Source organism: Flavobacterium pisciphilum, assembly GCF_020905345.1.
Classification (GTDB): domain Bacteria; phylum Bacteroidota; class Bacteroidia; order Flavobacteriales; family Flavobacteriaceae; genus Flavobacterium; species Flavobacterium pisciphilum.
Window position 1 is genome coordinate 692,058 of record NZ_JAJJMO010000001.1, and the last position, 115,343, is coordinate 807,400.

The window sequence follows — 115,343 nt, forward strand, 5'->3', positions numbered from 1 at the left end:
ACTGCTCAAAATCAAGCCCCTATAGCAACTGATTCTTGTAGTGGAACTGTAACATACGCTAAAACTAGCGGGCCTTTCGTAGTTTCACCATCTTGCGCTAATGCAGGGACTTATACCAATACTTGGATTGCTAAAGATGTATGTAACAACTCTTCAACCACTTTTACTCAAGTAATAACTATTCAAGATACCACTGTTCCAACTTGGACTACTGCGCCAACAGCACTTAATGTAACTCTTGAATGTAGTGATGCTGCTGGGTTAACAACTGCTCAAAGTCAAACTCCTGTAGCAACTGATTCTTGTAGTGGAACTGTAACGTACACTAAAACTAGCGGAACTTTCATAGTTTCACCATCTTGTGCCAATGCAGGTACTTATACTAATACTTGGATTGCCAAAGATGTTTGTAACAACTCTTCTACAATTTTTACTCAAGTAATCACTATACAAGATACTACACCTCCTACTTGGACTACTGCGCCAACAGCTCTTAATGTAACACTACAATGTAGTGATGCAGCTGGTTTGACAGCTGCCCAAGCTAGTACGCCTGTAGCTACTGATTCTTGTAGTGGAACTGTAACATACACTAAAACTAGCGGAACTTTCGTAGTTTCACCATCTTGTGCCAATGCAGGTACTTATACTAATACTTGGATTGCTAAAGATGTATGTAACAACTCTTCTACCACTTTTACTCAAGTAATAACTATTCAAGATACCACTGTACCAACTTGGACTACTGCGCCAACAGCACTTAATGTAACTTTGGAATGTAGTGATGCTGCTGGGTTAACAACTGCTCAAAATCAAGCCCCTATAGCAACTGATTCTTGTAGTGGAACTGTAACGTATACTAAAACTAGTGGGATTTTCGTAGTTTCACCATCTTGTGCCAATGCAGGTACTTATACTAATACTTGGATTGCTAAAGATGTATGTAACAACTCTTCTACCACTTTTACTCAAGTAATCACTATTCAAGATACCACTGTACCAACTTGGACTACTGCGCCAACAGCACTTAATGTAACTCTTGAATGTAGTGATGCTGCTGGGTTAACAACTGCTCAAAATCAAGCCCCTATAGCAACTGATTCTTGTAGTGGAACTGTAACGTACACTAAAACTAGTGGAACTTTCATAGTTTCACCATCTTGTGCCAATGCAGGTACTTATACTAATACTTGGATTGCTAAAGATGTATGTAACAACTCTTCTACCACTTTTACTCAAGTAATAACTATTCAAGATACCACTGTGCCAACTTGGACTACTGCACCAACAGCACTTAATGTAACTTTGGAATGTAGTGATGCTGCTGGTTTAACAACTGCTCAAAGTCAAGCTCCTGTAGCAACTGATTCTTGTAGTGGAACTGTAACATACACTAAAACTAGCGGAACTTTCATAGTTTCTCCAACTTGTGCTAATGCAGGTACTTATACTAATACTTGGGTTGCTAAAGATGTTTGTAACAATTCATCTACCACTTTTACTCAAGTAATAACTATTCAAGATACCACTGTGCCAACTTGGACCACTGCGCCAACAGCTCTTGACGTAACACTACAATGTAGTGACACTAATGGCCTAAATACTGCACAAGCTAGTGCGCCTGTAGCAACTGATAATTGTAGTGGAACTGTAACGTATACTAAAACTAGTGGTGTTTTCCAAAGAGGAGCATGTGGAAGCACAGGTACCTATACTAATACTTGGACTGCAACTGATGTTTGTAACAATACTTCATCAATCTTTACACAAGTAATCACTATTCAAGATACTGCTATTCCTACTTGGGTTACTGCACCAACAGCTCTTGATGTAACTCTTGAATGTAGTGATACTGCAGGATTAACAACTGCGCAAAATCAAGCACCAACTGCAACTGCAAATTGTTCAATAGTAACTTATACTAAAACAAGTGGTCAATTTTTGCCATCACAATCATGTTCTAATGCAGGTACTTATACTAATACTTGGGTTGCTAAAGATGATTGTGGAAATACTACAGCTGCTTTCACTCAAATAATTACTATTCAAGATACAACAGCACCAACTTGGACCACAGCACCAACTGCTCTTAATGTAACTCTTGAATGTAGTGATACCGCTGGGTTAACAACTGCACAAGCTGATGCACCTGTAGCAACTGATAATTGTAGTGGAACTGTAACGTACACTAAAACTAGCGGAGCTTTTGTAGTTTCTCAAACTTGTGCCAATGCAGGTACTTATACTAATACTTGGATTGCTAAGGATGTATGTAACAATTCATCTACCATTTTTACTCAAGTAATAACTATTCAAGATACAACTGTGCCAACTTGGACCACTGCGCCAACTGCACTTAATGTAATTTTAGAATGTAGTGATGCTCCTGGGTTAACAACTGCACAAGCTGATTCACCTGTAGCAACTGATAATTGTAGCGGAACTGTCACCTATACTAAAACTAGTGGAACTTTCGTAGTTTCTTCTACTTGTGCTAATGCAGGTACTTATACTAATACTTGGATTGCTAAAGATATATGTAACAACTCTTCTACAACTTTCACTCAAGTAATAACTATTCAAGATACAACTGTACCAACTTGGACCACTGCACCAACAGCACTTAATGTAACTCTTGAATGTAGTGATACAGCTGGATTAACAACTGCACAAGCTGATGCACCAATAGCAACTGATTCTTGTAATGGAACTGTAACCTATACTAAAACTAGTGGAACTTTCGTAGTTTCTCCAACTTGTGCTAATGCAGGTACCTATACTAATACTTGGGTGGCTAAAGATATATGTAACAACTCTTCTATCGCTTTTACTCAAGTAATAACTATTCAAGATACAACTGCACCAATTTGGACTACTGCACCAACGGCTCTTGATGTAACGCTACAATGTAGTGATACTAATGGTTTAAATACTGCACAGGCTGATGCTCCTGTGGCAACTGATAATTGTGGAACCGTTACTTATACTAAAACTAGTGGTGTTCTCCAAAGAGGAGCGTGTGGAAGCACAGGTACTTACACTAATACTTGGATTGCAACTGATGTTTGTAACAATGCTTCATCAATCTTTACACAAGTAATAACTATTCAAGATACTGCCATTCCTACTTGGATTACACAAGTCGGTGCTCTAAATGTTACATTACAATGTAGCGATGCCGCTGGTTTAACAACTGCACAAAATCAAGCACCAACTGCAACTGCAAATTGTTCAATAGTAACTTATACTAAAACAAGTGGTCAATTTTTGCCATCGCAATCATGTTCTAATGCAGGTACCTATACCAATACTTGGATTGCCAAAGATGATTGTGGAAATACCACAGCTGCTTTCACGCAAGTAATTACTATTGAAGATACAACTAAGCCAACATGGACAACTGCTCCAACGGATCTTAATGTAACATTACAATGTAGTGATGCTGCTGGTTTGACAACTGCTCAAGCTAATGCTCCAATAGCAACCGATAATTGTGATAGCGATGTAACCAACATTGTAAAAGTAAGTGGCTTGTTTGTAGCTTCTCAATCTTGTGGCAATTCTGGTACATATACTAACACATGGACAGTTACTGATAATTGTGGCAATCTATCTGATACGTTTACGCAAATAATTACTATCGAAGATACAACTAAACCAACTTGGACAACTGCTCCAACGGATCTTAATGTAACATTACAATGTAGTGATGCTGCTGGTTTGACAACCGCTCAAGCTAATGCTCCAATAGCAACCGATAATTGTGATAGCGATGTAACCAACATTGTAAAAGTAAGTGGCTTGTTTGTAGCTTCTCAATCTTGTGGCAATTCTGGTACATACACTAACACATGGACTGTTACTGATAATTGTGGTAATGTTTCAGATACTTTTACTCAAGTAATTACTATTGAAGATACAACTGCGCCAACTTGGACTACTGTACCAACAGCACTTAATGTAACTTTGGAATGTAGTGATGCTGCTGGTTTAACAACAGCTCAAAGCCAAGCTCCTATAGCAACTGATTCTTGTAGTGGAACTGTAACCTATACTAAAACTAGCGGAACTTTCGTGGTTTCTCCAACTTGTGCCAATGCAGGAACTTATACTAATACTTGGGTTGCTAAAGATGTATGTAACAACTCTTCTACAATTTTCACTCAAGTAATCACTATACAAGATACAACTGCACCAACTTGGACTACTGCGCCAACAGCGCTTAATGTAACATTACAATGTAGTGATACTGCTGGTTTAAATACTGCTCAAGCTGATGCTCCTGTAGCAACTGATAATTGTAGTGGAACCGTTACTTATACTAAAACTAGTGGTGTTTTCCAAAGAGGAGCATGTGGAAGCACAGGTACCTATACTAATACTTGGATTGCTAAAGATGTATGTAACAATAGTTCATCAATCTTTACACAAGTAATAACTGTTCAGGATACTGCTATTCCTACTTGGGTTACTGCGCCAACAGCTCTTAATGTAACATTACAATGTAGTGATACTGCTGGTTTAACAGCTGCGCAAAATCAAGCACCAACTGCAACTGCAAATTGTTCAATAGTAACTTACACTAAAACAAGTGGTCAATTTTTGCCATCACAATCATGTTCTAATGCAGGTACTTATACTAATACTTGGGTTGCTAAAGATGATTGTGGAAATACTACAGCTACTTTCACTCAAGTGATTACTATCGAAGATACTACTAAACCAACTTGGACAACGGCTCCAACTGCTCTTAATGTAACTTTACAATGTAGTGATGCTTCTGGTTTGACTACTGCACAAACTAGCACTCCTATTGCAACTGATAATTGCGATAGTGATGTAACCAATATTGTGAAAGTAAGCGGTCAGTTTGTAGCTTCTGAGTCTTGTGGTAATTCTGGAACATACACTAACACATGGACTGTTACTGATAATTGTGGTAACCTATCTGATACGTTTACGCAAATAATTACTATCGAAGATACTACTAAACCAACTTGGACAACGGCTCCAACTGCTCTTAATGTAACTTTACAATGTAGTGATGCTTCTGGTTTGACTACTGCACAAACTAGCACTCCTATTGCAACTGATAATTGTGATAGTGATGTAGCCAATATTGTGAAAGTAAGTGGTCAGTTTGTAGCTTCTGAGTCTTGTGGTAACTCTGGAACATATACTAACACATGGACTGTTACTGATAATTGTGGTAATCTATCTGATACGTTCACACAAGTGATAACTATCGAAGATACTACTAAACCAACTTGGACAACGGCTCCAACTGCTCTTAATGTAACTTTACAATGTAGTGATGCTTCTGGTTTGACTACTGCACAAACTAGCACTCCTATTGCAACTGATAATTGTGATAGTGATGTAGCCAATATTGTGAAAGTAAGTGGTCAGTTTGTAGCTTCTGAGTCTTGTGGTAATTCTGGAACATATACTAACACATGGACTGTTACTGATAATTGTGGTAACCTATCTGATACGTTCACACAAGTGATAACTATCGAAGATACTACTAAACCAACTTGGACAACTGCTCCAACTGCTCTTAATGTAACTTTACAATGTAGTGATGCTTCTGGTTTGACTACTGCACAAACTAGCACTCCTATTGCAACTGATAATTGTGATAGTGATGTAGCCAATATTGTGAAAGTAAGCGGTCAGTTTGTAGCTTCTGAGTCTTGTGGTAATTCTGGAACATACACTAACACATGGACTGTTACGGATAATTGTGGTAACCTATCTGATACGTTCACTCAGGTGATTACTATCGAAGATACCACTAAACCAACTTGGACTACTCAAGCAGGATCATTAGATATAAAATTACAATGTAGCGATGCTTCTGGTTTGTCTACTGCGCAAGCTAGCACTCCTATTGCTACAGATAATTGCGATGGTAATCTTATCAATATTGTAAAAACAAGCGGTCAGTTTGTAGCTTCTGAGTCTTGTGCTAATGCAGGAACCTATACTAATACTTGGACCGTTACTGATAATTGTGGTAACGCTTCTGATACATTCACACAAGTAATTACTATCGAAGACACTACTAAACCAACATTCAACCAAGAGCTTCCTGCTGATATTACTGTATCATGCGATAAAGTTCCTGAAGTTGCTACTATAACAGCATCTGATAATTGTAATGTTGATGTACCTGTAGTTTACTCTGAAGTAAAAAGTAATATCGAAAACGAATGTAGTACAAACTATACTTTGACTCGTAAATGGACCACTAGTGATTGTTCTGGTAACACCACTTCATTTACTCAAGTAATTACAGTTAAAGATACTACCCCTCCAACGGGAACTGCTCCAGCTGATATAACCAACTTGAATAGCATATCAGATATTCCTGTTGCTGATCCTAAGGCTGTAACTGATGCTGCTGATAATTGTAGCCAAACTGTAAATATAACAGTAAGTGATTCTAACAACGGAGGTACTGGTTGCGCAGGCAGCCCTTACATTTTGACAAGAACATATACCTTGTCTGATTGTGCTGGCAATACAACCATACTAGTACAAACAATAACAATTAGCCATGATGTTATAGAGCCAAGGGTGTTCTATCCTTCTCAAGCGTGTAATGCTGATGATTCAACTGTTGATTTATTTGTTCCACTGCCAAGAAATACAACTACTGTAGGTACATGGATAGATACAGATAATACTCATGCCTTACAAGGTAATACTGTTACAACTTACGGGCTTCCTGTTGGTACTTACAATTTTGAATATCAAATACAAGATGAAGTTTGTCCAAGAAGTTTATTTGTAACTCTTGCTGTGAATGATGACTGTAAAGTTCTAGCATGTGGAAACATAGTAGTTCATAATGCATTCTCCCCTAATGGTGACAGCTTCAATAATAAATTTGTTATTGATAATATAGAAGATACAACCTGTTATCCTGACAATTCTGTCGAAATATATAACCGTTGGGGAATACTTGTATTTGAAACTAGAAACTATAATAACACAACAAATGCTTTTGATGGATTCTCAAGAGGAAGAACAACTGTAAGCCAACCATCTGGTCTTCCAACAGGAACTTACTTTTATATTCTAAATTATACTTCTGTTGATGGAAACGGTGCAATTCAAACCAATAAAAAAGATGGATTTTTATATCTAACTAGATAATCAAAAAAAGAACACAACTTACTGACAACAAATAAACTACATTGTCAGTAAGCTGTTTTTAGGAAAAAAAATCTGTATTTTTGATATACAAACGTATTGACCCACTTTTATCATAAACAAGAAAAACAATTGCAATAATAAAATAATAAATATCTACTATGAGAACAAAATTATTTTCTTTCGTTTTGATGTTTACAGCTATAGTAAGTTACGCGCAACAAGATGCACAATTTACACAATACATGTACAACACCATAAATATCAACCCTGCTTATGCTGGGTCGCGAGGAGCTCTAAGTATTTTTGGTTTATACCGTACTCAATGGGTAGGACTTGATGGTGCGCCTGAGACTAGTAGTTTTTCGGTAAATACACCAATTAACAACAGTAATTTAGGTTTAGGAGTATCATTAGTTAATGACAAAATTGGTCCAACTAATGAGAATGATTTATCTGTAGACCTTTCTTATACTATACAAACATCTGTAAATTATAAACTTTCCTTTGGTATTAAAGCCACTGGTAATTTATTCAATCTAGACATCAATAAATTAAATCCAGCGGATCAAGGCGATCCTCAATTTCAGAATTTCAATAGTGTCTTTAGACCAAATATTGGAGCTGGGGTTTATTATCACTCTGATAAAGCATACATTGGTTTATCGGTGCCTAACTTTATCGAAACCAATCGCTATAATGATAATGATATTGCCATTTATAAAGACAAAATCAATTATTATGTTATGGCGGGTTATGTTTTTGATTTGGATAAATATGAAGATATCAAATTTAAACCTGCTGTACTTGCCAAAGTAGTAGAAGGTGCACCATTACAAGTTGATGTTTCTGCCAATTTTATGTTCATCAATAAGTTTGTAGTTGGGATAGCCTACAGATGGAGTGCTTCATTAAGCGCTATGGTTGGATTTCAAGTTAGCGATGGACTATATATCGGATATGGTTATGATCGAGAAACTACCAACTTAAACAACTATAATTCTGGCTCGCATGAAATATTCTTGCGCTATGAATTATTCAAAAACAACGGTAAAATTACAACCCCTCGTTTCTTCTAAAAATATTTATTATGAAAAATTTTGCAATCCTATACATAACAATAATAAGTGTTTTTTCATTAAACAGTTATTCGCAACAAGGCAAAATTGCTTCTGGAGACAAGAAGTATGACAACTATGCCTATATAGATGCTATTAAAACCTATGAACGTGTAGCCGAAAAAGGATACAAATCTGTAGATATGTTCAAAAAATTAGGCAACTCCTTTTACTTTAATTCTGAATTTGAAAAGGCTGCAAGATGGTATGGTGAATTGTTTGCCATGAATACCGAGGTTGAACCTGAGTATTACTACCGATATGCACAATCATTAAAATCAACTGGAGATACCGTCAAAGCCAATCAGATACTTGATTTATTTAATCAAAAATCAAAAAAAGATACGCGAGCCAAACTTTATCAAAATGACAAAGATTATCTGGAGCAAATCAAAGAAAACTCTGGACGTTATAAAATTGAAGATGCTGGTGTTAATAGCAAATACTCTGATTATGGAACGGCTTTTTATCTTAACAAAATAGTCTTTGCATCGGCTAGAGATACGGGTAACTTTAACCAAAGAATACACAAATGGACTGGAGAGCACTTTACGAATCTGTATCAATCTGATCTTGATGCTGATTTCAATCCAAATGCTCCAAAAAAATTTAAATCAAAAATAAATTCTAAATTTCACGAAGCTACTCCGGTTTTTACTAAAGATGGAAAAACGGTGTATTTTACAAGAAACAATTACATTGATGGAAAAAAGGGAAAAGATGAAAATAAAATTACTTTAATAAAAATATACAAAGCTACACTGGTAAATGATAATTGGGATAATATAATGGAGGTTCCTTTTAACAGTAACAATTACAGTACGGCACATCCTGCACTAAGCCCAGATGAAAAAACATTATATTTTGCATCTGATATGCCAGGGACTTTTGGGCAATCGGATATATACAAAGTAACAATCAATAACAATGGTGGATTTGGTCCGCCAGAAAATTTAGGACCTGAAATTAATACTGAAGGGAAAGAAACTTTTCCTTTTGTAACCGATGAAAATGAAATTTATTTCTCATCTGATGGGCGTCCCGGCCTTGGGGGCTTAGATGTATTTGTTGCTAAAATAGCAACTGATGGCTCTATAAGTAATATACAAAACGTGGGATCTGATATCAATTCTCCTCAGGATGATTTTGCCTATATCATTGATACCAAATCCCGAAGAGGATTCTTTACATCAAACAAACAAGGAGGACAAGGATCTGACGATATCTATAAATTCCTTGAAACTAGAAGATTGGCTTGTGTTCAGGAATTATATGGTACTATAACCGATTTAGCTACTGGAGAGGCTTTACCTAATGCTAAACTGACCTTATATGACAATAACTTTAATATTGTAAAAACAGGTTATTCAGATCAAAATGGAAATTATACCTTCCCTGTAGAATGTGGTTTAACATACAATCTTAGAGCCGAAAAAGAAAAATATACAACCAAGGAACAAAACGTAGTTATTTTAAAAGAAAATGGAAGAACTCAGTTATCTATTGCTCTTGAAAAATCTGAATGCGTGGTAACAATTGGTGATGATTTAGGCAAATGTTTTGGTATCAAAATGATTTACTTCGATTTAGATAAATCAAACATTCGTCAAGAAGCAGCTCTGGATTTAGAGAAAATCTTAGATGTTTTAAATCAATATCCAACTATGAAACTGGATATCCGTTCGCACACTGATAGTCGTGCAACTCATAAATACAATGAAGCTTTATCTGATAGAAGAGCTAAATCAACCATAAAATGGTTGGTGCAAAATGGTGTTGCTCCAAACAGATTAACCGGTAAAGGTTATGGAGAAACGCAGCTTGTTAATGGTTGCTCTGATGGAGTTAAATGTACCGAAGAACAACATCAAATGAATAGACGAAGCGAATTTATAATTACTGCTATGTGATATTTTTTTGTGAAAAAGCAATTTTAGGTTCGGTTTTTGTTTTTTATCAATACATTAATTAATCTAATAAAAAATTGAAATCATGAAACCATTAAAATCTTTTTTTATAGGGATAGTATTTATTACTGTTAGTGCTTTACATGCTCAAGTGTCGGTCAATGTTAATATTGGATCTCCACCATCATGGGGTCCCGTGGGTTATACTGATGTACGCTATTATTACTTACCAGATCTTGAAATGTATTATGACATCAATGCATCCAGTTACATTTACTTTAATAGTGGTAAATGGATAAGAACAAGAAATCTACCTAGAAATTATAGAAATTATGACCTATATAATGGATATAAAGTTGTTCTTACTGATTACAGAGGAAATACGCCATATAATAATTTCAATAACCATAAACTAAAATATGGTAAAGGTTATAAAGGAAAACCACAAGAAACTATTGGTCGAAAACCCGGTAAAGGAAATAATAAAGAATACTGGGATGATAAACATGGAAATGGACGTGGAAATGGACATGGACATGGACATGGAAACGGAAAACACTAACCTTTAAAATTAAAAAAAAGAAATCGAATCATTCGTTTCTTTTACTAACAAAAAAACCTATTCGTTTTAATGAATAGGTTTTTTTGTTATTTATCAATCAATCTTATATCGAACAGTTTAGTGTTTTTTCTGCTGACCTGGAGCATAAGCTTTTGCACTCTTACTTCCTGACATCTTTTTTGCTTGTCCTGGAGGAATTTTCCCAGAATTGGAAGTTGAAGTAGATGTATGGATACTACAGCTTGTAACAAATAGTGTTAACAAAATAGTAATGAATAAATATTTAAAAAATCCAGTAGCTTTCATAATTATTTTTTTTCAAAGTTACATTTTTTGTTATAAATGTTTTATTTTTTTTATTTTGTAAATTCCATCATGTTGACAGATTAAAACAAGAATAAATAAAATTAACGAGCATTTATTTATAGACTCTGATAGCACCACTATTAAAGAGGTAACTAATTAATATTTTATTAATTAGAAAAGACTGAATACACATCCTTTCTCTAGAAAAACTTATCATTTAGCTGTAATTTTTAAAAATTTCCTTGTACATAAGTGGGTATTGTCTCATTCTTAACTTAAGAAAACTACCTTCTCTTGTAAAAATCTACGCTAAGTTAACGCATCTATTCTTTCATCTTAAAAGGTAACATCTTACAAAAAACATTTGTATCTTAGTAGCATTCAACTATATGAGTTTTTACTATCATCGATTTAGTACAAAACTGAATGTTTTAAATTTCTTCCACACCAAGCTAAAAAAAGTGTTCTTGGTATCCCTAAAAAATCTCATTTAATAAATTAAAACTGATGAATAAAATGAAAAAAACTACACTCCTTATTCTATCCTTGGTACTATTATTTAGTTGTGGAAAAAAAGAAAATAAAAATTTGGGGGAACAGAAAAATCCTGAGTCTCAACTATACTATAATGGACATATTATAACTATGGAGACAGATGAAATAAGCTATGCCGAAGCGATAGTGGAAAAAGAAGGAAAAATTGTATTTGTTGGTAATCTCAAAGAAGCAGAAAAATTATTCCCAGAAAGCACTAAAGTAGATTTGAATGGTAAAACTTTATTGCCAGGATTTATAGATCCACACAGTCATTTCGGTATGGTTTCGAATACTATGGGGCAGGCAGACTTAAATCCACCACCCGTTGGTACTGTTTCAAGTATTCCTGAGATGCTGGAAGTATTAAAAAAATATAAAGCAGACAACAAAATAAAAGATGGCGACTGGATATTTGGATGGGGATATGATGAAAGTCAATTAGCTGAAAAACGACACCCAAACAAAACGGAATTAGATACTCTTTTCCCCAAAAACCCTGTTTATTTACAACACACTAGCGGACATATGGGAGTCGCTAATTCTTTGGCACTAAAAGAAATGAACATATCGAAGGATACACCAAACCCTCCAGGGGGAAATATAGGCAGATTTCCAAATACAAAAGAACCAAATGGATTAGTACAGGAAACTGCAATGTATCCGTTTGTAGGCAATATGCTTAAGATTCTTAGCACTAAACAAGAAGAATATTTTGATAAGACTCAAAATTATTATGCCGAAAATGGACTTACAACTGCGCAAGATGGGATGACAGACCGTAATACAATTGCGTTTTTTCAAAAACAAGCCGATAGTGGTAAACTAAAAATAGATTTAATTTCATTGGGAGGATACGCCGATTTAGATAAAAATATTGCTGATTCTTCTATTCATTTCAAACAGTATAAAAATGGATTTAAAGTGCAAGGAACAAAAATTGTAGCAGATGGCTCTCCACAAGGTAAAACAGCATTTTTTAGAAAACCATTTTTAACGCCTGTCCCTGACTGTACAAGTGATTGCAGAGGTCTTCCTAGCCTCACACAAGATACGTTGAATAAAATTTTTAAAACTGCGTATGCTAACAACAATCAGATTTATATTCATTGTAATGGCGATGCTACTATTGATATGCTTATTGAGGCACACCAATACGCTTGTAAGCAGCTTTCGCAACCATTAGATAAAGACCGAAGAACTATTGCTATTCATTCTCAATTTGTTCGCCCAAGTCAATTAGAAATCTATAAAAAATATAAAATTGAACCTTCATTTTTTACCAATCATGCCTATTTTTGGGGAGATGTACATGTAGAGAATTTAGGAAAAGAAAGAGCGTTTTTCTTAAGTCCGATAGCCACTGCCGCAAAAATGGGATTAAAATATACAAACCATTCTGATGCCACTGTGACACCTATCAACCCATTATTTACAGTTTGGACAGCAGTAAATCGTACCTCAAGAACAGGAAAAGTAATTGGAGAAGCCGAAAGAGCAACCCCATATCAAGCCTTAAAAGCCATTACCATAAATGCCGCCTACGAATATTTTGACGAAAATTTGAAAGGCTCTCTCAAAATAGGAAAAATGGCAGATTTTGTAATTTTAGATAAAAATCCACTTACTACAAACCCAACTGAATTAAAAGACATCAAGGTGTTAGAAACCATCAAAGAAGGAAAAACTATATTCAAAAAATAATCTGTTCAAATATTATGTCTTAGTGACACTTCACAATGATTCAATTTAAACTGAACTTACATTAAAAAAAAAGCCTTTAAATACTAGTATTTAAAGGCTTTACGTTTTTATAGTTTATAAAATAATACATATAGCATCAAATTAGATGTACAAATAAAAATCCACTATAAGTTAAGCTACAAATTTGTAATTCACTATTTGTATTGCTTTACCATACCTCAACATCTTTTCTGCATTTCAGGAAGCAATTTTCGTGTACTTTTATTAATAATGCTGCGTACCGATTTCTTTTTTAATTCATAGGTTTTAGCACATTTTTCAAGTTCAACATATAACAAATGAAATTTATCATATAGAGCATCAAGCTCTTCCATAGCTTTTCGCGTCTTATCATCTTCTTCCTCTTCTATTTTATTTTCAGCTATTTTAGACAGGTATTCAAATTTATGAAATGCTGTTAGCAGAATTCGATGCTCTCTTGAATTAATTCCTTGCATAATATGGTAATCTAATATTGATAAAATATACTGTTCCTTTTAAAGTGTTTTTCTTTATTTATTAATCAATAACATAACGCTATAAAACTTTAAATAAAACGAGAATTTATGGGGTAAAACGTAGCATAGAATCTGCATCGTTGTATATTTTTGATGAAGGCAATAAATGTAATTTTGTAACCTTTATTTTGCCAGCATTTCCGGATATAAGTCCCAATGCTGTACTTAGCAAAACCTCTGAACGATTGCCTAAGTTGTAGACTTCAAGCTCCTGAATTTCGTTCAAATATATGGAGGGCTCTATCCCTTTTGAATAATTACCTTCGTGATTTGCATTAAATAATTTATAAATCGAAGGATACAACACCCAACCTTTTGTTCCAGTTATTCGATTATCTTCGATAGGAAATCCAGCTACATCCTTACCAATCGTTTTCTCTCCTATGGTGACCACATCCATATAAGGTTTGAGGTTATTGATAATTAATTCTGATGCAGATGCGGTACGATTTCCGCACAATACATATACTTTATTGATCGAAGGATGTGCATTTTGTAATGCCTCAAAACTTATTTGAGATTCATTACTTTCTAATGCTTGTTTAAATGAATGATTTACATTCCCACCATTTTTATTCCCTTCAAACGTTATAAAAAGATCACTAGCTCGGACATTAGGCGCTAAGGCTATACTAAGTGCTGTAGCCGATGAGATATCTCCTCCTCCGTTGTATCTTAAGTCCAAAACTAGCTCTGTTATTGCTTTGCTCTTTAACTCCTGAAAAATTTGCAGGAATTGTTGTGCTTGTCCAACATCAAAATGAGGAATTTGGATATACCCTATCTTTATATTTTTATCTGCAATTACCTGATAAGTAATTGGTTGTAAGAAAGTAAATCCTGACAATAACGAAATGTCTTTTGAACTAGAAAAACCTGATTCTGTCGAATAGGATTTTATACGTAAAATCAACTGGGCTGAAGTTATCATGTTTTTGTACAAGTTATCGTAATTGCCTTGATTTAAATCTGTTCCATTTATTTGAGTAATAAGTTGTCCTCTTCTTAAACCATTATTTTTGGCTGGAGAATCTTCTAATACATACAATATAACTCCATAATATTTCCCTTCAAACGCTACAAAAGTAATCTCAAATCCAAATTTACGTCTTAAACTTTGTGGAGCTGTATCTGGCATTGCTGGGTGTAAGGCATAAGAAAAAACATCATCTTTCTGTAATAATTTTGAAAAATACTCTTTTGGAGGAACTGACAAATTTCCTTGAGTCGGCATCGTTTCATTCCAGCGATAATATTTTTTCATCTGCTGATACATCCACTCATTAGCATATTCGTTTGTACCTTCTTTATAGACTTGAGATGAATAATCATCTGGTGAGCATGAAGAGAATATGCCTTGTAGAAAAAGATATATAATAAAAATAAAAGAGTGCTTCATATTTTATTCTTAAAATTTATATTTTGGGATTTGTTTGTATCTTTTAAGCAACTGTTTATTGGCTATTTAAAAACAAAATAATCAACTAGGTTCAAATTCCCATCTACACCTGAGAAAGCTCCGTTTGCATCCTGTTTTTCTTCTAATACAATTAATTTTGATTTATTAACTGACATAGTTAATGTAACTGTAATTTTCTTTCCTGTAACATAAGATTCAGTTGTGCCATGTTTTACAAGTTCCATTATGATTGTGGGAGGAGAACTAAATGGAAACTCAATAAAAGGGCTAAATTGATCTTTACTTATATTCTCAACAACTCCCAACACTTGTCCATTAATTTTACGAATAATTCCGTCTAGTTTGCCTTCGTATCCACTATTAGAATATCTGTTTTGAGTAGGGAAAATAAATTTAAATCCGTTATTTCCTTGCTTGCTTAAAATTCCTGGTTTTAATGAGGTAACTTTATCTACCCATAATTTTTCTTTGGCAAAAAAGGAAAGCGTATCCTTAGGAGTTAGTGAGCTAAAATGGTATGTACGCAATAATTCTTTTGTTACTTTATTCGTAATTTTAATAGTTTTCTCTTCCTTTCCATGGTAAACAAATTCATACTCTTTTTCAATTTTTTTTATGAAGGCTGTTTTCTTGTCCTTTCCTATCTCAATGGGTTTTCCATCTACTGATATTTGAAGGGAATCATTAAAAGCACTATATCCTATTATGACTACTTTTCCGGGTTGGTTCGTCTCATTACCATAATAAGGTGTTAATTCATCATTGGCACAAGATTCCAAAAGTGCTATTATAATCAAGAAAGTTAGTATTCTAGTTACTATATTATTCATATTCATTTTTTTCATTGTAGTCATTTTGCTCATCAAAAAATTATAAAAGGTTTTGTCGATACTATTTTTTGATAAATTTTATTGTTTTTGAAATTCCATTATTAGATACTAAAAGGAAATAGATGCCTTGTGTCAAATCATCAACAGCCAAACCTTCTTTTTTATAGGCAGCTTCTTTAACTATCATTCCCCCTACTGTGTAAATTTTTAGGACTGTTTCATCATTCTGAAATTGTTCTCCTAACTCTAAACTCAAATTCCCCTCAACTGGATTTTGTACTAGTTTGCAAACTTGTGCTTTAAGTTCCATGTCATCAACTCCTAACAAGCCTTCTGCTGTAATAGAAATTTTATCAATTTCATAACCTATAAAACCATTTGAAAGGTTATTTCCTAGGGCTATATATACTTCTTTTTTACCTGAAAACGATGAGATATCAACAGTATAATCTTTAAACTCTACAGCATCTATTTTTTCTCTTTCTAATGTAATTGTTTTTATAAGTGTAAATGATGCTGGGTCTGGAGTTGTAGATCCATATACTGATAAATCTTGATTGCTATCATAAATACTAGGCTGAGCATTTAGTATTAAGGAAATTTTTCCTGAATAAAATGATGTATCAAAAGAAGGGGTTATTGCTAAATTATTTTCTAAAGTTTCTAATGGTGATCCTGTTGCAAAATCTATATTATAAGTTCCTAAAACATCAATTGTACCATCTCCAATACTTCCTGTGTTTGCATCTAACTGTATATTTTTTCTGGCTATCCAATTGCTCCCATTTCCATCTTTATCTAATAAAGTCCAATCTGAAGCTTCGGCATCATCAAAGTCATCTTCCCAAATTGTGTATTGTGCTGATGCTGCACTTGTAACCATCATAAATAATACTAAAAGTAAATATCTTTTCATTTTTTTAGTTTTTTAAAAACATGGGCAGAATAATACTGCCCATGTTCAATTTTAATAAATAACTATTTGCAATTAAAAATTTGAAAACTTAGTCCAAGAACCAGTCCAGTTAGATTCTGTTTTGAATGCTCCTGTAGCTCCTGTGAAACTTAAAGGACCATCATTAAAGAATGGTTGGCTAAGTGACCATTTAGTAGCTGGATTTGCATTTGAAATAGCATTACCTATACCTCCTAAAAGAGTTCCTACAGGGAAAAGTGGATTTTTAAATCCATGAATTGATACTCTTGTCCATGTAGAACCTGCAGGTACAGAAGGTGAATCCCATCTAATTCCTATGTTATATCCAGTAACTGTAACATCTGTAAGGCTTATGTTACCAGCTCTGCGCACGTGAATAGCATTTTCATATAAATCAGCAACTGTAGCAGAGCTAACACCAATAATTGATAATTGTGATATAACTGGACGTGTAATAATTGTAGTAATCGCTCCTGTTGCGTTGTTATCTAATTCAATACCATTTGAATCTGGACTTCCACCACTTAAACTATGAGTTGAATTACTGTCTGCAATTGCTATAGCTTTTGTAATATTTCCTGTATAACCAAAATCAAAATCGAAGTTATCATCATCTGGTGCAAATGAAACTAAGTGACTTGCATTTACTTTTCCTCCAAAAAATTCAAATGAATCATCTTTACCATAAGATACTTGGATATGATCAACTACTGTTCCGCTACCAACACCTGCTAAAGTTAAACCGTTGATTTCAACATCTGTGTCTAAGATACGACCAGCAAATTCTATACGTACATAGTTTAAAGCTCCTGCACTATGTGCATTATTTGAACCACCATAATAGAATTCAGCATAATTAGGTTGATCATCTAATCCTTCAACAATATTCGTAACTGAACCTGTATTAACTTCTGCATCTCCTAAAAGTACTACACCTCCAAAATCTCCAGGAGCTGCTATAGTATTTGCGTTACCATCTAATAAATTAAAACTTGTAAAAATTACTGGAGCCGTTGCAGTACCTTGAGCATCAATTTGACCTGTTTTTGTAATAACAAGAACTCCTGTAGCTATACCAGCAGCTAAAGGTTTAGCTTTAATAAAAGTACCTGCTTGGATTGTAAGTTTAGCACCGTCTTTTACTGTAATTACACCATCAATTTCCCATACTCGGTCATTTGTCCAAGTTGTATTAGCAGTAATAGCACCACTTACTGTTTGAACAGTTGCTGGATACCCTGTGTAATCTGCACCGGAAGCTTTCATTGAAAAAGAAGAATCTGTAGAAGACTCATCATTTTGGCAAGAGCTCACAACTAGAGCTACCATTGCGAATAGAAAAAATTTTTTCATAATAATTTAATTATTGCTATATTTGCCGCTATTACAAACTAGACCTTTGGAGAGAGCAGCAAAATATCTTTCCTTGGGTCTTTCTCTTTTTTAGTAAAGTTTTTTTGATAAACAATCCCGCTTTACTATCGGGGTCTATACCTACTGAATCCTTCTTTCGCTCTTAGGATTTTTCTATCGCAGTGAAAGGCTATCTTTCCATTCTTTTTAAAATTTTTATTTAGCAAAATTTTAAAAAGACTATATGAAGTATTTCAATAACTCTTTGCTTAATGCATTAAAGGAAAAAGAAATTTAACACTTACAACTACATACATTAGCTTTTAAAAAACCAAAATATCATGTCTTTTTTTATTGTTAACGGTTTCTTAATATTCAGAGATTACAACACTTAAACCCGCCTGAAATACTTTAATTTAGAATGAATAGTTAACGGATACACTTATTGTTCTACCACTCCATGCTTTGAATATTACTTGGTCAATGCCCTCGTCATATTTGTTTGTTGCATTGGCTCCTAAACTATATCTGTCTCTTGGATTTGATCCGTAAGGAACGTCTTCTATATGAGAGTAACTGTTGGCATTATTATAGGTTTGAATGCCTGCATCAAACATATTTTTCATACTACATTTTAACTCTAGATTTTTTTCTTTAAAAAACTTATAACTCACTTGAGCATCAGTAACGGCATAAGGCATTCTAATTTCTTCTTTTGAATAATCAAATCCTACCAAGATGTATTGATCTCCAATAGCATTATGTCTTACACTAAATCCCATACGATCTCCTACGTAATCTAATCCTAAATTATAAGTATAAGGGGATTGCCCATATAAAGGTCTGTTGGCTTTATAAAGCCCACCAGTTCCGTCTACATTTACATACGAGGTTACTTTTGTGGCATTAAAAGAAGCATTTCCTGAAACGAATAGCTTTTTCAAAATTGGTCCTTCACCTAGAAAAGAAAGACTTTTATAGAACTCCATTTCTATTCCCCAAAGTTTAGCATTATTAGAATTTAGATTATAGATAATACCCGAATTTCCGTTTATTGTACCAATAGATTCTATTGGATCATCAATGTTTTTATGATAAACCCCAAAAGATAAAATTTCGCCTCCTGAAGGATACCATTCGAACTTTAAATCATAATTATTAGATACACTTGAAATCATTCCTGCTGACCAGTTTAAGATTTTGGCAGATCGAATAGGGTCGTAATATGGAGTACCTACACGTTCAGCAAATTGAGGTCGTAACACCGATTTATTATATCCCAATCTAACATTCATTTTATTAGTTGGGCTAATTGTTAAACTTGCAGAAGGTAAAAATTGCCATTTCTTATCTTCCTTTTCTAATGGAAAAGCGCCTGGAGCTTCAAATTGATTTGATATTTCGCTATAGATATAACTTTCTGCTCTTGCTCCCCAAACCAGTCTTAAGAAACTACCAATCTTATTATCCAGCATCAAATAAGGCGAATGAACTTTTACATCTCCTTCATATTTATTTCCATACTTCCCATAGTCTTCCCAACCAAAACCACCATAATAATATTGAGAGCCATCAAGAAATTTGGATAGTGGATCATAAATATCCGCCCTATTTGTTGTCCCTTGACCAACAGTTACTAATTTTGCAGATCGCTGTTGATTTGTTGCTTTTTTGTATGTTCCAAAATAACCTGCCTTAATATCATTTGTAGCTATTTCACCAAGATTAAAAGAATAATCAAAATTAATCGCCCAGTTATAATCAGATTCGTCATTAGTATAATTATCTCTACTAAATGGAAACCTTCCCCCACTGTTATACACCTGATGATAAACCAATTCATCATCTCCTACTTTCTTGCGAAATGTTTCTAAAAAAGTAGCGTCTTTTGTATCTTTTGATAATTTACCATAAGCTGTATACCAGTTTATTTCTAATTTTTCAAAACGATGATTTCCTTCTATTTTATTCTGAATAAAAGTTTGATAAACAGGATAATTCGTTTCTGTTGTACTTGGAAGACCAGTACCATTTAAAATTTCAGGCAGTTCTGTGCCTTTATCCCAACCTGTAATTTGGTTTAGCTGATTATTGTAAATATGCATTGCAGTATTACGAGTCGTTATTTTATGTTTACCGAGCTGAATCGCCGCATTGAACATTCCTCCCAGAGTAGAATTATAATTGTAATTTGCTCCCCTGTTTTTGAATCCGTATTTTTCAAAAACTGAATATTGTCTTCCTACTACTCCTTCTTGAGAAAATCTTGTATTTGAAAGAAACCGACCTCTTTCTGTATGTTCTATATCTAATTTCTCTTGTGTGTTTTTAAAAAGTAATGAGCCTACAAATCCCCATTTGTTATTATCCTTCAAACTATATGATCGTCCCAATGCAAATTGGAGTGTTGTTCCTGGTGCAGCATACGTTTTATAAGTAGAAAAATTATCTTCTGTAAATTTTTTAGATTGTTCTATAAAAGGACCAGATGCTGCTTCATTGATTGGTACCTCTATTGGAGACATATACGGATAATCACGTCTTCCGTCATCAAAACCTAAATAATCATAATCTCCTTCTTGCTTAGTAAGTCTTTCCTTAAATGCGCTACGACTGTTATAAGAGGAACTTACTGAGAAACTAGTAAAATTCTCCTTAGGAATATCTTTCGTTTTAATTTCTACATATCCTCCAGCAAAATTGGCATACATATCTGGAGTAGCTGTTTTACTTACCACAATGCTTTCTACCATTGCTGTCGGAATAATATCAAAAGAAAAGTTTTGCTGATAAGCATCGGTACTAGGAAGCGAAATTCCGTCCATTACCGCTTGATTCCAGCGTTCTCCCATAGAACGCACCACAACATATTTATTATCGATAGTTGTTACTCCTGTGATACGTTTAAGCGAACTTCCTACATCCTTATCTGGGGTTCTTGCAATTTGTTCAGCCGAAATACCATCTGAAAATTGTGCTGCCTTTTTTTGCTGTAATAACAATCCTTGTACTGAAGCTGTTGCTTGCTTATAATTTTGAATAATTACGACTTCATTCAGTGATTCTGCATCTTCTTTTAAGGAAACTACCAAAGGTACTTCTCCTCCCTCACTAACTTTTACACCAGTGATTTTTTGAGATTGAAAAGATATAATACTAACTTCTATTGAATATTCTCCAGGATCTAATTCTACAACATAGCTTCCATCAATATCCGATTGTACGCCAAAACCTGCTTCTATTACTTTGATATTTGCTCCAGGTAATGAAAGCCCATTTGCATCGACAACCTTACCTACGATTTTGCCCTTCTTTTTTTTTTTGCCTACATCTTTTCTATTTACAGCTATATTGTTTTCATTTCTTCTGAAATTTAAATTGGTCTGATTTTGCAAATCGTTTAGAATTTCATCAATTGTAACATTTTCTTTTTTTAGTGTAACTAGAGGTAAACTTAGATCTAAATCTTTTTGGTAAATAAATTGATATGGAGTTCTGGATTTTAAATTATCAATAATTTTTTGTGGTGAAGAATTTTTAAAATCAACCGAAACTGTTCCGGTTTGTGAATAAATAGTATTTGCTCCGAAGAATAATCCGAGAAACAAAACCCAAAAGGCAAATTGCCTTGAAAAATCATTGTTCATAATTGATAATTGTTAGTTTGTTATTGGTGTTATTTTTATATGATATTTAAGGTTAATATTTTTATAAAATTGCAATACTCCCCCTAGCAGTTCGCCATCAGATTACCCTTTCCCTCTGATTTTATTTCTGCTAAGAATCTTGTATTAAAATGTATTTTTGATATATATAGAACTGCGATTACCTACTAATCAGATACGTATTGTTTCCGATTGGTCTAATCTTAATTTCTAAAGCAAAAGCAATTGTTTGAAGCATTTCATAAAATCCTTGTCTTGTATCAAGTGTTCCTTGTACTTTTAGATTTTTTAAATCTTCATCTAAATAATTTACTGCAAAATCATGGTCTACTTTTAGTTTCTCTATAACTTGTGCAAGAGTTAAACCATCTACATAAATCAAAACTTTTTTCCATTCTGGATCTAGTAAAGTAGTTTTTTGCTTATTAATCTTTGCATTAGTAGTATCATAAGTAGCCTTATCTCCTCGTACAAGAAAAACAACATCTTTATTACTCTCTACTTTTACTTTACCTGTTCTTACATTTACTTCTGACACTTTGTTAGTATAAGAACTGATGTTAAATGAAGTCCCTAAAACTGTAGTTTTTATAGAACCTGATGTAATCACAAATGGTCGTGATTCGTCTCTTTTTACTTCAAAGAACGCTTCTCCTGTTAGTTTTACTGTTCTTTCATTTTCAGCAAATTCACTTGGATATTCTATTAAAGTATTCTCATTTAACCATACACGTGTGCCATCTGGTAAACATAAAAGACGGATATCTTTACTAAATGTTTTTGTTGAAGTGATTTCAATTGGAGAATGATTTGATTGAGTAAAAAATTGATATCCAACAATTGAAAAAACAAAAACGGCACATGCAACTGCAACCCAATTATAAAAGCTTTTGTATTTATTAATTGTAGCTTTTTGAATATTATCCCACATACGAGATGCAATTTCATCAGGAAGGATTCCTCTATTGGGTATTGCATTCCATTCTTTTTTAAATCTTTTGGATTTCATTACAATCAAATTTACTATTGAAAAATTATATATGAATTTTACTAATTCAATTACATTAGATTCCTAGTCTATTAAATATCATGGGGTCACATTCTTATTAACGTTTTCTTAATCTAGGGAGCGATTTCAGTATCATTCATTTTATGGTAAAAACAAGAAATCATCCTAAGTAAAATAAAAAGAATAGATTACTAATAGGTTTCTAAAGAAGTAAACAGCATGTATTATTATGAAATCAAGCTTGGCTGGCTTATAAAAAATAGTGCAAACCAATAGAGTTCATGATTTTGCACTGAATTTTTTTTAAGAAATTGTAATGTCTTCGAAATTTGATTGGCAACAGCACTTGGAGACATATCCATCTCTAATGCAATTTCTTTATAGCTCAAGTCTTCGAATTTATGGAGATTGAATATTTTCCTTCTTTTTGGTGGAATTTTATTGAGGAGATATTCTATTTTTTCTAGTTTGGAACTAACATCTTCTTCCGCTTCTAATGGGCTGTCTAGTTCTTTAATCAACTGATCATTTTCAACAGAAAAAATCCTATTTTGTTTTTTATACCATTTAGAAATTTCCTGCTTTGAGCTTTTAAACAAGATTGCCTCTAAGTTTACATTGGGATCTAACTTGGCTCTATATTTCCAAAGATGAATAAATACATTTTGTGTCACATCTTCGGAGTCTGCTAGTTGCGACGTATATTTCTTTACAAAACAAAAAACCTTATAATGATATAGATTATAAATTTCTTTGAAACAGGAATCATCTCCCTCTCTTAATCTTATTATCAAATTAGAACTCATATTGAAATTTTTAATTATAAAAGGAGACCCTCACAAAAGTAAGATTAAACCTTTATTAAAATTTTTATGATTTATTCATTTAATAATTTATTAATATTGTTACATCTCATCTGCTAAACACGAACCAATTCATTTTAAAAAAAATCATTTTATACTATCCTTTTGCAGGATGATTTAAACCTAGTAAGACATTCTTTAAAATAAAAAAACTCACGAAAAATCGTGAGTTAAATATATTACTAAGAAAAAAGAAATTAATTCAGGATTTCAAATACAATTGCTTCTACTGCTCCTGTTGCCGAATTAATAACACCAACATCTGTTTTTACTTCTGACATTCTTACCCAAACACCTCCATAAAAATCTCCAAATCCAAATGCTCCCCAGATAAGTTTATGTGGAGTCCATTCGTTTTGCTCATTTGGTGCCATAAACCCAAGAGAATCACTAAATTCCTGTGCAATAAAAAAACCATTTTTTAAAGCTATTTCTAATACTTCTTCCCATTCGGCATCTGTCTGGAACTTGCCTATAAAAACATCTTTCCCTTGATATCCTCTAGCTGCTTTTATCACAAATCTATCTTTATTTGCTTTTAGCAAATCACATAGATTATATTCTTTCCCCTTAAAGAACGTCTTTTTTTCTTCAACTGGAGAAGTCCAAGGGATATTCCTAAGCATTAGCGCATTATCTTCTGGTGAAAATTTTCCTAATTCTGCCAATTCTCTTAATATTGCTAGATTTCTTTTATCTCCCAGCATCCTAAGTCCTACGTGATCTGGAAAATATATTTTATCCATAATAAATGCTCTGAAAATTGCTGGACTAATCTCAACATCCAAGGCTAAAATTATCACTCCATGAATGATTGTGTCGTCAAGACATAAGTTACCACCGATTAGTTCCAATGATTTTATATCCGCTCCATACGCACTGCCTTTTAAGCCTCTCTTCTTCAACTCTTGTCTGTAAAAATTATCGAAGAAGTATATATTTTTTTCTTTTTCAGAACTTTCAATATCTCTCATATCTATAAATAGATTAAGAGTATTATTTTCTTTACCAACTTGATTTATAATCTGTTCTACAAGGTACTCCATATAAATCTCTAGTGTATTCCTTGTTTTGTAATTAAAAGATTTATCCTTATCCCATAGCTCTGGGTGGTTTCTTCTAATTACAGATTCCAAGCTATGTATCTGCCATCCTCCTAAAGAAGATCCCATGTTGACTTCTAAAATTTTAAAACCCTCATCTGTATAAGTCAAATCTAATCTACAACCAATTTGAACCTTTTTTTCATGACACATCATTCCAAATTCTGAGAGTATTTCATTACCATCAAAATAAAAATCAGCAATTTTTCTATTATCATTATTAAAATATAAAGACGGTATTTTATGTAATAATTTAGGAATTCTATGGCACAGCTCTTTTAGCTCATCTGTCATTTCCTTATTAATAAGTATAGGCCATGACGCTACAGGATACTCATAGTTTTTAAACACTTCAGGAACCGTGTCGTCATTTGTGTTAATTCTTGAAGGAAATTGAATGTCATTTTTAAATTCTGAAAATTTATCTGAAAGGATAGTATATCCTTCTGTTAAGTTCTCTATCATGATTAAGTGTTTTTTGTGGTTTGTTGTTTTTTTGATTATTCTTTGCTATCAAGATGAAATAAGTAATTTACTACTGCAATTATGTTTTTTATATAATTCCCCAATAAAATAAATAGGTGGCTAGTAGTATATTTGAAAAGATTACCGAGAAAACTATCCCTCTTTGATTTGTTTTTTTGATGGTAAAAAGAAAATATAAGAATGTTAACATCAGGCAACCTAGAAATCCAAAAAGTAATGAGAACACATAGTCGAAATTTTCTGGTAAGCCAAAAGCCAAAATAAAGAAGTTCTGTTTTGAGACATTTAATATTGCCATAATTAGACTAACAAAAAGTCCTAATCCTACGACAGAAGTAATAATTAAACATAACCTGATTATTTTATCCTGAATTATCGCATATCTTCTTTTCATTAATTTTATGAAATATATAAAAATGAAAATCAGCATGATTCCTAAAGCAATTACAAGAGGAAATAAAAAGACTGGGTTAAATTCTCCTATACTATTTCCTGCTTTAGCAATGCCTTTGTTAATGATAACTCCCGTAACAAAAAGTATTGGTTTAGCTTTCTGAAAAGCATTAAGATCTAATTTTTCTTCTGGATGATCAATGAATTTTTCTGCTACTTCACGCCCTATTGTTGTAAAGCTAGGTACATGTCCATAGGTTTTTGCTTCAACAGTATGGACATTCTTAAATTTCGCTGCTACTTTTTGACCATTTGTTTGAGGCGTAATGGGATCAAATTCTCCTGAGAAAATTAGAACCGGGTATTTAGCCAAAGCAAGATTTGAAAGATCATAATGCGCCTTTAATGCTTCATTTCTATTTTTATTCCAAGCATCACAAACTTTAAAATCTGACTTATAAAATGAAATTCCTCCATTTAAGCCTTTAAATTTTGATGCATTTTTTTGATATTCTGAAAAACTGTTGTTTGGAAGTGCTTCATTACAACTTACGCAATAGTAAAACCCATAATCCAACTCTAATAAACTTGAAAAAGCACTTACCAAATTTCCTAATGATTCTCCTTTTCTTTCATGAAACTGATAAATCAATAATGGAATAATTTCTACTAATTGCTTGTTGTATAAGGCTTGTTGAATCGCTACTTTAAAATCTTCTGAATTGTAGGTAAATGTCCCAGATGGTATTATAGATTTATCTACAAATACGGTCAGGGGGTTTTTCTCTAAATCAGCAATAACTTCATAATAGGTTTTTTCTAAATCAGGATATTCTTTATTGTATTTCTCTTCTTTTTTACAGATTTCAAAAACTTTATTTAAACTGTTGATATAATTAGCTGTATTATCTACATAATAGGACGATATATCATCTATGGCAGAATCTAATACTAATGATTTTATATCTTCAGGATAATTGCTTGCATATACCTGTGCTACATAAGTTCCGTAAGAAACGCCATAAATGCTCCAGTTTTTATAGTTTAATTTAGATTTTAGGGCATGCAAATCATTTGCAACAGAAAGACTGTTGTATGCATTAATGTTAATGCCTCTGTTTATAAGTTCTTGTCTGTATAACATTACGGCATCTACTTTTTGCTTTTCATCTTCTTCTACGGATTGATTTTTAGCCAAAATATCTAAAAACTTTTCTCCTAAATCATCCGATAATCTGGGTTTGCATAATCCTGTACCGCGTGCATCAAACAAAATTATATCGTTGTTTTTTCGTAGAGGATGATTAATCCATGACCAAATATTAACAATCCCTCCTGCTCCGGGTCCTCCTTGTATAAAAACAACTGCATTGGATGTTTTTAAGTTAGATGTGTTTTTTAAAATAGCTACTGCAACTTTTATCATTTTTCCATCTTTTGCCCCCCAAGTTTCTGGAACATTTAGATATCCCCAGGTAATCTCTTTTGGGCTAGAATCTTTAAACTGAGGCAAAAAAGGATCTGCTTTTTCAAAAGTTATATTTTGAGCCACTATATTGGTTAGAAAGCCTATCCATAAAATAATAATAATACTAAATGTTGTTTTTAATTTCATGTTCTTGTTTTTATATTTTTATAATTTTAATTTAGAAATTCAGGTCTATCTCAATTGCTTTTTCTTTTTCAAAAGGCAGTTCTATATCTATTAATTTTAACGGACTATTTAATTCTTTAATAATTTCGATCAGTAACATCTCATATTTTAAATGAATCAATTCAATAGTTTCTCTGGTATAATTTTGAGCATTATAGCTTATATCTCCAATTAAATTTTCTTCGGCTACTACGAAATTTAGTAATAGCGGTAATCTGCTATAATACTCATCCACAGGCAATATTTGCAAATACAGTTCGTTGTTAATAGCGATATTATCATAATCAAATGAAGGATTTTGCAATACAAGCAAAGCATCTATTTTAATTTGGTTTTCTATTGTTTCGGGTATGTCTTGAAATTCATTTATGAGCAGTAAATCCTGATGTGTTTGAAGAATTATCTTAAGAATAGTTTGTTCTGGATTTATGCGTGATCTTAATGGTAGTGTTTTTACAAACATTCCTATTTGATTGTGTAATTCCTGATGTACTCTTCCTGAATTGACAGTTCCGACACAAAAATCATCCTTACTATACATTTTGTAGATCAGAATATTAAATGCTGAAACCAATAACGTGTGAAGAGATATCTTGTATTTGTTCACAAAAGCATTTAACTCCGATATTTTTACTGATTCATATAGAAAACGCTTTTTTACTCCGGTAAGTTCTTCTTTTACATGAATGTTATCAAAAGATATTTTATTTTCCCAAGTATATCCTTCCAAGTAATTACTCCAAAAATTAAGGGCTTTTACATGGGTCAGTTTCATTTGATTTTCATGCCAAACAGCATAATCTTTAAACTGAAACTTCAATTGGTCATTATTCTTTTTATACTCTCCTGTTATTACTCTGTATTTGTTGAGAAAGTCTGTTATTAAAATTTCAAGAGACCATCCGTCCATTATGATATGGTGCGTAGAGAATACCAAATAGGAATACCCATTACTTGTATAAAATAATGCAACTCTTAAAAGTGGGTCTTTTTCTAAATCAAATACTTTGTTTACATATTTTTTAAGAGCTCCTGAGATTTCCTTTTCTTCATGAAAAAACTCATCCGAAAAGAAGCTAATTTCGTCAGCATCCTTAATCTTTTGGCATGGAATTCCTTTTTCTTCAATAAAATTTGTTCGTAATGATTCGTATTTTTGCTGTATCTCCTTAAATATCTGATCTAAAATCGACTTGTCTAACTGCCCATTTATTCCAAATGCAGCTGACATATTATAAGCGATCGATTTTTCTTTTTGCTGAGAAGCCAGCCAAATCTTATATTGAGAAGAAGTTAGTTTATAAAACTTTTTTTCTCCTACTCGTTCAATATTTATTCTCCCTGTAATCTCTTTGTCTTTAAGATAGTTTGACAGTTTATATATTGTTGGATAATCAAAAACATTCTTTAAGGTTATCTGGTAAAGCAGTTTCTCATTAATTTTATTTATTAATTTAACTGCATTTAATGAATGCCCTCCAAGCGCAAAAAAGTTATCTGTAATATCAATTTCTTCTTTAATTTCGAGTACTTCTTTATAAAAATCATGAAGATTAATTTCTAATGCTGTTACAGGTTTTTTATAAGATTCTTTTGTTTTTGCACTTATTATTTCTCGTAATGAGAGATTCTTTCTGTCAATCTTTTTATTTGGTGTCAAAGGAAATTCATCTAATTGCATTATTGCATATGGGACCATATATTCCGGCAACTCTTCTCTTAATCTATTACTGATAGTAAGAGGATCAAATTCTTTATTTTGTGTAATGACATAGGCTATTAACAAAGCTTCCTGTTCTTTGTTTTTCTGTGCAACAACCACTGAGGCTTTTACATCTTTTATCTGGTTCAGTTTGGTTTCGATTTCACCAAGTTCAATTCGATATCCTCTAATTTTTACCTGATTGTCATTACGTCCTAAAAACTCTATTTCTCCTTTTTCATTCCAGCGTCCCAAATCGCCCGTATTGTATATTTTTTTATTTTGGTTAAACGGACTTTGAACGAATTTTTCATCTGTGAGTTCCTGATTTTTAAAATACCCCTGAGCTAATCCGTCTCCGCCAATATAAATTGTTCCGGCACTCCCGATTGGGAGAAGCTGCATACTTTTATCAAGGATATAAAGTTTTGTGTTATTGATTGGTTTACCAATATTAGAAGCTTCGTTTGCTTGTGTTATTTTTTTGCAACTTGACCAGATTGTTGTTTCTGTCGGTCCATACATGTTCCATAATTCCCCATTTGTCTCTAACAATTTTTGTGATAATATTTCGCTTAGTAAATCTCCACCACATAAAATTTTCACCGACTTATTTCCTTTCCATCCAGCATTGTAAAGCATTTGATAAAAACTTGGAGTTGCCTGGATTATGGTTGGTTTCAATTCGTCTACGACTCTTACAATCGCTAAAGGATCTGATAAAAGTTCCTCACTTGCAATATAAAGTCCCGCACCAGCAATTAATGGTGTAAAAAATTCAAGTATCGAGATATCAAAAGATTGTGTTGTAACAGAAAACAGATAATCATTCTCTTCAATTTTAGGTTCCTTTTGTATACTCACCAAAAAATTGAGCAATGATTTGTGACTAATTGCTACTCCTTTAGGATTACCTGTTGATCCTGAAGTATAAATAATATAAGCAGTGTTTTTAGAAAGTGGATTCTTCAATACCTCTTCTTTTAAATCAATTGCTTCATTTGAAACTGATTCAATATCTATAATTTCCCTGTTAATGCCTATACTTTGTTTTAGATCTTGTGTGGAAATAATTTGCTGTACTTCGCTGTGATCAATAATATATTCTAAACGGTCTTTAGGAAAGGATGGGTCTAATGGAATGTAAGCGCTCCCTGATTTTAAAACTCCCAACAAAGTAGCTACAAGATTTGCAGAACGATTCATCAAAACCGCAATCGGGGCTGGTTGCTCTTTATTCACATTTTTTTGTAAATGAAAAGCAATTGCATCCGAAAACAAGTCCAGTTCCTGATAAGTAAATCCTTTTTCCTGATCTTTTAATGCAATCTTATTTGGATTTTTGCTTACTTGACCTTTAAAAGCATCTAATAATGTCGCCTCTGAATCATAATCAAATTGTGTGGTGTTGAATTTATCCAGTAACTGCTCTTTTTCAACTGCTGTAATATATTGGTAATCTGAAAGTGTTTTTTTAGGATTACCAATAACCTCTGAAAGCAATGCTTCAAAATGTACTGCTACTCTGTTAATATCAGCTTGATTAAAATAATTAACATTATAGTCAAAATCAATTTTCACATCTTCAAGTTGATCAAATTCACGAATATAAATAGCCAATGCAACACGCTCTGAATGATGTGATAGTGGAATTACTTTTGTTTCGGTATTAATAAAATGATCCGCATAATTCTGCTTTTCATAAGACAATGTAATGTTAAACAATGTTTTGTTTTCTTGAAATAAACCAAGTTCTTTAATCAGTTTTCCTAGAGGGAATCTTTGATGACGATAATCCTGACGCAATTGCTGTTTAATATTTCTAATCAGCTCTTCAAAAGTATCTTGCGGGTCAGATTGTATTCTTAATGGTGAAACTCCCATAAAAAGGCCAACTGTTTTCTTAAATACTGATTTGCCTCTGTTCAATACAGGAAGTCCAATAGTTAAATCATTATTTTGATGTTTTCTTCCAAAATAAAGATATAAAGCTCCAAGTATTAAGTGAAATGTTGTGCACCCCAAGTCTTTACCTGTTTGCTCTAATTGATTATAAACAGAGCGCTCTACAATAATTTCTTTTCTTTGACTTTTATTTTCTTTATCGGTATGGCCTGTTTTCTCAAACAATTGTTCCTGTAACTGCTTAAATCTATTTTTCCAGTAATCCTTATCGTCTTTATAACTTTCGGATAAAAAATAAACCTCATCATCATGAACAAAATCTTTATAACTATATGGATAACAAGAAATTACTTTTCCATGATTCATAATTTCATTATAATTTCTCACTAATCGCTGAAACATTAAAGAAGTTCCCCATCCATCTGTAATAATATGATGGTATACAGAAAATAAATAATGAAACCTTTCACTTACTTTTATAAGGATAAATTTGTGGAGCAATTCTTTCGTATTTAATTTCATAGCTACCTCAAACCTTTGCTGCATAAATTTATTAGCTTCAAAATCTGGATTCTGTTCTGAAGAAAAATCCATATATTCTAAAAAAGAATCATGCTTTTCTAAAAGATGAATTGTTGTTTCTTCATCAGATTGAGCTATAATACTTCTATAAGAATCATGCTGATCAATTAAACAGATATAAGCTTTATTTAATATTTCATAAGAAATATCTCCATCAATCGAAATCTTTGCACCTATATTGTAAATAGGGTCTTCAGGATACATAAGTTGCTCAAAATAAACATCTTGCTGAGGAAGTGTAAGTTTCATTTTAATTTAAAATAGAGGTTAGAATTCCTGCAATCCTCATTGTTGTAAAGATTGTAAGTGTAGTAATCGATTTGAAATGAGCTTAAGCTTTAAGCCCAGATATTCTCTGCCAATTCTTTTTTGTTGGTCGTTTTTATCTCTTTAACAATATGACCGTAATCAAACTTGATTATTCTGTCTGCCAAGTGAAAGTAAGCGTCGTCGTGAGTAACAGCAATTATGGTTTTGCCTTCTTCTTTAAATTTTGGCAAAAGAAATTCATAAAAGTATTTTCTAAAATGTGGATCCTGATCAGCTGCCCATTCGTCTAAAACCATCACAGGTTTATCTTCCAGCAAATTGAATATCAATGACATTCTTTTGCTTTGTCCTTTTGAAAATTTTCTTCGTGTAGAAATATCTTTATCGTCGGCAATGACTTTATCCATTTCCATTATTTTCAATAATTCAGCATAGACTTTATTATTTTCTAAAATATAGTTATCATAGTTTTTAGAGAACAAATGATTATCTGTAAATACTGCTGCAATCAGGTCTTGTATATTTTCTTCCGCTTTATTGTCTTGCTGTCTGGTGTCAATAGTTATTTCACCTTCTGTAGGTTTATATAATCCTGTAAGTAAATTTATAAATGTACTTTTTCCAGATCCGTTTCCTCCAACTATAAAAATGGTTTCTCCTTTTTCGATATTTAAGTTTATCGGACCCAATTTAAAAGACGATTCATCATCTTTACTTGGATAAGAAAAAACTACATCACGAAAGTTCAAGGCATTAAAATCATTAATCTTTATTTCTCCAGATTCTGTTTCTTCATGACTCACTTCAAAGTCTTTGATAAAATTTGAAATTCTTGTATTTGCTACAAAAAAACGGGTGTAGAGCTGTTGAAGATTAATTATATTGTTGATTGGCCCGGATATAAATAAAATAATTACAACATATGCAATAACATCTTCTCTTGTAAGGAGTTCAAATGCCGGCAATACAAATAAAATTATCGATACTACAAAATACAATCCATATTGGCTGATAAGATTTATAGACAGGAACACATAGTTTATATTGAAATCTAAATTCATTGCTTCATCTCTGTTTGGTACAATAAACTTATTCATTAAATTATCTCGTCTTAAAAAACTAATTTTTAACTCTTTAAATCCTCTAATAACGTCATCAACAGATTTATAGTAGCCGTCATTGTATTCTCTTAATTGATTTACTTTTTTTGACATTGTGTTCATTACAATAAAGTAACATGCACCTACCAAAACGATCAGAGCTACCACTATCAAAGCTGATATCCATGAAAGTGTAAACATGTAAATTAAACACAATACAAGCATAAGCACAGAATTGATTGTATGTGTAACCGTATAGGGCAATAAGGAAAAAGTTCTTAAATCCTCAACAACTGTATAAAATCTTTGTGATCCGTATTGTTCTAGTTTCAATAACGGTACACTTAATATCTGTTTAAAGATTTTTTTTTCATTTTCATAAAGCATATTGAAGGAAAACTTATTGAGCTTTTTCTGAAAAATAACATTCAAAAGATATGTATATACGAGAATAGAACTAAACACAATTCCCATATAATTATTAAGGAAGGCTTTATTTCCAGCCATTACATTGTTAATAATATATACTATTGCAAATGTCAATATGGTATTTGGAATGGCATATAACAACAAATAAAGAATCTCTTTGTTTTTTATTTTTAGCACGTTATTATATGTTTAGGTTAGTATTAGTTTAAACTCCATTCTTTCTGCATCAATCAGATTGATTTTCTCTTCAATATCAATTAGAGAGGTATTCCCTTCAAACATTTTTGTCATTTTAAATAATAACTTGACGATGTTTACTATCTGACTATGTTTTTTCTTTTTGTCAGTTTCTGTTAAAATGGTTTCATTAAGCATAAAGTTTAGGCTTCCTAAAATATATTTAAACTTCATTGACAAATGCTCTGAAATTGCCACATTGTTTATTGAAATTGGTTCAAACTCGCCTTTTACCTGTATATTGGTTTTTATGTCAAATATGTATATATGGCCGTTTGCGATATAATATACTTCTTCTGTTGTATTATCCATAATTGTCTTTTTGATTTTAGTTAGTAAACTTCTATATTGGTTTATTAGGGAAACGCATAAATTGATACTGGTTTTAGAAAAAATGAAGCAATTAAAATAATTCAGGCATCACTTAATTTTAGGAAAGAACTTCTTAATACTTTTGAAATTTCCTCTGGATGATTGTAAATAAAAAAGTGATTTCCTTCTAAAATTTTATGCTTAAAACGAGATCCGGTAAATCTGTTCCAATTTTCAATTTCCGGACTAGTTTCCTCTTCATGCCCCATTATAGCATAAAGAGGTGTTTGTATCATGATTTCATTTTCAAATGACATATCGTTTTCAAGGCATTCAAAATCAGCTCTAATGATAGGAGAAAAATAGCTGTAGAGTTCATCATTCAAAAGAACTTCTTCAGGGACACCACCAAGTTTTCTCAGCTCTTCTTTGAATTCTGAGTCGCCTAGCAAATGCTTTGTAATTTTTCTTTTTTCTTTGGCACCTGGTCCTGCATTTCCAGTAACAATAATTTGTTCTGGAAAATGACCTTCATGCTCTAGTTTTGATACCAGGCTTAACCCTAATGTAGCTCCCATGCTATGCCCGTAAATAACAAATGGTGACTGATTTCGCAATTTTATAATCTGATTGAAATAATCTTCAACAGCTTCCTTTTTATTTCTTATCAATTTTTCTACAGATCGTTTTCCTCTTCCGGGCAATTCTAATGGTATGAATTGTATATCGGTCTTAATGTGCTTTTTGAGAAAATCAAAAGAATAAATGCTACCTCCGGCAAAATGTAATAAAAACAACTGCATAAAATTTGATTTTTAATTTCTGTTACTCTCTTTTATCTGTCTTTCTTTAAATTGTTTTTCTGCAAAACGATATAGAAGTGAAAGGGTGAATTGTCTTCCATTTCGATTAGAAATTCTATTTATTGTATAGCTGTCATTTATCGTAGTTACCTTTTCTTTTCTGGTATCTAAAACGTTGATAGCATTGACACCAACAGTTAATTTATTGGATAAAAAACTTTTGTTTACTGATAAATTCAGGTAATAAATAGCTGCTGTTGTTGTCTGAGCGTTTTGAATTTTTCCGCTATAACTCCAAAACCCCTGAAAATTAAGATCTTTAGGCAGTTTTACCTGTGCTCTTATCTGAAACTGCCAGTATTGACTTGAAAAATCGAAATCCTGTCCTTCATATATTCCTTTTTGTGAGAACTTATAAATATTAAAGCTGGAATAAAGACTGATTCTTTTTATTGGATTGTAATTCAATGTAGCTTCGAGTCCGTATTTATCTTCTGAGTCTAAGTTGACCGGTACAGTAACAAAAGAATTTTCTCCATCCTGATACACATAATACTGCATAACATCTTTTGTTCTATGATAATATATGGAACTGCTCAGGTATACCTTTTCAAAATTTTTATTGGCTCCAAATTCATACGCATCCACATATTCCGGATTCAAATCTGGATTACCAGCAAGTTGATAAGTAAAATCTTTTATTTCATTAAAAGGATTCAGATCCCAGATCGAAGGCCTGTTTATTCTTTTACTATAACTTAGTTGTAATCCCGCTTTTTCGGAAAAAGCGTAACCTAAATGTACTGTAGGAAACAACCGATTGTAATCGATACTTTTTGTAAATTCCTGTTTGTCATCTTCAATTTTAACAGATGTATATTCATCTCTTAAACCTAGCTGATAGTTAAATTTTCCCCATTCACTTCCATACTGAATGTAGGCTGCTCCAATTGTTTCTTTATAATCTAAATCATTATCCAGTCCTTTAAAAACTTCCCACTGATCTGAAATCAGGTTTTCGGCGAGGTATTTATTTGTAACATTACGATGCTCTCCTTTTAAACCAAATTCTAAATTTCCTTTTTCTTTTACGGGTGTAACATAATCTGTCTGTAAAACATAATCTTTATTACCATTTTGGTTATTAGTTCTCAATTGCATCGGGTTTTCTACATCCGGTATTGTTTTTTGCGTACTAATATTCCAGTCTTTGGTACTATCCCAGAAATCATATTGAAAATCGATCGTAAATTTTCTTCCTTTTTTATCAAAATTCTTTAAATAATTTAGTTCTATCTGATTGTAACTCCTGTTTTCCAGAGACTTTGTATTTCTATTAAAAATACTGTCTGCCACATTTCCTGTGTTATAATTATATCCTAATGCAGACTTATCTTTGTCTTTTGTTACATTAATATTATAGGCAAGAGTAATGCTTTCCTTATCTGTAAAATAATAGTCAAAACCACCATAGAACAAAGCTCCGTCATCGTGTCTGTTTTCTTTTTCAAACTGATATAAATTTCTGTTTGGACCTAACTCATCAGATACTTGATTCGAACTGTATTTTCCTTTATAATCTGTGTAACGTTCTCCAACAGTGGCAAAAAAATTGAATTTATTTGTTTTGTAGTTTATAGAACTTCCTATCCTTGAATCTATAGGAACTCCATATCTTAACGTTAATTGACCATTTACACCATCTTTTTTGTTTTTCTTCAGGATAATGTTCAATATTCCGGCAGAACCTGTTGCCTCATATCGGGCAGAAGGATTAGTAATGATCTCTACTCTGTCTATATTTATGGCAGGAATTTGATCTAAAGCATTGTTTAAGGTCAGTCCGCTTCGTCTTCCGTCTATTAATACTGTTACATTCGAGCTTCCTCTTAAACTTACCTGTCCGCTAGCATCAACCGTAACTGATGGTATGTTTTCTAATATTTCGAGTGCAGAATTACTTTGTGCAAGGATGTCTTTGCCCACAGTAAAAACTTTTTTATCTCTTTTATAAGAAAGCGTGCTTTTTTGACCTGCAACCACAACCTCGTTAAGAATGTTTATATTGGCCTGAAGCTTTATCTCTCCCAGATGAGCTTTTTTATTAGCGTTATCCAGAGTTAATTTTTTTGAAAATGTAGAATAATCGTTATAGCTTACCTCAACAATGATATTTTGTAAAGGAGCCTGCATTTCAAATGTTCCATTGGCCTCTGTTATTCCGGCGATCAAAAACTTTCTATTTGAGTCTAATACGGCTACATTCGCATAAGGCATTGGTTCAGATTTCTCATTAACGACTTTACCCGAAATAGTTCCTTTGAAACTAACATTAGTTTGTGTACTCGTTTTTGTACTAGTCTGTGCATTGATTTGCACATTGGTTAATATGCTAAAAAAAAGCAAGATGAGTATAGCAATTCTAGTCCTGATTTTATATTTCATTATTTAATTTTTAAACTATTCGGATTATTATTTTATCAAACTAATTTGTTACGACTTCATTCATTTCAGATTTGTACTCGATTATTTTTTCACCAAACAATCTTTCTGATTCTACACCTTTGTTTCGACAATATTCTAAAAGCTGATTTGATTGTACAATTGGTTCTGATTCACTGGTATATTTAATAGAACTTATGTGTTTTAGCCATGGCTCCATACCCATTGCGTAGACAAATACATTTTTGGCAGAGAACACATCAATCAATGCTTTTGCCTGTTCAAAATTACATCCTGCCAATCTTCTGGATTCATCCATATCTCTCTGAATTGGATTAGGCAATAATGGTCCGTAAAGCCATGATAAAGGTGCTCCATGACATTCCATTCCTAAAAATACTACATCAATGTCTCCTATTACCTTGTGAATTCTTTCATATAATTTTGGGGCTATATTACAGGAGTCAGCAGCAAATAACATTTTAAGTCCATCATTATATTCGATGCTATGACAGATCTTACTTCTAACATCCAGATCACAATGTTCTCCAATGAATGGAAGACCAGTGATTTTAAAATCAGGGAAATGTTTAACTTCCATATCGCCTAATTCTATAATGTTTTTGAATCCGATTTTTTCAAACATAATTTTCAAACTTGGATCCTGAATACTTCCTCCACCACATTTAGGAACAATAATATTACCTATTCTTCCTCTTATTCTCAATAATGTTTCGAATAGAATATGATCCTGATGATTGTGTGTGATAAGTATATAATCTATTTTTTCCGGTAAATCTTCATATGAAAATCTCGAAATATCGGTTTCATAACCATAACTGATGATTGGGTCAACCAAAATTGTTGTTTCTTTTGTTTCTGTTAAGATACAGGCATGTCCAAAATATCTCGTTAATACTCCTTCCCCATCGTATTTTTTGTATTCTTTAGGTTTTTCTGTTGTAAAAAATGTTCTAAACAAAATTTCCTCATCTTCATCTGTTATCTCAAATATTTCTAATATTTCACTATACTTTTTAGGTTTTAGAGACATTCCAAATAAACGGTCTATTTTATCGCTTTTAAACGGAAGGTCTAATCTCAAAATTTCAGGAGATGCTAATTTTGGTGTGCTTAGAACAAAACTTCTAGAATCATCATCTAAAACTAAAAATAAATTGACACTTTGTATTTTTTCATCATAATACTCCGTTTCATATAATAAAGCTTCGAAAAAGCGAAAAGAAGGATTGTTATTGATATCATACACTAATTCTACCAGCCCCTGAAGACTTTCTGGTATTTTTGCATACAAATCGATTAAAGCATAACCCTTTGCATTATTTTTTAATAAGCTATGTAGTTCCAGTATGTCGTCATTAAGTTCTAATAGCTTAGCACATCTTTCTGTAGTAATATCAATTAATGATTGAATCTCGTCAACACGCTCCCCATTATAATCAATAAATGGTCCACCAAGCATTTTTGGGTTTTTTACAGCTGCCGCATGAATCATTGGATTCTGAACATATGATTTCATAATTTTTAGATGTCTCGATGTGATGTTCATTGCAGCTGTGGCAGGCGAAACAATATGCGGCCATGCATACCAGTTATCAATTAACGGCTCGATTACTAAATTAGGCTTGATGTAAACTAAATCTTCATTATGTACTCTCATGATATTTGTTATTTTTCTGTTGATAAAAATTTTTCTTGATTTTTTGGTAGTTTTGCAAATCGGCTTTCTGTATTAATTTCGATAATCAGCCCGTTATCGAACATGCTACTTTTAATTTCTAAAGGATAATTCTGTTTTCTTAACAGGTTTGTCACTTTTATTTCATTATTATCCAATTCAATATCCGGATTTTGAGTACCAGATAGGTCTAAATTGTTAAACGACCCTAAAGTAAACTGACTTAGTTTAAAGTTGTTTTTGTTGTAAAAGGCTTGGTTTAATAAACCATACGGAATTTGCTGATATTCTTTTGAAACCAAATAATTTCTTTGAATTTCTGAAGCTGTAATCTCCATAGAAGCACTATTTTCTAACCTAACCGGTACCGGAATTGTATTTGTAAACTGTCCTATTCTATTTTCCAGATCAAAACCCATTAATTGGGTATCTCTTGAATTAACTGTTATCTCAATCAGGAATGTTGAATTCATTCTTATGTAATTCTTCAGACAGTATGATAGAATATAATTACTTAACAATATTCCGTTTGATCGGCAGAATTGTTTTATTTCATTTAATTCGATTTCACCAATTTTCACCAAGATCTTTTTAGATTCTGTTTCTGCTTTTCTATCAAAAGGATGTGTTAGCAAATCATTCGATTGATTGTTTTCCAAAATATCAGAAAGTGATACTATTCTATTCTCAAGTGATTTTTTAAAATAAGCTGAGTCAATATATTTCTTTTGAATTTTGGCAAAAATTCCATTACCTCCAACTTTAAGACTAATACTGTTTTCATTTCCGTTGTATTGATCATGAATGTATTGCATTAACATATTATTGGATTGAAAATCAGTAATAATATGATGAATCGTGATTTGTACAATAGCATTTACATCATCATGACAAATATCGATATGACACATATCTCCTTTATCCAATTCAAATGGTTTGTTTTTTGCTTTTAACAAATATTCCTGAATATTTTTACGGTCTGCCAGATTAGTCAGATTGTATATAACATGTGGTGTAAACTCAGCAATAGGAATCAGTTCCTGATAATTTTCATCACCATCTTTAATTATTTTAATTCTTAATTCTGGAATTAATTCAAATATTTTAAAAATGGTCTTAGCAAATTTCTCTTTATCAAAAGGAGTTAATTCAAATGTGAAATATTGAATTGGATGCTCGTAAATGCCATCATTTGTATATACCTTTTGATTCTCTGATAATGCAATTCGTTCTTTATAAACATTTAGTTCGTCTACATCTACCAACACTACATCCTCTTTTTCGAGATGTTGTGCTAATTCGTTTATTTTTGGATACTTTAAAATTTTAAGTACCGGCAATATATATCCTTCTTTTTTTAATCTTGCAGCCACCTGAATAGACATCAATGAGTTTCCGCCTACTTCATAAAAATTATCGTCGATTCCTATTTTCTCAATTCCAAGAACCTGTTGCCATATTTCTACCATTTTCTTTTCGACTTCATTTCTCGGGGCTGTATATTCTTTTCTGATAATGTCTTCTCCAGTAATATCAGGTAATAATTTGCGGTCTACTTTTCCGTTAGAATTTAATGGCATAGATACCAGCTCTACATAGAAACCAGGAATCATATAATCTGGGAGGTTTTGGGCTAAATAGGATCTTAATTCTGATTTATCTATAGTATTTGATACTGATACATAATAAGCAACTAGTACTTTTTCTCCTTTAATTTCTTTTGCAACAACAACAACTTGCTTTAAGGATTCTGAATAATCAATTATTCTGGCTTCTATTTCTCCTAATTCTATTCTGAATCCGCGAATTTTTACCTGTTGATCTTTTCTGCCTAAAAACTCTATATTTCCATCTGGCAACCATGCTCCCAAATCTCCAGTATCATACATTTTAGTTCCGGGCTTAAATGGATTTTCTATAAACTTTTCAGCAGTTAATTCTGGTTTGTTCAAATATCCTCTTGTTATTCCTGCCCCTGATAAATATATTTTACCCGGAATACCTACCGGAACTAATTTTAACTGTTCGTCTACAATATAAGTTTGTGTATTAGTGATTGGCTTTCCTATAGGAATAGACAAATAATCTTTTCTGTCAATCTTAAAATAAGTGCTGTATGTAGTATCTTCTGTAGGGCCATATAAATTATAAACCTCAGCAGTTTCTAAAGGTAATCGTTGAAGAATATCATAAGATATAGGTTCACCTGCCATATTTAATATCGCAACTTTATTCCATGAAACTCCTTCTTCTAATATTTCCCTCACCACAGAAGGTACTGTATTTATCAATATTTTATCTTCTTTTTCGATAAAGTCACGAATCTCTAACCCATGTTGCAATACTCTCAGTTTTTTTCCTATTGATAGTGTATAAAACATTTCATATACCGATAAATCAAAGCAATAAGAAGTTGCAGCAAATACGATATCAAAGGCATCTGAATCAAATAGTTTATCAGACCATTGTATCAGCTCTACTGTATTTCTATGTTCTACCATTACCCCTTTTGGATTACCTGTTGTTCCTGAAGTATAAATTACATAAGCCAAATCTTGTGGCGAACTGATATTTTCGAGATTTGATTTTGAAAAACGTTCCTGATTTGCATAAAACAATTCTAATTCTTCATGATCCAAAATCAACTTGCAATTACTGTCTTTTTCGATATAATCAATACGTTCCTGAGGATATGCCGTGTCTATAGGAACATAAGCTCCTCCTGATTTTAATATTCCGAAAATAGCCAGAATCATTTTCTCGTTTCTATCCAGCCTTATTCCTATCAAATCATTAGGTTTAATATTAAATTTGTCTCTTAAATAGCTTCCTAACTGGTTTGCTTTTTGATTCAATTCATTGTAGGTAAGGCTTTTATTCTCAAAAAGAACTGCAATACTTTCCGGTGTTCTTTTTACCTGATCTTCAAATAAACTGATAATTGTATCTTGGTTGGCATGTAAATATTCTGTGTCGTTAAATCTGGTCAACAATTCTTCTTTCTCCTCTGCCGAAATAATAAAATTCCTGTCAAGAATATTTTCAGGTTGCTTTATTAAGATATCTAGAAACGCTGTATAATAGTTTTGAAGCTTTGCTATTGTGATGCCATCTTTTAATTTTCTCTGCTGACGCCATGATACTTTTATACCATTACCAATTGGTCGCACAAACAGATCTAAAAAAGTATTTGTGGCTTCGAAACTGATATCATCAAATTGAGATTCCTTGATTTCCTCTATGTGTTTTAAATCAAGTTCATTGTAAATATGAAAATCAATATAATTAAACATGGTATCAAAAAAAGGATTCTCTTCTCTGTTACTTTTTGAAAAACGGGTATGCAATTCAAATAAACTAATGCCTTCAAATTGTTTTTGGATATTGATGAGTTGATTTATTTCCTTTACAAATTGCAGTATTGAACCTTCTGTTCTTTTTATTCTAAATGGAATCGTATTTAAAAAACACCCCAGCACTTTATCTCCATCTTCAGATAATGGTCTGCCACTTGTAACAATACCTGCCACAACATCATTGTCGTATGTGAGCATTTGCAATGTATACAGATAGGCTGCAAAAGTTATTGTTTTAAGGCTAATAGATTGATTTACACTAAATTCTTGTAATGCATTATATCTATCACCATTCAGAACAAAATCAGTATTTTTAACAACTATTTCTTCTGTAAAAATGTCCAGACGCTTGTAATCTTCAAGCATGTTAGCCCAATATAGATTATGGCTTTCGCTTTTCTTGATGCATCTTTGTTCAAATACATACTCTTTATACGTTAGTGATAGTCTTTTTAATGATGGAATTTCTCTTTTTTCCAAAATTGCAACATAAGTATTGTTGAGTTCTGTCATTAAAGATGCTACGCTCCAGCCGTCAAGTATAGCATGGTGAAACTGAAATAACAAATGCCACTCATTTTGGGCAGTTTTATAGATTTTCATTCTCCATAATCCTGGTTTTGTTATTTCAAAAGGGTTTTCTGTTCGCTCCTGAATCATAAATGTTTGAATTTTATGATGCTGGTCTTCCTTATTTTCATTAGAAATATCTTCAAATCCCAATTGAGTTTTAATGCTATTATAAACAAGATGAACTGGTTCACTATAGTTTTCTAAATCGTAGGCCGTGCGCAGGATTTCATGTTTTTTTGTCAAAACAGTCATTGCTTCAGTAAATAAATCCTGTTGAAAATTTGATGTGGGTACAGGAAAGAAAAACTGGTCATGATATACTCCGTTATTTCCGTTTATAGAAGAAGCATATAACATACCTAATTCTATATCGCTCATAGGAAAAATCGAAGCAATATTTTTTTCATCCAATCTCAGTTCTTCTGATAAACGTTGAAAATCTTCCTCTATTTTTATTTTTACAATAGGAGGTATTTCACTTTCTATACGTTCCAGTTGTATAGACAATAGTTCTTTGATGGATAATAAAGCATAAATATCAGCTAGTTTATAATTTAGCCCCAATTCTTTATTAATTCGACTCAGTATTCTTATCGATCGTATGGAATCACCGCCCAGTTCAAAGAAATTATCCGTAATACCTATTCTTTCAACTCCCAGAACATCTTGCCAGATTTCTGTTATTTTTCTCTCTGTTTCATTTGAGGGTGCTACATATTCTTTACGTATCAGATCTTCTCCTATTATTTCTGGCAGTGCTTTTTTATCAATTTTTCCACTTGATGTTAATGGTACGTTTTCTAGAACAACATAAAAGCCCGGAACCATGTATTCTGGTAATTTTTGCTGCAGATAATTGCGCATTGCTGCTTTATCAATTTCCTGCTCCTGCAAATAATAGGCTACAAGTTTCTTCTCGCTGTTTATTTCTTTGGTGGTCACCACGACTTTTTTAATTCCCGGATAGTCCATGGTCGCTTTTTCGACTTCTCCTAATTCAATCCTGTTCCCTCTAATTTTTACCTGATTGTCTATTCTTCCAATATACTGTATAGTACCATCCGGCTTCCATTGTGCGATATCACCGGTTCTGTATACATAATATCCCTCTCTAAACGGATCCGGAATAAATCGTTCCTGAGTAAGCTGATTTAGGTTTAAATATCCTTTGGCTACTTGAATTCCGGAGATTAACAATTCGCCTGCAACACCCATGGGCTGAAGTTGAAATGCATCGTTAACAATATATATTTTTGTATTCGCTATTGGTTTACCAATACTTACTCCCTCGCGAATTGTATCAACATTGGTAAGATCGATAGCTGTTACATCTATAGCAGCTTCTGTAGGTCCATAAAGATTATGAAGGCGTGTCTTTGGAAATTTTTCTTTACAGTTGTATGCCATAACTGCAGGCAATTCTTCTCCACTACAAACAATATGTGACAAACTACTTGCACTAACTGTTGTGTTTTCTAATAAAAATACACCCAGCATAGAAGGTACAAAATGAATGATTGAAACTCTTTTTTCTTCAATCACATTTTGCAAATAATAAGGATCTTTGTGTCCATCTGGCTTTGCTATTACCAATGTGCTTCCAGTTATAAACGGTAAAATCAATTCCCAGACTGAAACATCAAAAGTATAAGGTGTTTTTTGAAGAAATACATCTTTTTCAGTAACTTCAAGGTAATCTTTCATCCACATCAAACGATTGTATAGACCTGCATGATGATTCAATACTCCTTTTGGGTTTCCTGTTGAACCAGAGGTGTAAATACAATACGCTAAATTTTGCGTTTTGGCGGTTACTATATCATTTGTTTTACTGTAATTTTCCTGAAGATTTTTAAATTTTTGAAATTCATTCTCATCCAAACAAGTTTTCAAATTACCATCTTTGATAATATAAGTTATTCTATCTTTTGGATAAGTAGTATCTATAGGAACATAAGCTCCTCCTGATTTTAGTATTGCAAATATGCACACGATCATTCTTTCACTGCGATCTAAGAGTATTCCAACCAAATCGTTTGGCTGAATCGCATAGAAATCTTTCAAATAATGAGCCAATTGGTTAGATTGTTCTTCTAACGCTCTATAAGTAATTTCTTTATCCTCAAAAATAATGGCAATATTATCAGGTGTTTTTTGTGCCTGTTCTTCAAATAATTTTACTATTGTTTTGTCTTTTGGATAATCAACCAATGTATCATTTAAACCAAACAGCAAATGATTTTTTTCTTCCTGAGAAACATAATCAATCTCCTGAAGTAAAACATTAGGATTTTTTAAAGCCTGAATAAATATATTTTCTAAATGTGAAAAGATTTGATTTATCTGACTGAATTCATAAACATCAGTATTATAAATGATATTTAGTGCTAATCCTTCTTCAGATTCTGTAAAGATAAATTCGATATCAAATTTCGAGCTATTAGTGCCTTTTCCGTACCCTTCAACTTTCAGGTCTTTTACAGACTCTTCATTGCTGAGATTACTCAACTGACTTTGATTTTGTAAAACAATCATAATATCAAACAAGGTAGATCTGCTTCGGTCGTGTTTAAGGTTCAGTTTATCTACCAGCTCATCAAACGGATAGGTTTGATGCTCATAAGCTTCAAGCAATATCGTTTTTTCTGCTTTTAATAATTCTAAAAAACTTTGATTTTCAGTTATTCTTGTTCGTATAGCCAAGGTATTCAGAAATAATCCTATTTGCTGTTCTAAATCCGGGTGCTCTCTTCCAGCTATTGGCGTACCAATAATAAGATCTGTTTGAGAAGAATATTTATAGAGTAATGTTTTTACTCCTGTCATCAAGGTCATAAACAAGGTTACATCCCGAGCTTTTGAAAAAGACTGTATCTGATCTAAAATTTGTTTTGAAAACAGGTATGAACAATTATTCCCATTATAGGTTTTAACTGTTGGTCGTGTTTTAAAACTTGGTAAATCAAGTACTGGTAATTCTCCTGAAAACTGATTTAGCCAATATTTTTCAGAAAATTTCTGTTTTTCTTTCCCTATTTCGTTATTTAGCCATACAGCATAATCTTTATACTGTATTTTTAATTCGGGTAAATTGATTTCTTTTTCCTGAACCAATGAATTGTAAATCGTGATAATTTTAGAAACTAGTAATTGTATCGACCAGCCATCTCCAATTATATGGTGCATAGACAAGAAAAATATATGAATATCATTGCTTAAACGAATTATGGATGATTTTAGCAAAGGAGCTTGCTCCAAATTAAAAACCTCATTGTTTTTTTGTAATAAATATTCATAAACGGAATGATCTGGGTTTATTTGATTGCCGAAGTCTTTTCTTTCTATCTTAAAATCAACAGTATGCATTGGTACAACATACTGATGAACCTCTCCTTCTTCATTCGTTTTGAAATAAGTTCTTAAAATTTCATACTGTTCTATTAAAATCTGAAAAGAACGCTCTAGTTTAACCAAATCAATGTTTCCTGTAAATTTTACGGTCAATGGCATATTATAAGCTAATGAACCGCCTTCAAACTGACTTAAAACCCACATTCTGTGCTGAGAAGCCGTTAATGGATAATATTCTTGTTCTGGAGCTTTTGCAATATGGGAAAAAGCAGAAAACATTCTGATCAAATCTTCCTTGTTCGCTTTTATTTCTTCGATAAGATCCGGAGTCAGCGCTCCTTTAGGCGCACTAATATCCAGTTTGCCATTTTGGGCATTCAGAATAATTCCTAATGATTTAAGTTTATTTAATATCTCCATTCTAAATGATGTTTTTTATAAAAGCTAAAGTGATATTTTTTCATATTCCTGTGTAGAGTCAACGGTCTGATTTTCATTCAGAAGAATGTAATCAATCACTTTAGACAATCCTTCAATATCTGGTGTTGAAAAAAAGTTTTTAATTTGAATTAGCACCCCAAATTCTTCATGAATCCTATTGATAATCTGAACAATAAGTAAACTATGACCTCCTAACTCAAAAAAGTTATCTGTAACACCTGCTTTTTCAATCCTGAATATTTCCTGCCATATCTCCACAAGTTTTTCTTCTGTTTTATTTCTGGGTGATACATACTCTTTTGTTGCCGTATTATTACCTGATATATCAGGAAGAGCTTTTCTATCTATTTTGCCATTAGGTGTCAATGGTAAGGATTCCAGCTTAAGATAAAATCCAGGAATCATATATTCCGGTAATTTTTTCAGCAAATAATCTCTAATTTCTGTAGTATCTTTTTCTGTTTCAGACACATAATAAGCAACTAATACTTTTTGTCCATTAAGATCATTTACATCTACAACAACTTGTTTTAAATCTTTAGAATATTGCAATAAAACTGATTCAATTTCCCCCAGTTCTATTCTAAAACCACGTATTTTAACCTGCTGGTCTTTTCTTCCTAAATATTCTATATTTCCATCAGGAAGCCATTTTGCAATATCACCAGTGTTATACATTCTGATTCCGTCTAAATTGGGATGATGTATAAATTTCTCGTTTGTCATAACCAGATTATTTCTATAACCTGGCGATAAACCAGCACCTGATAAGTATAATTGCCCTTCAACACCAAGAGGTAAAATATCTAAATTTTCGTCGAGTATAAAAGCTTTTGTATTTGCTATTGGTTTTCCAATAGGAACTGTTTTATACTGCTTTTGAGATAATTTGTATCCAGTACTATAGGTTGTATCTTCCGTTGGACCGTAAAGGTTTCTAACTTCAATTGAAAGCTCCGTAAGCTTATGAGCAATATCAGTTGGAAAAATTTCTCCGGCTAAATTGATCACAGAAACATTTTCAAGATTGTACCCTTGCTCCAGAATATATCTGATAGAAGAAGGAACTGTATTTAATAAAATAGCCTTTTCTTCTAAATACTGTCCGATTTGTAGAGAATCCCTTAAAATCCTTATTCTTTTTCCAATGGACAAAGTATAGAACATTTCAAAAATAGAAAGATCAAAACAATGTGATGTCGAAGCAAATACAACTTCAAATAAAGTGCTGTCAAATTCTTTTTCTGCCCAATTAATTAACTCCAAGGCATTGCTATGGCTAATCATAACTCCTTTAGGCAGACCTGTAGTTCCTGAAGTATAAATTGTATAAGCCAGTTCTTCCTTATGAATGACAACAGACGGATTCTGGTTTGAAAAATCGCTTTTTACTGCTTTAAAAAGATGCAGGACTTCATCTGTAATGATTAATTTGCATTTACTGTCTCTTTCAATATATTCGATTCGGTCTTCAGGATAGTTAATATCTAAAGGGATATAGGCAGCTCCAGTTTTTAAAACTCCTAAAATGGCGATCAGTAAATTTTCATTTCTTTCAAGTTTTACTCCAATTATATCTCCAACCTCTATTTTGTATTTTTGAATCAGATAATCTGCCAGCTGATTTGCTTCAATGTTAAGCTCTTTGTAACTTACATGGTTTTCACCAGAGCTTACAGCAATAGCATCAGGGATTACAGCAGCCTGTTTTTCAAATTTTTCGAATAACGAATTCGATTTTGAAACAGGAATCTGTGTAGCATTAAACTCTTCAATTATGCTTTTACGAACTTCTTCAGAAAGAACTTCATAGCTGTTTATTACCGAATTGGGTTTATTAGCAATTAAATGCAATACTCTTTTGAAATTGGCAACAAATTCCTTTGTTGTAATCCCTGATTTGAATTTTCGTTTTAGTTTAAAACTTCCTCTAATTCCGCCTCCGGTTCCGCTTAACGTAAAAATAAGATGAGTGTTTACATTTTCGAATGAATTTACATCCAAGGAATCTGTTGATTCTTCGCCGTTATTTTCCTTTGTTTGATCCTTATCTCCATACCCTAAATTTTCATAAATATGAAAATTTACATAATTGAAAATACAGTCAAAAAAAGGATTGTCTAAAGAGGAATTGTTATTCACAACTTTATTGATGTGGGACAGAGAAAGTCTGTCTTTCCCTTTCAATCCATTCAGATTTTCCTGCAATGTTGTAATAAAATCTTTCCATGTGGCTGATTTTTCTATTCTCATTCTAAGAGGAATTGTATTCAGGAAACAGCCTAAAACTTTGTCCCCATCCTCACTCATTGGTCTGTTATTAGATACCACCCCAACCATGATGTCTTTTTCGTAACGCAACAAGCTTAAAGTATACAGGTACGATCCGAGAAAAATATTTTTTAACGTTGTATTCCACTCTTTTGCTGCTTTTTCCAATTCGCGAATTTGTTCACTCTCAAAATATTCATCGTAGGCATCTGCTGTTTCTTCTTCTGAAAAAATGTCCATTCTCTCGCTATTTTGAAGGTAATTTTTCCAAAAATCAGAATACTCCTTATTGTCTTTATCAATTAAGGAATCGATAATGCTTAATTTATTATTCGTTTTTAATGGTGCTACAACTACTTTTTCGTTTTTGGCCAGTTTAAAATAAACCTCAAACAATTCGGTATTAAGGGAAGCCAAACTCCAACCGTCTAAAATAGCATGATGAAATTGAAATACATACACCATTTTATCCGTAGAAACCCTAAAAATAGCGGCGCGCCAAAGCGGGGCATTTACAATATCGAACCTTACTTTTCTTTCTTCTTCCAGAAATATTCTGATGTGTTTTTCCTGTTGTTGTTTTTCTAAATGTGTTATATCATAACAGTTAACATAAAAATCGACTTCATTATTTACAATCTGAACTCCATCATATTGAGTAATATCAAAAGAAGTTCTAAGAGTTTCATGCTTTTGAATCAAATGACGAAAAGCTTCATTAAACGTATGCAGTTCGATGACTGGAATTACACACACAAACTGGTCGTGGTATACACTTTCCTTCTGATTCTTATAATACTCGTAAACCATTCCTTTTTGAATATCGCTCATAGGATAAGCGTCTTCGATTTGTTTCGGATGTGTGTTTTTCAATACAATTTTGCTTTTTATCTCATCCAGTTCTATTATTTTATGTTTTCGGACATCAGAAGTATTTCCTCCTTCTTGATTTTGAATATACTCAGCGAGATTTTTCAATACCGAACATTCGTATATTTTATGCAAATCGATTTCTTTCTTAAACTGCTTTTTCAGTTGTGTCAGCATCCTAATCAGTAGGATAGAATCCCCGCCGATAAGGAAGAAGTCATCGTTTACACTAATTTCTTCAGTATGCAATAACTCACTCCATATTTGAGCCAACTTCTTCTCATGAAATGTTTTGGGAGCTTCATAATTAACTTTTTCAAGTTCAAATGACTCTAAAAGTTTCTTTCTGTCTAACTTTCCATTGCTAGTAAAGGGAAATGATTCAGATTGAATAAATACATTCGGCACCATATATCTTGGCAATCTGTTTTTCAAGAAATCTTTTAGTATTTCAATTAAAACTATTTCATTTGATGTAAAAAAAGCGACCAATTGTAGATGATTTTGATGTCCTTTTTTCACTAAAACTACAGCTGTGTTTATTTTATCAAATTCTTGTATGACAGTTTCAATCTCTCCAAGTTCCATTCGATAACCATTAATCTTAACCTGATTATCATTTCTGCCCAAGAACTCAATTTCTCCTTTTGCATTCCATTTACCCACATCACCCGTCTCATAAATAAGCCCATCATCATGAAATGGGTTCTTAATGAATTTTTCATTGGTTAATGCTTCATTTTTATAATATCCTTTCGCTAATCCTACTCCACCGATATATACTGCCCCAACTGTTCCTACCGGTTTTGGGCTTAAAAACTTATCCAATATATAAAATTGGGTGTTGTTTATTGGTTTTCCTATGTTTGAAGCGTCTTTGGGTTGTTCAATTTTTTTGATACTTGACCAGATTGTTGTTTCTGTTGGTCCATACATATTCCAAACTTCCAAACTATGAAGAACCAATTTTTCTGCCAAGGGTTCACTTAATAAATCCCCTCCGCACAATACTTTTAATTTCTTGTCTCCTTGCCAATCTGCATTAAATAACATCTGATAAAATCCCGGTGTAGCCTGAATTATCGTAGGCTTTATTTTCTCTATTTTTTGAATAATTAAATCCGGATCGGATAAAATATCCTGACTTGCTATATATAGAGAAGCTCCTGATATTAATGGAGTAAAAAATTCTAATATAGAAATGTCGAAAGAATATGTTGTTACTGAAAATAGCATATCATTTGAACTAAACCCTGGCTTTTGTTGCATACTAAACAGAAAGTTAACCAACGATTGATGTCCTATCTTAACACCCTTAGGTTTCCCAGTTGATCCTGATGTGTAAATTATGTACATCAAATCAGAAGGCTTCAAATCTATGACAGGATTGTCCGTTGATTCATATTGAAAATCATCCCAATTATCAATATTCAAGCAGTTGCCTTTATTTTTTTCAGAGAGTTTTTCACTAATTCTACGAGTAGTAATTATAATTTTTGAATCAATATCCCCTAAAATATATTTTATTCTTTCTTCCGGATATGCAGGATCAACAGGCACGTAAGCAGCTCCAGCTTTCAATATTCCTAATAAGCCAACAATCATCTCTAATGATCTTTCCAAGTAAATGCCAATCAGATCTCCTTTTTTTATTCCTTTATTAATAAGGCAATTTGCTAATTGATTAGATCGTTCATGCAATTCCTGATAGGTCAAACAATCGTCTTCAAATAGTACAGCCACTCGATTGGGTACCTGTTGCACTTGGTTTTTAAAAAGATCTAAAACGGTATTATTCTCTGGATATGAAACCTCTGTATTATTAAACTCATAAATCAATTTATGCTTTTCTTGATCTGATACCAAATTGATGTTTTTCAGTTTTGCATTATCAGTACTGATAATCTGTTTCAATGTATACTCGAAATGACTAGCAATCATTTCAATATATTCCTGATTGATAATACTTTGATTGAATTTAAAATGCACACACAATACTTCATGCAGATCTGCCTGAACAGATAACGGATAATTATTATTTTCCTGAACGCTGTAATTCTGTATTTCTAAATCGTTTGGTGATTTTTTTCCTTTGTATTTGTTTATCGGAAAATTTCTAAAAACAAACAGAGTATCAAAAAAACCATGCTGGATATTGTTATATCTTTTAATACTACTTAATGCCGTATGCTGAAACTCTCTTGCTTTTACATGCTGATCCTGTAATACCTGCAACCATGATGATACAGAATCATTTTCATCGATTCTGGCTCTAAAAGGAATTGTATTAATATACAGTCCTATTTTTTCTTCGTACTTAGTTTCTAGCGGTCTTCCTGAAACTGTAACTCCAAATACGATATCATTGTTTGATGTATATCTTGCCAATAGCAAAGCCCAAATACCCTGCAACAAAGTACTTACCGTTATATTAACCTGTTTCGTATATGCCGTAATTTTATCTGTAAACGGCTGATCAAAATCTAAATAAACATCTTTGTAATCTCCAATCGAATGCTGATGCTCTAATTGATTATTGACAAAAGGAAATAATGATGGTTCACTAAAATTTTCTAAATAAGATGTCCAAAACAATTTTTCCTGTTCCGGATTAATGCTTTTTAAATATTTTATATAATCCTCAAATTTGTCTTCTTCACGTACTGGCGGAACTCCATTTTTTGTATAAATACTATAAGCCTCAACAAATTCTTTCATCAATATCTGTCCTGACCATCCATCCCATAGAATATGATGTTTTGTCCAGATCATTCTGACTGCTTTATCATTAACCTGCACCAAGGTAATACGCATTAACGGAGGATTCTTAAAGTCAAACTCTTTAGATTGCTCATTTTGCAACAATGCCTCAAACTGATTTTCTAATTCCTCTTTCTCAAAATGTGTATAATCAACATGCTCATAATCAAAATTTATTTTTTTATAGACACATTGTACAGGTATATTCAATTGGTCATGAATAAAAGCTGTTCTCAAAATCGTGTGGTTTTTTATCACATATCCCCATGCTTTTCTAAAAGCATTTAGATCCAGCCCATCCGGAAATTCCATATTAAACTGTGTCTTATATGTAGTACTTTTGGGATTGTACAAACTATGAAACAAAATGCCTTCCTGTAATGGGCTCAATTCGTATAAAGCAGAAATATCTTCTTTGTTAATTTTGTGATCATTGGTATCAATATCCTTTTTTAAAAAGGCTACTAATTCACTTTTATTACTTTTAATAAAAGTCATGATTTCAGCATCTTTTTTAATTAATTCAATCTCATTCGAAGATAATTTTCCCTCCGATCCTTTTAATATTAAATCATTACCTTGTACTTCAAGAGTCAGCCCAAGAGCTGCTATTTTATTTAAAAATGGATTCATATCTTTAATCTAATGATGGGTTATGGTTAAAAAAGTAGTCAATAGGTTAGAATTTTATAACACCTTCTGTTTCAAAGTCATTATTTTCAAACAGGCTGTCAAGCTCTTCTATACTAATCTTTTCCTGTAGGTTAAAATCTGAAGGTGTAAAATCAGTAACTTCTTTGTTTACAGAATGATCTATTAGCCTAGTTAAATTTTTAACGAATTGCTGTGCCAGATTTTCTATTGTTTTTTGCTCATATTGCTTATTTGAATAATCAAATGAAAAACCTAAAGTATTATTGACTATTGCCCCTTTTACTACCAATTTGTCACGTATTGGATAATTCTTATTGATATGCGAACCTGTATTTTCATCAGCGCCTAAGAACCAGTTGCTTTTATTGATTACATTGTCCATTTGTCCTAAATAATTAAATACCAGATCCCATGATTTTCCGGCTAACAGCCCATTGATTTCACTATCAGTATTAAGGTATTTTAGAGCCCCATAACCTAAGCCTTTATCAGGAACATTTCGTATTTTTTCTTTTACAGATTTGATCAATTCTCCTTCTGTTTCAAAATCAGTTTGTAACAGTAAAGGGTATTTGTTTGTAAACCAACCTGTTGTATTTGTTATATCGATATCTTCTGAGAACAATTCCCTACCGTGCATTTCTAAACCTACTATCACATCAGGCTCCCCTGTCCATTCACTGATTGTCTTTGTTAAGCCAGCCAGTAAAAGATCATTTATTTCAGTATTATAAGCTTTATTAGCCGACTTGAGCAGTAATGTTGTATGTTCTTCGCTGATATTAACAACATGTACCTGAAGTGTGTCTCTCTTTTGAGATGGAGCATCATAATCTGTACTAAAAGGAATGTATTTTTCTTTTACCTGAGTCCAATATTCTTTTTGATCTGTAGCTTTTTTTGAATTTGCATAAGTATGAAGTAGATTGCCCCAATCTCTGTAAGAAGAGGTTTTTAAACCTAATTCAACATTAACATTTTGTACCAATGCGTTCAGGATTACTTCTAACTCATCCAGAATAATTCGCAATGAAACTCCGTCAACTCCTAAATGGTGAAGACTAATAAACAATCTGTTGTGCTCTTCAAAAACTGGTGTTTTAATAAATATAAACTGTGTTATATGACCACTAACAATTACTTTGTTATTTTGTGCATTTTCACAAATCTCACTTATTTTATTTTTTATTCCTGATTCAACTTCCTCAGTCAGGTCAATACTTTCAAAATACCCGAAATTATCTGTATACGATTGAATATAAATGTCTCCATCCTGTTCAAATTTTAATCGTAACGTATCATGTCTTTCGGTTAAAATTTTTAATGCTTTCTTTAAATGCCCTTCGTTAATCTGTTTATTGATTTTTAAAAATAAATTCATATTAAAATGTGACATATGATCATTTTGTTCTTCAAAAAACCATTTCTGAATTGGTGTTAAAGGCAATGTTCCTTCAATAATTCCCTGTTCAGGAATTATTTTGTTTTTAGATTGATTTTCTAATGCAATTTTAAGTCCTGAAATAGTTTTATAATCAAATAAATCCTGAACTTTAAAATCGTGCCCTTTTCTTTTTGCACGGCTCACAAATTGTATTACAGTAATAGAATCACCTCCCAAAGCAAAGAAATCATCATTGATTCCTATTCTTTCTACATTAAGTAAAGACAACCATATTTCGCATAAATCTTCCTCGAGTTCATTTCGGGGAGCTTCATAATCCTGATTACTTTCATAACCTTTAGGACTTGGAAGCGATTTCCTGTCTATTTTTCCATTGCTTGTTAACGGCATATGGTCCAATTCAATATAAATTCCTGGAACCATATAATCAGGTAAACGGGACTGTAGGAAAGATTTTAATCCTTCTTCGCTGTAACCTGATTCTGGTACCAGATAACATACCAATCTTTTATAGCCGTTGCTGTCTTCATCTGCCAATACAATACTCTGATCTACAAAATCATAAGACAAGACTGTTGAAGCTATTTCATGCGGTTCTACTCTGTATCCTCGTATTTTTACCTGATCGTCTATACGACCCAAAAAGATAATTTCTCCATCAGGACGCATACGGACTTTATCTCCAGTTTTATACAATACTCCTTCTCCAAACGGATTGGTTATAAAATGTTTTGCGGTTAATTCTGGATGATTCACATACCCTTTGGCAACTCCTAAACCTCCTATAAGCAACTCACCTGAAATTCCCAAAGGACATAACTCAAGATCTTCATTAACGATGTAAACAGAAGTCGATGAAAAAGGTTTTCCAACAGGAACCTGCACATAAGAGTTATCTAGTGAAACACGATGAAGCAGTTTCCCGATGGTAGTTTCTGTCGGACCATAATGGTTTATGATTTCAATATGGCTTTGCTGGTCACGCAGGCGATCTAAAATATCTAAAGACAAAACTTCGCCCCCAAATATTATCATAGAAGCAGGTAATAGTAAATGATTCGGGCCTGATATCGCTTTCCAGTGCGAAGGCACTATTTTAATACAATCAATGGATTCTTTTTCGATATGCCCTTTAAGGGATTCCGCGTCCATTAATGTTTGCTTTGAGAAACCGTACAAAGTTCCTCCGCCTAGTAAAGAACCATATACTACTGTTTTTCCTAAATCGGCAGACAATGAAGACATCAGCCCAAAACGACTGAAACGGCTTAAGGATAATGTATGCTCCAGACCCTGATAATAATCAACTACATTAGAATGGCTCACCATAACTCCTTTAGGTTTTCCTGTTGTGCCTGAAGTGTAAATTACATAAGCTGTATCGGATCCTGATATTGATGTAGTGCTTGTAGGATCTAATTCTAAATCCATGAAATCACTATATTGAACATCTATTGAAAATACTGGAACTGTAAATGAAATAACATCAAATAAATCATCTGATAAAATAATTAAGGCTTTGATCGAAGCATCTTCGATGATATAGGCTTTTCTTTCTTCCGGAAGTTCCTTATCGATAAATACATATCCTGCTCCTGATTTTAAAATCCCTAAAAGACAAAGCACTGACCACTCGTTTGTATCCATTAGGATTCCAACAAGATCATTGTTCTTTAGATTGTACGTTTTTCTTAAATAATAACCTAAACGATCTGACTGAACATCTAATTCTTGATAAGTATTTTTTTGTGAGTTAAAAGAATAAGCAATTGCATCTGGTTTTAAAGCAACACTCTTACTGAATAAATCTAAAATCGTTACACCCGATTCTTCAAAAGAGTTTGACGGATAAATATCTAGTAAAGCAGTACGTTCCTCTTCAGATTGATATTCTAATTTATTAATTGCTATTTCCTTATCTTCTACAAGATTATTTAACAAATTAGTAAAATGATTTCTCATTTGTTCCATCTTCCCTTTTGTGAAAAGATCTGTACAGTAATTTATATTAACAGACAAACCATTTGTTTCTTCATGTATAAAGAAAGAGATATCAAATTTTGCAATATTATCTTCAGATGAAAATGGCTCACCTGTTATTTTGATATCATCAAACAATTCTATTTCTGGTGCAGGATTATTGTTAAAAACAAGAGAGTGCTGAAATAATGATGTTCTGCTGCTGTCTCTTCCTGTTTCGAGTTTATCTACCACTTTTTCAAAAGGAACAGCTACATGCTCATAAGCTTCCAGAACTGTAGATTTTACTAATTTTAATAATTCGGTAAAAGAAGTCGTTTTGTCAAATTGGGTACGAAGTGTCAATGTGTTTACAAAGAAACCTATCAATGGTTCTAAATCTTTGTTTTCTCTGTTCGAAACTGTTGTTCCTATACAAATATCGGTTTGACCTGTATAATGATAAAAAAGTACTTTATAAACTGAAATTAAAAGCATATAAAGTGTCGTTTTCTCACTTTGTGCAATTTCCTTAAGTTTGTTGGTCAGGTTTTCATCTATAAAGAAACGTACATAAGATCCTTTTGTACTTTGCACAGCAGGTCTGTCAAAATCAGTTGGCAGATCCAGTACTTCTAATCCTTTTAGTTTATTTTCCCAGTATTTTATTTTATCTGCTACTTTTTCTTCTTCAAAATTATTTCTTTGCCATATCGAATAATCTGCATACTGAATTTTTAATTCAGGCAAAATAGGTTCTACATTTTGAATTTTTGATTTATATATTTCTACAAATTCATTGATTAACAAAGACATAGACCATCCATCTGATGCAATATGATGTCTTACGTTTAAGAGCAAAAACTCTGTCTCAGATAATTTAATCAAACTTGCACGAAGCATAAAATCTGTCGTTAAATCAAATGGAGAAGATATTTTTTCCTCGATATATTTTTCTACTTCAACAGGCTGATCTGCATTTTCAAATGCCGTAACATAATCCAATTTCCAACCCGAAGCATCATTGATTTTTTGATAAGGAATTCCATCCTCATTAAAAAAAACAGTTCTTAAAGATTCATGTCTGTCAATGATTTTTGAATAAACATATTCAATCGTTTTGGGATCAATTTTTCCTTTTATTCTAAATAATGCTGGCTGATGGTAAGGTAAACTTCCTTTCCAGTTATCAATAAACCACAAGCGTTCCTGAGCAAATGACAAAGGAATTTTTTCTGGTCTTACCTGCGGATGAATTGTAAGATCTTTTTCTTCCAGAGATTGATTTAGAATAAAATGAGAAAGTTTGCTTACAGTTGGGCTTTCAAACAAATCTGTAATTGAGATTTCAACATTTTGTTTGTTTTTTATTTCCGAAATTAATTGGATTGCCAAAATAGAATGTCCTCCCAAAGCAAAGAAATCATCATTGATTCCTACTCTTTCTATATTAAATAAAGATGACCATATTTCGCATAAATCTTCCTCGAGTTCATTTCGGGGAGCTTCATAATCTTGATTACTTTCATAACCTTTAGGACTTGGAAGCGATTTCCTGTCTATTTTTCCATTGCTTGTTAACGGCATATGGTCCAATTCAATATAAATTCCTGGAACCATATAATCAGGTAATCGGGACTGCAGAAAAGATTTTAATCCTTCTTCGCTATAACCTGATTCTGGTACCAGATAACATACCAATCTTTTATAGCCGTTGCTGTCTTCATCTGCCAATACAATACTCTGATCTACAAAATCATAAGACAAGACTGTTGAAGCTATTTCATGCGGTTCTACTCTGTATCCTCGTATTTTTACCTGATCGTCTATACGACCCAAAAAGATAATTTCTCCATCGGGACGCATACGGACTTTATCTCCAGTTTTATACAATACTCCTTCTCCAAACGGATTGGTTATAAAATGTTTTGCAGTTAATTCTGGATGATTCACATACCCTTTGGCAACTCCTAAACCTCCTATAAGCAACTCACCTGAAATTCCCAAAGGACATAACTCAAGATCTTCATTAACGATGTAAACGGAAGTCGATGAAAAAGGTTTTCCAACAGGAACCTGCACATAAGAGTTATCTAGTGAAACACAATGAAGCAGTTTCCCGATGGTAGTTTCTGTCGGACCATAATGGTTTATGATTTCAATATGACTTTGCTGGTCACGCAGGCGATCTAAAATATCTAAAGACAAAACTTCGCCTCCAAATATTATCATAGAAGTAGGTAATAGTAAATGATTCGGGCCTGATATCGCTTTCCAGTGCGAAGGCACTATTTTAATACAATCAATGGATTCTTTTTCGATATGCCCTTTAAGGGATTCCGCGTCCATTAATGTTTGCTTTGAGAAACCGTACAAAGTTCCTCCGCCTAGTAAAGAACCATATACTACTGTTTTTCCTAAATCGGCAGACAATGAAGACATCAGTCCAAAACGACTGAAACGGCTTAAGGATAATGTATGCTCCAGACCCTGATAATAATCAACTACATTAGAATGGCTCACCATAACTCCTTTAGGTTTTCCTGTTGTGCCTGAAGTGTAAATTACATAAGCTGTATCGGATCCTGATATTGATGTAGTGCTTGTAGGATCTAATTCTAAATCCATGAAATCACTATATTGAACATCTATTGAAAATACTGGAACTGTAAATGAAATAACATCAAATAAATCATCTGATAAAATAATTAAGGCTTTGATCGAAGCATCTTCGATGATATAGGCTTTTCTTTCTTCCGGAAGTTCCTTATCGATAAATACATATCCTGCTCCTGATTTTAAAATCCCTAAAAGACAAAGCACTGACCACTCGTTTGTATCCATTAGGATTCCAACAAGATCATTGTTCTTTAAATTGTACGTTTTTCTTAAATAATAACCTAAACGATCTGACTGAACATCTAATTCCTGATAAGTATTTTTTTGTGAGTTAAAAGAATAAGCAATTGCATCTGGTTTTAAAGCAACACTCTTACTGAATAAATCTAAAATCGTTACTCCCGATTCTTCAAAAGAGTTTGACGGATAAATATCTAGTAAAGCAGTACGTTCTATTTTTGATAAATAATCGATAGCTTTTAGTGTTTGGCTCGGTTCATCCAGAATTTGTGCAGCCAATTGTTTGAAGTGAGCTATTAACTTTTCTATCATTCCTCTTTCATACACATCTGTATTGAAGGTAATATCAAAAAACAAATGATTACCTACTTTACTAAAAATAATAGCCAAATCTACTTTTGATACTATTTTACCCAAATCGAATATTCTGTCTATTTTATTAGGATCTACAACAAAATCTTCTGCATTAGCCTGTGTTTCTGGCAAGCCGATAATTACATCAAATATTGCACTTCTGGAAGGATTTCTAAGTAAGTTTAGATCTTCAGTTAATAAATCAAACGGGTATTGTTGAAAATTGAAGCTTTCTAATGTATTACCTTTAATCTGATTAAACAGCTCATCAAAACTAGCCGAAGGATCCAGTATATCTCTTAAAGGCAATGTGTTGATAAAAAAACCTACCTGATCGTCTAAATCAAGATGATTTCTACCCGCTATCGGGGCACCAATAACAATATCGTTTTGTCCGGTATATTTATAGAATAATGTTTTCCATAATGCCACAAGGCCTATATAAAGACTTCCAGCATTGGCTTTACAATAAGATTCCAGTTTCATAGTCGTTTCTGCAGAAACATATGCACCCAACTTATAGCCATTATACGTTTTTGTTTTAGGTCTAATTTTTTCGCTTGGTAAATCTAGCAACGGAAGATCTCCTACAAATTTATTCTTCCAAAATTCCTTGTGCTTTTCAAAAGCTCCGTTTCGAATTTGTCCTTGCTGCCAAGCGGCATACTCTTTATAATGGATTCTTAGCTCAGGTAAACTATGAGCTGTTTCTTTTTGATAAGATTCATACAAGGCAAAAGTATCTCTAAACAAGATTTCCATAGACCAAGCATCTCCAATGATGTGATGTATGTTGAAATACAAGATAAATTTCTCATCAGATAATTTATAGATTGAGACTCTAAACAAAGGTCCTTTTTGCAGGTCAAAAGGCTTATACTCATCACTTTCAATATACGACTTAGCCAAAGCAGCACCATTTTGATCCTGACTTAAATCTAAATAGTCAACACTGAAATTAATATCTTTTAGAGGTAAAACCCATTGTCTTATTTCTCCTTTTTCATCCTTTTTAAATATAGTTCTTAATATCTCATGCCTTTCTATCAATGCATTAATAGCTTTTTTGAAATTATCAATATTGTAATTTCCATTGAGTTCAAAGTTGGAGGGAATATTATATGCAACTGCTCCTTTTTCAAAATGATTAAGTATCCATAAACGGCGCTGAGAAGATGATAATTCGTAATTTTCATAATCTTCAAGTTTTGGAATATTTAGTTTTAAGTCATTACTAAAAGCATTTTTTTCTTGGGATAATAAATAATCCTCTAATGAAGACTTGTTGTTTCTAATCTCTTCCAGTAATTCTGGACTTATAGAACCTGCATCTTTTTTATACACCTTGAGTTTTCCATTCTCAAGCTTTAGTAGTAATTTATTCTCTATTATTTTTTTTATAATACTCTCCATACAATTCAATTATGTTTTTTTTAGATATCTAACTCAAATAAATTTTCTTCATTGATTGATTCCTGCTCAGTCAGAAACAATATTTCTAATGCTAAACTACTTATGGTAGGTTTGTTAAAGAAAGATTTAAAGTCCATTTTTATACCAAATTCATTACTGATTCTATTAAAAACCTTCATTACTAGAAGGCTATTACCTCCCAGCGCAAAAAAATCATCATGAATTCCTATTTTTTCTTTACTTAAAATCTCTTTCCAGATTTCGATTAGTTTTTCTTCTACTTCGTTACTAGGAGCAACATATTCATTTCTTATTAGATCACTTTCCTGAACAATTGGCAGTGCATGTTTGTCTATTTTACCATTTCTTGTTAATGGAAAACTCTTCATCTGAATATAAGCTGATGGAAGCATATACTCTGGTAATGACTTCAATAATTCATTCTCTATAATCGAAGAGTCTATTTCATGATCAGACACATAATACAATACAATAATTTGTTTATCAGTATGTGCTATCGCTTTTGCATTTTTTATTTGTTCAAGATCTGTTGCAATATTTTCTATGGCATCTAATTCTATCCTGTACCCTAAAATTTTTACCTGATTGTCATTTCTTCCCAAAAATTCCATTGTTCCATCAGGCATGAACCTACCTAAATCGCCAGTTTTATAAATTCTTTTGGCTGCAGTTATGCCTTCTATCGGCCCCTTTAAAAATGCTTCTTCAGTTCTTTTAGCATCATTAAAATAACCACGCCCTACACAAGGTCCTGCCAGTAAAATTTCGCCTTTAACTCCTATAGGCAACCTTTGTTTATTTTGACCAACAATATGAACCTCGCAATTTTGAATAGGATCTTTCAATACAGGAACAGAAAATTTATCTGGAACATCTTTCATAAAATAATGAGAGATATCATCTGAAACTTCTGTTGCTCCATATGTATTTATTATGGGTACTTCCGGATACAAATCAAGCCACCTTTTGACCATTGCTTTGGTAAGTGTTTCTGCGTTGAGTATTATAGTATCTAAAGACAGCTTTTTTTCATTATTACTACTCTCCATGTCATTGAGCATTTCCAATAAATAAGATGGCACAAGTTCCAGCAATGTAACTTCGTCCTCTATAAGCTTTGATACAAATAGGTTTACATCAATAATTACTTCTTCGTTGTAAATAACGCTTGTTGCACCTGCAACAAGAGGGGCAAAAAACTGCCAAACTGATATATCAAAAGTGTGTGGTGCATTTTGAGCTACAATACTATTGCTATGTATAGACATTTCTGCAATTTTGGCTCCTATATGATTTAGCATACCAAAATGCTCAATCATTGCTCCTTTAGGCTTACCGGTTGAACCGCTGGTATAAATTACATAAGCTAAATCTTCAAAACCTATATTTATTGAAAGATTGGCATCAGATAGTTGACTTACTTCTGAATTTATGGTATTGAGATCTATTACTGCTATTGTAATCTCCAATCTCGATAACTGATCTAACACTGCCAGATCATCTGTTATAATAGCTTTTAGATTGGAATTCTGAATAATATGCAATAATGCTTCATCTGAAAGGTTTGTTGCAACCGGTACATAAGCACTTCCTGCTTTCCAGACTGACAAAATCCCTTTTACCATGTTTATTGATCTGAACGACATAATGCCGAATAAATCGTCTGTATTAGCTTCGAAAACGTCCTGAAGATATCTTGATAACTGATTGGTTTGTTTCGATAACTGCTGATAGGTTATTGATTCAGAATCATGAATTATAGCAACTTTTTCTTTTTGTACCTCACATTGTTCGTTGATCAAATCAACAATACTTTTGTCTAAAGAAAAATAAGATCTTGATTGGTTAATTTTTTCTAAAGTATTCTTTTCTAAAGCTCCTCTAAACTCTAAATTTTGCAAAGGACTATAGGTATTATCCAGAATCTCATGAAATAATGTATTAAAGTTTTCACCAAATAACTTTAAGAGGTTTAAATCATAAATTTCTCCTTTTATGCTAATTTCCAGATAGGGTGATTCTTCTTCAAATTCAAAATCAAAAAGTGTTTTAACAATAGTATTCAGCTCGTTATTTTTACCATTTAGGATTAGCCCAAAAGGTTCATTCTTTAAAAGACTTTCAAAACTCAAAAAGGAATCTTTAAACATATCCAAATCAAAAGCATACTCAATCGCTTTTAAAAGTGCTTCTTTGTGAGCACTAAAAATAATTTTAAAGGTCTGTTCCAGATTTGTGTCGGGCTGCAGTACAAAAAGGCTTTTACTGTCTTTTAAATTCTCAAATTGGTTTACTGGAGATAAAAAACAAAAACTTTCCTCATATCTTGACAATAATGCACTTAATGCAGTATAATAAAAATTATAACGTAAGACATCTGAGCCGTTACAAAGTGTATCTGCTTTTTTGATGTCTTCTTTATCTAAAGCTATTTTTAGTTTTGTTATAGAATTTTCATTTTTCAGATGTGTTCCTCCAAAAAATAAAGCTGAGTTTGGCTGTATATTTTCAGATATGAAGTTTTGCCAAAATTCTTCTGTTCTTGCCTTTTTAAGAATGATTTCTTTTTCCATGATTATACGGTCTCTCTTTTAAGTTCTACTGAAACCGCCTCTAAAGACAGTCTGATGGCTGTTACAATTTCGTCCAGCTGTTCTTCATTTACGATAAGCGGAGGGGTAAGTAAAATATGATCCCCTGAAACTCCATCTACAGAACCTTTTCCGGGATAAAGAACTACGCCGTTTTCGATAGATTTTTCTCCAATTCTTTTAGAAATATTCAGAGCAGGAGAAAACGGCTGTTTGGTAATTTTATCCTGAACAAGTTCTATCCCACATTGCAACCCAACGCCACGTACATCTCCTACAATATCAAATTCGTATAAAGACTCTAATTTTTTAAGAAAAAGCGCTCCCATGTTTTTTGAGTTTTCCAATAAGCGTTCTCTTTCCAGTATATCCAGTGCTATATTCCCAGCTGCAGCGCCAACAGGATTACAGGCAAAAGTATGGCCTCCTAAAAATGCTGTTTTTGTTTCTACAAAAGGAGTGGTAACTTTTTCTGAAGCAAGTACGGCAGACAAAGGGAAATATCCTCCGCTGATTCCTTTTCCTGCTGCTATAATATCCGGAACAATACCATAATTGTTTATTCCGAAATTCTCTCCTGTTCTTCCAAATCCTGATAAGATTTCGTCTGAGATGAATAAAATTCCATATTTATGACAAATATTGGCTACTCCAATAAAATAATCTTTTGGCGGAGGAACTGCTCCCATTGCTGCTGCGATTACAGGTTCTGCAATAAATGCAGCAATCGTTTCGGGTCCTGCCTCAACAATTGTAGTTTCAAGCTCTAAAAGAAGACTGTCAACATATTCTTTCTCATTAAGTTCACTTGGTCTCCTGTAATTATATGCTGGAGATACATGTGGAAAATTATTCAGCCATTTGCTGTATAATTCCCTTCTTGCTTTCATACCACCTATATCCAGCATAAAAACTGAATTACCGTGGTATGTATTCCATCTTGAAATAATTTTATATCGTTTAAAATCTCCTTTTAATTGGTGATACTGCAAAGCAAGTTTTACAGCATTTTCGACAGCTTCTGTACCGCTCATTACTGTCCAGGCTTTATTGTATCCTTTTGGTGCAAAATCTACAAGTCTTTGTAGATAGTTTTCTACGATTTCAGAATTAAAAGCATGAGTTGGTAATACCGAGATTTTAGAAATCTGTTCACTAATAGCTTCTACTACTTCTGATCGGCCATGACCAATATTAGAAACTGATGACGAACCTGATGACCCATCTAAATATCTTTTCCCATTTACATCAAAAAGATAAATTCCTTTTCCATATTGAATTTTTGGGTAATTTTTGTTCATATCAGGGCAAACTGCCATAGATTGAATTAATGGTTGAATCATAATTACTGTTTTTTGGTTTGGTTTATAATATGTTGCCTTTTACTACTTCGAAATGGTGAAAACAATTCTTTTTAAAAGTTCTCCTGATATACATCAGAAGTATTTTGCTCAACGCTTGCCTGATGATCAGCATCGAGACTAAGATCCCGAAGTTTTGTTAAAGCAAAAGAATCAAGATAATCGGTCAATTGCTGCGCTAAAGCCAAGAGCCTTTCTGTAAAAAGTACAATGTGAACTGTATCAAACAATACACTATTGTAAAACAAATGACCTTTTATCTCTTGATTATGTTCATAAAACTTCAATACAAAATCTTCCGTATTGTGATGGTCTTCTTCTAAAATATTTTTTGTCTGATGATATTGAACTAAAATGTTATACAATCCTGAATCAGATGAATTTTGTTGGTTTACTATTTGTTCAATCTTCCTTGCGGCAAGGGCATTCTTTTTTCCCTTAAGGTTATTCTCTTTTATATTCTGGTAAAAATCTTTTAAAGAAGAATCACTTTCTACAGCTATAACCAAAGGCAAAATTTCTTCTGGAATTTCTCTTTCAGGAAAAAAAGACGTTCCTATTATTATCCTTTGTTCACCAGTGTATTTATTAATTATCAGGTTTACCAGAAATAATAAAGTGGTATACAAGTCACCATTATTAACTGTTGCTATTTTCTCTAAACCAGCTTTCAGTTTTGTATCGATTACAAAAGGAAGACTGCCTATTGTGAATCCTGCAGTTTTTTGTTTAGACTTTTCAAATGGAAATTTTACTTTCGGTATTTCATCTTTAAACAATTCTTTCCAGTAAACTTCATGCAATAATTTTTGATGCTCACCTTCGGTTAAATATTCTGTCTCACCTAAAGTTAAATCTTCAATTAAAGCAAACTGCGATGCTACTTTTAAAAAGTGATTTGAAATATTTTTAATTTCCTTATTATCAAATAATTCTGAATTGTATTTGAAAGCGATTTTTAAAGAAGAAGCTAAAGGCGTTACAATTACATTAAAATCATAATTTGTCTGCTCAAAAGCACTTATATCTTCAACAATTATATCAGAATTAAAATTACTTTCTGTACTTATATTTTCGGCTTCACTTACAATGTAGTTTTCGAATACGAGTATACTCTGAATCAATTCTGTTCCTAAAACACTTTGAGCCTGAACTTCAGCTAAGCTGCTATAATGGTGTGTACTGCTTTCTAAAGCTTCTGTATGTAGTCTTTTTAAGAATGATTTCGGAGAATCTTCCTTTGCATATCGGATTCTTACTGGTATGGTATTGGTAAACAATCCAATCATATTTTCGACTCCAGGCAATTCACCCGGACGTCCTGAAACTACTGCTCCAAAAACGATATCTGTAGTGTCATTGTATTTCGAAAGCAAATACCCCCAGATACCCTGCATTACTATATTTTGAGTGACTCCTAATTCCTGAGACATCTTTTTTATGTCCTGATATAAGCTTCCTTCAATGTGCACTATCTCATGTCCTTTTTCTGCTTCTAAAATCTTTTTATTTTCCTTAAATGGTAAAATTGTTGCAGAATTTGATCCTTTAAGATAATTTTTCCAATACGTTAATGACGCTTCTTTATCTACTTTAAAAAGCCATTTAATATAGTCTGAATATTTTGCAGGAACAGGAAGATCTATTTCCTGATTTGTTGTTATAGCATTTAAAATTGCATTAAATTCATTAATCAAAATACTAACACACCAGCCATCCATTAAAATATGGTGATGGCTCCAGATAAAAGCATATTTATTTTCTTCGGTTTCAACAACCGTTAATCGCATTAAAGATGGTTCTTCAAAATCAAATCCTTTTAATCTGTCCTGTTCTTTTATATTTTCTAAATAAACTTCTGAAACAAGATCGGTCTTATTTCTTTTTTCAAATGAAAAGTGTCCTTCTACTTTTTTGTAAACAATCTGTAAAGGTGTATCTCCTAATGTATTTGTAAATGAAGTTCTCAAGATCGAATATCTAGATACTAATTCATTATATGCTTTTTTAATTGCATCTAAAGACAGATTGTTTGTTTGAATAAGATATGTAGTCTGCTCAAAATACATGGGACTTGAATGATCAACAAGCCAATGAAAATACAATCCCTGCTGCAAAGGAGATAATTCGTAAATATCTTCTATGTTGTTGGTTTTATTCCATTTTGATAATGCGTTAAATGAGAGATTTTTATATGTCAGATCCGATGGAGTTAAATAATTTTCTTTTATTTCTGAGACTGTTTCAATTAAATTCTGTAGGTGATTTTCATAAGATAAAACCAGTTTGTTAATTGTTTCTTCATGAAACTGTTTACCTGAATAACCAAAAGATAGTTTTAACTGACCTGAAACCATCATTCCTACTATATCCAGCAGAACTTCGCTTTTATTATTTTCATTACTTACGGATGACCCTGCATTTTCTGATGAAAATTCGAATAATCCTTCTTTCTGACTAGCACTAATACTGTTATCAAAATCACCCAAATAATTAAATTGGATATTTGGTAATACTGGATTTGTAAATGCTTTTTCCAGATAATTCAAGATACCATACCCTATTCCTTTGTTTGGTATTTTACGCAAAGCATCTTTAACTGAAATCAATTCTTGACCGACTGATTTTGAAATATCTAAAACAAACGGGTAAATACTGGTAAACCATCCTACTGTTCTTCCGACATCTACACCTTCATGTATTTCTTCCCTGCCGTGCCCTTCCATTTTTAAAACACTTTTCTCAATTCCAAAAACATCTTTCATTGCAAGTCCTAAGCCAGTTAACAGGATATCGTTGATTTCTGTATTGTAAACGCTGTTTACCTGAGTCTGTAGTTTTTTTGTTAACGTTGAACTAAGTATAAATGAAGCCGAAGTATCTTTTTTTGAAAACCGATCAATACTATTATTATCTGTTGGTAATTCAGGTACTATTTCTTTGTTTATTGCTTCCCAGTATGCTCTTTGAGATTGTATTTCATGACTTTGAGCATAGGTTTGTAAAAGTGCCGACCAGCGCTGAAACGAATCTGTTTTAAGCGGTAATTCCTGGCGATTATCGGATTGTAGAGATAGGTATAAGTGAGATAAATCTTCTAATACTATACGCCAAGAAACACCATCAATTACCAAATGATGAGCTATAAGTGCCAAACGATCACCATCTGACATACGAAAATGACCTATATGAAACAGTATGCCTGAACTTATATCAAAACCGCCCTGCAGCTCTTCGCCTTTGCGCTGCAAAAGCTCTTGTTGGTTGAGCTCGTTTTGCAAATCATAAAAACTAATCTTAAAATGCTTACCCGAAGTATCCTGATTGTACTGAACCCAAGAGTTATTTTCGTAATAATAAGCCATTCTCAATGCATCATGATGAGAGACTAATGCTGAAATAGATTGTTCCAGAATAGAAGGATCTATCCTTTTACTGCTTTTTAGTAATACTGACTGATTGTAATGATTTTTATTGCTGATATACTCACTTTCAAAAAATTCATGTTGTACAGGTGTTAGTGCAACCTGTCCTTTTATCTCAAGCTGATCTGTAATAGTTGTAACTGACGCTACCAAACCGGCTAAGTTTTCAATAATTGGGTTTCTTAAAATCTGTTCTACCTTTAAGGCATAACCACGTTGCTTTAATCTGGAAACGACCTGAATAGATTTTATAGAATCACCTCCTAAATTAAAAAAGTTGTCTTTTATCCCAATTTGATCGTGTTTTAACACTTCTGACCAGACTTCTACAAGAAGTTTTTCTTCTTTTGATCTTGGAGCTACATATTCAGTCTTGATTAAATCTTTTCCTTCAATATCTGCCAGTGCTTTTTTATCTACTTTTCCATTAGATGTCAATGGTATAACATCCAACTGTACATAATATACAGGAACCATATATTCTGGCAAAACCTGACTTAGGTTATTCTGCAAGATTTTTTTATCTATAATGCTTTCAGCAACATAATAAGCAACGAGATATTTTGCCTCATCTCTTTCTCTTACTATTACTACAGACTGACTAATTGATTCCTGTCTAGCTATTAGCTGCTCGATTTCGCCAAGCTCTATACGATATCCTTTAATTTTTACCTGATCGTCTATTCTTCCAAAATATTCTATAGTACCATCTGGCAGCCAGCAAGCCAAATCACCCGATTTATATACTTTTTCGTCTTCTAAAAACGGACTGTTTATAATTTTTTCTTTTGTTAAATCATTTCTGTTCAAATACCCATTGGTTAAACCTTTTCCTGCAATATAAATTTCTCCTTTTACACCTATAGGACAAAGCAATTGAGATTTGTCAACAATATAAATAGTTGTATTAGCAATTGGTTTTCCTATTAAGATAGTGCCATCTGTTAAATTTATTTCTTTTACAATGCAGCCTACAGTAGTTTCTGTTGGTCCATATTCATTGTAAATTCGGATATCATTATGAATAGTTTTAAGAATTTCAATATGATGCTTTAACAACTGCTCACCTCCACAAATAACATTTCTGATAGTTGTATTTTTTATCTCTAATTCCTTTAAAAGCGCAATATGAGAAGGAGTCAGCTTTAAAGTATCAATTTCCGCATTATGGAAAGCTTCGTATAATAATGTACTGATATTGGCTTCAAAATCTCCTAACCATAATTTTTTTCCTCTAGATAAACTTGTAAATATCGCCGTTACAGATAAATCAAAAGAAATAGAAGTAATAAGTCCCCAGTTTCCATGATCCGGATTTTCAAAATAATAGCTGTTTGACCATTGAATATAATTCAATAAACTTGAATGGGTTATGGTACATCCTTTTGGATTTCCTGTTGATCCTGATGTATAAATACAATAAACCAAATCTTGCGAATCAATACTAACCTGATAATTTTTTCTTTGAATACTAAAAATCTCTGCACTATTAGGGTCAACTAAATTAGTCTTCGTAAAACCTGACGCAATGCTATTTTCAAGATCACAGATTAAAACCTTACAATGAGATTCCTCAATTATATATTCAATTCTTTCTTTAGGATATTTACTGTCAATAGGAATATAATAAGCTCCTGCTTTTATAATTCCTAAAATGCTAATAATAAACCATGACGTACCATCTCCTACCACGCAAACGGCATCTCCTTTTTTTATTCCATGTTCTTCAATCAGATAGTTTTTAAATTGATCTGATTTTGTTTCTAATTCATGATAACTGATTTTAAAATCAGCTGTAAATAATGCTGTTTGTTCCGGAAAAGCTTTACACTGTTCCTCAATTAATTCTATAATTGAGTTATAATTCGTAAAATCTTTTTTGGTATCATTAGAGTCTGCAAGGATATTTTTCTCCAGTTCGCTTAATTCAAATGTTTTTGTATGAAGTAAATCGCTGTAATTTTTGGAAATTTGATCTGAAATTACATCAATGGCCAATTCGTTTAAACAATTCCCATTATAATATAATTCAACAAAAACCTCATTTCCTGTATCTGTACAGCTTATTTTTAGATCAAACTTATCTTGTACCGAAAACGAATCAACAATTTCAAAAGTTTTTAGATATTCCTTACTAATATCATTCAAATCTGTAAACTCAAAACTATAATTCAAGTATCTATCCTCTGCAGATTGTACTGTTTCTTTTCTGTTTAATGTGAAAAAATCTGCCCACTCTGCCGAAAGTTCTATTTGGGATTCAATTTCTTTTACTGCTTGTGCAATGATAACTTCGTTTTGTTTTTCTATAACAAGTGGAATCGTTTTAGATACGAGCCCTAAAGTACCTTCAAGTTCATCGTATTCTCTTTTAAAATCAGACAGACCAATGCTTATTTCATTTTCTGAAAATGATTGTAGATAGTGAACAAAATTTAATAACAGAACTGTTTTGATTGTGCAGTTATGAAGGCTGCAAAACTCTTTCACCTTTAAGTAACTCTCGCCTGTAATTTGGGTTAAATGTTTCTTTTTAGGATTGAATAATGTCGTTTTACTAGAAAAAGGAATTAAAGATTCTCCTGTTTGATAATTATAGTTTTTCCAGAAAACGATAGCTTCACGCTCTGGTTTGCTAATCATTTCGTTTTGCCATGCACTATAATTAACATAATCAATTTTTTCATTCTCTTCAGTTACGGAATCATTACTTTTTTCGATAATTCTTCCTATCTCATTACATAAATAAAAACAGCTGTAGGCATCTCCAAAAAACGAATAAAGCCTTATGCCTAAATACTTTAAATTCCCTGATTGCTTTGCAAAACAAAAACGGATAGGGTTATCTTTTACAGGATCGTAAACAGCATTTAAAGCATTTGAAACCTCATCTAAATTATGATGCAGTTCTATTTCACTCCAATCAATTTCGTTACTGTCTGATTCGATCTGAAAAGGATAATAAAAATTAGTATCCTTTACCAAACGGTAGCTTAAAATAGTATTATTAGAAATCACTGTGCGTATTGCTTTTTGCAAAGAGCTTACAGACAAATCTATTTTAACTTCTAGTATCAATTGATTGTAATAACGTCCTGTATTATCCTTAGCGACGCTCCACAAGTTTTTTTGATTTTCAGATAATTCGTAACCTTCTATAGGGTTAATCATACTACTGCTGTTTTACTTATTACTGTTTTATTTTTTTCGAAAAAAATCTCTTAAGAAATAGATACGATAATTTTTCTGGCTCCTTTGTATGGGTTTCTTCCATGCGAAATCAGGAAATTGTCCAGGAATAATACATCACCGCTTATCCATTCAAACTCAATTGTTGCTTTTTTATATGCCAGTCTTAATTCTTCAATTTCTTCTTTTGATATTTCTGAACCATCTCCAAAAAAGGTATTATTAGGCAATTCATCATCAGAACTAATCGATTTTAAGAATGCATCGTCGAGCATGTATTTATTGAAGAATAAACAATGGTTGAACCAAGTAAATTCTTTGGTTACTGGATGCTCCCAGATGGCATCTTTACGCCATTTTAAAACTAATTCGTCTTCGTTTACCCATTGAAAGTCAATTCCGTTAGAACGGCATTCTTCTTCTACCTGACTTTTATCTGAGGTTTGAAAAACTTCTTTCCATGCTAGACCTAGTATTCCATTAAGGTTTCTTCTGTATAACACTCCTTTCTCTTCAAACTTTTTTCGTAAAGATGTACTTATATGATTCAAAACCTGTCTATTATCTGCTATTGGAGTTTCTCCTCTATATTCTGCAGCCGTAATACAGCAAAACACAATGCGATGTGGTGGATGTGCTGCATATGAGTTTTCACTATGCATATTAATTATCTCATCTTCAGGATATGTAGTAGACACATACACGTTTTCTACCAATTCAAACCTTGGCGAAGACCTGAACTTATATTCTAAAAGTTCTTTAGGAAATATGGACATCAGATCCTGAAATTTTTCTACCGAATTGATATTAAAATCTCTGAAAAGAATGGCTCCGTATTCTGAAAGATCTTTTTCGAATTTTTCATTGTTTTCAACAAACCAATTTTTCAAATTGTATCCGGAATGGATTGGAGTGATAACCAATGGAAAACTTTTTCCTTCGAAAAAAGAAGTTTTTACATTTTCTTCGAGGTTGATTTTTTTAGCAGATTGATTCTTTAATGTACTAATTCTACTCATCATGATTGCATTTTTAAAAAGTCAGACATTCTGTTTGTATTTCTTTTTTTAATTTCTTTTTTTGATTCTAAGAACTCTTTCAATTGAATTTGAGGATTTGCAAGGGCAGTTTTCAATATCTTTTCGAAGTCCTGAAAAATTCTTTCTATTTCAAATACTTCAAAAAGATCTGTATTATATTCAATAGCCAGCCTTAAATGATCGTTCTCGTTAAACACAAAATTCAAATCAAATTGTGCAGCATCCTTTTGTGTTTCAAAACGTTCAATCTCAAAGGCATAAATGCGATTGTAATCAATAATTTTGTTTTCGGTATTCAGACTCATCATGACATCAAACAGTGGAGATCTAGTCACATCTCTTGGCAGATTCAATTGATCAATAAGATCTATTAAGGGATAGTTTTGATATTTAAATGCGTCTAGTAAATTATTTTTTTGACTCTCAAGTAAATTATAAAAAGTACTTTCAGTATCTAACTTTGTTCGTATAGCAATCACGTTTAAGAACAATCCTATCAGATTTTCTGTGTCTGGATGATTTCTTCCTGAAAGTGGAGTTCCTATAATAATATCATCCTGGTTAGAATATTTATAGAGTAATATATTTATACCAGATAACAGTACCATAAATAAGGTCACATCAGAACTTTTAGCATAGGCTCTTAGTTCATTTAAAAATTCATTTGAAAACTGATGTGATAATTTATTTCCGTTAAAAGTTTTAACTAATGGTCTGCCTTTTATACTTGGAATACTTAGTTTTGGTACTTCTCCTTCAAACTGATTGAGCCAGTATTCCTGTGATTTTATATAATCTTCTTCTTGTTTATTTCTCCAGAAAACAAAATCCTTAAATTGAATTTTCAGTGCTTCGTTATAAATATTTTCCTGATTAATCAGCTTATTATAAAAATACATTACATCATTAATAATAACTTCTAATGACCACCCGTCACCAATTATATGATGCATTGAAAAGAAAATGATATGTTCTTTAGTATCTGTTTTTATTAGACAGCTTTTTAATAAAGGTGCCTTTTGAAGATCAAAAAACTCATGATCTTTATGATTGATATAATCCAGAACTTCACTTTTATCCTTATTGTTTTCTAAGAACTCCGCTCTTTCCATCTTATAATCTGTGAGATCCATATTTTGAATAAATTGCTCGATTGCTCCTTTATCGTTCAATTTAAAATTAGTGCGTAATATTTCATGACGCTGAATCAATAAACGGAACGATTCTTCTAATTTATCTGCATCAACATCTCCCTTAATTTTTAAGGCTATAGAAATATTGTAAGCTGCTGTTCCTCCCTCAAACTGACTTAAAATCCATAATTGCTTTTGTGTTGAAGAAATTGGATAGGATAATAATTCAGGGGCTTTTTCTATACTTTTTAAATGGCTGTCACTTAATTTTTTACTAATTTCTTCTATTGTAGGATTAGAAAAGAAGTCTTTAAACTTGATCGTTTTGTTAAGTTGTTTTTGAATCTTATTAAGTACTTGTACCACAATAAGACTATGCCCTCCTAATTCAAAGAAATTATCTGTTATTCCAATTCTATCAACTTTTAAAACTTCTTGCCAGATATTGGCAAGTTCTTGCTCTGTTGCATTTTGTGGGGACACATATTCTTTTCTAATCAGGTCTTCTCCACTTAAACTTGGTAATGCTTTACGATCTGTTTTTCCATTAGAAGTTAAGGGAAGATTCTCTAATTCGATATAGAATTTAGGAACCATATATTCAGGTAACTTTCCTTGAAGATACGTGCGGATAACCGATTTGTCCTGCTCTACTGTGCTAACATAGTAGGCAACCAATACTTTTTCGTCATTGATTTCTTTAACAGCAACAACCGTTTGTTTTAAATCAGTAGAATATTGCAGTAAGGCAGTTTCAATCTCACCAAGCTCTATCCTAAAACCACGAATCTTAACCTGATGGTCGATTCTGCCCATGTACTCTATATTGCCATCAAAATGCCAATAGGCCAAGTCTCCTGTGCGATACATTTTTTCTCCTTCAACAAAAGGATTATTTGTAAATTTTTCTACCGTTAGTTCTGGTTGATTCAAATAACCTACTGACAGTCCTTTACCCGATATACAAAGCTCTCCCATAACTCCTATAGGAGCTAATTGGTTACCTTCTGGCTCTACAATATATACTTGTCTATTGGCAATAGGCTTTCCAATCGGAATCACAATTTCTTTTTCTGCTACTAGATGATAGGTCGCACATACAGTACTTTCTGTTGGCCCATAAGTATTGTATATAGAAATGCTATCCCGTATAGTACTTATATAATCTGATTGTAAAACATCACCTCCACTAATCAGGATTCTTATTTTAAGATTGTATTGTTCATGAGTTCCATTTAAGTATTGTAATGCATACGGATTTGTACTCAAAACTGTTATGTTAGTTCGTTCACAAAGACGGAATAATGTTTCGAAATCGCCCTTTGATTCGTATACTACTAAAGTTCCTCCACTAATAAGGATTGGAAATATTTCTTCTATCGAAGTATCGAAAGAAATACTAGCTTGTTGTACTATGCTGTCTTCAGATAATAATTGAAAATAATCTTTAAATGTTACTGCATAATCTACTAAAGAGGCGTGAGTTATCTGAACTCCTTTCGGATTTCCAGTAGATCCTGAAGTATATATCACGTAAGCTAAATCTGTTGGAGTTATGTTAGTTATATATTCTCCAATATAGCGATCAGAAGCACTTCTAAATTCTTCTAAAATAGTATTTGTTATTGTCCGTTTACAATTACTATCTTGTTTTATATAAGCTTTTCTTTCTTCAGGATAAGTAGGATCTATAGGTATATAAACAGCTCCTGTTTTTAATACAGCCAGAATTGTTATGATAGTCCATGAATTTCTTTCTAATTCTATTCCAATAAAATCACCTTTTTCCACATGAAGTTGTTGCTTAAGGTAGTTTGCCAGTTTATTACTGTATTTTTCTAAAAGCGCATAACTTATTTCTTCCTCTTGATAAATTAATGCTGTCTGATTTGGATTTTCAGTAGCAGCTGATTTTATAAGATCTATAATTGTCGAAGACGTTTGAGTAGAAATAGATGGCTTGTTAAATTCAGTAAGTATCTTGTTTTTTTCTGCCAAAGTCAAAATCTCAATGCTGTTTAAAGATTGACTCGGTTTTTGCAGTCCCGATTTTATAAATCCTTCAAAATGATTCAAAAGACTAACAATAAAATTTTTATTATAAATGTCTGTATTGTATTCCACACTCAAAGACAAACCTTCTTCTTTTTCTACAAAGACAAAACTAATATCAAGCTGGCTAACCCCTCTTTCGATTTCATTATATTCAGAAGCAACGACTCCATTTATTCCTTTTTGATCGTTGATCTCCATCCCCTGATGATTTTGCAATAAAACCATAATGTCAAATAAAGCTGATCTACTTTGATCTTTAGGGAGTGTTAAGTGATTAACTAGTGCAGTAAAAGGATACTCTTTATTTTCATACGCTTTTATAAGTGTCTGTTTTTGTTTTTGCATAAGAAGAAGAAAACTATCTTCTTTTTCAAACTGCGTACGTATAGGTAAAGCATTAGAGTATAGTCCTATTTGGTGCTCAAGATCAGCATGCTCTCTTCCAGCAACAGTAGTTCCCAATGTAATATCAGTTTGACCTGTATATTTAGAAAACAATCCGTTCAATCCTCCCATCAACAGCATGAATAGTGTCATTTGCTGCTCTTTAGCAAAAACATTTAATCCATCTAAAAACTGTTTAGAAAATTCATGATTGTGTATACGACCATTATAGGTTTTAATCGCGGGGCGCTTCTCTTGAATTAAATCTAGTGCTGGAGATTTTGTTTGAAATTGTTGTTTCCAGTATTGCAATTTTGCAATATACTCAGGGCTTATAAGCTTTTCATTAAGCCATTCGCTGTAGTCTTTGTATTGTATAGAAAGCTCCGGTAATTCTACTGCCTGCACACTAGCAAGAGCGTTATAAACAAACATAACTTCTCTAGTAAGCAATTGCAATGACCAACCATCGCCAATAATATGATGCAGGACAAATAAAAGAATATGTTCTTCTTCACTACTCTTTAATAAAGTTGCACTTAACAAAAGATCTTTTTCTAAATCAAAAACTTTATGATATTCTTCTTTAATTTGATTTTGAAGTTGTTCAACAGAGAATTGTTGTAAGTCTACTGTCTGTAGTTTAAACTCCGTTTCTTCTTTTCTTAGGATATACTGTTGTATTTCTTCTTTTTGATTTTTTCTGAAAATAGTTCTAAGTGATTCATGTCGTGCTATAACCTGTTGAAATGCTTTTTCAAGAAGCGTTTCGTTAAGTTTTCCTTTTAACTTTAATGTCGAAGTAATATTATATGCTCTGTCTCCACCAAGATATTCATGGGTAAACCACATAAAATATTGTGTTGGAGTTAATGTATAACTTTCCTTTATCTCAGCATTAGGAATACTTGAACCCGAGGAAATCAAATTCATTAAATATATCTTATGCTCTTTAATCTCTTCCAATAATTCTTTTGTCAATACACCTTTTGGTGCATTAATTTTAAGGTTACCATCAGTTATTTTTAACTGAACTCCTAAAGAAAGAAGTTTATGTAGGATTTCGTTTTTCATAAAAAATTGTTTAAATCTGGTATTACCAGATTTGCATTTTTATTTTTCCTTTAATTATTGAATTTTCTTTTTTGAAAGTTTTTTATAAGATAATTTCATCTTGATCTTCCTCCTGAAGTACAGTATCGAACTCTTGTTTTTGAACAACATAAAAATTCAATAAAACTGACAAACCCTGTATATTTAGTGTTTCATATAAATTTGTTATAGAAAACATCGTATTGTATATTTTATTGATTTTATTAATTAGAACAACAGCTTGTAAACTATTCCCACCCAATTCAAAGAAATTATCCTCAGTTCCTATTACCTCTGGTTCGAGTTTAAGAACTTCGGCCCAAATTTTCACCAATTCATATTCTATATCATTTTTAGGAGCTACATAAGGCACCGTTTTCAAATCAGAAATAGTTGGATTGGGTAATGCCTTTCTTTCTATTTTCCCAGTTCGTGTCAACGGAAATTCATCCATAGCTATATAAATTGTCGGAATCATATATTTAGGTAATATTTGTCCTAAAAGCGTTTTGATATTGGTTACATCCAAAACCTCTGTTAATCTTATATATGCTGTTATGTAATTATTTCCTTGTAATTCTTTAAGTAAAACCACTGCCTCTTTTATAAACTCAATCTGCTCCAATTGATATTCAATTTCAGATAGTTCTATTCGCAATCCATTTATTTTTACCTGAGAATCTTTTCGCTGCATAAATTCAATCTCACCAGTAGGAAGCATCTTTCCTATATCTCCAGATTTATAAATCCTGCCCTCACCTGTTATCGGATCCGTTATAAAAACATTATCAGTTAACTCCTGTCTGTTTAAATAGCCTAATGAGAGATAATCACTTTTGAAAACAATTTCACCAGTTTGATAAACACCTCTCGATTGATTGTTTTCATCTAATAAAAGAACATCTGTTTCTATTACTGCTTTACCCAGAGGTATATTATTTCTTGTTAGTAGTGAAGCGTGCGTTAGGAATTTTTGACTTACAATAGTCGATTCTGTAGGTCCATAATCGTTTACTAAAAAAGCGCCTTCAAGGAAATATTTTTTAAATAAATCCAAATCTGACTTATGACATGATTCTCCTCCTAAATCCACTAATCTTACTTTAGGTAACACCAACCCTTCTTCCAATCCTTTTAAGAAATTTCTATAGATTGTTGGTACCATGTGTATAATTGTAATATTTTGAACAAGCAACCATGCTGAAAGTTGGTCAAGTCCATTTTCAACTATATCATAGAAGCTAACTTTACCACCGTTTAAAATGGCTCCATAAATGTCTTTTACAGAAGCATCAAACGTATAGGTTGAGAAAACACTTAAATTATCATTTTCTCCAATCTGAACATTATTAGTATATATTCGTATAAAATGAAGTACATTTTTTTGATTTTGCAAAACTCCTTTTGGCATTCCTGTAGACCCTGATGTATACAAAACATAGGCTTCTGTTAAAGGATTTATGGCATTGTCAGGATTAGAAATTTCAGGAAGAATATAATCTTTAGACAACTTTATAATTGACAATTCTGGTAATACCTGTTCCAACTGTTGAGCCGTTTCTATAGTAGTATCATTACATATCAACTGGTTACATCCTGAGTCTTCAATGATATACTGAATTCTACTCAAAGGAGTATTAGGATCTATAGGCACATAAGCATAGCCGGCTTTAAGCACTCCCAGCATTCCTATTACACACGTTTCATTGTGATTTAATAGTAGTGCTATTCGTTTTGTTTCGTTATTTGCTTTTTCATTGATTTGTCGTGCCAAATGATTAGCACAATTATTCAGCATTTTATAAGTAAGTTCAATTTTATTTGAAGCCACCGCCTGATGATCTGGAAAACGTTCAACTTGTTTTTCAAATCGTTGTGCTATACTTTGTTGAATTTCACTCGCTTCAAAAAATCTAAAATCATTAATTGGCATTAAGTCTTCTTCTTGATCAATAAATTCTTCAAATATTTTTATTGATTGTAGTGGTTTTTCTTCATTTACTGCCACCTGATCAATGATAGATAAATAAGCATTTATCCAATATTGAATCGTTTCTTTTTTAAAGAGTTCATGATCATACACACAGTTAATACTATATCCATTCGCAAAACTTTTTATATAACATTCCATATCAAATTTTGGTGTTGCTTCAAACACTTCATGACTTGGATTAAATTCAGTAATTGCTTCCTGTGCTTTTGCATCAAAGTCAACCATATTTAGAAAAACTGGACTTAGAGGGAAACGATTGTCATTTTTTGGAGCATTAATCAAATCCAGCAACTTTTCAAAAGGATAGTTTTGATGTGCTAAAGCATTTATCAATGTTTCATTAATCTGTTTCAAAAACATTTCAAAAGATATATTTCCATCTACTTGATCCCTCAACATCAGTGTATTTATAAAACAACCGACAAGATCTTTTAATTGGTAATGATTTCGATTTGCTACAGGAATCCCAATAACAATATCTTCTTCTGAGGTAAGTCTGAACAACAATATCTTTAGAGTTGCCACAAATACTGCAAATGTACTAACGCCTTTTTTCCTAGACAGTTCTTCTATTTTAGCCTTCTTTTCTTCTGTAATATATACCGTATAGGAAGAAGAAGCATTTCCTTTCTTTAACTTCGAATTATAATCTGATGGTAGCTGAAGATATGTTAGCGGTCCTTTAAGCTGTTCTTTCCAATAATTTTCCTGAACAGTAATTTCTGATGATTCCAGCAACCTATTTTGCCATTGTGCATAATCTTTATACTGTATAGATAATTCTGGAAGTGTTACAGCATTACCAGCTAATATTGCTGTATAAATATCCATTAAATCTCTAGATATGATCCCCATAGACCAACCATCACCAATACTATGATGCATATTAAAATACAATCTATGAGTTTTATCTTCTTTTAAAATGGCAATTTTAAACAAAGGATAGGTTTCAAGATCAAATTCATAATCAAATACATCATTCTTAATCTCTGTTGCCGATTCAAAAAACGGAATAGAGACTGGCAAATGCGATATGATTCTTTGTTGAGGAATACCTGCTTTTTCGACAAATACACTTCTTAAAATCTCATGACGCTCCAAAAGGATATTAAACGCCGATTCGAAAGCCACAACATTTAAATTATCTGGTAATTCAAACGTACTGTAAATATTGAATTCTCTAGATTTCCCATTTATTTTATAAAGCAACCAGTATCTAATTTGCGAAGGAGATAAATCATAACACTCCCTATAGGCTAGTTTTTCAATCTCGTTCACTTCTTCTACAGAATCATTCAAAAGAAAAGCATGACTTTTTAAGCTCGTATTTGTATAAAGTGCTTTAAGATCAATTGTTATTTTAAATATTTTCTGGTATTCGTTTAAGAGTTTGGTTAACAACAAACTATGCCCTCCAAGTTCAAAGAAATCGTCTGTAATACCTATTTTATTATGTCCCAAAAGTTCTTGCCAGATTATAGCAATCTTTGCTTCTGTTTCATTACTTGGGGCAACATATTCTTTTTTCAAGATATCTGCTTCCGAAATAGTAGGCAGTTTTGAAATATCTATCTTCCCATTTGCATTCAACAATAATGTTTCCAGTACAACATAATAACTAGGAACCATATAGTCTGCCAAATGTTCTTTTAAATAATTTCTAAGTGCTATTTTCTCAATATCTACTGTAGCTGTGTAATAAGCTATTATAGCTGGCTCATTATTTATTTCCTTAACCAATACCAAAGCATTTGTAATTGCAGGCTCATATTCTCTAATGACATGTTCTATTTCGCCCAATTCAACCCTATTACCTCGTATTTTTACCTGATTGTCTTTTCTTCCTATAAATTCAAGAGTACCATCAGGAAGCCATCGAGCTAAATCTCCTGTTTTATATAGTTTCTCTTCTGCTTTAAATGGGTTTTGAATAAACTTCTCTGCTGTAAGATCTGGTTGGTGCAAATACCCTTTTGAAAGTCCTATTCCCGAAACACATAATTCCCCAGCGACTCCGATTGGTTGCAATTTTAAGTTTTCAGATAAGATGTAAACTTTTGTATTTGCTATTGGTTTTCCAATAGATACCTTTTCTTTTGAAGCTTGCTTACAATCATAATAAGTCGTTACAACCGTATTTTCTGTTGGTCCATAATTATTATATATCTGTAAAGAAGTATTTACAGAATAATTCAAACGTTCTCCACCAGTAACTATAATAGTCGATAATTCTAAGCTATCATCTGCCATAATATCTTGGCAGATTTTTGAAGGCAAATAAGCATGGGTAATTTCGTTCTCATGTAAAAAAGACGCTAACATTTGTGTATTAAGACGGATTGCTTCTTTTTTAATTGGATAAAGCGCAGCTCCTGATATCAAATACGGATAGATTTCCCAAACTGAAGCATCAAATCCAATTCCAGAAAATAAGGTCCCTCTACTAGTTGCATCAACATTATAGGCTTCAATATGCCAAAGACACAAATTCACCAAACTTTGATGCGTAATCATCACTCCCTTTGGTTTTCCTGTAGAACCAGAAGTATAGATTACATAAGCCAAATCAGTACTTACAGTTTTTATTTCGGGTTGTAAAGGCGATGTTTCACTACAATAAAAATCATCTAAAAATGCATCGTCTATTACTACTGTTGCATCAACATCTTCCAAAATATCCTTAATTCTATTTTCAGGATAATTCATATCAATAGGTACGTATGCGGCACCGGTTTTTAGAACACCTAATAAGGATATAATTAGACGTTCGCCTCGATCTAATTTAACGGCAACTAGACTTTTAGGAGCTAGTCTATATTTCTGAATAAGATAATTAGCTAGTCTATTAGACAATTCATCTAATTCGATATAACTCAAAGTTTTATCATCCTCTATAACAACCAATTTTTGAGGTGTTCGCTGTACTTGAGATAAGAAATGATCTATTACAGTTACATCAGTATCAAAAACAGAATCTGTATTATTGAATGTATGGAGTAACGTTTCTTTTTCACTTTCAGAAACTAATTCAATTTCCTCCAACAGCATTTCTGGTTTTTGTACTACCTGCTGAAACAGATTCTCTAAGTGCCAAGATATACCCTCTATAAATTCAGTTGTATAAATAGCTGTATTGTAAAGAATTTCTAAGTGAAGTGATTCTTTTTCTGTAAAAGTGAAAACAATATCAAATGGGGAAACATTGCTACTGATTTCGAATTCTTCCATAATCATATCAGAAGAATTATTATTTGCAAAATTGGATACCTGATGTTGATTTTGCAATACAACCATGATATCAAACAGAGGAGACCTCGAAGTATCTCTTGAGATTTTCAATTGTTCTACTAAAGCATCAAATGGAAAGCCCTGGTACTCATAAGCTTCTAAAAGCTGCTTCCCTTCTCGTTGCAATAATGATGAAAATCCTTCCTTTTGATCTAGTAATGTTCGTATTGCAAGCGTATTGATGTACAAACCAATCTGATGTTCCAAATCTGGATGCTCTCTCCCTGCTATTGGAGTTCCGATAACAATATCGTTCTGATTGCTGTATCTTGATAATAATGTTTTTATTCCAGTCATTAACACCGTAAAAAGTGTAACCTGAGAACTCTTAGAAAGTTCTTTTAATTCCGTAAGCAATTCTGTTGAAAAAGTACAACGAAACTGACTTCCTGTATATGTTTTTACAACAGGACGATTAGTGTAGCCTGGTAATTGAAGTACTGGTGCTAGTTCTTCAAATTGTTTAAGCCAATATTTTTCTGCAGTCTGAAAGGCATCTTTTTTCTGTTGATCCTCTAGCCATAGTGTGTAATCTTTAAACTGAACAGGATGCTCAGGCAATGCAATAGAACCTCCAGCCTGTAAGGTTTCATAACATTCTAAAACTTGTGCGGTTAATACTTTCAACGACCATCCGTCACTGATAAGATGATGAATTGATAAATAAAACACATAATCATTAGCAGCTGTCTTTAATAATGAAGTTCTGAATAAAGGCGCTTCAGCAAGATTATAGCTTTGTTTTTCTTTTTCTTCTATATATTCTTTTACATGCTCATATGGCAGCTCCTGATTAGAGAAATCATCCTTTTCTATCGTAAAATGAAATTCATCATTTGGAACAATATATTGTTTTACTTCCCCTTCTTCATCCTTCATGAAAAAGGTTCTCAGAATTTCATGATGTGCGACTACTTTAATAAATGCTTCAGTAAAATTATCAGCATTAACCTTTCCTTTTAATGATACTGCACCTGAAATTTGGTATGCTTCATTCCCGCCATCTAACTGACTTAACAGCCACAATCTCTTTTGAGAATGAGTCAATGGATAGGACTCTGAATAAGAAGCTAAAGGAATTGGTAAATATTCCTGTTTATTCAATGTCTTTTTTAATTCACTTATAGTTGGGTTAGTGTAGAAAACTTTATAAGAAACGCTTTTATTAAGTTCTTTATAAATTGCATTAATAATTTGTGAGATCATTAAACTATGTCCACCCAATTCAAAGAAATGATCATTCATTCCTATAGGCGAAATTCCTAAAGTTTGTTCCCAGATTTGAACCAGTGTTTTATCCAGATCATCAACAGGTGATACATATTCTTTTTTAACAATAATGCTTTCTGATATTTCAGCTAGAGCCTCTTTATTTATTTTCCCATTAGGCGTTAATGGTATCTTTTCTATTTTTATAAAAAAAGACGGAATCATATACACTGGAAGCTGTTTCTCCAAATGCTTTCTTAAATCTATTTTATCTACATTCTCATGTCCAGTGTAATATGCAACTAAAATGTCTTCGTTATTACTTTTTCTAACGGCAACAACCGTTTGTATTATATTTTCAGAAAATGAAGATATACTATTCTCTATTTCTTCCAGTTCTATACGATAGCCCCTAAGTTTTATCTGATGATCTTTTCTCCCAAAAAAAGCAAGATTCCCATCTGGCAACCATTTTACTAAGTCACCAGTATCATACATTTTTTGTCCTTCATTAAAAGGATTATCGATAAATTTTACTGAGCTTAGCTCCGACTTATTTAGGTAACCTTTAGCAATTCCATCACCTGAAAGATATAATTTTCCAATAATTCCGGCAGGTACTAATTGCAGCTCTTCATCCAAAATATAGGCCTGAGTATTTGCAATAGGTTTTCCAATAGGAATGGTTTGATATATTTTTTCAGAAGATAACTGGTAAGAGGTGCTATAGGTTGTATCTTCTGACGGACCATATAAATTCCTGATCTCGGCATTAGTTTGCAATAATTTTTTAGCAATATCTACTGTAAAAGGTTCACCTGCAAGATTGATAACACTAACGTTTTCTAGGCTAAAACCTTCACCTAAAATATTCCGAATACTTGATGGAACTGTATTCAATAAAATCTTACGGTCTTTTGTTAATTCTGCACCAATTTCTAAAGCATTTTGTAATATTTTTATCTTTTTTCCAATTGAAAGTGGATAAAACATTTCATATACTGAGAGATCAAAACAATGTGATGTAGCAGCATAAACAATGTCAAAGTTTTCAGGATTAAATTCATCTTGAGCCCAATAAATTAAGGCTAAAGCATTTTGATGAGTGATCATTACTCCTTTAGGATTACCCGTAGTACCTGAAGTATAAATTATGTAAGCTAAATCATCTTTTTTTACATTAGAAAGCGGATTTTCTTTGCTATAATTGATTTGATTCACTTGAAAATCATTATAAACTATATCATCAATGACTAATTTACAATTACTGTCTTTTTCTATATAGGCAATTCTTTCTTCAGGGTAATTAACATCTATTGGAACGTATGTGGCTCCTGTTTTTAAAATTGCTAAAATAGAAATAAGTAGCTTTTCAGTCCTTTCCATTTTAACTCCTACAAAGTCTCTTGCAGAAATATCTTGTTTTAAAAGATAATCAGAAAGCTGATTGGCGTGCTCATTTAAAAGTTTATAAGTAAGCGTTGTTTCTTTATAAACAACAGCAATATTTTCAGGTGTTTTATTCGCTTGTTTTTCTACAATTTCAATTAACGATAAAACATTGCCATAATCATGTTTTTCTTTATTCAGAGTATGTAGCAAAAACATTTCTTCTTTCTTAGAAATTAAAGAAATTTTACAGGCCTCTGCGTTAATACTTTCTTCAAGTTCTTCAAGCCATATTTCAAAGTTCTTTAAGAAATGCATAGCCATATTATTTTCTGCAAACTTTTCAGAACAATATAATGTAAGCTTTAAATCTTTATTTTTAAGCTTCTCTATTACAAATGAAAATTCATAATTCGATGCAGACAATTCATTCTCTTTTCCATAATTAAACTCAAAAGGAATATAATCTACATTTGATATTTGTCCAGTAACAATATTATCATAATAAGGAGTATATTTATAAACCTCCTGAGCTTCTTTTTTGGTTTCTTGTAAAAATTCTTTTATTGTTTTTTGACCTAGTAACTGAAACTCGTAAAATAATGGTGCCTTGGTCGAAAATGATTGTGTTTTTAAATGCAAAACATTAGAGTCATTAAAATATCGTTGTAGCAATATGTTATATAACGCAATTAGCACTGTAAATTCTGCAACTTTATTTTCTGATGTCAGCTTATAGAAATAAGAAAGCACATTAGCATCAATTGTAATATAATTAACCGAATGATTTCCTGAAAAACTTTCTTCAGAGTACACGATTCTGCCATCCTTTTTCTGCCAATAGTCTTTAGCTATTTTTTCGTTAATGTGATCCATTTATTGTAATTCTTTTTATACCATTAGGCTTTAAACAATTTAGATATAGAAAATATCAGGCAATGATGTTTTACCACTTAATTGCTAAATTTTGTATCTCAAATATTAATTTTCAAATGCAATAAGTTTCTGCTAAAGTAGTAGTAAGGTTCCTTTAGAAATTACGGATTTTTAACATAAAAATTACGGACTTAATTTCAATTGTATGAACACTTTACAACCATACAAATTGAGTACGAAACCTATCAAAATCCGATATTTATTGATATATCATAGTATTTCTATAAATTAAATAGAATTTAATAGCTTATGACATATTAAAATCACTCTTGTTATGCAATTTATTTATTCATTATTTTAAGCAAATCTCATTAGTTATAAATGCATTTTCAAGATAGCATTTTGATTTTTAAAACTAAATAACACCCCTTATTTACTATAATAATATCTGATTTTGAACAGTAGCTTCCAATTTTTCTAACATCTCTAAAGTCATGCTTGGCAAATCAAATTTATTTTGCCAATTCCAGTCTAACCTTGCACAGCTATCATCAATGCTGTCTGGCCAGCTATCTGCAATTATTTGGCGAAAATCATTCTCTTTGTATGTTATCTTAAAGTCAGGAATGTGCTTTTTAATTTCAGCAGCTATTTCATTAGGACTAAAACTCATCGCGGATAAATTATAAGAGGACCGAATTTTTACCAAATCATTCGGTGCACGCATTATATCGATTATGGCATCAATAGCATCATCAATATACATCATTGGTAATTTTGTTTCAGCAGATAAAAAGCATTCATATTTTTGTTGCTTAATAGCTGAGTGAAAAATATCTACAGCATAATCCGTTGTTCCTCCACCTGGCGGCGCTGACCAGCTTATTATTCCCGGAAATCTCAGGCTTCTAACATCTACTCCAAAGGTTTTGTGATAATATTCACACCATCTCTCCCCTGTCTGTTTACTTATTCCATATACTGTAGAAGGTTCCATGATAGTATATTGTGTAGTTTTTTCACGTGGTGTATTACTTCCAAAAACAGCAATACTGGAAGGCCAAAATATTCTTTTTACTTTTTTTTCTTTTCCTAAATTAAGAATATTAAAAAGCGAATTCATATTTAAATCCCATGCAAGTGCATTTGCTTTCTCGGCTGATGCAGACAATAAAGCAGATAATAAATAGATCTCTTCTATGGCATATTTATCAACATAATATTCAATCTGTTCAATATTGAGCGCATCGATAATTTCAAAATATCCATGATTAACAATATCATTATCTGGTCTTATAACATCTGAAGCAATAACATTTTCGATACCATAAATTTGTCTCAATCTTAAAGTGAGTTCAGTACCTATTTGACCACACGCACCTATAATTAAAATTCTCGTACTCATACTTTTAATTTAAAATGATTAATACTCGGTAAAATTCTTCTGATTGTTGCTTTGTTTCTAAAATTTTAATAATGAAAATAAATAGATGAATCACACTTTTTACAACTAATACTTCTAATCTGGTCTATTAAAAACAAAATACATTTTAACCATATTTTTTTATACAAAGCACTTCAATATCCTGATCTGAAGAAATGTAACATTTATACTTCTTATCAATTTCCGCTTCTTTTAGAAAAAAAGTCTTTTCATTAATTGTAGTTTTACTTTCTAAAATCTCAAATGTTTGCAACGGTATTGATAATCCATGACCATGTGTTTTTATAACGGCTTCTTTTTGTGTCCAATAATCAAAAAATGTTTCCTTTATAGTATCAGACAAAATAACTCTTAGCCATTCGTTTTCTGTCATCTGGCTTTTAAAATCTTCTATTTCAATATCTACTATCATTTCAATATCGATCCCTATCTGGTTTTCTTCACATAATGCGCAAACAACTATTTCTCCTGAATGTGAGATATTAAACTGAATTGAACTATCTTTAAAATAGGGCTTGTTAAATTTTGTTTCTAATATCTCTTTCTTATTAGGTTTGTATTTGTAAATCTCCTCAATTGCTTTAAATAATAGTAGCCTTCCTAAAAGTGATAATTGTGCATCTTGCCATCTTTTATATTTCTTTATTTTATTTTGATACTTAGATGAAAATTTTGGCAATTCATTTTTAAATAAATTTTCAGAATTATCTTCAGATATATAAGAATAATAGATGTAAATCAAACTCATAAAGCATTTTAAAAATCAAAATTATATTCATTGCTTTTTCAAACATTGTTTGCAACCTGCAATTTTGTTGACAATCAATTAATCGTAAAACACAAAAAACATGTTTAGATGATTGCATGTTTTAAAAGCCACAGACTTAATAAAACTGCGGCTAAAATAATAATGCTTTGAAAAAAAAAATACGGACTTTTGCTCTAATAATTACGGGTTTATTTGATAAATCTCAAATATCGTAATCCATAGCCTCAGACAGTTTATTTCTAACTATTTACCTACTTTCAATTGGAAGGTTTTGATAGCAATTTTAAGAAAATTTACAGCATAGTATATAAGTCATTAAAAAACTTATTTAAGAGAGAAAATACAAGATGAATATTTGTAAGCCTAGTGATTCAAATTGCTATTAAGTAATAACAATATAAAGTATTCCGTTGGTTTAAAGAAGTTTATAATTCTTTATACAAAAGACAAAAAAACTATTCTAAGGCATCTATTACTATAGAATCTGGATTAAAAATAACTATTATTTTTGTTCCTTTTCCTTTTTTTGATTTGATTTTAAATTTTCCTTTTAATGAAATAGCTCGCTCTTTCATATTATTTAATCCAATACCCGTTTTAGAAGCTTCAACATAAAATCCGTCACCATCATCAATAATGCTTAATTTCAAAAAATTATTTTTAACTTTTTGAATTTTAATTTCGCAATTATTTGCTTTTGCATATTTATTAACATTCAAAATTGATTCCTGAATTATACGGTAAATATTTATTTTATAAATATTTTGAATAGTACTCCAATCTATAGAATTATCAATAACGCAATTAAACTTTGTAGAACTAAAATCTTTCTGATTATCGACTAAATTCGTTAGCAACGTATTAAAATCATTTCCAGTAAAAAAAGCATTTTGGTTTAATTCGTGCGATATCATTCTGATTTCATTTTCCACATTTTGCAATTCTGCTATATAACTTTTGCGCTTTTCAATCGTTAGTTCATCAATTTTAGAATTAAAAAACCCCAGATTCATACGAATTCCATAAATCTTGTTCATTATCCCATCATGCAATTCTCTAGCGATTTTAGTTTTTTCATTTTCTCTTGCTATATTTATCTTTTCATTTTGTTCAATCAACAATAAGTAAATCTCTTCATTTGCTTTTTTCTGTTTAATCAAGAACTGTAACTCCTTATTTTTATATTTTGAATATCTTAAAACAAGAATGATTAAAAATAAAAATAATAGCAAAAATGAAATGATTAATATGTATAGATTTTTTTTAGTTAAAACCTTATTTTCGTCTTCAATTATCGAAGTTTCATATTCGATTCTCGCATACTTATCGTGAGCATTTTTTTGTACTGTATTTATACTATCACTTACCTTGATATAATAATTTGTATAAAATAAACTATTCTTTTTGTCTAAAGTAGAAAGTAATTTTAACGTCGTTAATACTTCATTACTATTCTTAATTCTAATTGCTAATTGATTTGCTTCCTTAAGTATCTGAAATGCTTTTAAAGTATCTTTTTGAGTTAAAAAATATTCCCCAATATGAATTTTTTTATATAGAATATCAGATTCATCCCCATTCTTTTCTAAAATTTTTAATGATTTTGTAAACATTGAATAGACATTATGATATTGTCCATTCTTCATCTTAGAATAGGCTAGATTACTAAGTACATTTGCATATAATCTTGGCCATTTTTCTTCTAAATCTTTTGATAATAAACCTTGCAACTTTTCAATAGATTTTGAATATTCACCTTTTAAATCATATAGATTACAAATATTAATAGTAGACGCTACGTTATAGTTATTTAACTCATCTTTATCTATATCATTTGGTTTTATCTTTTCTAAATTATTTAAAGCCATTTGGTGATACCACAACGCCTTATCATAATTAGTCAACTTCTCTAGGCAATTACCCATTAATGCATTACAAGAATAAAGTAATCGCTGATCTTTTGATTCTTTTAAATACTGCAAGGCTTTAGAAATTTCTACTTCACATTCTATATAATTTCCATCATAAAATAAAACACGCGCTTTATTAAATAACATCCTTGCCGCATTATCATAATCTGATAATTTATAATATAATTTTTCTGCTTGTAAATAATAAAAATAAGCACTGTCTTTTTTTACATTACCATAACCATCTCCAATATAATACAATGCCTTCGCAATTCCTTCTTTATCATTAACCTCTTTCGATAATTTAAGTGCCCTCAAACTCGCTGCTAAAGATTTGTTCAGATTTTTATTATAGTAGTACTCTGTCGATAAACTGAAATACAGATTTCTAATGACAGAATCATTCTTTTTTACATTTAGCAAATTAAATATGGAATCTAAATGCTTTTCTTTTTTAGAACCTTCTAAATACCTGCTACTAAAAGATATAGATGTTTTTATTTCACTATTCGATGGTTCCGTATTTTTACATGAAAAAATTATCAGGACAAGAAATAAAGAAATTATTTTTAAAGAAGTTCTCAAAGTCTAAGTATTATTTTACAATTTCAAATATAACGTTTTGAAATAAAAACAATGTAAAATTTAAGAATAAATGAAATAATCTATATTTCGGAAAATAATGAAAAAATTAATTCTTTCTGGGTGGTATAACGATAATTGGATCACCTTCAGTCTCGACTGTAACATTACTTTTTGAAACATTTGTCTCGTTTATAGAATCTTTTACTTTTGAATCCATTTTTTTATTCAGATTCATTTTCAATTCCTCCTTTGACATAACTTTTAACGAGCTATTATTGGTTTCTGGAATTTCGTAATCATCATTTGTACATGAAGTCGTTAATAAAGAAATAAAAAGTAGTAATCCAGAAATAAACAATTTGTTTTTCATAACATAAATTTTAGCTGATTATTATTACAGCAAAAAAACAGCTATATTGAAATTAAAATGTACGGTAAATCCGTAATATTTCACTTGTTATGAATAAAAGATTAAAACATAACCAATTGTTAATAAGCTCATAAGATCTCTTACAAAGCCTTTAAAACCAAAGTACGGTAAGTCCATAATATTTCATTTTTATTTACATGAGTAAGGCTCTTTAAATTTTAATTAATAGTATAATAATAATATGATTTTATAAAATTGTACGGTAAGTCCGTAATATTTATTAGATTTGTTTTAACATAGAATTATAATTATATGAGTCTTAACATTTTGATTGTAGATGATCACCCAATGACTGTGGATGGTTATGTAAACCTTTTATCTGATAACGAGTTTCAAAAAGAAGTACCAGTCTTTATAAAAAGCCATAATTGCGAAGATGCGCACAATAAAATACTTCATGAATCAAGGCAAAACAAGAATATTGATTTTGCTCTATTGGATATTAATCTCCCCCCTTTCAAAAAACTTAATATTAATAATGGTATAGATTTGGCTCTACTAATTAGAGAAAAATTTAAAAACTGTAAAATAGTTCTTCTTACTATGCATAGTGAACCATTAACTGTTGATAAAATAATAAAAGGAGTAAAACCTGAAGGCTTGATATCAAAAAGCGATATTAATTTTGAATTGTTTCCTCTTATTTGCAAAAGAATTCTAGAAGGAGAAATAGTCCAAAGTGAAACTATAATAGAATCACAAAGAGATTTATTCAAAAAAAATATAAATTGGGATAATCATGATAATCAAATATTACTTTTAATTTCTCAAGGTGTTAAAACAGTTAATCTTCCTAATTATATCCCTCTTTCTATGAGTGCCATAGAAAAGAGAAAAGCTAGTATTAAAGACCAGCTTCTACATGGGAAAGGAAGTGATAAAGATCTAATTGAAAAAGCAAAAAATTTAGGTTTATTCTAAAAATACCAATTCAAACCTTCAGGTAGCAACATTAACAGCTAACTATAGAATTACAATGAAACCAAAAACAAAAGGTTTTGTTGTTTTAATTGCAATCTTTCATTTTGCTTAAGTGACTCTTTTAGAGTACAAAATAATATTCTTCTGCTTTTATATCATTATAAAATAATACATGAGGTTTTCAAATTCATTTATGAACTGCAAGCCTCTACATCTTCATTAATCCACTTAAAGTAAAATACTGCTAGTATCTTATTATGATGAATAATCATTTAATAAATAGGCAAAGCCCATTTGTTATTCCCATTATGCTAAATTTTTGTGAAAAATAATTTTAGGTTCGATTTTTGTTTTACAAATCATTATTAATCTAATAAAAATTGAAATCATGAAATCATTAAAATATTTTTTTATAGGAATGGTTTTTATTACAGCAAGTGCTTTACATGCTCAAGTTTCGGTCAATGTTAATATTGGTTCTCCACCATCATGGGGACCTGCAGGCTATACAGATGTACGCTATTATTACTTACCAAACCTTGAAATGTATTATGACATCAATACATCCAATTACATTTATATTAATAATGGAAGATGGATAAGAACTAGAAATTTACCCCGAGCTTATCGAAATTATGATCTTTATAACGAATATAAAGTTGTTCTTACCGACTACCGAGGCAACTCACCTTATGATAATTATAAAATTCATAAAGGAAAATATGGTAAAGATTATAGAGGGAAACCACAAAAAACTATTGGTCAGAAGCCAGGTAAAGGGAATAACAAAGAATATTACAATAATGAAAATAAACGTGAACACGGAAATGGAAATGGAAATGGACACGGGCGTGGACATGAGAAGCATTAGATTATAATAAAGAAAGGGGTACTTGTAGTCCCCCTTTTTTATTTAAATATTTATCAGTCCAGAATTATAGTAAACTCTCTTAAATTTTTCTTTTCATTTCAAACTGTGACACCTTATTTAAGAGCCCTAAATTCTTTAAAAAAGCATTTGTTTCTAGCGAATTATCATCAACATTGTTCATAGATACTTCCTTAGAATTTATTGTTTCTAACATCTTATTTACCAATTGTGCCCCTACTCCATTACGTCTATGGTTAGCGGCTACAGCAATTTGTAAAATTCGTTGTGTCATACGATTGTAGACCATATAACCTACAGGCTCATTTTTTATATAAGCCTCCAAAATACAACAACGTTCCTTACTATTGTCTAAGCTCTTAATTGTATTTTGCCAAGTAGGTTCTATAGACCAAAAAGAAGTAAAAGTATTCCATTGAAAATCTTCTAACTCTTTAATTGTTGCAATACTTTTTTGATTTGTTATTTCAATAGGTCCTCCATAACAATTAACAGTTCTATGAATTTTATAGTTCATTTTTTCATAAGCTCGAATTGCAGCATTGTTGCCTACAATTACTTCTAGCACCATTTCTTTTACACCTAAGTCTTTTAATTTAGGTAGTAAATAATCATACATTTTAGTGACTAAACCTTGTCCTCTATAATCAGGAATAACTCCTGTTGCAGCGTTATAAGCAATTAATTGTCCATCAAACTCATTCACGGCATGCAGCATAAAGCCAACTAATTTATCTGATGAGAAAACCCCTATTGATAAATCTAATTTTATGTTTTCGGCAACAATCTTGGCCTTTAATTGTTCTGAATTAAGTTGTAGAGGCACAATATAATCTGAAAATGATGCATTTAACACCTCAACTATACTATCAATTTCAACTTTTTCTAAAGTATTAATTTCCATTTTTATTTTTTAAGCTTTAATAAATTCTATTTTAAAATTATGCAATTTGAATAACCTCTATAAAACAACTGTTGGTACGGCTGATTACTAATACTATTATGAAATATTATTCTTTGGTGGAAAAAAGAAATGCGAAGGCTTACTTAGGAAATACCTAAAGATTGCACTTGTCACCTGTTTTAATTCTGAAATCGGAATGTTTCGAGAACGAAACGCAAGTCCTAATGACAAACTAAAACTAACAATGAAATTCACTAAACCAATAATTCCGATACCTAAAACTGACCAGAAAAACATCCATTCAGTAATATAAAAATCCGCACCATATAACCCCATGGCAAAGTTTCCACTAGCAAAAGTAATGTGTCTGATATCAATATTTAATCCAAAGAATATTCCAACAAAAACTGTACTTCCCATAAAAATACCAAACCAGAAATTAGATATGATTCCTGCCCATTTTTTTTCATACAGTGAGGCCAACTTTTTAGTCATTTTTTTTCCTAAACTCAACTTAAGCAAGGGATGCTCTTGAATACGATAGTAAATGTGATTGTGTTTGTCTCGATTGGCAATACTTCCAGCAATAATCCCAGATAAAAACAGAAAAACTCCTGCTATGGCAGCATGAAAAATTGCTGCTGAATAAATCGGATTCAAATCATTAATCAAAACTGGCCATTTTTCTTTAGCAATATTATAATGAAATACTTCGTCAATAAGCCATATTCCAAGTAATGAAACTGGAAAAGCTACAAGAACATTCCCTACAAATGCAATAAACTGTGAACGGAATACTCGCGCAAAAAATATAGCAAACTCCTTGTACTTATATTCATTCTTGTCTTGATCTTTATGTTTGAATCCTTCCTGTAAAGCCCTTACCAGTGCAGAAGCGGTCATTGCAGGTTGTTTTGTTGCTAATGTAAATCCGAGGATATAAATTATAATAAATCCTATCGAATAGTTCATGCTATATAAAAATATATGCCCAAATCCACTAGCATTTACTTTTCCTAATAACAGTTTAATAATACACAGTATCCCTACGATAAAACCTCCGCCTGCGGCTGAATAAAACATTTTATAATATTCCTTGCGGCTACTTGTAATATAATGTTCTCCCGTATTGGCAGTATGCTGCGTTATTTCGTATGATAGAAGTTGGGTACTCTCACTGATTAGTTTGTCTATATTATTTTTATCACAATTGTATTTAATCAATAAATAAGAAAGTGAAATAGTATTCTTGTCAGCATCTTCCTCTTCAGTCTGTACCAAAAGTGGTAATAGCGATTTAAGGCGAAGAAGTTGCTGACGGATTCGTAACAAGCTTTGATTAACTCGTAATGAAATTCCAAATTTATTACTGTTTTTAAAGGCTGTTTCTATATAATCAGTACACTGCTTGTGCAGGATAATCAATTGTTTGTAACCTAAATCATCCGGATGTATAAAATTCTCACTAGATTCAATCAGCTTTTCACTTATTAGCAATAACTCTCGTTGAAAAGCAAGAAAGGGACTTTCAAAATTCTCATATTCAGGTACCATCTGAATTACATCTGATTCCATGGCACATCCACATATACGGTAGGTAATAACCTCCATCGCAAAGACGAGTTCGGTAAGTGCTGATTTCTCATCACTAGTTTCATAAATAGAACGAAACTCCAACAATGAGTACAACTCCCAAATTTGTTCCTGTGGTATTTTCTTAATCCATAACGGATCTGTCTTAACAAAGAATACTTGATTTAGTATAAATTGCAATGTGTCTTTTTCGGGTTGTTCCGGAATAAATTTGGCAAATAGTCGCTTACGTACCTCATAAAAGAAATTAGCATTCTGAAGAATCCCCGCATCAGAAAGAATTTTATTGAACTTCTTCTTTTCAAGATGCGCACTAACACAATCCATCAGTCCATCACGATAATTTTGATTTTCCTTAAGAAGGTCAATCAATTCTGATAAATCAACAACAGTTGTTTTTTTTATTTTTTTTGGGCGAACCAAATTCACCAATTCTACCAGTAACTCTACATTCTCTCTATTAAATTTCCATAATTTTTTATCCTTAAAGTTTTTTTCAAAATAAAGCTTTAAGGTCATTTTTGGTTTTCTCCTCAATCTCAATCTCATTCTAGTCAAATTTAATTATTACGAATTCTTTTGCATCTAATACAAAAAAACAGTTCGTTATCGTAATGCAATATACCATCTATAAATTACACTCTTTTTAATTTTTTCATAAAGAATTCCTACAATACATTATTTAGATAGAATTTTAATTCCATTACTACTCCCTAATTTTACCATAGAATCATTAAATAATAAAATATTATTTATTGTTTTGGTTCAGTTGCAACTGCTAAATTAAATTACAAATAAGCTAGAAAACAGAACACATTCCTTCAAAACACATTTTAAATAAAACACTATAATTCAAATGTTTATTAATTACTTTTTAATTAATAAACAGTATTCTAAAAAGCATAGACCTAAGATAAAATCCCTCTTTTATATTAATAAAATTAAAGCGTTTTAAGTCTAAAGATATAATTATTAATAACCCTGACAATCCCTATTTCGATGCTGTTATGAATCTTTTTATTTTATTTTTTTTACGTAAGAAAAATCCAACTAAAACAACATTGATTTTAGTAGCTTAATAGAAGATTTAGGTGAACGCTCTTTAATTAAATAAATAATCTTAACTAAAAGGAATTACATCATAAAATATAAAAAAAGGCTACCTCACAACTTGTGAAGTAACCTCTTTTTTTTGAATTCAATTATCTATTAACCAAATAGAACTCACTAATAACTCAACTTTACGTATTCAACATGAAGGTTGACACACTCTTAATGGTGGTCGTGACTATCATGGTTATCACTTGCTGACTTAGTTCCTTGTAATACATTTACAGTAAAATCTGCCGTATGAATTACCCCATCAATTTTAAATTGTACCCACATTCTGTAAAGACCTGCTTTTTTAACTTGTGTCTCAGCATAAATAGGGAAATTTTTATCTGATATAGGGTGAATATGAAGAAAATCTTTTGTCTCTTTAGCAATCATTACAATATGAGCACTTGCTCCAAGATATTGTTGAATGTCTTTTTCATTGAGTTTCTTACCCTCTTTTTCAACAGTAAATTTTAATTTTTGTCCTCTATCCGTCTTAAAATCATTTCCATTAGTCAACGTAACAGTATAATTATCAACTTTAGAAACAAACTTTTCTGTTGTAATTTTTGGTACATTTAAAGGAGCGCCTTTTACATCAACTTCTAGTAATTTAACTTCATTTGAAGCCCCTATCGGTTTATAGTCAGTAAATAAAAGATATTTTCCACCAGCAGGAAATGTTTCAGAAATACTATAAGTACCATCCGCTTGTTCCTCTGGATGAACATGGTCAAACCAAGTCAGTTCTTCATTCACAACCAAAAGATGCATCTTCATTTCGTGTACAACATCCAATGTAGCATTTTTACTACCCTCAGTAATTGAAATAGAAAGTTTCGTTTCTTTACCTGCCTGAATGATTTCAGGATTACTAGATAATTTAACATCAAAACCTTCTGTTTTTTCTGTTGCTAACGGTTCTAATTCCATTCCACATTTAGAGCATTTTTCTTCTTTTTTTCCTGTTACTTCAGGATGCATCGGACAAGCATAATTGCTTTCTTCATTTTTATGTTGATGCGTACTCATATCTGTTGATTCTTGCTTCTTTCCTGAATTATTACAAGCAGTTAACATTGTAATACATACAGTTCCTCCAAGTAATAGTATCTTTAACTTATTCATATATAACTCAATTATTTTATAGGTTCAGCTTTGAAGCCTTTACTCTTTATGATTGCAACTATTTCATCTTCTGTAATACCTTCTGATTGAACTGTGAGGATTTTATCACTATTATCAGTGTCTACGTTCCATTCGCCAATGCCTTCCGTATTATCTAAATCAGATTTTACTTTTGCTACACAAGCACCACAATTTAAAGTTGTTTTGAATTGAATATTTATCTTTTCCATTTTTATTGATATTAATGTTAATTATACTGCAAATTTAAGTTCATTAACTCTCAACTTTCTTATACTATTCCTTATTAGATTTGTGACATTTACTGATTGAATCACTAGGCTATTAATCTTCTTTAAGTTTTTAATGCTCTAAATCAATGTATGAACAACTGACAATCCTATCTTTTAAAATTTCATTCTTTGGATTCGAACTGCATTAAGTATTGCCAATAACGCCACTCCTACATCAGCAAACACTGCTTCCCACATAGTAGCAAGTCCACCTGCTCCAAGAATCAAAACGATAGCTTTTATAGAAAATGCTAAAATGATGTTTTGCCAAACTATTTTTTTGGTTTGCTTTCCTATATTTATTGCCATTGCAATTTTTGAAGGCATATCGTCTTGTATCACTACATCGGCAGTTTCGATAGCAGCATCACTTCCTAAACCTCCCATTGCAATCCCTGCATCACTTAAAGCAATTACTGGTGCATCGTTTACTCCATCACCCACAAATGCTACACTGCCAGCACGGTTCTTGATTTCTTTCACCTTATTCACCTTATCTTCTGGGAGTAAATCTCCGTATGCATTGTCAATTCCTAATTGTGTTGCAACATGCTCTACAACTGCACTTTTATCGCCACTAAGCATGGTGACTCTAATATTCATACTATGCAATTTATCAATTGCAATTTTTGCATCCACTTTAATACTATCTGAAATTGTAAGGTAACCAACAAATTTTCTGTCATAAGAAATGGCAATTACTGTGTACACAATGCTTCCAGTATTAGCATCATGACTGACATTAAATTTATCAAGTAATTTAAAATTACCAACCAATAATTCTTTTCCGTTCACAGTAGATTTAAGCCCATATCCAGCTATTTCCTCAGTATCTAATAGTTTAATGCTATTATCTATTTCTCCAACATAGTTATGAATGGCTGAAGCGACTGGATGTGTACTCTGACTTTCCAAAGCATTTACCATTTTAAGTATTTCGTCTTTATCAAATTCAGGTTTTATTAATACTTCTTGAACTTTAAAGACACCTTCTGTCATTGTTCCTGTTTTATCAATAACTACGTTCTGAACATTGGCAAGAATATCCAAGAAATTGGATCCTTTAAACAGTATTCCATTATGACTTGCTGCTCCAATACCTCCAAAATATCCCAAGGGAATAGAGATTACCAACGCACAAGGACATGAAATAACTAGAAATACTAATGCTCTATATAACCACTCACTAAACACATAATTAGCAACAAAAAGAGCTGGCAACAATGTAATAGCAATTGAAAGAAACACTATTATAGGTGTATATACCTTGGCAAACTTACGAATGAACAATTCTGTAGGTGCTTTTTGAGCAGTTGCATCCTGTACCAGCTCTAATATCTTACTTAATTTACTATCTGAATAGGCTACGGTTACCCTTACCTGACTTACGGTATTTAGATTAATCATACCCGCCAATACCGTTTCTCCTTTTGATTTGGTATCTGGTTTGCTTTCTCCTGTGAGAGCTGCAGTATTATAAGAAGCACTTTCAGAGATGAGTTCCCCGTCAAGTCCTAATTTCTCTCCTGGCTTTAACTGGATAATATCTCCAATTTTTGCATCTTCTGCTTTTATAACCACCAATTTATCTCCTTGCAGTATGGTAACTTCATCTGGACGTTGGTCTAATAAAGCCTTAATGTTTCCTTTAGCTCGTGATACTGCAAGTGTTTGAAACACTTCTCCCACAGCATAAAATAACATAACAGCTACAGCTTCGGGATATTCTCCTATAGCAAAAGCTCCCATTGTAGCAATAACCATCAAAAAAAACTCTGAGAAAAAATCTTTGTAACGAATACTCTCAATAGCTTCTTTAATTACTGGTAATCCAACCGGAATATATGCCACTACATACCATCCCAATCTTACCCAGTTAGTGAACCAATCCTGCGGGAAATAATTATCTAATCCGATGCCCGTTAGTAATAAAACTAATGATATAACAGCTGGTAAAAATAACTGAAATACAGTTTTATCTTCAAGATCATGGCTGTGGTCGTGATCATGGTCGTGACTATGATCATGATGACCTTCTTTTTTCTTATTTTTCCCATGATTGTGGTCATGGTCATGATGATCGTGGTCGTGTTTTTCTTCTGAGCAACTTTTTTCTTCCAAGAGTACTTCAACTCCTGTTTTAGTATATTCTTTTTCCGTTTTTAAACAACACAACTGATTTCCTTGAGCATCATACTTATGTTGATGTCCCTCTTTTTTTTGAGGTTTTAAATAAACATCTGTACTACAACATTGCTTTGACATATCTAATTATTTTTTAATTCTATGACAAAGTTATTGGTCTGTTTTGGGAACTTGGTTGCAAATGTAATACTGCAGTTTTATTTTGGATTTTAGTAATGAAACCAAAATAAATCAAAGAATCTCATCATATTACGAATATTAAAAAAACTTAGAACATTTTTCGCAAATCCCTTTCATTACAAAATTGACACTTTCTAATAAGAATTTTTCAGGAAGTTGCATGGGTGGTATAGAGATACTTTCGAGGCAATATGTATTATGACAACGGTTACAATTAAAATGAACATGTAACTCGCCAAGCGTACACATACAAGACTCCATACAAATCGAATATTTCATCGAACCAGAACCATCGTCAATACTATGAATAAGTAAATTTTCATGAAACAAGCTCAAAGTTCTAAAAATGGTTGATTTATTAACTGTAACTAATTCTGTCTCCAGATCAGTTAGACTAAATGCTTTTTCAAATTCAGTCATCGTCTTGAATATTAACAACCTTACTGATGTTGGTTTTATATTCCTATTCAATAATTTTTTTTCCAAACCTTCCATCTTTTATATTTTATTTAAACCTCTATATAATAAACTTAGAAAACAATTATAAAATTAGGCAATTTGTTCAGTACCAGTTTTACAATATTCTGGTTTATTTTATGAGATTTACTGATTAACCATTTTACTAAATATTTCAACTAGTGTAAAAAAACTATAATACCAATTACAAATAATGTATATAACCAATTTCTGGCAGGTACATACAATTCTCGCAATTATCATATTCAAAAGTTGATTCAGCAGGTTGTTCAAAATTGATTTTTAAAAATGCATCTGAGAATAAAGCATACGGCGGAAATTTGGCAATATGATTTTTGAGCATTTTGTGAGCTTCCACAACTGGAGCTCCATAAAGTTTCTCAAACCTTCCAATTTTATATTTAGTAAAAGTACCATAGTGCACAATAATTTTTAATGACAAAGGAATTTCCATTGCAAGTTGCAACGATAGCCTTGTTACTTCCTTTTTAAAGTTGTTATACATTACTACAATCTGAGCTATTGTATCGTCAAAAGAGGGAATCTGGCGGTATTTATAAAACAATACGGCATCACCTTCAATCTCAGAAACTTCAAGTGAAAGGTTGTTACTATCAACTATTGATTTCAGGAGATTCTCAGTTATGTATTTTCCAATAAACATATTGGTACTTATAACAAAATCTGTAAAACCAGATATGTCCGGAATCATCAGCATGCCTGTTTTATCTTGGGGTATTTGAGTAGGAAACATATCGGTATTAAATATTTTTTGTTTTGTGATACAAATTTTAGCATAGTAAAACTATATCGTATGGTCCTATTCCCTATTTGATTTATAACATTTACAGATATCAAGAATCTAATAGGCAATCGATATAACATTTTTTCCCCCATAGCATTATATATTCTCTACAAATACAGCATTGTTAGAAGATTTATTTAAGTTTTTCTTTATTCAAATTGATATATTGAAGGATAGTATTGCCTGAAAATTATGCTAATAATTTAAATTAAAATTGTGTGTATAGTCAATATTTTCTTATTTTTAGATGATAATTTTTAACTAGAAACCAATAGAACATGAAGTTTGAATATACAATACTGAGGAGTAATACAGTCGTTAATCTAATTAAATACGAATACCAACATGGATACTAAAGATCCAAGATTTAACGGACTCAGCATTGCTACCGGAGTCGTTCGCCACTCAGACCTTTGTTATTTGATTGCCACACACGACCAAGCTACCAGCGAAGGTTATAGCGATTCGATACTTTTTACTCTATATCGTGAAACTCTATATGCTGGCGTAGTGCCATGGCTTGCCTGTTCTGGAACAGTCTGTCATATACCTGCCGAACGTTACCTCATGTTGGGCAGTGATGGATCAGTCGAAGCCAGTGGCGGTGGTACTAAAAATGAAGAAGCAATTGCCAACTGCGGAGTAGACCCAAGAAAACGCGGTCCTCTTCGTGAAATCCGTGGTATTGCTAACGGTAGAGCCTATGCTGTAGGAACCTGTCGCCAAGCCTATATCCGTGAGGATGCAGATCAATGGAAATGCATTGACCAGAGTGCTCAAATTGGTGATACTCCAATTACTGACACCAGCTTTGAATCTATCGATGGATTCAACGAACAAGAAATTTATACTGTTGGTTGGGAAGGTGAAATATGGAAATATGATGGTTCTCTTTTCACTCAACAAAATAGTCCAACAGATCTAGCACTCTATAAAGTTCGCTGTGCACCAGATGGTTTTACTTATGCCTGCGGTCAGCTCGGAACCTTGCTTCGTGGACGTGATAATCAATGGGAAGTAATCAAGCATGAAAGCACCACCGAAGATCTTTGGGGTATGGAGGTTTTCGATGGGAAATTGTATGTGTCGTCTGCTCATTTCGTCTATCAACTCGTAGATGGCAAACTCGAACCTATTGACTTTGGGGACGAGGTTCCACGGACTTGTTATCACCTAAGTGCAGCCAACGGAATCATGTGGTCCATAGGATCCAAAGATGTAATGGAGTTTGATGGGGTGAACTGGAAACGCTGCCTACAAATTGACTAATCGAATTATCTTTTAAAGGATAATTTTAATTAAAAAGCCTATAAAAAATGAAGCTTAAACATATAATAAAGAGTAATACAGTCGTTAATTTAATTAAATCTGAAAATCAACATGGACGACACTAGAGATCCACGATTCAGCGGACTCAGCATAGCTACTGGAGTCGTTCGCTACTCAGACTTGTCCTATTTGATTACTACACACGACGAAGCTACCAGCGAGGGATATATCGATTCAATAATGTACACTCTAGACCGTAAAACCTGGTATGCCGGCACAGTGCCGTGGCTTGGCTGCTCTGGAACGGTCTGCCATATACCTGCCGAACGCTACTTAGCACTGGGCACTGATGGATCAGTAAGAGCCAGTGGTGGTGGCGTAGTAAAGGAAGAGGCACCTATCGCAAACTCCGGAATCGATCCAAAGAAGCGTGGTCCTCTTCGCGAAATCCGTGGCATTGCTAATGGTCGAGCCTATGCTGTAGGAACATGTCGCCAAGCCTATGTTCGTGAGGACGAAAATCTATGGAGATGCATTGACCAGAGTGCTCAAATTGGTGATACTCCAATTACTGACACCAGCTTTGAATCTATCGATGGATTCAACGAACAGGAAATTTATACTGTTGGTTGGGAAGGTGAAATATGGAAGTATGATGGTTCTCTTTTCACCCAACAGAATAGTCCAACTAACTTGGCACTCTATAAAGTTCGCTGTGCACCAGATGGTTTTGCTTATGCCTGTGGTCAGCTCGGAACCTTACTTCGTGGACGTGATAATCAATGGGAAATAATTAAGCATGAAAGTACCACAGAAGATCTTTGGGGTATGGAAATTTTCAATGGAAAATTATATGTATCCTCCTCTCATTTCGTCTATCAACTCGTAGATGGCAAACTCGAACCTATTGACTTTGGAGACGAGGTTCCACGGACTTGTTATCACCTAAGTGCTGCCGACGGAATCATGTGGTCCATAGGCCCAAAAGATGTAATGGAGTTTGATGGTTTAAACTGGAAACGTTGTTTACAAATTGACTAATCGAGTTATCTTTTAAAAGATAATTTTCAACTAAAAAACCAATAAAACATGAAACTTAAATATACAATACTGAAGAGTAACACAGTCACTAATCTAATTAAATCTGAATACCAATATGGACACTAGAGATCCACGATTCAGCGGACTCAGCATTGCTACTGGAACTGTTCGCTATTCAGACCTTTGTTATTTGATTGCCAGAAGCGATGATGTTATCCGCGAAGGTTATAGCGATTCAATACTATTGGCTCTAGATTGTGGAACTTGGGGGGCTGATGCTGTACAGTGGCTTGCCTGTTCTGGAACAGTCTGTCATATACCAGCAGAACGTTACCTAACGTTGGGAATCGATGGATCAATAGACGCCAGTGGTGGTGGCTTTAGAACCCAAGAGACTATTGTTAACTCTGAAGTAGATCCAAAAAAACGCGGCCCACTTCGTGAAATCCGTGGTATTGCTAACGGTAGAGCCTATGCTGTAGGAACATGTCGCCAAGCCTATGTTCGTGAGGATGCAGATCAATGGAAATGCATAGACCAGAGTGCTCAAATTGGTGATACACCAATCACCGACACCAGCTTCGAATCTATTGATGGATTCAACGAACAGGAAATTTATACTGTCGGTTGGGAAGGTGAAATATGGAAGTATGATGGTTCTCTTTTCTCTCAGCAGAATAGTCCAACAAATCTAGCACTCTATAAAGTTCGCTGTGCACCAGATGGTTTTACTTATGCCTGTGGTCAGCTCGGAACCTTACTTCGTGGACGTGATAATCAATGGGAAATAATTAAGCATGAAAGTACCACAGAAGATCTCTGGGGTATGGAAATTTTCAATGGAAAATTATATGTATCCTCCTCTCATTTCGTCTATCAACTCGTAGATGACAAGCTCAAACCTGTTGACTTTGGAGATGAGATTCCACGGACTTGTTACCACCTAAGCGCAGCCGATGGAATCATGTGGTCCACAGGACCCAAGGATGTAATGGAGTTTGACGGTTCGAATTGGAAACGCTGTCTACAAATTGACTAACTCAGTCATCTCGGATTAACTCTGAATCCGAATTGACCTTCCTATCGAAGTAGAAATAATGAAGAATAAAAACCGAGGTACATATATACTTGAATATGCCAAGAATAATTATTTTAAATTTGCATCTAAAATTTTCATTAAACCATAATTTATTTGATAATTTTTTATTCGTAAAACTTAAATTTGGTGTATTGAAGTATATTTTTGCCTTGAAATTTAATAACAAGTGTCAATCAGTACACCACAAAATTCTGATATACCAAGAATATGAGCATATTATTCATTAAAAATATGGTTTGTAACCGTTGTATAATGGTCGTTCAAAATGAACTTGAAAAACTCAATTTGGACTTTACAAATATTAAACTAGGAGAAGTTACCTTAAGTAAGGAACTTAGCTCAGACGAAAGAGATTCAGTTGAAAAAGTGCTGGTTCCTTTAGGTTTTGAGGTCATAGATGATAAAAAAAGTCGAATCATTGAAAAGATAAAAAATATCATCATCGATTTGGTACATCATCAAGATAATGATTCAAAAAATAATCTATCTGATATATTGAGTGAAAAACTGAATCATGACTACAACTATCTTTCAAATCTATTTTCTGAAGTGGAAGGTACTACGATAGAAAAATATTTTATTGCTCAAAAAATTGAAAAAATAAAAGAGCTTTTGGTTTATGATGAATTATCGCTAAGCGAAATTGCTATTCGTTTAAACTATTCAAGCGTAGCCTACCTTAGCAATCAGTTTAAAAAAGTTACTGGACTAACTCCAAGTTATTTCAAACAGATTCGTGAAGATAAAAGAAAACCACTGGATAAGGTATAAGTAAATATTACAAATCAAACCCATAATTCCGCAATAGAATTTAGAGTTCTTGTCGCCAACTTTGCATGTAAAATACAACAAGCGAAATATGGCGACAATTAAAACTAAGGAAACAATTTACATTCCTCTAGAAAATGTAGATAGCGAGCACTGTGCATTAATAGTAACAAAAGGATTAGCACAGGTTAAAGGTGTCGAAACCTACAATATAGAACTTAACAACCGTAGGGCTGCCATTACTGTATCTGACAATGAAATAGTTGGCAATGCTGTTAAAACGATTAAAGACCTAGGGTATGGTGTTACAACTGTTAAAAACAGTTTTCCTGTTCTTGGGATGACTTGTGCATCTTGTGCAGGCAGTGCAGAAAGCATCATAAAGTATGAATCTGGAGTTGTTGACGCTTCTGTCAACTTTGCAACGGGAAATCTAACTGTAGAATATCTTCCTAATATGACTGACGCTTCTAAATTACAGAAGGCTGCTCAGGCTGTTGGTTACGACTTACTTATTGTGGACGAAACCCAGCAACAAGAATCTCTGGAAGTTATCCATGCAGAGAAATTCAGAAAATTAAAAAATAAAACCATCTGGGCGGTTATACTCTCACTACCTGTAGTAGCTATTGGTATGTTCTTTATGGATATGCCTTATGGCAATGAGATTATGTGGTTCTTTTCGACTCCTGTAGTACTTTGGCTCGGTAAAGATTTCTTCATTAATGCATGGAAGCAAACAAAGAACCGTTCTGCTAATATGGATACATTGGTAGCTTTGAGTACTGGAATCGCTTACCTCTTCAGTGTATTTAATATGTTGTTTATGGATTTCTGGCATCAACGCGGATTACACGCCCACGTTTACTTTGAAGCGGCTGCCGTAGTTATAACATTCATCCTATTAGGTAAATTACTAGAAGAAAAGGCTAAAGGCAACACCTCAACTGCTATTAAAAAGTTAATGGGATTACAGCCAAAAACTGTCATAGTTATACAAGCTGATGGAACAGAAAAACAAATCGCTATTGAAGAAGTAACTGTTGGAGCTATCATCTTAGTAAAGCCAGGTGAAAAAATTGCCGTAGATGGAGTGGTTACTTCTGGAAATTCATACGTTGATGAAAGTATGTTGAGCGGTGAGCCTGTTCCTGTATTAAAAAAAGAGCACGAAAAGGTATTTGCTGGAACTATAAACCAAAAAGGAAGCTTTCAATTTAAAGCGGTTAAAGTTGGTAAAGAAACCATGCTTGCTCAGATTATAAAAATGGTGCAAGAAGCTCAAGGAAGTAAAGCGCCTGTACAGAAATTGGTAGATAAGATTGCAGGTATTTTTGTCCCAATTGTAATTGGTATTGCCATCCTTACCTTTGTTACATGGTTATTACTTGGAGGTGATAATGCTGTTGCACAAGCATTAATGGCTGCAGTTACTGTATTGGTTATTGCTTGTCCTTGTGCATTGGGTCTTGCTACACCTACAGCCATAATGGTTGGTGTAGGTAAAGGTGCTGAAAATGGTATACTGATTAAAGATGCTGAGAGTTTAGAACTAGCGAGAAAAGTTACTGCTATTGTCTTAGATAAAACTGGAACTATTACCGAAGGTAGACCTCAGGTTACTGGCGTTAAATGGTTAGATAATATAGATACAACAAAAGATATCTTAATTAGCATTGAAAAACAATCAGAACATCCTCTAGCAGAAGCTGTAGTGAAAAATTTTGAGGGTGTACAAACCGTTGTTTTATCTGATTTTGATAGTATCACTGGTAAAGGGGCAAAAGCGGATTATATGGGGCAAACCTATTTTGTCGGTAATAAGAAATTATTAGAAGAAAATAATATCTCTATTGACAATCAATTATTGAATCAAGCCGATAAATGGGGCAAAGAGTCAAAGACTGTAATATGGTTTACTGACAGCAAACAAACATTATCTGTAATTGCAATTTCTGATAAAATCAAAGAAACATCTGTTGAAGCTATCAAACAAATGCAAGATATGGGCATTGAACTGTATATGCTTACTGGTGATAACGAAGCAACTGCAAAAGCTATTGCTAGTCAAACAGGAATCAAACATTATAAGGCAGAAGTATTACCGCAACACAAAGCCGATTTTGTAAAAGAACTACAGCAACAAGGTAAAACAGTAGCAATGGTGGGTGATGGTATAAATGATAGTACTGCACTAGCGACTGCTGATGTAAGTATTGCAATGGGTAAAGGAAGTGATATCGCAATGGACGTTGCAAAAATGACCATTATTTCATCTGACTTGACAAAAATACCACAAGCCATACGCCTATCTAAACAAACTGTATTAACAATCAAACAAAATCTATTTTGGGCATTTATCTATAATCTAATCGGTATTCCTCTTGCAGCAGGTATATTGTATCCAATTAATGGCTTTTTGTTGAATCCGATGATAGCAGGTGCAGCAATGGCTTTGAGTAGCGTAAGTGTGGTAAGTAATAGCTTGCGATTGAAGTGGAAAAAATAATCTCCATTCAAAACGGTTTAATAATTCTATTTATATCATCAAAAAAACTAGCAAAATGAAAAATCTAACAACCAATATTTCCAATATACAGAGTGATCACTGCCTATCAAAAATAAGCCATGCGACTTTAGACCTAAACAGTTGGATGCGATGGAAAAAACCTTAAAATTACTAATCAAAGGAATGGTATGCAACAGATGCATTTATGTCCTATCAGAAGAATTTGTAAAACTTGGTCTTGATGTTTCCGAAATACGTTTAGGTGAAATAATCTTAAAGGATACAGGCAAAAAAATTGAAGAACAGGTTATCAGAACGATGCTTAAAAAAAATGGATTCGATCTGTTATATAGTAAGAATCAAAAAATTATCAATCTGATTAAAGACACTGTTGAAAAGGGGATTCAAGAACAATTAGATACAGGAGAACCAATTAAATTTTCAACACTCATAAGCAACGAATTACACAAAGACTACGATGCATTGAGTTTCTTGTTTTCAACTTCTGAGGGGTATACCTTAGAAAAATTCATCATTTCGAAAAAGATAGAAAAAGTAAAAGAGCTTTTAGTATATACAGATCAATCGATGACAGAAATTACAAATTCTTTAGGTTATAATAGTCCGGCGCATCTGTCTAATCAATTAAAAAAATATACTGGTTTTACTTCTTCTTATTATAAACAAATAAGACGCGATAAAATGGCAATTGTACAAAATCAATTAAGTAAAAATAATAGTTCATAAAAACTCTTGATGCAACTTTATTAACTAAAGTGTACAATACTATTTAAGTAAAATTAGCTTATAAAACCCTGTTCATATTATATGAACAGGGTTTTTCTTTTTCATGCATTTAACTCAGCAATAAAAAACAACAACACACTAACATACAGTATTTTAACCCAGTATTTATCATTGTTTTTTTCTTTATAATCAGAAGTAAATTTCACAACTCTTACCTGTAATTGTGCAGGAAGCCCGCTTGCATTAGTATGTAATTTTGCTTGTGAAATTTAATTTTTATTGAATAATTAAAATATAAAACCATGACATATAATAAATACACTACCAGAAGGTTTGGGGTTTTAATTCCTCTATTTAGCGTCCTATTGATTGCTTGCGAAAACAAAGAACAAAAAACGGCTCCTGCAAATTCAACTGCCAAAGTAGATGTCCCAAAATTACCTGTAGACATCATCATTGCGAATGAGCAGGAACTCAATCAAGAAGAAGCTATAGTGGGAACAATGCTCCCCTATCGTGAAGTCACTATTATGAGTGAATTATCTCAAAAAATCACTAAAGTGGCTTTTAAAGAAGGTAGCTACGTAAGTCAAGGAGCTATTCTTTACACATTAAACAATGCAGATATTAAGTCCCGACTAAAACAGATTGGTGCTGAATTAAAATTGGCTCGATTGGATAAAGACAGATTGGGCAATCTTTTAAAAACCGAAACTGTAAAACAGCAAGAATATGATGAGGGTTTAATGCGCTTACATTCCTTGGAGGCACAAAAAGAGTTTCTTGATGTAGAATTGGCTAAGACTGTAATTAGAGCTCCATTTTCTGGAAAAATTGGTATTTCAAAAGTACACGAAGGTGCCTATGTATCTCCTAATATGCAACTTGTTACACTTCAAGATCAAAATAGAATTAAAATCAATTTCTCTGTCCCTGAAAGATACCTTTCATTAATAAAAACAGGAAATCAAATAAAGTTTAATACTGAACTATCTGACCAACAACATTCAGCTACTATCTCTGCTACTGAACCTGGACTTGATACAAGCAGAAGCCTACAAGTACAAGCCATATCTAATAATACCAACGGACAATTCCGAGCTGGTTTATCTGCCAAAGTTTATTTCCCAATTACCTCCAAGGGTTCAAGTGGTGTGATGATACCTACGGAAGCTCTAATACCGGGTGAGAAAGGCTATACTGTTTTTGTTATAAAAAATGGTTTAGCAAAAGCTCTGGCTGTAACCATAAGCAACAGAACAGAAACAAACGCAATCATCACGTCTGGGGTAAAAACTGGTGACCGTATTATTATCTCAAATACGTTACGTCTTGGCGACGGCACTCCTGTAACAGCCGTTACGTCTAAATAATCTATTTTAATTTGTAATGTTATGAGTATATCATCTTTAAGTATAAAAAAACCAGTTTTGGCTGGAGTATTTTCCGTTCTTATTGTCATTTTAGGCATCATTGGATGGAAAGAATTAGGTATTCGTGAATTTCCATTAACAGAACCACCTGTAATATCTGTGGTTACTTTCTATCCTGGTGCAAGTCCAGATGTAATAGCATCCAAGCTTACCAAACCGATGGAAGAGTCTATTGCTGAAGCTAACGGAATACGAACCATCTCTTCTGAATCTAGAGAGCAAGTAAGTGTAATCTCTATAGAGTTTAACCGAGAAATAGACATCGAAGATGCACTAAACGATGTTCGGGATAAGGTAGCTAAATCTCGAAATCAGCTTCCATCTGATGTTGACCCTCCAATTGTTGAAAAATCTTCTTCACCAGATAATCTTGTGGCTTTCCTTGAAGTAGAAAGCGATACCAAAGATATAAAAGAAGTAAGCCATCTGGCATCTACGATTATTAAAGACAGGATGCAATCTATCCCCGGCATTAGCCAAGTAGCCGTTGTCGGTGAACATAAATATGCCATGCGTCTTCGGTTTGAGCCTGTAAAACTTGCTGCCTATCAACTTACTGCCGAAGACATTCGCAAGGCATTGCTAAGAGAAAACATCGATCTGCCTTCTGGACGAATAGAAGGTAATAACAGTGAACTAAGTATCCGAACATTGGGACGTCTTACGACGATAAAAGATTTTGAAGAAATGCCTATTAAGCAAGTCGGAAATACTGTAATTCGATTGAGAGATATAGGTTCTGCCGAATTGGGAGAAGTAAATGAACGAACTGCTATTATCAACGAAACAGGAAACCTAAATCGTATTGGAGTTGGAGTAGCAATTCAAATACAACGAGGTGCCAATGCCATTGCTGTCGTAGATGAATTTTATAAACGACTTGAAGTATTACGCAAAGAAGTACCAACTGATTATCGATTAATAGTGGGCTTTGATTATACACGTCCTGTACGGGAATCTATTAAAGAAGTAGAAGAAACCTTATTTATTGCTTTTGGTCTAGTGGTATTAATTATCTTTTTATTTTTAAGAGACTGGAGGTCTACAATTATTCCAGTGCTTGCTATTCCTGTATCAATTCTTTCTGCATTTTTTATTATGTACATAGCAGGGTTTTCTATAAATGTATTAACCCTTTTGGGATTGGTACTTGCGATAGGACTTGTAGTAGATGATGCCATCGTTGTGCTTGAAAACATTTATAAAAAAATTGAAGAAGGCATGACGCCTATACAAGCGGCATTCAAAGGTTCCAAAGAGATTTATTTTGCCGTTATTTCAACTACCATTACACTGGCTGCAGTATTCCTTCCAATTGTTTTTATGGGAGGTATCAGTGGACAGCTCTTTAAAGAATTTGCCATTGTAGTATCTGGCTCTGTGTTAGTATCAGCTTTTGTTGCCCTTACACTTACGCCAATGTTAGGTGCTTATTTTTTAAAGAAAAAAGAAAAACCAGGATGGTTCTACGAAACTACTGAACCTTTCTTTCTTCGTTTGAACAATGGATATGCTCGTTTGCTTATTGCGTTCATGAAATTCAGATGGTTAGCTTGGATATTTTTAGCAGGTACAGCCTCTCTTATTTATTTTGTCGGCAAAGAACTTCCATCAGAACTTGCACCTGTAGAAGATCGTTCTAATATGAGCCTCATAGCCGTTGCTCCCGAAGGAGTTTCTTTTGATTATATGAAAAAACATATGACTGAAGTGGGTAAATATGTAAATGACTCTACCGAAGGACTGTATCAAACTTATTCTATGGTGGCCATTTCATTCATCCCTGCTCCTGCTGCCGTTAATGTGGCTGTACAAAGTATTTATCTCAAAGATCCTAAAGAAAGGAAAAAAACCATACAGGATTTGTATAACCAATATGGTGCAGCTTCAGGAAAATTTAGAGGGTTTCTATTATTTCCGTATCTGCCTCCAACTATTGGTACTCGTTACGGTGGTGGTATGCCAGTGCAATATGTATTACAAGCACAAAACCTAGACAGTTTAACAGCAATACTTCCGAAATTTTTAGCAGCAGCTCGTCAAAGTAAGAAACTTATGTTTGTTGATGCTGACCTAAAAATTAATAAGCCTGAAGTAAAAATAAACATCGACAGACAAAAAGCAGCCTTAATGGGCGTATCAATACAAGAGGTTGCCCGCACATTACAGCTTTCATTTTCAGGACAACGCTATGGTTATTTTTTGCGTAATGATCGCCAGTATGAAGTAATTGGACAATTAGACAAAACAAATAGAAATGATATGAGTGACCTAAATGCCATTCATGTTCGCTCAGCAACAGGCCAGATGATTCCTTTAAGTAATTTGGTAACAACTGAGGAAGCAGTAAGCCCTGCAGCAATTTATCGTTACGATCAATACATATCTGCTACCATATCTGCGGCAACCGCTCCAGGAGTCAGTCTTGCAGAAGGAATAGAGGAAATCAAAAAAATAAAAAGTGAAGTATTGAATGAAAGCTTCAAAACTTCTTTGGCTGGTCAATCTCGCGATTATCAAGAAAGCCAAGGTAATATTGGCTTCACCCTTATCCTTGCACTAGTACTTATTTACATGATTCTTGCCGCTCAGTTTGGAAGTCTTCGCGATCCATTAACTATTATGCTTACCGTACCAATGGCTATTACTGGAGCCTTACTTAGTCTGTACTGGTTTGGTCAGAGTTTAAATGTATTCAGTCAGATTGGTATTATTACTCTCGTAGGATTAATTACCAAAAACGGGATACTAATTGTTGAATTTGCCAACCACTTAAAAGAATCTGGACTATCAAGATACGATGCGGCTATACAGGCTGCCGAGCAACGTTTCCGTCCTATTTTAATGACATCACTGGCAATGATATTCGGAGCATTACCGATTGCCCTTACAGTAAACAGTCGCCAGTCATTAGGGATTGTGATTGCAGGAGGATTAGTCTTTTCTGGAATACTTACCCTGTTTATCATACCAGCAGTTTACTCCTATCTATCAAGCACAAAACCTGAAAAGATTGTTGTAGAAGAAGATAATGAAGAGACAAATTAGCTGATGAAATCACCACGGCGGACTAAATTCCAAAAAAAGATACAGATGAAAAAGAATATTTTATATATAATTATGTTACTGTTGCTGATAGGCACCAGTAACCCATTGCATGCCCAAAAAGCACTGTCTCTTACCGATGCATTAGAAATGGCTAAGCAAGGTAATAAAACGATACAGATACAGACGCTAGAAGAAATACATTCTCGCGAATTAACTCGCGAAACAAAGGGTGGTTTATTACCAAACATTTCAGCAAACGCAGCCTATTCTCACTACTTCGACAAGCAACAAATATTCCTACCCGGTTCATTTGCCGGTACCAATAAAGCAGTGCAGGATGTAGCTGTAGGCGGGAGAAATACCTATAACGGATTCCTTTCGTTAAACCAACCTATTTATGCACCAGGGCTACATCGCTTAACAAAAGCAGCATTAATCAATGAAAAGATCGAAAATGAAAAAACTGCTAAACTAAAAAGTCAAGTGGCGCTTCTGGTTTCTACTAAATATTTTGATATACTGATGATGAATCAACAGCTTAATTTACTGAAACAAAGTCTACAGCGAAATATTAGGGCACTAAATGACTCCAGATCATTATTTGCACAAGGGAGAGGTCTGAAAGCGGATACTTTAAGAAGTTTTATTGCTGTAGAAAATCTAAAATCTTCGGTTTCCTATTTAAATAACAACATAGACGTTTCTAGCATTGAGCTCAAAAGACTCATTGGAATGGAAGAACCTGAAGAAATAAAACTAAGTGACAATCTTGACTTTGATAGTAAAGCAAATCAAAGTGAATTTTACAAAGTTGATGAAGCTTTGAAAATCGCTGAGACAAACCGTAATGACTTAAATATTCAAGAACTAACTATTGATTTTCAGCAAAAAAAGCTGCAAGCTGCCAAGGCTGAATTATTACCTCAGCTTTCATTAATAGGACAATATCAGTTACAAGCGCAGGCAGATAATATGAATTTAGATAATTATACATGGCCAAGAACCTCTTACTTAGGTTTACAGCTTTCGGTACCTATTTTTAATGGCAATCGCAGCAACTCTCAAATTAATCAAGAGAATATCAAGGTGCAACAAGAAAAAATACGTTTAATTGATTTAAAAGATGAAATCAAAACGGAACTGGCTATTATTATAAGCAAATGGAAAGAAGCACTTACGCAATTGGATATTCATCAAACAACGGTAAAATCAGCTGAATTAAACTACCAAATGATAGAAGACCGTTTCAAAAATGGTCTAAGTTCAAGACTTGAATTAACAGATGCTGAATTGGCATTGACACAATCCAAGATAAACTACCTGAACGCAGTACATAACCTGCGAGTACTCCATGTTGAACTACAACACGCTCTTGGTCTTTTAAAATAATACAGTCATCACAATCAGATAAAAACAAAGCTTGTACAGCTATTTTTTTTACAGTAAATATTACAAATTAAACAAATAATAACGCAATAAAATGAAGTAGCGATTGCTCAATTTTGC

At 32.5% G+C, this 115,343-nt stretch carries 53 protein-coding genes (1 of these 53 only partly in view); 16 read left to right on the top strand and 37 right to left on the bottom strand.

The features are described from left to right. The 4 genes from LNQ49_RS02705 to LNQ49_RS02720 all read left to right on the top strand — a co-directional run. On the top strand, positions 1-7,164 hold the 3' portion of the coding sequence (locus tag LNQ49_RS02705; RefSeq protein ID WP_229987241.1) for an HYR-like domain-containing protein. The gene continues 1,854 nt to the left of window position 1, outside the view; 7,164 of the gene's 9,018 nt are visible here — the last part of the coding sequence; its start codon lies beyond the left edge, outside the window; the stop codon is at positions 7,162-7,164. A gap of 158 nt (positions 7,165-7,322) precedes the next feature. Then, positions 7,323-8,240 carry a PorP/SprF family type IX secretion system membrane protein gene (locus LNQ49_RS02710; RefSeq protein WP_229987242.1) on the top strand — a complete coding sequence of 306 codons (918 nt, stop codon included), beginning with the start codon at positions 7,323-7,325 and terminating at the stop codon, positions 8,238-8,240. An 11-nt stretch (positions 8,241-8,251) separates the two neighbouring features. Next, positions 8,252-10,189 (top strand): OmpA family protein, encoded by a 1,938-nt coding sequence (locus LNQ49_RS02715; protein WP_229987243.1) that lies wholly within the window; start codon positions 8,252-8,254, stop codon positions 10,187-10,189. An 82-nt stretch (positions 10,190-10,271) separates the two neighbouring features. Beyond that, positions 10,272-10,748, top strand: coding sequence for a hypothetical protein (locus LNQ49_RS02720; protein WP_229987244.1), 477 nt, complete (start codon positions 10,272-10,274; stop codon positions 10,746-10,748). A gap of 117 nt (positions 10,749-10,865) precedes the next feature. On the opposite strand, the gene LNQ49_RS02725 is transcribed toward LNQ49_RS02720, so the two are convergent. Then, positions 10,866-11,054 carry a hypothetical protein gene (locus LNQ49_RS02725; RefSeq protein ID WP_229987245.1) on the bottom strand — a complete coding sequence of 63 codons (189 nt, stop codon included), beginning with the start codon at positions 11,052-11,054 and terminating at the stop codon, positions 10,866-10,868. Between the two features lie 516 nt (positions 11,055-11,570). Here LNQ49_RS02725 and LNQ49_RS02730 point away from each other — a divergent pair. Beyond that, entirely contained in the window at positions 11,571-13,292 is a 1,722-nt protein-coding gene (locus LNQ49_RS02730; RefSeq protein ID WP_229987246.1) for an amidohydrolase, read from the top strand. A 218-nt stretch (positions 13,293-13,510) separates the two neighbouring features. Here LNQ49_RS02730 and LNQ49_RS02735 read toward each other — a convergent pair whose 3' ends face one another. From LNQ49_RS02735 to LNQ49_RS02875, 29 genes are all read right to left on the bottom strand, one after another. Beyond that, complete coding sequence (locus LNQ49_RS02735; protein ID WP_229987247.1) at positions 13,511-13,789, bottom strand: hypothetical protein; 279 nt, start codon at positions 13,787-13,789, stop codon at positions 13,511-13,513. Positions 13,790-13,895: 106 nt separating this feature from the next. Further along, positions 13,896-15,248 carry a S41 family peptidase gene (locus LNQ49_RS02740; RefSeq protein WP_229987248.1) on the bottom strand — a complete coding sequence of 451 codons (1,353 nt, stop codon included), beginning with the start codon at positions 15,246-15,248 and terminating at the stop codon, positions 13,896-13,898. A gap of 62 nt (positions 15,249-15,310) precedes the next feature. Then, positions 15,311-16,099 (bottom strand): hypothetical protein, encoded by a 789-nt coding sequence (locus tag LNQ49_RS02745; RefSeq protein WP_229987249.1) that lies wholly within the window; start codon positions 16,097-16,099, stop codon positions 15,311-15,313. Between the two features lie 61 nt (positions 16,100-16,160). Beyond that, positions 16,161-17,015, bottom strand: coding sequence for a T9SS type A sorting domain-containing protein (locus tag LNQ49_RS02750; RefSeq protein ID WP_229987250.1), 855 nt, complete (start codon positions 17,013-17,015; stop codon positions 16,161-16,163). A 72-nt stretch (positions 17,016-17,087) separates the two neighbouring features. Then, positions 17,088-18,389, bottom strand: a complete 1,302-nt coding sequence (locus tag LNQ49_RS02755) for a hypothetical protein (protein ID WP_229987251.1) — start codon at positions 18,387-18,389, stop codon at positions 17,088-17,090. A 416-nt stretch (positions 18,390-18,805) separates the two neighbouring features. Continuing rightward, entirely contained in the window at positions 18,806-22,036 is a 3,231-nt protein-coding gene (locus tag LNQ49_RS02760; RefSeq protein ID WP_229987252.1) for a TonB-dependent receptor, read from the bottom strand. A 178-nt stretch (positions 22,037-22,214) separates the two neighbouring features. Continuing rightward, positions 22,215-23,063 (bottom strand): FecR family protein, encoded by an 849-nt coding sequence (locus LNQ49_RS02765; protein ID WP_229987253.1) that lies wholly within the window; start codon positions 23,061-23,063, stop codon positions 22,215-22,217. Positions 23,064-23,290: 227 nt separating this feature from the next. Next, positions 23,291-23,869 (bottom strand): RNA polymerase sigma factor, encoded by a 579-nt coding sequence (locus tag LNQ49_RS02770; protein WP_229987254.1) that lies wholly within the window; start codon positions 23,867-23,869, stop codon positions 23,291-23,293. A gap of 254 nt (positions 23,870-24,123) precedes the next feature. Continuing rightward, positions 24,124-25,494: an ATP-grasp domain-containing protein gene (locus LNQ49_RS02775; RefSeq protein WP_229987255.1), complete on the bottom strand. Its 1,371-nt coding sequence runs from the start codon at positions 25,492-25,494 to the stop codon at positions 24,124-24,126. Between the two features lie 88 nt (positions 25,495-25,582). Beyond that, positions 25,583-27,523: an alpha/beta fold hydrolase gene (locus LNQ49_RS02780; RefSeq protein ID WP_229987256.1), complete on the bottom strand. Its 1,941-nt coding sequence runs from the start codon at positions 27,521-27,523 to the stop codon at positions 25,583-25,585. Between the two features lie 31 nt (positions 27,524-27,554). Further along, positions 27,555-32,000, bottom strand: a complete 4,446-nt coding sequence (locus tag LNQ49_RS02785; protein ID WP_229987257.1) for a non-ribosomal peptide synthetase — start codon at positions 31,998-32,000, stop codon at positions 27,555-27,557. Positions 32,001-32,089: 89 nt separating this feature from the next. Continuing rightward, the gene (locus LNQ49_RS02790) at positions 32,090-33,727 is read right to left on the bottom strand and encodes a cyclic peptide export ABC transporter (RefSeq protein ID WP_229987258.1); all 1,638 of its coding nucleotides are present in this window, start codon (positions 33,725-33,727) and stop codon (positions 32,090-32,092) included. Positions 33,728-33,739: 12 nt separating this feature from the next. Then, positions 33,740-34,099: a hypothetical protein gene (locus LNQ49_RS02795; protein WP_229987259.1), complete on the bottom strand. Its 360-nt coding sequence runs from the start codon at positions 34,097-34,099 to the stop codon at positions 33,740-33,742. A gap of 101 nt (positions 34,100-34,200) precedes the next feature. Further along, entirely contained in the window at positions 34,201-34,902 is a 702-nt protein-coding gene (locus LNQ49_RS02800; RefSeq protein WP_229987260.1) for a thioesterase II family protein, read from the bottom strand. 12 nt (positions 34,903-34,914) lie between these two features. After that, positions 34,915-37,347 (bottom strand): TonB-dependent receptor, encoded by a 2,433-nt coding sequence (locus LNQ49_RS02805; protein WP_229987261.1) that lies wholly within the window; start codon positions 37,345-37,347, stop codon positions 34,915-34,917. A 40-nt stretch (positions 37,348-37,387) separates the two neighbouring features. Further along, positions 37,388-39,025, bottom strand: coding sequence for an MBL fold metallo-hydrolase (locus LNQ49_RS02810; protein WP_229987262.1), 1,638 nt, complete (start codon positions 39,023-39,025; stop codon positions 37,388-37,390). 8 nt (positions 39,026-39,033) lie between these two features. Continuing rightward, positions 39,034-46,743 (bottom strand): non-ribosomal peptide synthetase, encoded by a 7,710-nt coding sequence (locus tag LNQ49_RS02815; RefSeq protein ID WP_229987263.1) that lies wholly within the window; start codon positions 46,741-46,743, stop codon positions 39,034-39,036. A 24-nt stretch (positions 46,744-46,767) separates the two neighbouring features. After that, positions 46,768-53,298 carry a non-ribosomal peptide synthetase gene (locus LNQ49_RS02820; RefSeq protein ID WP_229987264.1) on the bottom strand — a complete coding sequence of 2,177 codons (6,531 nt, stop codon included), beginning with the start codon at positions 53,296-53,298 and terminating at the stop codon, positions 46,768-46,770. Positions 53,299-53,344: 46 nt separating this feature from the next. Next, positions 53,345-61,309 carry a non-ribosomal peptide synthetase gene (locus LNQ49_RS02825; protein WP_229987265.1) on the bottom strand — a complete coding sequence of 2,655 codons (7,965 nt, stop codon included), beginning with the start codon at positions 61,307-61,309 and terminating at the stop codon, positions 53,345-53,347. A gap of 20 nt (positions 61,310-61,329) precedes the next feature. Then, positions 61,330-63,903 (bottom strand): non-ribosomal peptide synthetase, encoded by a 2,574-nt coding sequence (locus LNQ49_RS02830; RefSeq protein ID WP_229987266.1) that lies wholly within the window; start codon positions 63,901-63,903, stop codon positions 61,330-61,332. A gap of 2 nt (positions 63,904-63,905) precedes the next feature. Then, positions 63,906-65,264: an aminotransferase family protein gene (locus LNQ49_RS02835; protein WP_229987267.1), complete on the bottom strand. Its 1,359-nt coding sequence runs from the start codon at positions 65,262-65,264 to the stop codon at positions 63,906-63,908. Between the two features lie 71 nt (positions 65,265-65,335). Next, a complete protein-coding gene (locus LNQ49_RS02840; RefSeq protein WP_229987268.1) occupies positions 65,336-71,878 on the bottom strand; it encodes a non-ribosomal peptide synthetase in 6,543 nt (2,180 codons plus the stop codon). A gap of 50 nt (positions 71,879-71,928) precedes the next feature. Further along, positions 71,929-72,918 carry a TauD/TfdA family dioxygenase gene (locus tag LNQ49_RS02845; RefSeq protein ID WP_229987269.1) on the bottom strand — a complete coding sequence of 330 codons (990 nt, stop codon included), beginning with the start codon at positions 72,916-72,918 and terminating at the stop codon, positions 71,929-71,931. Next, the gene (locus LNQ49_RS02850) at positions 72,915-77,582 is read right to left on the bottom strand and encodes a non-ribosomal peptide synthetase (RefSeq protein WP_229987270.1); all 4,668 of its coding nucleotides are present in this window, start codon (positions 77,580-77,582) and stop codon (positions 72,915-72,917) included. The genes LNQ49_RS02845 and LNQ49_RS02850 overlap by 4 nt, the downstream gene beginning before the upstream one ends. 82 nt (positions 77,583-77,664) lie before the next feature. Next, positions 77,665-86,355: a non-ribosomal peptide synthetase gene (locus LNQ49_RS02855; protein WP_229987271.1), complete on the bottom strand. Its 8,691-nt coding sequence runs from the start codon at positions 86,353-86,355 to the stop codon at positions 77,665-77,667. Positions 86,356-86,791: 436 nt separating this feature from the next. Then, a complete protein-coding gene (locus LNQ49_RS02860) occupies positions 86,792-87,760 on the bottom strand; it encodes an NAD-dependent epimerase/dehydratase family protein (protein ID WP_229987272.1) in 969 nt (322 codons plus the stop codon). A gap of 145 nt (positions 87,761-87,905) precedes the next feature. Next, entirely contained in the window at positions 87,906-88,547 is a 642-nt protein-coding gene (locus LNQ49_RS02865) for a 4'-phosphopantetheinyl transferase family protein (protein ID WP_229987273.1), read from the bottom strand. Between the two features lie 476 nt (positions 88,548-89,023). Next, complete coding sequence (locus LNQ49_RS02870) at positions 89,024-90,796, bottom strand: tetratricopeptide repeat-containing sensor histidine kinase (protein WP_229987274.1); 1,773 nt, start codon at positions 90,794-90,796, stop codon at positions 89,024-89,026. Positions 90,797-91,169: 373 nt separating this feature from the next. Further along, the gene (locus LNQ49_RS02875) at positions 91,170-91,433 is read right to left on the bottom strand and encodes a hypothetical protein (RefSeq protein ID WP_229987275.1); all 264 of its coding nucleotides are present in this window, start codon (positions 91,431-91,433) and stop codon (positions 91,170-91,172) included. Positions 91,434-91,745: 312 nt separating this feature from the next. Between LNQ49_RS02875 and LNQ49_RS02880 the strand changes: the two genes are divergently transcribed. After that, positions 91,746-92,414: a response regulator gene (locus LNQ49_RS02880; RefSeq protein ID WP_229987276.1), complete on the top strand. Its 669-nt coding sequence runs from the start codon at positions 91,746-91,748 to the stop codon at positions 92,412-92,414. Positions 92,415-92,802: 388 nt separating this feature from the next. Further along, positions 92,803-93,285: a hypothetical protein gene (locus tag LNQ49_RS02885; protein ID WP_229987277.1), complete on the top strand. Its 483-nt coding sequence runs from the start codon at positions 92,803-92,805 to the stop codon at positions 93,283-93,285. Positions 93,286-93,364: 79 nt separating this feature from the next. Here the strand turns inward: LNQ49_RS02885 and LNQ49_RS02890 are convergent, their stop codons facing one another. From LNQ49_RS02890 to LNQ49_RS02920, 7 genes are all read right to left on the bottom strand, one after another. Then, positions 93,365-94,207, bottom strand: coding sequence for a GNAT family N-acetyltransferase (locus LNQ49_RS02890; protein WP_229987278.1), 843 nt, complete (start codon positions 94,205-94,207; stop codon positions 93,365-93,367). 96 nt (positions 94,208-94,303) lie between these two features. Continuing rightward, positions 94,304-96,319, bottom strand: coding sequence for a site-specific recombinase (locus tag LNQ49_RS02895; RefSeq protein WP_229987279.1), 2,016 nt, complete (start codon positions 96,317-96,319; stop codon positions 94,304-94,306). A 753-nt stretch (positions 96,320-97,072) separates the two neighbouring features. After that, positions 97,073-98,026: a heavy metal-binding domain-containing protein gene (locus LNQ49_RS02900; RefSeq protein WP_229987280.1), complete on the bottom strand. Its 954-nt coding sequence runs from the start codon at positions 98,024-98,026 to the stop codon at positions 97,073-97,075. 11 nt (positions 98,027-98,037) lie between these two features. Continuing rightward, positions 98,038-98,256: a heavy-metal-associated domain-containing protein gene (locus LNQ49_RS02905; RefSeq protein ID WP_229987281.1), complete on the bottom strand. Its 219-nt coding sequence runs from the start codon at positions 98,254-98,256 to the stop codon at positions 98,038-98,040. A gap of 174 nt (positions 98,257-98,430) precedes the next feature. Then, complete coding sequence (locus LNQ49_RS02910; RefSeq protein WP_229987282.1) at positions 98,431-100,581, bottom strand: heavy metal translocating P-type ATPase; 2,151 nt, start codon at positions 100,579-100,581, stop codon at positions 98,431-98,433. A gap of 138 nt (positions 100,582-100,719) precedes the next feature. After that, complete coding sequence (locus LNQ49_RS02915) at positions 100,720-101,136, bottom strand: Fur family transcriptional regulator (RefSeq protein ID WP_229987283.1); 417 nt, start codon at positions 101,134-101,136, stop codon at positions 100,720-100,722. A 166-nt stretch (positions 101,137-101,302) separates the two neighbouring features. After that, the gene (locus LNQ49_RS02920) at positions 101,303-101,872 is read right to left on the bottom strand and encodes a DUF2652 domain-containing protein (RefSeq protein WP_229987284.1); all 570 of its coding nucleotides are present in this window, start codon (positions 101,870-101,872) and stop codon (positions 101,303-101,305) included. Positions 101,873-102,268: 396 nt separating this feature from the next. Between LNQ49_RS02920 and LNQ49_RS02925 the strand changes: the two genes are divergently transcribed. The 9 genes from LNQ49_RS02925 (at position 102,269) to LNQ49_RS02965 (ending at position 115,226) form a co-directional block, all read left to right on the top strand. Beyond that, positions 102,269-103,192, top strand: a complete 924-nt coding sequence (locus tag LNQ49_RS02925) for a beta propeller repeat protein (RefSeq protein WP_229987285.1) — start codon at positions 102,269-102,271, stop codon at positions 103,190-103,192. A gap of 111 nt (positions 103,193-103,303) precedes the next feature. Beyond that, positions 103,304-104,233, top strand: coding sequence for a beta propeller repeat protein (locus tag LNQ49_RS02930; protein WP_229987286.1), 930 nt, complete (start codon positions 103,304-103,306; stop codon positions 104,231-104,233). Between the two features lie 115 nt (positions 104,234-104,348). Continuing rightward, positions 104,349-105,272 carry a hypothetical protein gene (locus tag LNQ49_RS02935; protein WP_229987287.1) on the top strand — a complete coding sequence of 308 codons (924 nt, stop codon included), beginning with the start codon at positions 104,349-104,351 and terminating at the stop codon, positions 105,270-105,272. 267 nt (positions 105,273-105,539) lie between these two features. Next, complete coding sequence (locus tag LNQ49_RS02940) at positions 105,540-106,103, top strand: helix-turn-helix domain-containing protein (RefSeq protein ID WP_229987288.1); 564 nt, start codon at positions 105,540-105,542, stop codon at positions 106,101-106,103. A gap of 88 nt (positions 106,104-106,191) precedes the next feature. After that, positions 106,192-108,609 carry a heavy metal translocating P-type ATPase gene (locus LNQ49_RS02945; protein ID WP_229987289.1) on the top strand — a complete coding sequence of 806 codons (2,418 nt, stop codon included), beginning with the start codon at positions 106,192-106,194 and terminating at the stop codon, positions 108,607-108,609. A gap of 150 nt (positions 108,610-108,759) precedes the next feature. Then, positions 108,760-109,356, top strand: a complete 597-nt coding sequence (locus tag LNQ49_RS02950) for a helix-turn-helix domain-containing protein (RefSeq protein WP_229987290.1) — start codon at positions 108,760-108,762, stop codon at positions 109,354-109,356. A gap of 302 nt (positions 109,357-109,658) precedes the next feature. Next, a complete protein-coding gene (locus LNQ49_RS02955) occupies positions 109,659-110,729 on the top strand; it encodes an efflux RND transporter periplasmic adaptor subunit (RefSeq protein ID WP_229987291.1) in 1,071 nt (356 codons plus the stop codon). 21 nt (positions 110,730-110,750) lie between these two features. Next, positions 110,751-113,837, top strand: coding sequence for an efflux RND transporter permease subunit (locus tag LNQ49_RS02960; protein WP_229987292.1), 3,087 nt, complete (start codon positions 110,751-110,753; stop codon positions 113,835-113,837). 45 nt (positions 113,838-113,882) lie between these two features. Continuing rightward, entirely contained in the window at positions 113,883-115,226 is a 1,344-nt protein-coding gene (locus LNQ49_RS02965; protein ID WP_229987293.1) for a TolC family protein, read from the top strand. Positions 115,227-115,343: the final 117 nt, after the last annotated feature.

Bases quoted from the DNA above. Each gene is read 5' to 3' on its own strand.
- LNQ49_RS02710 (WP_229987242.1), top strand. From the start codon at position 7,323: ATGAGAACAAAATTATTTTCTTTCGTTTTGATGTTTACAGCTATAGTA.
- LNQ49_RS02715 (WP_229987243.1), top strand. From the start codon at position 8,252: ATGAAAAATTTTGCAATCCTATACATAACAATAATAAGTGTTTTTTCA.
- LNQ49_RS02720 (WP_229987244.1), top strand. From the start codon at position 10,272: ATGAAACCATTAAAATCTTTTTTTATAGGGATAGTATTTATTACTGTT.
- LNQ49_RS02725 (WP_229987245.1), bottom strand. From the start codon at position 11,054: ATGAAAGCTACTGGATTTTTTAAATATTTATTCATTACTATTTTGTTA.
- LNQ49_RS02730 (WP_229987246.1), top strand. From the start codon at position 11,571: ATGAAAAAAACTACACTCCTTATTCTATCCTTGGTACTATTATTTAGT.
- LNQ49_RS02735 (WP_229987247.1), bottom strand. From the start codon at position 13,789: ATGCAAGGAATTAATTCAAGAGAGCATCGAATTCTGCTAACAGCATTT.
- LNQ49_RS02740 (WP_229987248.1), bottom strand. From the start codon at position 15,248: ATGAAGCACTCTTTTATTTTTATTATATATCTTTTTCTACAAGGCATA.
- LNQ49_RS02745 (WP_229987249.1), bottom strand. From the start codon at position 16,099: ATGAATAATATAGTAACTAGAATACTAACTTTCTTGATTATAATAGCA.
- LNQ49_RS02750 (WP_229987250.1), bottom strand. From the start codon at position 17,015: ATGAAAAGATATTTACTTTTAGTATTATTTATGATGGTTACAAGTGCA.
- LNQ49_RS02755 (WP_229987251.1), bottom strand. From the start codon at position 18,389: ATGAAAAAATTTTTTCTATTCGCAATGGTAGCTCTAGTTGTGAGCTCT.
- LNQ49_RS02760 (WP_229987252.1), bottom strand. From the start codon at position 22,036: ATGAACAATGATTTTTCAAGGCAATTTGCCTTTTGGGTTTTGTTTCTC.
- LNQ49_RS02765 (WP_229987253.1), bottom strand. From the start codon at position 23,063: ATGAAATCCAAAAGATTTAAAAAAGAATGGAATGCAATACCCAATAGA.
- LNQ49_RS02770 (WP_229987254.1), bottom strand. From the start codon at position 23,869: ATGAGTTCTAATTTGATAATAAGATTAAGAGAGGGAGATGATTCCTGT.
- LNQ49_RS02775 (WP_229987255.1), bottom strand. From the start codon at position 25,494: ATGATAGAGAACTTAACAGAAGGATATACTATCCTTTCAGATAAATTT.
- LNQ49_RS02780 (WP_229987256.1), bottom strand. From the start codon at position 27,523: ATGAAATTAAAAACAACATTTAGTATTATTATTATTTTATGGATAGGC.
- LNQ49_RS02785 (WP_229987257.1), bottom strand. From the start codon at position 32,000: ATGAAACTTACACTTCCTCAGCAAGATGTTTATTTTGAGCAACTTATG.
- LNQ49_RS02795 (WP_229987259.1), bottom strand. From the start codon at position 34,099: ATGGATAATACAACAGAAGAAGTATATTATATCGCAAACGGCCATATA.
- LNQ49_RS02800 (WP_229987260.1), bottom strand. From the start codon at position 34,902: ATGCAGTTGTTTTTATTACATTTTGCCGGAGGTAGCATTTATTCTTTT.
- LNQ49_RS02805 (WP_229987261.1), bottom strand. From the start codon at position 37,347: ATGAAATATAAAATCAGGACTAGAATTGCTATACTCATCTTGCTTTTT.
- LNQ49_RS02810 (WP_229987262.1), bottom strand. From the start codon at position 39,025: ATGAGAGTACATAATGAAGATTTAGTTTACATCAAGCCTAATTTAGTA.
- LNQ49_RS02815 (WP_229987263.1), bottom strand. From the start codon at position 46,743: ATGGAGATATTAAATAAACTTAAATCATTAGGAATTATTCTGAATGCC.
- LNQ49_RS02820 (WP_229987264.1), bottom strand. From the start codon at position 53,298: ATGAATCCATTTTTAAATAAAATAGCAGCTCTTGGGCTGACTCTTGAA.
- LNQ49_RS02825 (WP_229987265.1), bottom strand. From the start codon at position 61,309: ATGGAGAGTATTATAAAAAAAATAATAGAGAATAAATTACTACTAAAG.
- LNQ49_RS02830 (WP_229987266.1), bottom strand. From the start codon at position 63,903: ATGGAAAAAGAAATCATTCTTAAAAAGGCAAGAACAGAAGAATTTTGG.
- LNQ49_RS02835 (WP_229987267.1), bottom strand. From the start codon at position 65,264: ATGATTCAACCATTAATTCAATCTATGGCAGTTTGCCCTGATATGAAC.
- LNQ49_RS02840 (WP_229987268.1), bottom strand. From the start codon at position 71,878: ATGATTAACCCTATAGAAGGTTACGAATTATCTGAAAATCAAAAAAAC.
- LNQ49_RS02845 (WP_229987269.1), bottom strand. From the start codon at position 72,918: ATGATGAGTAGAATTAGTACATTAAAGAATCAATCTGCTAAAAAAATC.
- LNQ49_RS02850 (WP_229987270.1), bottom strand. From the start codon at position 77,582: ATGAAAAACGAAATCCTACATAAACTTCTTTCTTTAGGAGTTCAGTTA.
- LNQ49_RS02855 (WP_229987271.1), bottom strand. From the start codon at position 86,355: ATGGATCACATTAACGAAAAAATAGCTAAAGACTATTGGCAGAAAAAG.
- LNQ49_RS02860 (WP_229987272.1), bottom strand. From the start codon at position 87,760: ATGAGTACGAGAATTTTAATTATAGGTGCGTGTGGTCAAATAGGTACT.
- LNQ49_RS02865 (WP_229987273.1), bottom strand. From the start codon at position 88,547: ATGAGTTTGATTTACATCTATTATTCTTATATATCTGAAGATAATTCT.
- LNQ49_RS02875 (WP_229987275.1), bottom strand. From the start codon at position 91,433: ATGAAAAACAAATTGTTTATTTCTGGATTACTACTTTTTATTTCTTTA.
- LNQ49_RS02880 (WP_229987276.1), top strand. From the start codon at position 91,746: ATGAGTCTTAACATTTTGATTGTAGATGATCACCCAATGACTGTGGAT.
- LNQ49_RS02885 (WP_229987277.1), top strand. From the start codon at position 92,803: ATGAAATCATTAAAATATTTTTTTATAGGAATGGTTTTTATTACAGCA.
- LNQ49_RS02890 (WP_229987278.1), bottom strand. From the start codon at position 94,207: ATGGAAATTAATACTTTAGAAAAAGTTGAAATTGATAGTATAGTTGAG.
- LNQ49_RS02895 (WP_229987279.1), bottom strand. From the start codon at position 96,319: ATGACCTTAAAGCTTTATTTTGAAAAAAACTTTAAGGATAAAAAATTA.
- LNQ49_RS02900 (WP_229987280.1), bottom strand. From the start codon at position 98,026: ATGAATAAGTTAAAGATACTATTACTTGGAGGAACTGTATGTATTACA.
- LNQ49_RS02905 (WP_229987281.1), bottom strand. From the start codon at position 98,256: ATGGAAAAGATAAATATTCAATTCAAAACAACTTTAAATTGTGGTGCT.
- LNQ49_RS02910 (WP_229987282.1), bottom strand. From the start codon at position 100,581: ATGTCAAAGCAATGTTGTAGTACAGATGTTTATTTAAAACCTCAAAAA.
- LNQ49_RS02915 (WP_229987283.1), bottom strand. From the start codon at position 101,136: ATGGAAGGTTTGGAAAAAAAATTATTGAATAGGAATATAAAACCAACA.
- LNQ49_RS02920 (WP_229987284.1), bottom strand. From the start codon at position 101,872: ATGTTTCCTACTCAAATACCCCAAGATAAAACAGGCATGCTGATGATT.
- LNQ49_RS02925 (WP_229987285.1), top strand. From the start codon at position 102,269: ATGGATACTAAAGATCCAAGATTTAACGGACTCAGCATTGCTACCGGA.
- LNQ49_RS02930 (WP_229987286.1), top strand. From the start codon at position 103,304: ATGGACGACACTAGAGATCCACGATTCAGCGGACTCAGCATAGCTACT.
- LNQ49_RS02935 (WP_229987287.1), top strand. From the start codon at position 104,349: ATGGACACTAGAGATCCACGATTCAGCGGACTCAGCATTGCTACTGGA.
- LNQ49_RS02940 (WP_229987288.1), top strand. From the start codon at position 105,540: ATGAGCATATTATTCATTAAAAATATGGTTTGTAACCGTTGTATAATG.
- LNQ49_RS02945 (WP_229987289.1), top strand. From the start codon at position 106,192: ATGGCGACAATTAAAACTAAGGAAACAATTTACATTCCTCTAGAAAAT.
- LNQ49_RS02950 (WP_229987290.1), top strand. From the start codon at position 108,760: ATGGAAAAAACCTTAAAATTACTAATCAAAGGAATGGTATGCAACAGA.
- LNQ49_RS02955 (WP_229987291.1), top strand. From the start codon at position 109,659: ATGACATATAATAAATACACTACCAGAAGGTTTGGGGTTTTAATTCCT.
- LNQ49_RS02960 (WP_229987292.1), top strand. From the start codon at position 110,751: ATGAGTATATCATCTTTAAGTATAAAAAAACCAGTTTTGGCTGGAGTA.
- LNQ49_RS02965 (WP_229987293.1), top strand. From the start codon at position 113,883: ATGAAAAAGAATATTTTATATATAATTATGTTACTGTTGCTGATAGGC.